The 114073-nt window shown below is 62.5% G+C and carries 104 protein-coding genes and 2 pseudogenes (2 of these 106 running past the window's edge); 57 read left to right on the top strand and 49 right to left on the bottom strand.

All coding sequences use genetic code 11. The features are described from left to right. From AC1Q80_RS22015 to AC1Q80_RS22005, 3 genes are all read left to right on the top strand, one after another. Positions 1-1025 carry the 3' portion of a polysaccharide pyruvyl transferase family protein gene (locus AC1Q80_RS22015; RefSeq protein ID WP_492361841.1) on the top strand. It extends 259 nt beyond the left edge of the window, so only the last 1025 of its 1284 coding nucleotides appear in the window; its start codon lies off the left edge, out of view; the stop codon is at positions 1023-1025. A gap of 221 nt (positions 1026-1246) precedes the next feature. Further along, on the top strand, positions 1247-1963 hold the full coding sequence (locus AC1Q80_RS22010; protein WP_209790180.1) for a Crp/Fnr family transcriptional regulator: 717 nt from the start codon (positions 1247-1249) through the stop codon (positions 1961-1963). Between the two features lie 275 nt (positions 1964-2238). Next, positions 2239-2901, top strand: coding sequence for a response regulator transcription factor (locus AC1Q80_RS22005; RefSeq protein ID WP_173423293.1), 663 nt, complete (start codon positions 2239-2241; stop codon positions 2899-2901). Between the two features lie 254 nt (positions 2902-3155). Here the strand turns inward: AC1Q80_RS22005 and AC1Q80_RS22000 are convergent, their stop codons facing one another. The 4 genes from AC1Q80_RS22000 to AC1Q80_RS21985 all read right to left on the bottom strand — a co-directional run bounded on the left by AC1Q80_RS22000 (position 3156) and on the right by AC1Q80_RS21985 (position 8992). Continuing rightward, positions 3156-3737 carry a DUF922 domain-containing Zn-dependent protease gene (locus AC1Q80_RS22000; RefSeq protein WP_492361938.1) on the bottom strand — a complete coding sequence of 194 codons (582 nt, stop codon included), beginning with the start codon at positions 3735-3737 and terminating at the stop codon, positions 3156-3158. 249 nt (positions 3738-3986) lie between these two features. Continuing rightward, positions 3987-7139, bottom strand: coding sequence for an efflux RND transporter permease subunit (locus AC1Q80_RS21995; RefSeq protein ID WP_492361840.1), 3153 nt, complete (start codon positions 7137-7139; stop codon positions 3987-3989). A gap of 26 nt (positions 7140-7165) precedes the next feature. Then, positions 7166-8317, bottom strand: a complete 1152-nt coding sequence (locus AC1Q80_RS21990; protein WP_492361839.1) for an efflux RND transporter periplasmic adaptor subunit — start codon at positions 8315-8317, stop codon at positions 7166-7168. 66 nt (positions 8318-8383) lie between these two features. Further along, positions 8384-8992 (bottom strand): TetR/AcrR family transcriptional regulator, encoded by a 609-nt coding sequence (locus AC1Q80_RS21985; protein ID WP_173423296.1) that lies wholly within the window; start codon positions 8990-8992, stop codon positions 8384-8386. Positions 8993-9211: 219 nt separating this feature from the next. Between AC1Q80_RS21985 and AC1Q80_RS21980 the strand changes: the two genes are divergently transcribed. Continuing rightward, positions 9212-10180 carry a DUF808 domain-containing protein gene (locus AC1Q80_RS21980; RefSeq protein WP_492361838.1) on the top strand — a complete coding sequence of 323 codons (969 nt, stop codon included), beginning with the start codon at positions 9212-9214 and terminating at the stop codon, positions 10178-10180. A gap of 99 nt (positions 10181-10279) precedes the next feature. Here AC1Q80_RS21980 and AC1Q80_RS21975 read toward each other — a convergent pair whose 3' ends face one another. Continuing rightward, complete coding sequence (locus AC1Q80_RS21975; RefSeq protein WP_173423454.1) at positions 10280-10993, bottom strand: L,D-transpeptidase; 714 nt, start codon at positions 10991-10993, stop codon at positions 10280-10282. A gap of 157 nt (positions 10994-11150) precedes the next feature. On the opposite strand from AC1Q80_RS21975, the gene AC1Q80_RS21970 reads away from it, so the two are divergent. The 6 genes from AC1Q80_RS21970 to AC1Q80_RS21945 all read left to right on the top strand — a co-directional run bounded on the left by AC1Q80_RS21970 (position 11151) and on the right by AC1Q80_RS21945 (position 15458). Then, entirely contained in the window at positions 11151-11813 is a 663-nt protein-coding gene (locus AC1Q80_RS21970; RefSeq protein ID WP_492361837.1) for a response regulator, read from the top strand. Then, positions 11813-13168, top strand: a complete 1356-nt coding sequence (locus AC1Q80_RS21965; protein WP_492361836.1) for an ATP-binding protein — start codon at positions 11813-11815, stop codon at positions 13166-13168. Before AC1Q80_RS21970 ends, AC1Q80_RS21965 begins: the two co-directional genes overlap by 1 nt. Positions 13169-13380: 212 nt before the next feature. Then, a complete protein-coding gene (locus AC1Q80_RS21960; protein ID WP_492361835.1) occupies positions 13381-14160 on the top strand; it encodes a helix-turn-helix domain-containing protein in 780 nt (259 codons plus the stop codon). Positions 14161-14253: 93 nt separating this feature from the next. After that, positions 14254-14649, top strand: a complete 396-nt coding sequence (locus AC1Q80_RS21955; protein WP_492361834.1) for a VOC family protein — start codon at positions 14254-14256, stop codon at positions 14647-14649. 166 nt (positions 14650-14815) lie between these two features. After that, complete coding sequence (locus AC1Q80_RS21950) at positions 14816-15097, top strand: VOC family protein (protein ID WP_492361937.1); 282 nt, start codon at positions 14816-14818, stop codon at positions 15095-15097. A 10-nt stretch (positions 15098-15107) separates the two neighbouring features. Continuing rightward, positions 15108-15458, top strand: coding sequence for a DUF1801 domain-containing protein (locus tag AC1Q80_RS21945; RefSeq protein WP_492361833.1), 351 nt, complete (start codon positions 15108-15110; stop codon positions 15456-15458). 19 nt (positions 15459-15477) lie between these two features. On the opposite strand, the gene AC1Q80_RS21940 is transcribed toward AC1Q80_RS21945, so the two are convergent. Beyond that, positions 15478-16437 (bottom strand): LysR family transcriptional regulator, encoded by a 960-nt coding sequence (locus AC1Q80_RS21940; protein WP_492361832.1) that lies wholly within the window; start codon positions 16435-16437, stop codon positions 15478-15480. Between the two features lie 108 nt (positions 16438-16545). On the opposite strand from AC1Q80_RS21940, the gene AC1Q80_RS21935 reads away from it, so the two are divergent. From AC1Q80_RS21935 to ade, 3 genes are all read left to right on the top strand, one after another. Next, a complete protein-coding gene (locus AC1Q80_RS21935) occupies positions 16546-18345 on the top strand; it encodes an adenine deaminase (RefSeq protein ID WP_492361831.1) in 1800 nt (599 codons plus the stop codon). Between the two features lie 59 nt (positions 18346-18404). Next, positions 18405-19808 (top strand): NCS2 family permease, encoded by a 1404-nt coding sequence (locus AC1Q80_RS21930; protein WP_492361830.1) that lies wholly within the window; start codon positions 18405-18407, stop codon positions 19806-19808. A 72-nt stretch (positions 19809-19880) separates the two neighbouring features. After that, positions 19881-21671, top strand: coding sequence for an adenine deaminase (gene ade / locus AC1Q80_RS21925; RefSeq protein WP_492361829.1), 1791 nt, complete (start codon positions 19881-19883; stop codon positions 21669-21671). A gap of 73 nt (positions 21672-21744) precedes the next feature. On the opposite strand, the gene AC1Q80_RS21920 is transcribed toward ade, so the two are convergent. Then, positions 21745-22878: a serine hydrolase domain-containing protein gene (locus AC1Q80_RS21920; protein WP_492361828.1), complete on the bottom strand. Its 1134-nt coding sequence runs from the start codon at positions 22876-22878 to the stop codon at positions 21745-21747. Positions 22879-23078: 200 nt separating this feature from the next. Further along, positions 23079-24209: an NAD(P)/FAD-dependent oxidoreductase gene (locus AC1Q80_RS21915; protein WP_492361827.1), complete on the bottom strand. Its 1131-nt coding sequence runs from the start codon at positions 24207-24209 to the stop codon at positions 23079-23081. On the opposite strand from AC1Q80_RS21915, the gene AC1Q80_RS21910 reads away from it, so the two are divergent. From AC1Q80_RS21910 to AC1Q80_RS21895, 4 genes are all read left to right on the top strand, one after another. Next, positions 24199-25521: an SLAC1 anion channel family protein gene (locus AC1Q80_RS21910; RefSeq protein WP_492361826.1), complete on the top strand. Its 1323-nt coding sequence runs from the start codon at positions 24199-24201 to the stop codon at positions 25519-25521. The genes AC1Q80_RS21915 and AC1Q80_RS21910 overlap by 11 nt on opposite strands. Continuing rightward, positions 25521-26480 (top strand): GlxA family transcriptional regulator, encoded by a 960-nt coding sequence (locus tag AC1Q80_RS21905; protein ID WP_492361825.1) that lies wholly within the window; start codon positions 25521-25523, stop codon positions 26478-26480. Before AC1Q80_RS21910 ends, AC1Q80_RS21905 begins: the two co-directional genes overlap by 1 nt. 106 nt (positions 26481-26586) lie before the next feature. Continuing rightward, entirely contained in the window at positions 26587-27264 is a 678-nt protein-coding gene (locus tag AC1Q80_RS21900; protein ID WP_492361824.1) for a FadR/GntR family transcriptional regulator, read from the top strand. After that, positions 27261-28571 carry a CynX/NimT family MFS transporter gene (locus AC1Q80_RS21895; RefSeq protein WP_492361823.1) on the top strand — a complete coding sequence of 437 codons (1311 nt, stop codon included), beginning with the start codon at positions 27261-27263 and terminating at the stop codon, positions 28569-28571. Before AC1Q80_RS21900 ends, AC1Q80_RS21895 begins: the two co-directional genes overlap by 4 nt. Positions 28572-28605: 34 nt before the next feature. Here the strand turns inward: AC1Q80_RS21895 and AC1Q80_RS21890 are convergent, their stop codons facing one another. From AC1Q80_RS21890 to AC1Q80_RS21880, 3 genes are all read right to left on the bottom strand, one after another. Then, a complete protein-coding gene (locus AC1Q80_RS21890) occupies positions 28606-29535 on the bottom strand; it encodes an electron transfer flavoprotein subunit alpha/FixB family protein (protein WP_492361822.1) in 930 nt (309 codons plus the stop codon). 140 nt (positions 29536-29675) lie between these two features. Then, the gene (locus AC1Q80_RS21885) at positions 29676-30434 is read right to left on the bottom strand and encodes an electron transfer flavoprotein subunit beta/FixA family protein (protein ID WP_492361821.1); all 759 of its coding nucleotides are present in this window, start codon (positions 30432-30434) and stop codon (positions 29676-29678) included. Between the two features lie 42 nt (positions 30435-30476). Continuing rightward, positions 30477-32918, bottom strand: coding sequence for a GcvT family protein (locus AC1Q80_RS21880; protein ID WP_492361820.1), 2442 nt, complete (start codon positions 32916-32918; stop codon positions 30477-30479). 95 nt (positions 32919-33013) lie between these two features. Between AC1Q80_RS21880 and AC1Q80_RS21875 the strand changes: the two genes are divergently transcribed. Continuing rightward, positions 33014-33949 (top strand): LysR substrate-binding domain-containing protein, encoded by a 936-nt coding sequence (locus AC1Q80_RS21875; RefSeq protein ID WP_173423316.1) that lies wholly within the window; start codon positions 33014-33016, stop codon positions 33947-33949. Here AC1Q80_RS21875 and AC1Q80_RS21870 read toward each other — a convergent pair. The 8 genes from AC1Q80_RS21870 to AC1Q80_RS21835 all read right to left on the bottom strand — a co-directional run bounded on the left by AC1Q80_RS21870 (position 33946) and on the right by AC1Q80_RS21835 (position 41223). Beyond that, positions 33946-35229, bottom strand: coding sequence for an NAD(P)/FAD-dependent oxidoreductase (locus AC1Q80_RS21870; RefSeq protein WP_492361819.1), 1284 nt, complete (start codon positions 35227-35229; stop codon positions 33946-33948). The genes AC1Q80_RS21875 and AC1Q80_RS21870 overlap by 4 nt on opposite strands. Positions 35230-35307: 78 nt before the next feature. Next, on the bottom strand, positions 35308-36198 hold the full coding sequence (gene purU / locus AC1Q80_RS21865) for a formyltetrahydrofolate deformylase (protein ID WP_492361818.1): 891 nt from the start codon (positions 36196-36198) through the stop codon (positions 35308-35310). A 50-nt stretch (positions 36199-36248) separates the two neighbouring features. After that, entirely contained in the window at positions 36249-37388 is a 1140-nt protein-coding gene (locus AC1Q80_RS21860; RefSeq protein WP_492361817.1) for an aldo/keto reductase, read from the bottom strand. A 41-nt stretch (positions 37389-37429) separates the two neighbouring features. Continuing rightward, positions 37430-38164 (bottom strand): aspartate/glutamate racemase family protein, encoded by a 735-nt coding sequence (locus AC1Q80_RS21855; protein WP_173423320.1) that lies wholly within the window; start codon positions 38162-38164, stop codon positions 37430-37432. Between the two features lie 82 nt (positions 38165-38246). Continuing rightward, positions 38247-39086 (bottom strand): ABC transporter substrate-binding protein, encoded by an 840-nt coding sequence (locus AC1Q80_RS21850; protein ID WP_492361816.1) that lies wholly within the window; start codon positions 39084-39086, stop codon positions 38247-38249. Positions 39087-39113: 27 nt separating this feature from the next. Further along, the gene (locus AC1Q80_RS21845) at positions 39114-39776 is read right to left on the bottom strand and encodes an amino acid ABC transporter permease (RefSeq protein WP_173423322.1); all 663 of its coding nucleotides are present in this window, start codon (positions 39774-39776) and stop codon (positions 39114-39116) included. Further along, positions 39776-40420: an amino acid ABC transporter permease gene (locus AC1Q80_RS21840; protein WP_173423323.1), complete on the bottom strand. Its 645-nt coding sequence runs from the start codon at positions 40418-40420 to the stop codon at positions 39776-39778. The genes AC1Q80_RS21845 and AC1Q80_RS21840 overlap by 1 nt, the downstream gene beginning before the upstream one ends. Continuing rightward, complete coding sequence (locus tag AC1Q80_RS21835) at positions 40417-41223, bottom strand: amino acid ABC transporter ATP-binding protein (protein ID WP_492361815.1); 807 nt, start codon at positions 41221-41223, stop codon at positions 40417-40419. The genes AC1Q80_RS21840 and AC1Q80_RS21835 overlap by 4 nt, the downstream gene beginning before the upstream one ends. Positions 41224-41962: 739 nt before the next feature. Here AC1Q80_RS21835 and AC1Q80_RS21830 point away from each other — a divergent pair. From AC1Q80_RS21830 to AC1Q80_RS21805, 6 genes are all read left to right on the top strand, one after another. Then, complete coding sequence (locus AC1Q80_RS21830; protein ID WP_209790204.1) at positions 41963-43642, top strand: putative bifunctional diguanylate cyclase/phosphodiesterase; 1680 nt, start codon at positions 41963-41965, stop codon at positions 43640-43642. 139 nt (positions 43643-43781) lie between these two features. After that, positions 43782-44300, top strand: a complete 519-nt coding sequence (locus tag AC1Q80_RS21825; protein ID WP_173423326.1) for a ubiquinone biosynthesis methyltransferase UbiE — start codon at positions 43782-43784, stop codon at positions 44298-44300. Further along, positions 44297-45475 carry a class I SAM-dependent methyltransferase gene (locus AC1Q80_RS21820; RefSeq protein ID WP_209790206.1) on the top strand — a complete coding sequence of 393 codons (1179 nt, stop codon included), beginning with the start codon at positions 44297-44299 and terminating at the stop codon, positions 45473-45475. The genes AC1Q80_RS21825 and AC1Q80_RS21820 overlap by 4 nt, the downstream gene beginning before the upstream one ends. After that, a complete protein-coding gene (locus AC1Q80_RS21815) occupies positions 45472-47832 on the top strand; it encodes a SpoIIE family protein phosphatase (protein WP_492361814.1) in 2361 nt (786 codons plus the stop codon). The genes AC1Q80_RS21820 and AC1Q80_RS21815 overlap by 4 nt, the downstream gene beginning before the upstream one ends. 4 nt (positions 47833-47836) lie before the next feature. Then, positions 47837-48397, top strand: a complete 561-nt coding sequence (locus AC1Q80_RS21810; protein ID WP_173423329.1) for a slr1658 superfamily regulator — start codon at positions 47837-47839, stop codon at positions 48395-48397. A gap of 13 nt (positions 48398-48410) precedes the next feature. Beyond that, positions 48411-48749: a slr1659 superfamily regulator gene (locus AC1Q80_RS21805; RefSeq protein ID WP_077502623.1), complete on the top strand. Its 339-nt coding sequence runs from the start codon at positions 48411-48413 to the stop codon at positions 48747-48749. 232 nt (positions 48750-48981) lie between these two features. Here the strand turns inward: AC1Q80_RS21805 and AC1Q80_RS21800 are convergent, their stop codons facing one another. Beyond that, complete coding sequence (locus AC1Q80_RS21800; RefSeq protein ID WP_492361813.1) at positions 48982-49965, bottom strand: helix-turn-helix transcriptional regulator; 984 nt, start codon at positions 49963-49965, stop codon at positions 48982-48984. 131 nt (positions 49966-50096) lie between these two features. Here AC1Q80_RS21800 and AC1Q80_RS21795 point away from each other — a divergent pair, with 131 nt between their 5' ends. From AC1Q80_RS21795 to AC1Q80_RS21735, 13 genes are all read left to right on the top strand, one after another. Next, positions 50097-51347, top strand: coding sequence for an MFS transporter (locus tag AC1Q80_RS21795; protein ID WP_492361812.1), 1251 nt, complete (start codon positions 50097-50099; stop codon positions 51345-51347). Then, positions 51344-53341, top strand: coding sequence for a TonB-dependent receptor (locus AC1Q80_RS21790; RefSeq protein WP_492361811.1), 1998 nt, complete (start codon positions 51344-51346; stop codon positions 53339-53341). Before AC1Q80_RS21795 ends, AC1Q80_RS21790 begins: the two co-directional genes overlap by 4 nt. Before the next feature lie 10 nt (positions 53342-53351). After that, entirely contained in the window at positions 53352-54506 is a 1155-nt protein-coding gene (locus AC1Q80_RS21785) for an FAD-dependent monooxygenase (protein WP_492361810.1), read from the top strand. Positions 54507-54616: 110 nt separating this feature from the next. Continuing rightward, positions 54617-55243, top strand: coding sequence for a hypothetical protein (locus AC1Q80_RS21780; RefSeq protein WP_173423330.1), 627 nt, complete (start codon positions 54617-54619; stop codon positions 55241-55243). Positions 55244-55616: 373 nt separating this feature from the next. Then, entirely contained in the window at positions 55617-56549 is a 933-nt protein-coding gene (locus AC1Q80_RS21775; protein WP_492361809.1) for a substrate-binding domain-containing protein, read from the top strand. Positions 56550-56606: 57 nt separating this feature from the next. Continuing rightward, a complete protein-coding gene (locus AC1Q80_RS21770) occupies positions 56607-56969 on the top strand; it encodes a hypothetical protein (protein WP_492361808.1) in 363 nt (120 codons plus the stop codon). A 293-nt stretch (positions 56970-57262) separates the two neighbouring features. Next, positions 57263-57619: an ArsR/SmtB family transcription factor gene (locus AC1Q80_RS21765; RefSeq protein ID WP_173423333.1), complete on the top strand. Its 357-nt coding sequence runs from the start codon at positions 57263-57265 to the stop codon at positions 57617-57619. Between the two features lie 43 nt (positions 57620-57662). Then, on the top strand, positions 57663-58190 hold the full coding sequence (locus AC1Q80_RS21760; protein ID WP_492361807.1) for an arsenate reductase ArsC: 528 nt from the start codon (positions 57663-57665) through the stop codon (positions 58188-58190). Positions 58191-58192: 2 nt separating this feature from the next. Beyond that, entirely contained in the window at positions 58193-59251 is a 1059-nt protein-coding gene (gene arsB, locus AC1Q80_RS21755; protein ID WP_492361936.1) for an ACR3 family arsenite efflux transporter, read from the top strand. 2 nt (positions 59252-59253) lie between these two features. Beyond that, a complete protein-coding gene (arsC, locus tag AC1Q80_RS21750) occupies positions 59254-59676 on the top strand; it encodes an arsenate reductase (glutaredoxin) (protein WP_492361806.1) in 423 nt (140 codons plus the stop codon). After that, positions 59651-60376: an arsenical resistance protein ArsH gene (arsH, locus tag AC1Q80_RS21745; RefSeq protein ID WP_492361805.1), complete on the top strand. Its 726-nt coding sequence runs from the start codon at positions 59651-59653 to the stop codon at positions 60374-60376. The genes arsC and arsH overlap by 26 nt, the downstream gene beginning before the upstream one ends. 15 nt (positions 60377-60391) lie before the next feature. Next, the gene (gene arsK / locus AC1Q80_RS21740; RefSeq protein ID WP_492361804.1) at positions 60392-61633 is read left to right on the top strand and encodes an arsenite efflux MFS transporter ArsK; all 1242 of its coding nucleotides are present in this window, start codon (positions 60392-60394) and stop codon (positions 61631-61633) included. A gap of 406 nt (positions 61634-62039) precedes the next feature. Continuing rightward, the gene (locus AC1Q80_RS21735) at positions 62040-63485 is read left to right on the top strand and encodes an MFS transporter (RefSeq protein WP_492361803.1); all 1446 of its coding nucleotides are present in this window, start codon (positions 62040-62042) and stop codon (positions 63483-63485) included. A gap of 63 nt (positions 63486-63548) precedes the next feature. On the opposite strand, the gene AC1Q80_RS21730 is transcribed toward AC1Q80_RS21735, so the two are convergent. Next, a complete protein-coding gene (locus AC1Q80_RS21730) occupies positions 63549-64958 on the bottom strand; it encodes an RtcB family protein (protein ID WP_492361935.1) in 1410 nt (469 codons plus the stop codon). 714 nt (positions 64959-65672) lie between these two features. Next, positions 65673-67229, bottom strand: a complete 1557-nt coding sequence (locus AC1Q80_RS21725) for an RNA-binding protein (protein WP_492361934.1) — start codon at positions 67227-67229, stop codon at positions 65673-65675. A gap of 209 nt (positions 67230-67438) precedes the next feature. On the opposite strand from AC1Q80_RS21725, the gene rtcR reads away from it, so the two are divergent. Then, positions 67439-69046, top strand: a complete 1608-nt coding sequence (gene rtcR, locus AC1Q80_RS21720) for an RNA repair transcriptional activator RtcR (protein ID WP_492361802.1) — start codon at positions 67439-67441, stop codon at positions 69044-69046. A 35-nt stretch (positions 69047-69081) separates the two neighbouring features. Here rtcR and AC1Q80_RS21715 read toward each other — a convergent pair. From AC1Q80_RS21715 to AC1Q80_RS21705, 3 genes and pseudogenes are all read right to left on the bottom strand, one after another. Further along, a pseudogene (locus AC1Q80_RS21715) lies at positions 69082-69489 on the bottom strand (DUF5054 domain-containing protein); the annotation flags it as partial. A 140-nt stretch (positions 69490-69629) separates the two neighbouring features. Further along, positions 69630-70379: a sulfite exporter TauE/SafE family protein gene (locus AC1Q80_RS21710; protein WP_492361801.1), complete on the bottom strand. Its 750-nt coding sequence runs from the start codon at positions 70377-70379 to the stop codon at positions 69630-69632. Continuing rightward, complete coding sequence (locus tag AC1Q80_RS21705) at positions 70376-70543, bottom strand: hypothetical protein (protein WP_492361800.1); 168 nt, start codon at positions 70541-70543, stop codon at positions 70376-70378. Before AC1Q80_RS21705 ends, AC1Q80_RS21710 begins: the two co-directional genes overlap by 4 nt. Here AC1Q80_RS21705 and AC1Q80_RS21700 point away from each other — a divergent pair. Continuing rightward, positions 70520-70606 (top strand): annotated as a pseudogene (locus AC1Q80_RS21700) (hypothetical protein); the annotation flags it as partial. The gene AC1Q80_RS21705 and the pseudogene AC1Q80_RS21700 sit on opposite strands and share 24 nt — an antisense overlap. Before the next feature lie 97 nt (positions 70607-70703). Then, positions 70704-71369 (top strand): LysR substrate-binding domain-containing protein, encoded by a 666-nt coding sequence (locus AC1Q80_RS21695; RefSeq protein ID WP_492361933.1) that lies wholly within the window; start codon positions 70704-70706, stop codon positions 71367-71369. Between the two features lie 59 nt (positions 71370-71428). Here AC1Q80_RS21695 and ggt read toward each other — a convergent pair whose 3' ends face one another. Beyond that, positions 71429-73174: a gamma-glutamyltransferase gene (gene ggt, locus AC1Q80_RS21690; RefSeq protein ID WP_492361799.1), complete on the bottom strand. Its 1746-nt coding sequence runs from the start codon at positions 73172-73174 to the stop codon at positions 71429-71431. A 421-nt stretch (positions 73175-73595) separates the two neighbouring features. Here ggt and AC1Q80_RS21685 point away from each other — a divergent pair, with 421 nt between their 5' ends. Continuing rightward, positions 73596-73937, top strand: coding sequence for a GFA family protein (locus tag AC1Q80_RS21685; protein WP_492361798.1), 342 nt, complete (start codon positions 73596-73598; stop codon positions 73935-73937). A gap of 218 nt (positions 73938-74155) precedes the next feature. After that, positions 74156-75352, top strand: a complete 1197-nt coding sequence (locus tag AC1Q80_RS21680) for an aromatic ring-hydroxylating oxygenase subunit alpha (RefSeq protein WP_492361797.1) — start codon at positions 74156-74158, stop codon at positions 75350-75352. A gap of 103 nt (positions 75353-75455) precedes the next feature. Here AC1Q80_RS21680 and AC1Q80_RS21675 read toward each other — a convergent pair whose 3' ends face one another. Beyond that, on the bottom strand, positions 75456-76868 hold the full coding sequence (locus AC1Q80_RS21675; RefSeq protein WP_492361796.1) for an aminotransferase: 1413 nt from the start codon (positions 76866-76868) through the stop codon (positions 75456-75458). Positions 76869-76888: 20 nt separating this feature from the next. Beyond that, entirely contained in the window at positions 76889-77176 is a 288-nt protein-coding gene (locus AC1Q80_RS21670) for a hypothetical protein (RefSeq protein ID WP_492361795.1), read from the bottom strand. Here AC1Q80_RS21670 and AC1Q80_RS21665 point away from each other — a divergent pair. The 3 genes from AC1Q80_RS21665 to AC1Q80_RS21655 are packed head-to-tail and all read left to right on the top strand — an operon-like array spanning position 77157 to position 79982. Further along, the gene (locus AC1Q80_RS21665) at positions 77157-78080 is read left to right on the top strand and encodes an ABC transporter permease (RefSeq protein WP_492361794.1); all 924 of its coding nucleotides are present in this window, start codon (positions 77157-77159) and stop codon (positions 78078-78080) included. The genes AC1Q80_RS21670 and AC1Q80_RS21665 overlap by 20 nt on opposite strands. Further along, positions 78077-78901, top strand: coding sequence for an ABC transporter permease (locus AC1Q80_RS21660; protein ID WP_492361793.1), 825 nt, complete (start codon positions 78077-78079; stop codon positions 78899-78901). The genes AC1Q80_RS21665 and AC1Q80_RS21660 overlap by 4 nt, the downstream gene beginning before the upstream one ends. A gap of 7 nt (positions 78902-78908) precedes the next feature. Continuing rightward, entirely contained in the window at positions 78909-79982 is a 1074-nt protein-coding gene (locus tag AC1Q80_RS21655) for an ABC transporter ATP-binding protein (protein ID WP_492361932.1), read from the top strand. Positions 79983-80027: 45 nt separating this feature from the next. Here the strand turns inward: AC1Q80_RS21655 and AC1Q80_RS21650 are convergent, their stop codons facing one another. From AC1Q80_RS21650 to AC1Q80_RS21640, 3 genes are read right to left on the bottom strand one after another with little or no spacing between them, the layout of a single operon-like run. Then, positions 80028-81110: an extracellular solute-binding protein gene (locus AC1Q80_RS21650; protein ID WP_173423345.1), complete on the bottom strand. Its 1083-nt coding sequence runs from the start codon at positions 81108-81110 to the stop codon at positions 80028-80030. Between the two features lie 40 nt (positions 81111-81150). Next, positions 81151-81810: a TetR family transcriptional regulator C-terminal domain-containing protein gene (locus tag AC1Q80_RS21645; protein ID WP_492361931.1), complete on the bottom strand. Its 660-nt coding sequence runs from the start codon at positions 81808-81810 to the stop codon at positions 81151-81153. A 40-nt stretch (positions 81811-81850) separates the two neighbouring features. Then, positions 81851-82660, bottom strand: coding sequence for a class I SAM-dependent methyltransferase (locus tag AC1Q80_RS21640; protein WP_173423346.1), 810 nt, complete (start codon positions 82658-82660; stop codon positions 81851-81853). 146 nt (positions 82661-82806) lie between these two features. Here AC1Q80_RS21640 and AC1Q80_RS21635 point away from each other — a divergent pair, with 146 nt between their 5' ends. Genes AC1Q80_RS21635 through AC1Q80_RS21620 form a run of 4 tightly spaced genes read left to right on the top strand, consistent with a single transcriptional unit; the run spans position 82807 to position 87442 of the window. Then, a complete protein-coding gene (locus AC1Q80_RS21635; protein ID WP_492361792.1) occupies positions 82807-84426 on the top strand; it encodes a phytoene desaturase family protein in 1620 nt (539 codons plus the stop codon). Continuing rightward, a complete protein-coding gene (locus AC1Q80_RS21630) occupies positions 84413-85969 on the top strand; it encodes a phytoene desaturase family protein (RefSeq protein ID WP_492361791.1) in 1557 nt (518 codons plus the stop codon). Before AC1Q80_RS21635 ends, AC1Q80_RS21630 begins: the two co-directional genes overlap by 14 nt. Further along, positions 85966-87186, top strand: a complete 1221-nt coding sequence (locus AC1Q80_RS21625; RefSeq protein WP_492361790.1) for an aminomethyl transferase family protein — start codon at positions 85966-85968, stop codon at positions 87184-87186. The genes AC1Q80_RS21630 and AC1Q80_RS21625 overlap by 4 nt, the downstream gene beginning before the upstream one ends. 10 nt (positions 87187-87196) lie before the next feature. Next, complete coding sequence (locus AC1Q80_RS21620) at positions 87197-87442, top strand: hypothetical protein (protein WP_492361789.1); 246 nt, start codon at positions 87197-87199, stop codon at positions 87440-87442. Positions 87443-87674: 232 nt separating this feature from the next. Here the strand turns inward: AC1Q80_RS21620 and AC1Q80_RS21615 are convergent, their stop codons facing one another. Then, positions 87675-89144, bottom strand: a complete 1470-nt coding sequence (locus AC1Q80_RS21615) for a sensor domain-containing diguanylate cyclase (RefSeq protein WP_492361788.1) — start codon at positions 89142-89144, stop codon at positions 87675-87677. A gap of 257 nt (positions 89145-89401) precedes the next feature. Between AC1Q80_RS21615 and AC1Q80_RS21610 the strand changes: the two genes are divergently transcribed. The 5 genes from AC1Q80_RS21610 to AC1Q80_RS21590 all read left to right on the top strand — a co-directional run bounded on the left by AC1Q80_RS21610 (position 89402) and on the right by AC1Q80_RS21590 (position 94999). Further along, positions 89402-90535 carry a PspA/IM30 family protein gene (locus tag AC1Q80_RS21610; RefSeq protein ID WP_492361787.1) on the top strand — a complete coding sequence of 378 codons (1134 nt, stop codon included), beginning with the start codon at positions 89402-89404 and terminating at the stop codon, positions 90533-90535. A gap of 5 nt (positions 90536-90540) precedes the next feature. Beyond that, positions 90541-91188 carry an OB-fold-containig protein gene (locus AC1Q80_RS21605; protein WP_492361786.1) on the top strand — a complete coding sequence of 216 codons (648 nt, stop codon included), beginning with the start codon at positions 90541-90543 and terminating at the stop codon, positions 91186-91188. Beyond that, positions 91185-92858, top strand: a complete 1674-nt coding sequence (locus AC1Q80_RS21600; RefSeq protein WP_492361785.1) for a flotillin family protein — start codon at positions 91185-91187, stop codon at positions 92856-92858. The genes AC1Q80_RS21605 and AC1Q80_RS21600 overlap by 4 nt, the downstream gene beginning before the upstream one ends. A gap of 180 nt (positions 92859-93038) precedes the next feature. Next, on the top strand, positions 93039-93848 hold the full coding sequence (locus AC1Q80_RS21595; protein WP_492361784.1) for an alpha/beta fold hydrolase: 810 nt from the start codon (positions 93039-93041) through the stop codon (positions 93846-93848). A 143-nt stretch (positions 93849-93991) separates the two neighbouring features. Beyond that, entirely contained in the window at positions 93992-94999 is a 1008-nt protein-coding gene (locus AC1Q80_RS21590; RefSeq protein ID WP_492361783.1) for an alpha/beta hydrolase, read from the top strand. Between the two features lie 98 nt (positions 95000-95097). Here AC1Q80_RS21590 and AC1Q80_RS21585 read toward each other — a convergent pair whose 3' ends face one another. Both AC1Q80_RS21585 and AC1Q80_RS21580 read right to left on the bottom strand, forming a co-directional pair. Beyond that, a complete protein-coding gene (locus AC1Q80_RS21585; RefSeq protein WP_173423356.1) occupies positions 95098-95658 on the bottom strand; it encodes a type 1 glutamine amidotransferase domain-containing protein in 561 nt (186 codons plus the stop codon). A gap of 148 nt (positions 95659-95806) precedes the next feature. Next, entirely contained in the window at positions 95807-96130 is a 324-nt protein-coding gene (locus tag AC1Q80_RS21580) for a hypothetical protein (RefSeq protein WP_492361782.1), read from the bottom strand. Between the two features lie 458 nt (positions 96131-96588). Between AC1Q80_RS21580 and AC1Q80_RS21575 the strand changes: the two genes are divergently transcribed. Genes AC1Q80_RS21575 through AC1Q80_RS21565 form a run of 3 tightly spaced genes read left to right on the top strand, consistent with a single transcriptional unit; the run spans position 96589 to position 98572 of the window. Continuing rightward, on the top strand, positions 96589-97377 hold the full coding sequence (locus AC1Q80_RS21575; RefSeq protein WP_492361781.1) for an SDR family NAD(P)-dependent oxidoreductase: 789 nt from the start codon (positions 96589-96591) through the stop codon (positions 97375-97377). A 14-nt stretch (positions 97378-97391) separates the two neighbouring features. Beyond that, positions 97392-98171 carry a MoaF C-terminal domain-containing protein gene (locus tag AC1Q80_RS21570; RefSeq protein ID WP_492361780.1) on the top strand — a complete coding sequence of 260 codons (780 nt, stop codon included), beginning with the start codon at positions 97392-97394 and terminating at the stop codon, positions 98169-98171. Positions 98172-98182: 11 nt separating this feature from the next. After that, positions 98183-98572 (top strand): nuclear transport factor 2 family protein, encoded by a 390-nt coding sequence (locus AC1Q80_RS21565; protein WP_492361779.1) that lies wholly within the window; start codon positions 98183-98185, stop codon positions 98570-98572. A 19-nt stretch (positions 98573-98591) separates the two neighbouring features. Here the strand turns inward: AC1Q80_RS21565 and AC1Q80_RS21560 are convergent, their stop codons facing one another. The 15 genes from AC1Q80_RS21560 to AC1Q80_RS21490 all read right to left on the bottom strand — a co-directional run. After that, the gene (locus AC1Q80_RS21560) at positions 98592-99554 is read right to left on the bottom strand and encodes an AraC family transcriptional regulator (protein ID WP_492361778.1); all 963 of its coding nucleotides are present in this window, start codon (positions 99552-99554) and stop codon (positions 98592-98594) included. A 10-nt stretch (positions 99555-99564) separates the two neighbouring features. Beyond that, positions 99565-100281, bottom strand: a complete 717-nt coding sequence (locus AC1Q80_RS21555; RefSeq protein WP_492361777.1) for an SDR family NAD(P)-dependent oxidoreductase — start codon at positions 100279-100281, stop codon at positions 99565-99567. A 29-nt stretch (positions 100282-100310) separates the two neighbouring features. Next, positions 100311-101030: an ABC transporter ATP-binding protein gene (locus AC1Q80_RS21550; RefSeq protein WP_492361776.1), complete on the bottom strand. Its 720-nt coding sequence runs from the start codon at positions 101028-101030 to the stop codon at positions 100311-100313. 1 nt (position 101031) lies between these two features. Next, on the bottom strand, positions 101032-101736 hold the full coding sequence (locus tag AC1Q80_RS21545) for an ABC transporter ATP-binding protein (protein WP_492361775.1): 705 nt from the start codon (positions 101734-101736) through the stop codon (positions 101032-101034). Further along, positions 101733-102767, bottom strand: coding sequence for a branched-chain amino acid ABC transporter permease (locus AC1Q80_RS21540; RefSeq protein WP_492361930.1), 1035 nt, complete (start codon positions 102765-102767; stop codon positions 101733-101735). The genes AC1Q80_RS21545 and AC1Q80_RS21540 overlap by 4 nt, the downstream gene beginning before the upstream one ends. Continuing rightward, positions 102767-103633 carry a branched-chain amino acid ABC transporter permease gene (locus AC1Q80_RS21535; RefSeq protein WP_492361774.1) on the bottom strand — a complete coding sequence of 289 codons (867 nt, stop codon included), beginning with the start codon at positions 103631-103633 and terminating at the stop codon, positions 102767-102769. The genes AC1Q80_RS21540 and AC1Q80_RS21535 overlap by 1 nt, the downstream gene beginning before the upstream one ends. Before the next feature lie 70 nt (positions 103634-103703). After that, positions 103704-104957, bottom strand: coding sequence for an ABC transporter substrate-binding protein (locus tag AC1Q80_RS21530; protein ID WP_492361773.1), 1254 nt, complete (start codon positions 104955-104957; stop codon positions 103704-103706). 66 nt (positions 104958-105023) lie between these two features. Next, positions 105024-106619 carry a GMC family oxidoreductase gene (locus AC1Q80_RS21525; RefSeq protein WP_492361772.1) on the bottom strand — a complete coding sequence of 532 codons (1596 nt, stop codon included), beginning with the start codon at positions 106617-106619 and terminating at the stop codon, positions 105024-105026. A 3-nt stretch (positions 106620-106622) separates the two neighbouring features. Then, the gene (locus AC1Q80_RS21520) at positions 106623-108029 is read right to left on the bottom strand and encodes an aldehyde dehydrogenase family protein (protein ID WP_492361771.1); all 1407 of its coding nucleotides are present in this window, start codon (positions 108027-108029) and stop codon (positions 106623-106625) included. Between the two features lie 104 nt (positions 108030-108133). Beyond that, the gene (locus tag AC1Q80_RS21515) at positions 108134-109120 is read right to left on the bottom strand and encodes a helix-turn-helix domain-containing protein (protein WP_173423370.1); all 987 of its coding nucleotides are present in this window, start codon (positions 109118-109120) and stop codon (positions 108134-108136) included. A gap of 119 nt (positions 109121-109239) precedes the next feature. After that, entirely contained in the window at positions 109240-109944 is a 705-nt protein-coding gene (locus AC1Q80_RS21510; protein ID WP_492361770.1) for an ABC transporter ATP-binding protein, read from the bottom strand. Continuing rightward, positions 109941-111656 carry a branched-chain amino acid ABC transporter ATP-binding protein/permease gene (locus tag AC1Q80_RS21505; RefSeq protein ID WP_492361769.1) on the bottom strand — a complete coding sequence of 572 codons (1716 nt, stop codon included), beginning with the start codon at positions 111654-111656 and terminating at the stop codon, positions 109941-109943. The genes AC1Q80_RS21510 and AC1Q80_RS21505 overlap by 4 nt, the downstream gene beginning before the upstream one ends. Next, positions 111643-112512 (bottom strand): branched-chain amino acid ABC transporter permease, encoded by an 870-nt coding sequence (locus AC1Q80_RS21500; protein WP_492361768.1) that lies wholly within the window; start codon positions 112510-112512, stop codon positions 111643-111645. Before AC1Q80_RS21500 ends, AC1Q80_RS21505 begins: the two co-directional genes overlap by 14 nt. Before the next feature lie 67 nt (positions 112513-112579). After that, a complete protein-coding gene (locus AC1Q80_RS21495) occupies positions 112580-113761 on the bottom strand; it encodes an ABC transporter substrate-binding protein (protein ID WP_492361767.1) in 1182 nt (393 codons plus the stop codon). A 42-nt stretch (positions 113762-113803) separates the two neighbouring features. Then, positions 113804-114073 carry the final stretch of an amidohydrolase gene (locus AC1Q80_RS21490; protein WP_492361766.1) on the bottom strand. 1392 nt of this gene lie beyond the right edge of the window, so only the last 270 of its 1662 coding nucleotides appear in the window; the start codon falls outside the window, past its right edge; the stop codon is at positions 113804-113806.

Here is a 114073-nt window from a genome sequence, read left to right as displayed (position 1 = left end):
TCGAATGGCAAAGAGAGATCGAGGCAGCCGATGCCGTCGTTATCGGCGGGGGAAACCTGTTTCAGGACGATGACCTGAACTTCCCGCTGAAGGTGGGAGCCGCGCTCGAATGTGTCAAACGTAGCGGCAAGCCGCTCGCGATCTATGCCGTCGGCACCAGCCGGGACTGGTCGCCACAGGCAAGACAGCTCTTCGGCAGGCTCGAGGAGAGCCAACTGGTCCATGTCTCGGTCCGCGATACCATCGCCAGCCGCAACTGGTTCAGCCATTTTCCAGCCGGGCCGCACGCCCGGATACTGCCCGACCCCGGATTGCTCGTTCGGGAGATCGTTTCGAGCCACGCGCTCGAACCACTGAAGGCGGAGGACCGGGCGATCGGCATCTGTGTCACCGACCCGCTGATCCTGCGGCGTCATTCGGGCCACGGATCGCAAGGAATTCCGTTTCGGCATATCGAAGATTATCATCGATTGCTGAGCATGATGCTCGAAGCCGGATACAGGATCTGTCTCTTCACCAATGGCGCACAGGAAGACCAGGCCTTTGCGCGGCGCATTCTCAGCGGCGACGGTCTCGCGGGGCAGATTGACAGCGGCAATCTCTATCTGGCCCCCCGCCCGAAAACGCCCGAGGAACTGATCCACATTATCGCATCTACGCAGGTCATCCTGGCGCATCGTCTGCACGCCTGTATCGCCGCCTATTCCCTCGGCGTACCGCAGGTCGGTCTCGGTTGGGATCCGAAGGTCGACGGCTTTTTCCAGTTCGTCGGCCGGTCAGAGTATTTTGCCGGCGATGCCGACGTCTCAGCACAACACGTCGCCTCCTTGCTCGAGGAGGCAGCTCGCAGGGGCATCGATCCCGAGACCCACGCCTCCATCCTCGATCAGGCCCGCGACGGCATCTCGCTTCTGCGAAAATGCCTGGAAATGCACCAGAACCGCGGCGCGAACCGGAAGACCCAGCCTGCGGTTGTGCCGAACGAACAAGGCTTGGCCGGCTACGCCTGGTCGAACGGCCTCTGACCGTTGCGGGCGACCTGATCCCTTGCACAAAGCAATTGGCTTCTCCAACACCTAAATTCCAAGCTTTTCAGCTCTTTACCGTCTGCCCCACCCGGCCGGATTAAGCTGATATCGATGTGGATTCCCACAATTACTAATCATCTTGGGTAATATTCCTAACCACCGGTTGTTTGCTATATACTTAAGTACAATCGAAAAGACCGAAGAGAGAGTGCGCCTTTATGGTGGGGCAACTTGGGGCATTTATAGGGTCGCAACAGCGCGGTGAACCGTCGAGTTTCGACACGAACCAACACAGATCGGAACTCACCGTTGCGCGAAAGCGGGTGTTCCCGGCCGGCTCCATTTTGTTCGAGCCAGAGGGGAGGTCATGCGTTCTGTTCTTCATCTCCGGCTGGAGTGTCAGTCGCAAGATTCTGGCGAACGGCACGCGGATCGTCGTGGAATTCATGCTGCGCGGAGACATGGTCTGGACCTTGTCTTCCGAGTTGACGCAAGAAACCATCCAGGCCCTCTCGGACGTGACCGTCTATGAATTTGCCGTGCCTCCCGGCGCCGGTGGCCCCAATCTTTCGACGAGGATCCAACAGAATTTCGTGCACGAGATGCTCAAGCGCCAAGTGCGAATGACCGAGCGGCTGGCAAACATCGCGCGCCGCGATGCGCTGGAGCGCACAGGCCATCTGCTGCTCGAACTGGCGGTGCGAGCCGGCAAACCGAGCAGATCGGGTTTTGACGGTTTCGAATGCCCCCTGACGCAGTCAGACATCGGCGATGCCGTCGGGCTATCGTCCGTACACATCAACCGCGTTTTGAAGGAGATGAGATTGAAGGGGTTGTTATCCTTCAGGAATGGCATCGTCGAGTTTCTCGATCGCCGACGACTGGCCGAATTGGTTGATTTCGACCCCGGCTATCTTCGCACGAATCTCGACTGATTGATTGCGAGTACATTAACCTATGTTAATGCAGAGCAGAAATATATGTGATCTGATTGGAAATATATAACAACAAAATCATGAGAGGAACCCGAAGGTATATTTGCACTTATACTTGTATCTAGAATATTTTACACCTGACAAAATAAGAATAAAAAGGAGAAAATTCAATGGATATTCGTACAGCAACAATTGCGAGAAACTCCACGACGCGACCGACATCCTTCCCAAGCGCACTGGAACAATCCCTCCCCCAAGGCTTGAGCGGTTCGGACATGACGGATCAGGAAGAGGATTTCGACTACATCCTGCTCATTGACCCGCGCGCGCTCGACCGGGAATGCCTGTCGAAAAGTCTGACGGGCTACGATCCCGGACTGACGATCGTTACCGTCGGATCCTTTGACGAGTGGCGCAGCCGAAAATTGCAGACCGACCCCTCTGCCGTGCTTCTGATCGTCGGTGGCGGCAAAGTGGGCGACCTTGCAGTCTGCGAAAAAATCGAAACGCTGGTTGAGAAGTTCAAATACAGCCCGGTGATCGTGGTTGCCGAAACGGACGAACTCGGCCAGATCCTCAAAGCGCTGGAATGTGGTGCCCGTGGCTACATTCCAAGCAATGTCGGGATCAATGTTGCAGCCGAAGCGATCGCACTTGCGCGCGCCGGCGGCGTCTTCGTTCCGGCGAGCAGCATCCTGACGATGAGGGAGGCCATCAACTCGGTCGTGAATGGCGCCCGATGCTCAGACAGCCTGTTCACGCCGCGGGAAATCGAGGTTGCCGAAGCCTTGCGCCGTGGAAAGGCAAACAAGATCATCGCGTACGAGATGGATCTGTGTGAAAGCACAGTGAAGGTCCACATCAGAAACATCATGAAAAAGCTGAACGCGACCAATCGCACCGAAGTCGCCTACAAGATCCGCGAATTCATGAAGTAGGCTGGCAACAGCAGAGGAGCCGGCAGGCGTGTTTTGACGGCTGCCCGCTGAACGAGATCGGCTGACATGTCTCCTGTAACCGGCAATGCGGCCGGTATGGGACGACATCAGCTGTACGGAAATGCCGCCATCGCGCCTTATCCACTTCGACAGGAACGTGTCGGGGAGGCTCCGTTGCGGCACCCGCACCGGCGCATTCAGCCTGGACGTGCCTTGCCAAGGGCGCGGCCTAGGGCGTTATGCGCAAACCTCAGTCAACGGCTTCCAGCACCATTGACGAGATTGAGGATGAGCTGGTGAATGTTACCACCATCGCTGAGTTCGACACGGTCGAAGTCCCGGCTTCTCTGGCGCTGGGCTACGGACAGTTCGCCGAGCCGCCTTGTCAGTTCGGCCCTTATCTTGCGGCAGTTGGGATCTGCATCGACCGAGAGCCCCACCGATGTGCTCTCGATCGCCTTCACCAGATCCTTGATGAAGTCGCCGTGCACCAGTTCGTGGCTGCGAACGCCTGAGATAAAGGTTTCCCAGTTCTGCGCCATGGCGCCCTGCAGCGGCTTTGACGGCTTCGGCAGCGTATAGGTGATGATGAGTTTCGGCTTGGCCGAAACGAGCGTGCAGGCGTTGTTGTCTTGCGGCTCGTATTTCCGGGTCCAGGTCAGCTTGAAATCGGTGTGCGCGATGGCACGAACCATTCCGCCAACCTTTGGCCCTCGCTCGCCGATCGACGCGTAAAGTTCAGCTCCGGTCTGACCGGAAATTGCATAGGTGTGGGTCTTTTCCACCGCCTGCCATTCGGCATGCACCATGGACGGCAACGAAAATGTGCAGACCATCGTGCTGCAGAAGAGAATATCTAGCTTCACCCGAATCCCCTGGAAGGCGTCTGATTGCGGGCGACCCTACTGCATAAATTTCTGATCGGCACCGGCTAAAGGCAAAGGCGGTCGCACGTTTTCACATTCGCGCGTCCGATCGGCGCTCCTGCGTCCGCCGCCCGCACAGCGACTTCGATGCCCCCATCACTTGCCCCTGCAATAGCGTCGGCCGACCGACGCTATTGCATTTCATGCTCCTCGTCAGCGCTATTCTGCAGCAACGGCCGGCGGATAGATCATCGCCGCTGCGGGTTCAGCAGCGTCCGCTTCAATGGTTTCCGGCTCGGTTTCCTGCCGCTTCGGCTCCCGGCCGAAGAACAGCGCATAGCCGGCCGGCAGCACCAGGATCGTCAGAACGGTGGCGACAAGGATGCCGCCCATCATCGCATAGGCCAAAGGCCCCCAGAAGACGCCGCGCGAAATCGGGATCAGCGCCAGAACCGCGGTCAGCGCCGTCAGCATGATCGGACGGAACCGGCGCACCGCCGAGCCGATGATGGCCTCGGAGCGGTCCATGCCGGCCGCAATATCCTGGTCGATCTGGTCCACCAGGATGATCGAATTGCGCATGATGATGCCGAGCAGCGCGATAACCCCCAGAATGGCGACGAACCCGAAGGGAGCGCCGCTGATCAAGAGCGCTGCCGCGGCTCCGATGATACCGAGCGGACCGGTCGCCAGAACCAGCATCGCCTTGCCGAAATGCTGGAGCTGGACCATCAGCAGCACGACGATGACCGCCAGCATGATCGGCGCCTTGGCGGCGATCGAGCCCTGGCTTTCGGCCGCGTCTTCAGCCCCGCCCTGGATGTTGATGCTGTATCCCGGGGCGAGGCTGTCGCGCAGCGACTGCATCTCGCCATACATCTTCAACGCCACGTCATTCGGCTGAACACCGTCGGGCAAGGTGCCGCGAACGGTGATTGTCGGCAGGCGATCCCTGCGCCATTCGATGCCCTGCTCAAGCACCGGCACCACCTTGGCGACCTGCGAAAGCGGAACGAAACTGCCGAAATCGGTCGGGATATAGATCGATTCCACCGACGACAGCAGCGCGCGGGTCGCATCCGGCTCGCGCGCGACGATCGAGACCGTCTCTTCGCCGTCGCGGAAATTGTCGAGAGGCACACCGGACATTGTCGCCTGGAGCATCTGCCGGACGCGCTGCGAGGTGACGCCGAGCGCGCGGGCGCGATCCTGGTCGATCACCAGCTTCATCGCCGTCACCGGCTCCAGCCAGTCATCATGCACCGCACCGAGTTGCGGGTTTTCGGCGAACTTCGCCTTCACCTGGTCCGCGATGCGGCGCACCTCCTGGCGGTCCGGTCCCATGATGCGCATCTGCACCGGCCAACCGGTCGGCGGGCCGAGGAAGAGACGATCGACCTTGGAGCGGATCGAGGGGAAATCCTCCGAAAGAATCTTGCGCAGCTTGACGATCAGCCGTTCGCGCGCCGGCTCGTCATTGGCCATGATGAGCAGCTGGGCGAAGTTCGGATTGCGCAGCTGCTGGTCGAGAGGCAGGAAGAAGCGCGGCGCGCCTTCGCCGATATAGGTCGCGATGAAGCGCTTGTCCGCATCGTCCATCATCCGCGCTTCGAGCGCCTTGGCCTCGCTCTCGACTTGCTTGATGCTGGTGCCTTCCGGCAGCCAGAGATCGACGAGGATTTCCGGCCGGGAGGATTGCGGGAAAAAGTTCTTCGGAATGAACTGGAATGCCCACAGGCTGACGAAGAAGGCGACGAGCGTCAGCGACAGGACGATGAGGCGGTGATGGACCGCCCAGGACACCGTCGAGCGCAGGCGGCGATAGAAGCGGGTATCGAAGACATCGTGATGGCCGCCGGCATGGGCGCGCTGTTTCAGGATCATGTTGCCGAGCCACGGCGTGAAGTAGACGGCGACGAACCACGAAACCACGAGCGCGATGCCAACGACATAAAACAGCGAGCGCACATATTCGCCCGCCGTCGAGGCGGCAAAACCGACCGGAATGAAGCCGGCGGTGGTGATGAGCGTGCCCGTCAGCATCGGGAAGGCCGTCGAAGAATAGGCGAAGCTGGCGGCCTCGACCTTCACGAGCCCCTCCTCCAGCTTGCGCTCCATCATTTCGACAACGATCATGGCGTCGTCAACCAGAAGCCCGAGCGCGATGATGAGCGCGCCAAGCGAGATACGCTGCAGGTCGATGCCCAGCTCGTACATGATGGCAAAGGTCGCAGCGAGCACCAGCGGAATGGTGATGGCGATCACCAGGCCGGAGCGCCAGCCGATCGACACGAACGAGACGACGAGCACGATCACCAGCGCCTCGCCGAGCGCCTTCATGAACTCGCCGACGGCTTCGGTAACCACTTCCGGCTGGTTGGAGATCTGATCGACAACGACGCCATAGGGCAGAGAGGCCTCGAAACGCTTGTACGTCTCCTCGACGGCCGCGCCGACGTCGGTGACCTTGAAGCCCTTGGCCATCACCACGCCGATCTGCACGCTGTCCTGGCCGTTGAAGCGGAACTTGCGCGAATAGGGATCCTCCAGCCCTGAGGAGACGGTGGCTATATCGCCAAGGCGGGTGACTTCCCCACCGGCCCTGAGGCTGAGGTTCCTGAGATCCTCGACCTTGTCGAGGCCGCCCTCGACGGAAATGCGCACCGAACGCGAGCCGGTATCGACCGAACCTGCCGGATCGACATTGTTCTGGCCGGCGATGGTGTTTCTGAGATCGTTGAGCGTCAGCCCACGCGCGGCCAGCACGTTCGAGGAGACGTCGATATAGATCTTCTCGGGCTGGTCGCCGAGGATCACCGCCTTTTCGACGCCGGGCGTCGTCAACAGCATGTCGCGCGCCTGGATCGCGAACTTTTTCAGTTCGGGATAGCTGTAACCGTCGCCGCTCAGCGAATTGAGCGTGATGAAGGTGTCGCCGAACTCGTCATTGAAATAGGGCCCAAGGAGCCCTTCCGGCAATTCGTCGGCGATGTCGCCGACCTTCTTGCGGACCTGATAGAACGCGTCGGCCACCTCTTGGGCATTGGTGTCGCCCTCAACCTGCAGGGTGATGATCGCGCTTCCGGCGCGGGTGTAGGAGCGGACGAAATCGAGATGCGGGGTCTCCTGCAGCTTGCGTTCGATCTTGTTGACGACCTGGTCCTCCATCTCCTGGATCGAGGCGCCCGGCCAGAAAGCCTGGACCACCATGACGCGGAAGGTGAAGTCGGGGTCCTCCTTCTGGCCCATGCGCATCAGACCGAGCACACCGGTGATGATGATCAGGCCGAACAGGAACCGCGCGATGCTGGGATGGGCGATCGCCCAGCGCGAAAGATTGAAAGGCCGCTTTTCTTCGGTGGACTGGGACATCGGCATCATTCCGCGGTTAGGTTGGCTCAGCGCACGATTTCGGCGGCTGCGGTCTTGTCGGCGGCAGCAGACTGGCGGGCGACATCGCCCGAAATCGCCACTTTCAGGTTTTCGGCCATGAACTGCGTACCGGCGGCCACGACGAGGTCGCCGCGCTGCAGTCCGTCGATCACGCGCACGCCCTCACCGGTAAAGTCCGCAACGGTGATCGTCCGGCTCGTCACGGTCTGGCTGTCGCGATCGACGACCCAAACCGTCGTCCCGCCGTCCTTTTGAGCCAGAGCGCTCAGCGGCACGGCGATGTGGCGCTCGGCATCGTCAGCCGACGCAAGGACCGTGGCGGTCATGCCGAGCAGGACGCGCGGATCGTTGGGCAGGCTGACGCGCACCGCAAAGGTTCGCGACGGCTGTTCGGCACTGCCGGCCACCTCGCGCACCTTGCCATCGAGTATCAGCCCCTGATCCGACCAGAAGCCGGCCTTGACCGCCATGCCCGGCTTGAAATTGGCAACATCGACCTCCGGGACGGCGATCAGCACTTCCTTTTCGCCATCGACGGCGACGGTGGCGACCGGCGTGCCGGAGCCGACCACCTGACCGACATCGGCGACGATGGACGCGACGATGCCGCCGCGATCGGCCACCAGTTCCGTATAGGTCACCTGGTTTTTCGCCTGCGCGAGCGCGGAAGCTGCGGCATCGCGCGTGGCAACCGCCTGGTTATGGCCGAGTGTCGCCTGGTCCAGTTGTGCCTTGGAGGCGACGTTCCTGGCAAAGAGCTGTTCGGCGCGCGCGCGGATCAATGCAATCGTTTCGACCTGACGCTCGGCGGCCTCGAGGCTTGCGGCCGCGCTCTTGACCGATAGGTCATAGTCCGTCGCGTCAATGCGGGCGAGCGGATCGCCTGGTTTCACCCGATCGCCGACATTGACCAGCCGCTCGGTGATCTTGCCGTTGACGCGAAAGCCGAGATTCATCTCTGTGCGAGCGCGCACAATACCGGAATAGCTCATCTGGCGCGATTGACCGGCATCGCCGATTTCGACCACCTTGACCGGACGCACGACCGGCTTGGCTTCCTCGGTTTCCTCGGAGCAGGCCGCAAGCACGAAGGAGATCGCGGCAAGAAGGGCTATCCTTCCGCTCGATGCGAAACGGCGACGGGTTTGAACGGGCATGGGCATTTCCGCACTCCTGGGGTGGCATCAGCCAAACGGTTCACATCAGCGCCGCGCGCGGCTTTGTCAGTTCTTCAGTGCCTTGATCGCAAATTCGATCAGTTCATCCGGCGTCGCCCGATTTTCCTTCGAGAGACACTGCGCCACCATCTGCGGATGACAGAGGATGACGGTCGCAGCGCCGAAACATCTGGAGGCAGCGTCGGCGTCCTGGTCGGGGAATTCGCCCGCAAGAATGCCTTCGCGGATCACCTCGGCGACAAGGGCGTGCAGACGATCGATGTGCTTGTCGATCACATGCCAGTCGCGCTCCATGGCGATCACGACCATCTCGTGCACTTTCTGGTCATCGAGCATGACCTCGACGGTCATCTGGTGCTGAGCGCGGATATATTGCCGCAAGCGCTCGGTCGGGCTCAGCGGCAGCCGGCAAATCGCCTGGGCCTGCTCGTAGCTGGCCGCCAGCATGCGGCCGCAGATCGCCTGATGGATTTCAGCCTTCGAGGCGAAGAAACGGTAAATGTTGGCTGGGGACATGCCGAGATCGCGGGCGATGTCGGCCACATTGGTCTTCGAGTAGCCGAAATGCCGAAACAGCCGCTCGGCGGCATCGAGGATCCGCGAGACATTCTCCTGACGCGTGGCGTCCAGCTGGCTTTCGAGGCCGTCATCCATGTAAGTTTGCTTCCGATTTACGACTGACGATTTTCGTATTTCGTCAGTCGTAAATCGAAAATCATCAAGCGTCAATAAAGCGCGACCGTTTTTCGCCTCACGAAATGGTGTCCACCCGCCAGCCGTTCATGTGTCGTTGACTCGACACGCTGCGGTGGTTACTGCCGAATTCCCGGGGCAGCGGCTCCACGGAATTTCAGCGCAAAGGGTTAGTATTCAATGGCTACTGGTCTCATCGCCCTGCTCGACGATATCGCGGCCATCGCCAAAATGGCGGCTGCCTCGCTCGACGACGTCGCCGCGCAGACCGCAAAGGCTGGCGCCAAGGCGGCGGGCGTGGTCATCGACGACGCAGCCGTGACGCCGCGCTACGTGGTCGGCTTGACGCCTGAACGCGAACTTCCGATCATCGGTCGCATTGCGCTCGGTTCGCTCAAGAACAAGCTCCTGTTCCTTTTGCCCGGCGCGCTGCTGCTCGGCTATTTCGCTCCCTGGGCGATCACCCCGTTGCTGATGCTGGGCGGCGTTTATCTGTGCTACGAGGGTGCCGAGAAGCTCTATGGGGTCTTCTTTCCGCACGCGGCCCACGAACACGAAAATGCCGTGCTCGGGCACAAGACCGACCCGGTCGCGCTTGAGAACGAGAAGGTCGCCGGCGCCGTGCGCACCGATTTCATCCTGTCGGCCGAGATCATGGCGCTGACGCTGTCAACTGTCGCCAATGCCAGCATCTACATGCAGGGCGCCGTGCTCGCGGCAGTCGGCATCGCCATCACGCTGGCCGTCTATGGCGTTGTCGGCCTGATCGTCAAAGCCGACGATGCGGGCGTCGCGCTGGCCAAAACCTCCGTTTCTGCGCTGCGCGCCATCGGCCGCGGCCTGGTCGTCGGCATGCCGGTCTTTCTTAAGTTTCTCGCGGCCGTCGGCACTGCCGCAATGCTTTGGGTCGGGGGCAGCATCCTCGTCCATGGCCTTGCCCAGATGGGATATGCCGGCCCGGAACACATCATCCACGACATTTCCGAAGTCGTGACCCAGGCGGTGGCTGTCGCCCCGGGCCTTGTCGGCTGGATCGCCACATCGGCGCAACAGGCACTGCTTGCAATCGTCGTCGGCGCCGTGACCATTGCCGTCATGGGCAACATTGTCGGCCCGATCTGGAGCCGCCTGAGACCCGCAAGCCACTGATCGCGCCGGGTGCCCGCACGTCCAAACTCTGGCCCCGAATGGGCCAGAGACGGTTAAGTTAGCCGGACGGTAGACCGTCGCTGGCACGCCAAGCCCAAATCAGCTCGTGGCGAGATGCGCCTTCGACGGATCCGGGATGACGACGATCGGGCTGCCGTCGCGGACCTGATCGTGCAGATAGACCACATCCTGGTTGAGCATGCGGATGCAGCCGGACGAGACGGCCTTGCCGATCGAGCGCGCCTCGGGACTGCCATGGATGCGGTAAAGCGTGTCCTTGCCGTCCTTGTGGATATAGAGCGCCCGCGCGCCGAGCGGGTTTTTCAGGCCAGGCCCCATGCCGCCGTTCTTGATGCTGTAGGGTTCGAGCTTCGGCTGCCGCGCCACCATTTCGTCGGGCGGCGTCCAGCGCGGCCATTTCCGTTTGTAGGCGACCACCGCCCGCCCGGACCAGGCGAAGCCCTCGCGGCCGACGCCGATGCCATAGCGCATGGCGCGCTGGCCAGGCAGCACGTGATAGAGGTACTTCGCCGGCGTATCGACGATGATCGTGCCTGGGCGCTCCTGCGTCGGGTAGTCGACCTCCTGGCGCCAGAACTTCGGATCCACCTCGGAAATATTCACCTCCGGAATGGGAAACGGCTCGTTCGGCATTGCATAATACATCGGCGGCACGGCGCCCTGTGGCAGCGGTGGCGTCTCGACCACCACTGGCTTCGGTGTCGGGCGCGCGGTCGCTGCGCAGCCGGACAAAAGCATGGCGGTTGCGCCGACGAAAAGGCTGCGGCGCGTCAGCGTGCCGCCGAGACTCATATGGGTTGTCGCTGATGGCAATGGGTTCGGCTGGTCTTTATCGGACATTCATCGACTCGAAGGGGTTGTTACGATGACCCCAAAGGAATGCGCTACCTTAAGGCTGCCTTAAGGGACGTGTTAAACAACCGCGGTCGATTGCACGTGGAGATCTTGAGTGCGGGTACTGATTGTCGAAGACGATGACATCTTGCGGGATGGGCTGAAGGTTGGGCTGGCCCTTGCCGGCTTTACCACCGATGCCGTCGCCACCCGGGAGAGCGCCGATGCGGCGCTGGCCGCCGGCAGCTTCGACGCCGTCGTGCTCGATCTCATGCTGCCGGATGGTTCCGGCACAGACGTCTTGAAAAAACTGCGCGCCGCGCGCGACGATACCCCGGTGCTGTTGCTGACGGCCCGCGACACGGTCGCCGATCGCGTCAGCGGACTCGACATGGGCGCTGACGATTATCTCGGCAAACCCTTCGATCTCGATGAAGTGGCCGCACGGCTGCGCGCTCTTGCCCGCCGCTCCGCCGGCCGCTCGACTGCCCTCATCGAATGGGCGTCGATCCGGCTCGATCCCGCCCGGCAATCGGTGGAAAAGTCCGGCACGCCTGTCAGGCTTTCGCGTCGGGAATACGCGGTCCTGCAGGCGCTGATGTCGCAGCCAGGCGCGATCTTTTCCAAGACGACGCTGGAGGACAAGCTCTACGGCTGGCAGGAAGAGGTCGAAAGCAACGCCGTCGAAGTCCATATCCATCACCTGCGCAACAAGCTCGGCCCCGGCCTGATCGAAACCGTCAGGGGCATTGGCTACCGTCTCGGCGGCGACAACTGATGCGCTCGATCCGCGCCCGCCTCTTCGTCATCCTGCTCGTCACCACCGGGCTGATGTGGCTTTCGGCCACACTCTGGATCTTCTTCAGCACCCGTGCCGAGGTCGAGCAGGTGCTGGACGCACGGCTGATGGAGGCGGCGAAGATGGTGAGTTCGCTCGTGGTCAACCAGGAAATCGACCCGGACAGGCCAGCGCAGACCAAGGCGAAGATCCCGGTGCTCGACCACCCGCATTATGACCGGCAGCTTTCCTGCCAGATCTGGTCGCTGGACGGGACGCTGATCGGCAAATCGGACAGTGCACCGGACACGACGCTTTCCGCGCATGCGACCGGGCTTTCAGAGACGGTGATCAATGGCGAGACCTGGCGGGTCTATGCGGTCGAGAATGCCGAGCTTGGCGTACGCGTTCTGGTCGGGGACAACCTGCGCATCCGCGACAGGCTGGTCAACGACGTGGTCAAAGGCCTGCTGTTTCCGGCTCTTTTGATCATACCGTTGCTTGCGACACTCATCTGGCTGAGCGTCGGGCGCGGACTGGCGCCGCTTAGAAAACTGGCGGGCGATCTTGCCGCGCGCGATGCGTCGGACCTGCACCCCATCAACGAAAGCGCGACGCCCAGCGAGATCAGCCCGGTGCTTGGCGCGCTCAACGGTCTCTTCGGCCGCGTCGCCGGCGCGCGTCAGCGCGAACAGAATTTTATCGCCTTTGCCGCCCATGAACTGAGAACGCCGCTCGCCGGGCTGAAGACGCAGGCACAGGTGGCACTGGCAAGCAACGATGCCGAGATCCGCGAAAAGGCGCTTGGCCAGATTGTTGCGGGCGTCGACCGTACCGGACGCCTCGTTCGGCAACTGCTCGACATCGCCTCTGTCGAAGCGTCCGAAACGACGCCGCCCGCGGCCGAGGTCAATGCCGGCGACATGCTAGCCTCGATCCGCAGCGAGCTTCTCGGCCACGCCGGTCGCGCCGTCACTGTGGTGATCGACCTGGGCCTCTTCGAACTGCGGGCCAGGGTCAATGCGGATCTGCTCCGGCTTGCTGCCCGCAACCTGATGGAAAACGCACTGCATCATTCACCGGCCGGCGGCACGATCCGTTGCTCGCTGGAAACCGATGCGGGCAACGTGGCGATCGCGGTAAATGACGATGGTCCCGGCATCCCGCCGGAAGAAATGCCCCACGTTACCGAGCGCTTCTTCCGCGGCCGCTTCAAGGCGGCAATCGGCAGCGGCCTCGGCCTCAGCATCGCCGAACTCGCGCTCGACCATGCCGGCGCGATGTTGCGATTGCAAAATCGAGCCACAGGCGGGCTATCCGCCATGATCATCCTGCCCAATCGCCTCATCGCATAAGTTGATGCGAAGCCGCGTCATCGGAGCAGCGCGGGACCACCGCCCTCGCGCGGCGCGGCCAGCCGTGCTCAGATGTCTTTATATCCACCCTCTTAACGTGTATCGAAGCCCTACGACCGCGGACGGCTTGCCGGGTTCCGGAGCGATACGGTTGCCCGGCATTCGGCTGGCCACCCGGGCGAGGCGGTGCGAAAACTCTGACTTGGCTTCGAATGACAGCATCGGCTCGCTACACGGAACTCCACGACCTTGCCGACCATGCGAGCGGGTTCGAAGCCGTCTGGGTTTCGACCAGCGATCGCAACGGGACGTATCGTGTTCTGCCTGACGGGCGTTGCGACATCGTCCTGCGGTTTGACGCCAGACTGACGCCGATCACGGCAATCACGGTCGTGGTAACCGGACCGACGACGCGGTTCTACGACGTTGCGCTCGAGCCGGGCATGGGATTTGTCGGTATTCGCATGCGCCCCGGCTTCTTCGAAAGAATTCTCGGCTTCGAGCCAAACGGCCTGGCCGACGGCAACTTGACTGGAGACGATGCGCTCGCGGCCCTGCCCGATTTCGAAACGCTTTGTGCGCCCGCCCTCGATCGTGACGAATTGGCGGTACGTCTCGCCGCGTTCGTCCGTCAGCGCAGTCTCTCCAGCGGCCTCGCCCCTGCCCCGATCAGCGCGAGCGTGATCAGCGCATTCCATGCGGCCGGCGGCCGCCTTCGCGTCGGCGAGGTGGCGGCCATGCATGGTGTCAGCGAGCGCACCGTTCAACGCGTTCTCATCAGGGCGACCGGTCTCAAACCCAAGGCTTTCGCGAGCATTATCCAGTTTCACCGTGCCTTGCGTCTTCTGCGCGACCATCGGCTGAGCCCGGCAGAGGCGGCACTGGAGGCCGGCTATGCGGATCAGGCTCACATGAACCGCGTCTTTCGCCGCATGGGCGGCTTCTCTCCAGCCCGCCTTCCTGATGTCACCCTCGTTACGCTCGGTGAGTGATGTCCGATTTGTTCAAGATTGAACTCAGGAGAATACCTATCTGATCTTTGGCACGCCCCTTCCGTGGCGGTGCCGTGCATCGAGGGGACAGATATGACGCCAAGCTTTGGGTACTCGATTGTCTATGTTGCCGATGTGATGGCGACAGTTTCCTTCTATGAGGCCGCGTTCGGTCTCAAGCGCAAGTTCGTCCACGACGGCAAACGTTATGCCGAGATGGAGACAGGCCAGACGACCCTCGCCTTTGCCGGCGAAGCGATGGCCGAGATGAACGGTTTCGCCATCCGCGCCAACCGCAGGACCGATCTGGCGCCGGGGTTCGAGCTTGCGCTGATCTTCGCTGATCCTCATGACGCGTATCACAAAGCCGTCGCCGCGGGCGCGAGCCCGGTGAAACCGCCGGAAGAAAAGCCCTGGGGCCAGATCGTCGGCTATGTCCGTGACATCAATGGCTGCCTGATCGAAATCGCCTCGGCCGTGCGCTCCTGAGCCGTTCCTTGACAACGCAGATGCCTCGGGGATCTCACTGAATGGAGATATCAAATGCAGCCCATGACCGCCTCGCCCTGCATCACCACCCAGCGGATCGACGAGACAAGAGAACTTTTACACGAACTGCCTCGGCGCGGCGGTTGTCTTTGATTGTGGCTGGTACATCAGCCTTGAATTCGAGGGCGGGCAGTCCTTGCAGTTCATGGAGCCACAGGCGGGACAGGCTTTGTGCAGCCCTGCTGGCCTGACCTACAATTTTCGAGTTGATGATGTCGACGCTGATTACGCTGAGATCTCCGCATCGGGCGTGGAACCAAGTGCTGCGATCGAGGATCATCCGTGGGGCGACCGCGGCTTTGCCATCCAGGATCCGAACGGAATCGCCCTCTACATCTATTCCGACCGGGAGCCGGCACCGGAGTTCAAATCATTCTTCAAGGTGTGAGGCGGCCACGATGGATAAACGTATCGAAACATTCCTCGTCGACATCCGCGACCGCGGTGAGACCCAGTTCGCAATCGTTTCGCACCTGCGCGAGATCGTGCTGGCATCCGGCCCTGATATTTCGGAAGAGATCAAATATGGCGGACTGCTATTTTCCGCTGCGCGACCGTTCTGCGGCATCTTTCCCTACACCGCGCATGTCACTCTCGAATTCAGCGAAGGCGCCGCATTGCCCGACACCCATGGCGTGCTGATGGGTCAAGGCAAGGGACGCCGCCACATCAAGATGCAATCCCTGTCCGATATCGCGGAGAGGCATGTCGCCGCCTATGTCGGCATGGCGTTGGGGGCCGCCAGTTGATCGGAACGAATGCGCCTTATCAGCGGCCTGCAGCGTTCGGCATGCTGACCTTCTCGACATAATAGCGCGGGATGCCTGTGCGCTCGCGATCGCGATAAAAGTCGATGCAGAATTCCACAAAGGCCCTGAAGCGCTTCGATACGTGCCGGCGCCGCGAATAGATCAGGTTGATCGCCGTCTTCGGCGAGGACCAATCAGGCAGCACCGACTGCAGCAGTCCTGCCTGCCGCTCCGTCTCCACGAAGAATTCCGGCAGGTAGGCGATACCCTCGCCGGCGACCGCGAAGTACTTGATCGTCCAATAGTCGTTGGTGGTGCAGGTTGCGGCCGGAAGCAGATCGACCTCGCCAGCACCCTCGCGTGTCAGATACCAGGATTGCAGCCGTGTCGGTTGGCGAAAGACAAGACCGCGATGGCCTGCGAGCGCGTCCGGCGTCGAAGGCTGGCCATGCCGGGCGATATAGTCTGCACTGGCAAACAGGCCGTAGGAGGAGACCGAAAGCCGCCGGCTGATATAATCGACATCAGACGGTTCGCCCCAGTGAAAGATGCCGTCGAGCGCCTGTTCGGTAACATCTGAGAACGGCTGCCTGGAGCTTAGGAAAACCACGTCGAGATTGACCTGCGGGTATTGCTGCCGAAAGGCGTAAAGCAGCTCGGATGTGATCGTCGTGCCGAATTCGCCGGTCGAGCCGACGCGCAGCGTGCCCGCCACCTCCTGGCGCATCTCAGCCATCGCCGTTGCCGCATCCTCGCAATTCGACTGGATCAGCCGGGCATAGCGCAGGAACTCGGCTCCGGCATCGGTCACATGCAACTGGTGCCCCTCGCGCACGAAAAGTTCGATACCGAACTCGTCCTCCAGCTGGCGGATCTTGTGGCTGAGTGTCGATTTCGGCAATCGATGCAGGCGCGAAGCCGCTGAAATCGAACGGGAATCGGCAACTTTGACGAAGCAGTCGAGAAGCGAGAGGTCCATGTTTCGTCCAAAATCTTGGATGATATGTCCGAGAAATACGCCATTTCGGCCCATTGTACAAACGAAACCAAACTGGGAAACTTCATCGACGCTAAGGGAGTGGTTTCAGTGAGCAATATCAGAGAATTCATCCGGGCAGCCTCGGGCACCGGCAACAAGGCCACATTGGCGATCCGCGGCGGCCGGCTGGTCAACGTCGTTTCGGAAGAGATCTACCAGGCCGATGTCGCGATCTATGGCGAGCGGATCATCGCCGTCGGCGACATCTCCGACTATGTAGGGCCGGACACGAAGATCATCGATGCCACCGGCAAGTACCTGGCACCCGGCATGATCGACGGCCATCTGCACGTCGAATGCTCGAAAATGTCGCTGACGAGCTTTGCCAAGGCGGTCGTGCCGCTCGGCACCACGTCGATCGTCACCGGCCTCGACCAGATCATCGTCGTCGGCGGCCCGGCCGCCGCGCGCGAATTCCTCGACGAGGCGCGGGAGACACCGCTCAAGGTGTTCTGGGGCGCGCCGTGCAAGACCCCCTACACCATGCCGCGCTCCACCGTCGGCCATTATTTCAGCCCGGCCGATCACCAGGCAACGCACCACTGGCCGGAATGCGTCGGCATCTGGGAAACGGTGCGCGAGTTCATCCAGGAAGAGGACCCCGACGTGCTGGCAGCGCTCGAGCTTGCCGAAAAGAGCCGGCTGCCGGTTCTCGGCTGCTGCCCGATGACGCGCGGCGCGCGCCTCAACGGCTACCAGCAGTCCGGCGTGCGCGCCGACCACGAAAGCTATTCGCCTGAGGAAATGCTCGAGAAGCTTCGGGCCGGCATGCACGTCGTCGTGCGCGAATCCTCGATCTCCCACTTCCTTTCCGACAATCTGCGCATCGTCACCGAGATGGGCGTCAAGGCGCTGCGCCGCATCAGCTTCTGCACCGACGACGTCGTTGCCAGCGACATCTTGAAGCGCGGCCACCTTGACAACATGGTCCGCATGGCGATCGCCATGGGCATTTCGCCGATGGCAGCGATCCAGATGGCGACGATCAACGGCGCCGATGCGCTGCGCATCGACGACAAGGTCGGCTCGATCTCGCCCGGCCGAGCCGCCGACATCCTGCTGGTCAACGACCTGCGCGAATTCCGGATCGACGCCGTCATCGCCAAGGGCGAGGAGGTCGCCCGCGACGGGCGCATGGCCATCGAACTGGTGCCGCCGCCGCGCAGCGCCGAATTGCTCACCTCGATGAAGGTCGCACCGCTTGAACTCGACGATCTGAAGCTGCGCTACGACGGTGTCGGCGACACTGTCGCAGCCATGGCAATTGCCGTCACCCCGGAAAAGATCTTCGTGCGCACCCGCCGCGACGTCACCCTGCCGGTCAAGGACGGCTGCGCGCTCGCCGACCCGGCGCAGGACATCCAGTATGTCACCGTGGTCGAGCGCTACGGCAAGACGAAAAACCGGCCGGTTGCCTTCACCTCCGGCTTCGGACTGCGCGAAGGCGCGATCGCCAGCTCGACTGCACCCGACGACAACAACATCATCTGCATCGGCGCCAACCCGCAAGACATGCTGGTCGCGATCAACCACCTGATCTCCAACCATGGCGGCCAGGTGGTGGTGAAAGACGGCAAGGTCGTCTCCTTCCTGCACCTGCCGATCGGCGGCATCGTCTCCGACATCGAGCCATCTGACATGGCGGCGCTGGAGGAGGAGCTGGACGACGCGGCACGCGCGCTCGGTTGCACCCTGCCATGGCCGTTCATGTACATGTTCGTGCTTCAAATCACCGCGATCCCGGAATATGCCATCACCGATCTCGGGGTCGTCGATTGCGTCCAGCTGAAAGTGATCTCGCCGCTTCATGGGAATGGTGGCGAGGACGAGCGCGCAGCAGCGGAATAAAGCCTTGGAAGGGGTCGGCATTGCCGGCCCCTTCCTCACTTCAAAAAAAGGGGAACACAATGAACTACCAACCCAAGGCCGTGGAGCCGGCCTCTGGCAGGGCGCAAGCCTCCCGGCTTGCCAGCCTGCTCGACCGCTACTTCCAGATCTCCAAATTCGGCTCGACGATCCGCACCGAAATCCTCGCGGGATTGACGACCTTTCTTGCGGCCTCCTACGTGATCGTCGTCAACCCGTCGATCCTGTCCCATGCCGGTATTCCATTTTCGGCGGGCGTCACGGCGACGGTGCTCGTCAGCTTCATCGGCAGCTGCGCCATGGGGCTCTATGCGAGAAGCCCGATCCTGGTGGCGCCGGGCATGGGCATCAACGCGCTCTTTGCCTATACGATGGTCGTCGGCGCCAAGGTGCCGCTCGAAATCGCGCTCGGCTGCGTGTTCTGGGCCGGCGTGCTCTTCACCGTCATGGCCTTCTTCAACCTGCGCCAGACGATCATCGAGGCGATCCCGGTCGACCTGCGCTATGGCATCGCCTGCGGCATCGGCCTGTTCATCGCGCTGATCGGCTTCGAAAACGCCAAGTTCATCGTCGCCAACCCCGACACGATCGTGGGGCTGACGACCTTCAACCCGGTTACCCTTACCTTCATCGCCGGCTTCATCCTGACCGTCGGCCTCGTGGTTCGTAAGGTTCCCGGTGCGATGATGGCCGGCATGATCCTCACCACCATCCTGTCGATCCCGATCGGCCGCTGGTGGGGCGATGGCAGCGCCTTCTGGCCGGACACACCTGACGTCCATACGCTCGTCAACTGGAGCGGATTTTCCGCAGCACCCGACTTCAGCTTCGTCGGCCAGATCGATCTCGTTGGCGCCCTCAGCCTGATCTACGTACCGTTCATCTTCGTCTTCCTGTTCACCAACTTCATCGAGGCGCTCTCGACCTTCCTCGGCCTTGCCGAAGCGGCCGACCTCAAGGACGAACAGGGATTGCCGCGCAACATCAAGCAATCGATGCATGTCGACGCCGTCGCAGCCTTGATCTCGGCGCCGCTCGGTACCAGCCCCGCCACCGTCTACTTGGAATCCGGCGCCGGCATTGCCCAGGGCGGAAGAACCGGTCTCGTCGCCCTTGTCGCCGGGCTGCTGTTCGTGCCGTTCCTGTTCCTGTCGCCGCTCCTGTCGCTGGTTCCGGCCGTGGCAACCGCACCGGTGCTGATCCTCACCGGTCTCTTCATGTCCGAACCGATGAGCAAGATCCGCTGGACCGACATCGACGAGGCGATCCCTGCCTTCCTCGCCATCGTGCTGATCCCGCTGACATTCTCGATCACCCTCGGCCTGTCACTGGCCATCATCGCCTATGTGCTGATCAAGCTGGTCTGCGGCCGGGCGGGTGATGTAAAGCCGGTCATGTGGTTCGTCGCCCTGCTTGCGGCAGCGCTCGTCGCCCAGACCCAGTAACGCCTCCCGGCGCCCCTTGTCTCCAGTCGTGCGAAGGGGCGCCGGCATCGTCTCCATTCGAAGGAACCTGTCATGCTTCAATCCTGGTCGAGGACCGCACCCGAGCTTGTCGACGTCGCCATGGGCCGCACACCGGCGGACCTCGTGATCCGCAACGGCAAATGGGTCAACGTCTATTCCGGCGAGATCATCCCGCACACCGACATTGCAGTCAAAGCCGGTCGCTTCGCCTATGTCGGGGCCGACGCCAGCCATACGATCGGCGAAGGCACGAAGGTGGTCGATGCTGGCGGCCGCTATCTCGTGCCGGGGCTCTGCGACGCGCATATGCATGTCGAAAGCGGCCTCGTCACCGTCACCGAATTTGCCCGCGCCGTCATCCCGCATGGCACCACGACGATGTTCATCGATCCGCACGAAATCGCCAACGTGCTCGGCCTTGCCGGCGTCAAGCTGATGAACGACGAGGCGCAGAGCCTGCCAATCAACGTCTATGTCCAGGTGCCGAGCTGCGTGCCGAGTGCGCCCGGGCTCGAAACCGCGGGTGCCGAACTTTCGGCCAAGGATGTGGCCGAAGCCCTGAGCTGGCCGAATATCATCGGCCTCGGCGAGATGATGAATTTCCCCGGCGTCGCCTTCAACGATGAGAAGATGGTTGCCGAAATCGCTGCAACGCAGGACGCCGGGCTAACCGTTGGCGGTCATTATGCCTCACCGCATCTTGGCCGCGAGTTTCACGCCTATGCCGCAGGCGGCCCGGCCGACGACCACGAGGGGACTACCGTCGAGGACGCGATTGCCCGCGTCCGGCAGGGCATGCGCGCCATGCTCCGGCTCGGTTCCGCCTGGTTCGATGTTGCAGCCCAGGTCAAGGCTATCACCGAGGCCGGTGTCGATCCGCGCAACTTCCTGCTCTGCACCGACGACAGCCACTCCGGTACCCTCGTGCACGACGGCCACATGAACCGGGTGGTGCGCCACGCCATCGCGCAAGGTCTGAAGCCGATCACCGCCATCCAGATGGCGACGCTCAACACCGCCCAGCATTTCGGCGTCGAACGCGAACTCGGCTCGATCGCGCCCGGAAGGCGCGCCGACCTGATCATCACCTCGGACCTTGCGGCCCTTCCGATCGAGATGGTGTTTGCCCGTGGCGAATTGCTGGCGGATTCCGGGGCGCTGGTGCGCGACATCCCACCCTTCGTCTATCCGGCAAGTGCCCGCGACACGGTTCATCTCGGCAAGACGCTGAAATCAGGCGATTTCGACATCGGCCTCAACTCTACCGAAACGCGGGCGCGCGTGCGGGTGATCGGCGTCGTCGAGAACCAGGCGCCGACGCGGGCGCTCGAGGCCGAACTTTCGGCGACAGGCGGCATCATCGAGATGGACCGCGCGAAGGACGTCTGCCAGATCGCGCTGGTGGAACGCCACCGCGGCACCGGCGACGTCGTCAACGCCTTCGTTTCCGGCTTCGGCTACGACAGCGACTGCGCCGTTGCCAGCACCGTTGCCCATGACAGCCACCACATGATCGTCGTCGGCACCAACAAGGACGACATGGCCAAGGCCGCCAACCGCCTGCATGAAGTCGGCGGCGGCATCGTCGTGATCAAGGGCGGCGAGGAGCTGGCCCTGGTCGAGCTGCCGGTGGCGGGATTGATGTCGGACCAGCGCGCCGAGATCGTGGCCGACAAGGCCGCAGCACTCGTCGAGGCGATGCGCGTCTGCGGCTGCCGCCTGAACAATGCCTACATGCAGCATTCGCTGCTGGCGCTCGTCGTCATCCCCGAGCTGCGTATTTCCGACAAGGGCCTGATCGATGTCAGGACTTTCGAGAAGGTCGACGTCGTCATTTCGTAGTTGCAAAGACACTCGACCGCCCGAACGGGCGGTCGAGATCTGGTTTCGAAACGTGTGGGAGATGTCCGGCGACCTAGCTGTCGAGGATGATGCCAACGGCCCGATCGAGCACCGGGTGCAGACCGCTGGCGTAGAAGGACATCCGGTAGCCCGAGCCGACATTGCTGGTCATGGCGATCGTCAGGCCCGAGATCGGCTCGTGCTGCATCACGGTGACATAGCCGGGAATGCTACCCTGGTGACCGTAGAAAAGCCGGTCGGCGTAGCTGCTCTGGAACAGCCCTGCCCCGGTCTCACGCATCCGCGTGCCGGGAAAGCTGACCGCGACGCGGCCTTCACTCATCTCCCTGAACATTTCGCGGGTCAGCAGCTTGCCGCCGAACAGCCCCCGCATGAACGCGACCATGTCGCCCGGCGTCGAGACCATGTCACCGCAGGCGTAGGCGGCCGTGAACGGAAACGAATCCGAGGAATCCTGCAGCGCGTCGGAATAGGGAAGCACGCCGTCCATGCGCCACATCTCGGCGCCGGCAGCGATACCCGCACCCGCGTTCGCCGCCGGTGGTGGGCGGTGATAGTAGCCGCGCACCATGCGCTCGGCAGGAAAGCTCTCGGTCGCGGGCGACCAGGTATTTTCGAGCCCGAGCGGCTCGAGCACCTGCTGGCGGACATAGGCGCCGAGTGACCGGCCGCTGATCTCTTCGATCAGCATGCCGGCCAGCACATAACCGGTGTTGTTGTAGACGGCCGGGCCACCGGGCGCCGCCTGCCCGCCGGCCTGAAAGGCGAGATCGACCAGTTCCGCCGGCGTCCAGATGCGGTCCGGCGTCATCGGTATGTCGTACTCGAATTCCGGCAGCCCACCGCGATGATTGACGAGCTGACGCACGGAAATTGCGCTCGCTCCCGGCAGATCCGGAAACCAGTGCGAGATCGGCGCGCTCAGATCCACGGCACCGCTTTCGGCCAGCCTCATCAGGGCGGCAACGGTGAACGTCTTGGTGCAACTGCCGATCTTGAACAGCTGCGTCGGCGAGACCGGCATGCCCCGCGCCCGATCGGACATTCCCGACGTCACGGCCACGATCTCGCTATCACCCTGCGAGAAGGCCAGGGAAACCCCGACGGCACCCTCGTTGGTGTAGCCTCCAAGCAGTCGGCTCAGATCGGCAAGCCTGGCGCTGTCACTGACTGTCATCTCGTCCATTCCACTTCCTCCGTGATATCGACGTTGGCAAAATTCTGGCGGCCGAGGGCGTCGAGCGGGATCACCGATGCGAGGAGCGCGGTGCGCGGCATCGGCCGGGCGGACTTCAGAGCAAACGCTCGTGCTCGCACTGGCGTCGACGCCGCCGCGGATGTCCCCTCACCGCATCGGCGACGTTTCTATTCTTCTGATCTGCCTGGTCATTGCCCGACCGTGGAAAGCGTCGAGGTGGGGGCCGCCTCTAGAAATCGGGTTGGCGCCAGCGCATCGAACGCAACGCCGAGTTCGGCGACATCCTCAGGCATCGTGGCATCGCGAAGCAGCGCCGAGGCGATCCGCGCAAGCGTGAGCGACACCTGAAAACCATAGCCACCCTGGCCACCGAGCCAGAAGAAGCCTGGTAGCCGCGGATCGAAACCGACGACAGGGGTGCGATCCGGTGCGAAAGTACGCAATCCCGCCCACGGCCTTTGCGGGCGACCGATGCGGAGTTCTGTCGCCTGCTCGATCCGGTCGACGGCGACAGCGACGTCGATATCCTCGGGATAGGCATCGCAGGGCGGCGTGTCCGTTTCGTCGGCAAGCGAGCCGATCAGCTTTCCCGCATCCGGCTTGAAGTAGAAACGCTCGTGCAGATCGACGGCGAGCGGCCATCGGCGCGCGTCGAGCCCCGCGGGCGGATCGAACATGAAGGCGGTGCGGCGCTTCGCCATGAAACCAAGGCCGGTTAGTCCTGCGCGCTCGGCGACAACATCGACCCAGGCGCCGGCGGCGTTGACGACCATGTCAGCCTCGTAGGAGCCAGCCGACGTTTCCACCTGAAAGCGGCCGGAAACACGTGCGATCGAAAGCACCTCCTCGCCGGAGACGACAGTCCCGCCAAGCGCCTTCAACGAGGCGGCCGAGGCATGCACCATCTTGCCGGTGTCGATATCAAGAGCACCGGGCTCGTAGACGCCACCGCAGGTGGTGTCGGTGCGGATCACCGGAATGAGGGCATTGACTTCCTCTGCCGAAAGCCGGCGAACGCTCGGCACCAGCGCCCGGTACTTCTGCGCCAGTTCATCGACGACCTGATCGTCAGCGCAACCGCCGAAATGCACGGCGCCACGCACATGCTCGACAAAACCGCCATCGACGATGGCTGCCCGGCTGGCAACGGATAGCGCGCGCACGACCGCATTGCCATAGGTCTCGGTAAACAGAGCCGCTGAGCGACCGCTCGAATGATAACCGAGATGGACCTCGCGCTCGATGAGCGTGGCCGATGCCCATTGCTGCACGGCAGCGGCGACCGAAAGCCCGGCGATACCGCCGCCAATGACAATCACTTTGGGAGAAGAGGGTCCTGAGCGCATAGGTATTGGTAAAATCATTTTCCTATACGGTCAATATTTAGCGCATCGGAAAATAATTGATGCTTATTGCGAGACGGCCCGAGAGGGCGCGGCAGGCGTGCAGTGCATTTGCTCAGGCGACGAACCCCACATCCGCCCTCCGCGCAGAAGTTGGCCGGAGGGCTGCTGCATTCAGTCAGTGGCCGATTTGATGCGCAATCCGGCCGAAATCATCCCTTCAGCACTATTCATGCCAAAACAGGATTCACTTATATTCTCGGTAACAACATCCGAAGTGGAGAATGTCATGTCGAACGTCGGAATACTGGATGACGCCCCGGTCACGCCCACCCGCCGTCACACGATTGCCAATCTGCCGATCAATCTCTTCGCCTCGGTCATGGGGCTGACGGGCCTCAGTCTGGCATGGCGCGAAGCCGTGAAAGTCATCGCCGTTCCCGGCATTCCCGGCGAACTCATCGGCTGGTTCGCCGCGGTCACCTTCATCACGCTTGCCATCGGCTATGCCGCGAAATGGGTTCGTCACCCCGCCGCCGTCGCCACGGAGTTCCATCATCCCGTTCAAGGGAATTTTTTCGCCACCATCGCGGTCGGACTGTTGCTGCTATCGGCTTTCTTCGAACGCTATAGTGTTACGGCCAGCCAGGTCGTCTGGATCATCGGGCTCATCCTGACCTTCACACTCGCCTATCTGGTTGCCACACGGTTTCTGATCTCACGTGAGAACGCAGAACACACGCTGCCGCCACTGCTAATCCCCGGGGTCGCCACACTCGACATCGCCGTCACTGGCAAAGCCATGCCGTTTGCCTGGGCTCATGAGATCAACCTGTTCGCCTTCGCCGTCGGCAGCGTCATCGCCGGGATCTTTATCACCCTGATCTTTGCCCGGTTACGGCACCACGAACCCCTGCCGCTGGCTTCCCGGCCATCGATGATGGTTCTCGTCGCTCCGTTTGCCGTCGGTTTTCTCGCCTATACCAATCTCACCGGCACCGTGGACATCCTTGCCAGTGTGCTCTTCTATTTCGCCTTCTTCCTGATGCTGGTGCTGTCACCGATCGTGTTTCGCAGCCACGTCCCGTTCAGCGTTGCCTGGTGGGCCATCAGCTTTCCGCTCGCCGCCTTCTCGATCGCCTTCTTCCGCTATGCTGAAGCCGCCGGAACGGAATTGCTTCGCGCCCTCGCTATCGCCATGTTCGTTTTTCTCACCGGCGCCATCGGTATTGTCTTCGTGAGGACGATGAACGAGGTTCTGTCGGGGAAACTGTTTCGGGTGCACTGATGTCGAAGGTCCATGTTGCCATTCTGGCGATGCCGGACGTCCAGTTGCTGGATGTCGTCGGGCCGTCGGATGTGTTTGCGGAAGCAAACCGCCAGAGTGGCACGGACTTCTATCGCGTGGCGTTGGTCGGGCTGGACGACAGCCCGATCCGCGGCACCTCTGGCCTCCGCCTGCTGCCGGACCGCACGATCGACGATGCACCCGATGATTTCCACACCGTGCTTGTCGCCGGTGATCCGCTGATCCAGACACGGCCCATTCCCGAAACGGTAATCGCCTGGGTGAAGGCGGCATCGGAAGGGCCGGGCCGACTTGGCTCCGTCTGCTCCGGCGCGTTTGTCCTCGGCGAGACCGGGTTACTCGACGGGCGCCGAGCGACGACGCACTGGTCGCAGGCGGCCGAGTTTGCCCGGCGCTTTCCTGAGGTGAAGCTGGAGCCCAACCGCATCTTTACCCGTGACGGCAACATCTGGACCTCGGCCGGGGTGACAGCCGGCATCGATCTCGCCCTTGCCATCGTCGAAAAGGATCTCGGCGTCGAGACCGCGCTGAAAGTCGCGCGCGAACTCGTGGTCTTCCTCAAGAGGCCCGGCGGGCAGTCGCAGTTCAGTACGCATCTGGCGACGCAGATCGCCCAGCGCACACCGATCCGGTCAGCCCAGGAATATATCGCCGACAATCTGACGGCCGACCTGTCGGTGGCTGCGATGGCAAAACGCGCCGGCATGAGCGCACGCAACTTTGCCCGCCAATTCAAGCTCGAGGTCGGCATGACGCCCGGCGACTATGTCGAAGCGATGCGGCTGGAGGCCGGCCGGCGCCTGGCCGAGGAGACGAACGCGCCGATGAAGAAGATCGCTCGCGATCTCGGCTTCAACGACGATGTGGCTTTCCGCCGGGCTTTTGTCCGCAAGTTCGGCGTCTCGCCGGTCGCCTACCGCCGGTCTTTCGGCTCCTGAACCGGGCGAGGAAAAGCGGGCGCCAATGGCGCCACCCATGAGTTGGTTGACGACAGCGGAATCCGGGCGTATTGATCTAGTCATCTGATGACTAGATGAGTGTGTGATGCAGCCCGTCAACCGTACCAATCTTGCAGACAGCGCCGCTGAAAACCTGCGCGCCGAAATCGTCAGCGGCCGCTGGGGTGTGGGCGACCGCATCCCGAACGAAACAGCGCTGACCGAGCTCTTGTCCGTCAGCCGCGGCACGGTGCGCGAAGCCGTGCGTGTGCTGGTCTCGCAAGGCCTGCTCGATACCCGCCAGGGCTCCGGCACCTATGTGCGCTCGGCGGTCGATCCGGCGGGCGCGCTCGACCGCGTCAAACGCGCCGGACTGCGCGATCAATGGGAGGCGCGCGCCGCCCTCGATGTCGAGGCCGCCAGACTTGCGGCAATCCGCCATACGCCAGGCGACCTTGAGCGAATGACCCGTCTGCTTCAGGCGCGCGGTACCATCGCCGACGGCGGCTATGAAGCATTCGGCCAACGCGACATCGCGTTCCACAAATCCATCGTCGATGCCGCGGGCAACCGCGCCATCGTCGGCCTCTATGATTTCTTCACCGCATCGATCCTCGAAACCATTCACTCGACGCTCAAGGGCGACCTGCCGGAACCGGACGACGAGGCCCATGCGGCTATCGTCACGGCCATCGCCGCCGGCGATCCGGACCGCGCTGCCGCCTCGGTCCGCGCATTTATGGCGCCGGTGTTGCGCGAACTCGACAGGCTCCTCTCCCAATGAACCAGACTTTTCGCGACCCCAATCCGTCGGCCCATCAGATCGCGGCCATCAATGGCCTCGAAGATCAGCTCATCGACGCAGAAGCCGATAGCGTTCCCGAACCGCGGCCGCCGGTCATGCCCCACGGAGCGGCGCGCTTCGTGCTCGGCGCCAGCCTGGTGCTGATCGCCTTCAACCTGCGTCCGTTGTTTTCCAGCCTGTCGGTGCTTTTGCCGGAGGTGATGCGCGACACCGGTCTTTCGACCTCAGGCGCCAGCCTGCTGACGACGCTGCCCGTGCTTTGCCTTGGGCTGTTTGCGCCGCTGGCGCCAAAACTGGCGCAGCGGTTTGGTGCCGAACGCACGTTGCTTGCGGCTCTGCTCCTGCTGGCGCTCGGCACGGCGCTTCGCGGTTTCGGACCGGTGCCCCTGCTCTTCCTGTCGACATTTGCGGCGGGTGCCGCCATCGCCATCGGCAACGTCCTGCTTCCCGGCCTCGTCAAGCGCGACTTTGCCGACAAGGCGGCTGTTATGACCGGGCTTTATACGATGGCGCTTTGCGCAGGCGCTGCCGGCGCCGCCGGTCTGACCTTGCCACTTGAGCACGGCGTTACCGGCTCCTGGTCGGGGGCACTTGCCATCTGGGCGCTTCCTGCCTTCATCGTTCTGTTGATCTGGACGCCGCAAGCGCTTGGCAGCAAGGCGCAGGTGAGACACAGCGGCTTCCGCGTCGTTGGCCTCTGGCGCGACCGGCTCGCCTGGCAGGTCACGCTGTTCATGGGCCTGCAATCAGCGCTCGCCTACTGCATCTTCGGCTGGCTCGCCCCCATTCTGCGGGAGCGCGGCTTCGACCCGGCAACAGCCGGCGCGATCGTCTCGGTGTCGATCATGACCCAGGTCGTCACCTGCCTGCTGGTCCCCTCGTTTGCGGTTCGCCGCAGGGACCAACGCGGCATCAATGTCGCGCTGGTCGCAGCCGCGGTCATTGCCCTGCTCGGAATCCTCTTCGCGCCGCCGTCGACCGTCATCTTCTGGGCCATTCTCCAGGGCTTCGGCCAGGGCGGGCTGATTGCCGTGGCGATGACGCTCATCGTACTGCGCTCGCCGGATTCCCACGTCGCCGCCCATCTCTCGGGCATGGCGCAAGGGGTCGGCTATGTGCTCGCCGCTATCGGCCCGCTGCTTGTCGGGCTCATTCGTGACTGGACGGGAAGCTTCGATGCCGCCGCCATCCTGTTCGTGGCGCTTGGCCTCGGTGCTGCCACCATGGGCTTTGGTGCCGGCCGTGCCCTGCATGTCGGCGCACGGACGATCAAGATCGACGGCTGAACGTCATCGTTCAGCCGTCGTCTCTGACGTCTGATCAGGAAGCCCGCTCCATTTCCGGCAGGGCTTCGAACAGGTCTGCAACGAGGCCGTAGTCGGCGACCTGGAAGATCGGTGCCTCCTCGTCCTTGTTGATGGCGACGATGACCTTACTGTCCTTCATGCCGGCGAGATGCTGGATCGCACCGGAGATGCCGCAGGCAATGTAGAGATCGGGGGCGACCACCTTGCCGGTCTGGCCGACCTGCCAGTCGTTCGGGGCGTAGCCGGCATCGACCGCAGCGCGGCTGGCGCCGACGGCTGCACCGAGCTTGTCGGCGACCGGCAGGATGACTTCCTGGAACTTTTCCGACGAACCGAGCGCCCGGCCACCCGAGATGATGATCTTGGCCGAGGTCAGTTCCGGACGATCCGACGACGACAGCGCATCGGCGACGAAGGTCGACAGGCCCGGATTGGCGGCAGCAGACACCGTCTCGACCGCAGCCGAGCCGCCTTCAGGGGCTGACGCGAACGAGGCGGTGCGCACGGTGATGACCTTCTTGGCCTCTGTCGTCTGCACCGTCTGGATGGCGTTGCCGGCATAGATCGGACGTTTGAAGGTGTCGGAAGAGACAACTTCGGTGATTTCCGAGACCTGGACGACATCCAGAAGCGCTGCCACCCGCGGCAGCACGTTCTTGCCGACCGAGGTGGCGGCAGCCAGGATTGTGTCGTAGCTGCCGGCAAGCGAGACGATGAGGGCTGCGAGCGGCTCTGCCAGGTTGTTGGCAAGGCTTGCGTCCTCGGCCACCAGCACCTTGGCGACGCCGGAAAGCTTGGCGGCCTGGTCGGCTGCCGCCTTGGCGCCGGCACCGGCCACCAGCACATGAACGTCACCGCCAATCTTGGCGGCTGCGGTCAGCGCCTTGGCGGTCTGGTCGGAAAGGTGGCTGCCGTCGTGATCAGCCAGAAGCAGAATAGCCATGATCTTGTCCTCTAGAAAAATGGTTCGTTCCCGAAATCCGTCAGGGCCTGCCGAAAACGGTGAGGCGTGAGAACCGGCGCGCAGCGTACTCTAGTACGTGAGCACCGGAAGCGCAGCGACACGCCGTTTGCAGGCGGACCTCACGGATTTCCGAGCACGCCGGCTTCGGTCTTGAGCTTTTCAACGAGCTCGGCCACCGACTTGACCTTGATGCCGGCCTTGCGGCCTTCCGGCTCCTCGGTCTTCAGCACCTTCAGCCGTGGCGTGGTGTCGACGCCGAAGTCGGCGGGCGACTTCTTATCGAGCGGCTTCTTCTTCGCCTTCATGATGTTGGGCAGCGAGGCATAACGCGGCTCGTTGAGGCGCAGGTCGGTGGTGACCACTGCCGGCAGCTTGATGTCGATCGTCTGCAGGCCGCCGTCGACTTCGCGGGTCACGGTCGCCTTGCCGTCGCCGATCTCGACCTTGGAGGCAAAGGTGCCCTGTGCCCAGCCGAGCAGCGCCGACAGCATCTGGCCGGTCTGGTTCGAATCGTCGTCGATCGCCTGCTTGCCGACGATGATCAGACCGGGCTGTTCGGCCTCGGCCACACCCTTGACGATCTTGGCGACAGTGAGCGGCTCGACCTGGTCCTCGGTCTCGACAAGGATCGCCCGGTCGGCACCCATGGCGAGCGCGGTGCGCAACGTCTCTTCGGCCTTGGCCGGACCCACCGACACGACCACGACCTCGTCGGCCTTGCCGGCTTCCTTCAGCCGCAGCGCCTCTTCCACCGAGATCTCGTCGAACGGGTTCATCGACATCTTCACGTTCGCCAGCTCCACACCGGAACCGTCCGCCTTCACCCGGATCTTGACGTTGTAGTCAACCACCCGCTTAACCGTCACAAGTATTTTCATGACCAATCCTTTCCGGCAATTTTCGTCGTCTGCTGAGGAGCGTTACATACGGCCGCGCTTGGCTTCGGGATCGTAGGGCGATTCCTCAATGACGCGAGCCTTGCGCCGCTCGCCGAGGATCGGCACTTCCAGTTCCGTTCCCGGAACCCCGAGTTCAACCGGCAGCAACGCGAAGGCGACGTCGTGGCCGAGCGTATAGGCGTAACCGCCCGAGGTGATGCGCCCGACCAGCTTGCCCTGGTGGTAGACGCCCTCATAGATCAGCGAGCTGGCACCATCGGTGTCGATCGCGATGGTGAAGGAGCGCAATGCGACACCCTCTTCCTTCGCCTTGACCAGCGCATCGCGGCCGATGAAGCAGCCCTTGTCGAGACGCACGAAACGATCGAGGCTGCTTTCCCAGGCGCTCAGTTCCGGGTTCATGTCGCGGTACATCGCCCGGTAGGACTTTTCGAGCCGCAGCGATTCGAGCGCCTGCAGCCCGATCAATCGGAGGCCATGCGCCTCGCCGGCGGCAAGCAGCGCATCGAGCAGGTGCCGCTGGTAGCAGAGCGGGTGATAGAGTTCCCAACCAAGCTCGCCTTCGTAGTTGACGCGCAGCAGACGGACGTCGCTGGCGAGCCCCACCGTACCGGTCTGCACGCCGAACCACGGGAATGCCTCGTTGGAGAGATCGATTTCGGTCAGGGTCTGCAGCACCTCGCGCGCCTTCGGTCCGACAATGGTGAAGCAGCCACGATCATTGGTGACGTTGCGAAGCTGCACGCTGCCATCCCGAGGCAGAAGCTTCGACAGGTCATCGAAATTCCAGCGCTCGGCCCGCGGCGTCGAGATCAGGTAAAACAGCCCGTCTTCCAGGCGCGCGACGACATATTCCGCCTGTACCCCGCCCCTCTTCGTCAGATGATGGCTGAGATTGACGCGGCCTGTTTTCGGCAGGCGGTTGGCGAGGATGCCATCAAGCCAGGCTTCGGCACCAACACCACTTACTTCGAACTTGGTCATCGGCGTCATCTCGACGAGGCCGACGGCATTGCGCACGGCGTGGACTTCCTCGCCAACGTATTTGCCCTTTTCGGTCCAGCGCCAGCTGTATTGGTCCTTGGCCTCGGCACCCTCGGGCGCAAACCAGTTGGGCATTTCCCAGCCGTTGAGAACGCTCCAGACGGCGCCCTTTTGGGTCAGGCGATCATAAGACGGTGCTGTCTTCTGCGGGCGAGCGGCCGGCATGTCCTGACCGGGATAGTGCTGTTCGGCATGGGTGCCCCAAGCCTCGCGCACTTTTTCCCGCGTCCAGTTCTTGTTGGCGTAGTCGCCGAAACGGCGCGGGTCCAGCTCGGAGGTATCGAGGCTATTGCCGCCTTCGACAATGCGCTCGGAGAGGTAATAGCCGATCGCGCCGCCCCAGAGGATGCCACCTGGCACGCCCTCAGCGATCCAGACATTGTCCAATCCCCAGGCCGGCCCCACCAGCGGCAGTTCGTCGGCGGTCATCTGGAAGGGACCACGGACATTGGCCTTGATGCCGACGCGGCCGAGCGCCGGCACGAGGTCCATCGCCCGCTCCCAGTTCCAGGAAACGGAATCGAAATCCTCTTCGAGCAGGTCGGCACCAAACCACTCCGGCACGCCGTTTTCGGCAAAGAGCTTCAGGTGCTCGGTCTTCTCGTAGGGGCCGAACATCAGGCCATCGCCCTCTTCGCGCAAATAGCCCTCGAACCCCTCGTCACGCAGGATCGGCATCTCGGGCAGGCCCTGGCGCTTGCGCTCGATTACCTCGGGAACGGCATCGGTGATCCAGTATTGATGCACGATCGGGATCGCCGGAATGTCGAGGCCGAGCATGGCGCCGGTCTGGCGCGCATAGTTGCCGGTCGCCGAAATGATGTGCTCGCAGATGATCTCGCCCTGATTGGTCTTGATCTTCCACTCGCCGCTCGGCATGCGCTCGAAACCGCGCACCTCGGTGTTGAGATAGATCTTGGCGCCGCGATCGCGGGCACCCTTGGCCATGGCCTGCGTCACGTCGGCCGGCGCGATGTGACCGTCATCGGGATGGTAGAGGGCGCCCAGCATCTCCTTGTTGTTTTCAAGCAGCGGCCAGAGATCACGGGCCTCGGCCGGCGAGATCAGTTCAGCGCGAATACCCTGAACCTCGGCGACGCTCATGTAGCTCTTGTATTCGTCGAACCGGTCGCGGGTATTGGCGATGCGCAGCTGGCCGCATTTGTGCCAGCCGACATGCTGGCCGGTTTCGGCTTCGAGGCCCTCGTAGATTTCGATGGTCTTGGCGATCATCCGGCCGATATTGATCGAACGGGCATAGGACGGGATGAGACCGGCGGCATGCCAGGTCGAGCCGGCGGTCAGCTGCGTGCGTTCGAGAAGCGCAACGTCCGTCCAGCCGCGTTTCGTCAGACCGTAGAGAATGGCTGCACCGACGCAGCCGCCGCCAATGACTACGGCCCGAGCATGAGTTTGCATGAAGAGGTTCCCTTATGTGGAATTTTCAGCAACTTACAAACGGCCGGCGTGCTTGTAATCTTGCTAAAAACTATCCGGGGGCATAACCTCAGTTTATGCATAGGCTCCGCTCGCTCGTCCCCTCCGCCAACTATCTCTTCGTCTTCGAGGCCGCCGCCCGGCGGCAAAGCTTTACGGGTGCGGCAGAGGAGCTGAATGTTAGCCAGCCCGCCGTCAGCAAGACGATCCGCCTGCTTGAAGAGGCAACGGGCCTCAAGCTCTTCCGCCGCGAACATGCGCGGCTGGAGCTGACGGCCGAGGGCAAGCGGCTCTACAAGGAAACCCAGGAAGCCTTCGATCACCTGCACATGGTGATCTCGTCGCTCAGGCAGAAGCATTCGCGCGATATCGTGCGCGTGTCGTTTTCCGCATCCTTCGTGCAATTGTGGTTGCTGCCGCGGCTGAAAGCCTTCAAGGCCCAGCATCCGGATATCGCCTTGCGCATTGCCGAAAGCAGCCGCGACGACCAGGACCTGCTGGAAGAAGACATCGACCTTTCCGCCCGGCTCGGCACCGGGAAATGGCCTGGTATCCACGCCTGGCATTTCGTCACCGAGGAAGTCTGGCCGGTCTGCAGCCCCGCCTATCTGAAAGAGCACGGGCCAATCGGGACTCCGGCCGACCTGCTCAACCACACGCTCCTGCATTTCGAGGAAAGGCATCGCTCACGCGTCGGCTGGCGTGAATATCTCGAGCGCAACGAGGTCTCCGCCGCCAAGCTGACGCAGGATTTCGTCTTTACCGATGCGCTGAACTCGATCGAAGCGGCCGTGCACGGCCAGGGGGTCGCGCTCGGCTGGAAGCATCTGGTGCATGATCATCTGAAGGCCGGCAAGCTCGTCTGCCCGATCCGGGCAAGCTACCTCACCGGACAGAGCATCCACATCGTCATGCCGGCCCAGCGCCCACCCAAGCGCGGTACCGAGATCTTTCGCGACTGGTTGATGGAGCAGAATGCCGACGCCGACATCTTCGGCGACGAGGTTGGTTAGAAACGCTCGCCGACGAAGTGGGCGACCTGGGCTCCGGCCTCGTAATAGGCTTCCTTCAAACGCCGCATCGGCGGATCGCTCGGGTCGCTGAGCGGCAAGGGCAGCTCCGCCTCGCCAATCTCTCCGAGGATATGCCGCGCCAGCACTCGGCCGAACACCGTGCCCGGCGCGATACCGCGACCGTTATAGCCGGAGAAGCCGACGACATTCGGCGCAAACCGATGGAAGCGAGGCAGCGCATTGGTGGTCATGCCGATCTGGCCGTACCATTCGCACTCGAAATCGACCTTGCCCAGTTGCGGGAAAAGCCGGGCAAGCGAGCGCCGAGCCCAGGCCTTGTGCACGGCCGCACCGCCATTACGCAAGGCGCCGACGCTGCCGAACACCAGCCGGCCCGCCTTGTCCATGCGGAAGGACGAGAGGATCTCCTTCGTATCCCACACGCCCTCGCGGTTGGGCAGAATGGTCGCAAGTAGATCCGGTGCGAGCGGCCGCGTCGCCAGATTGAAATAGGGCAGATAGACCTGTTCGGTCCGCACCCGCTCCCATGGCCCGGTGCTATAGGCATCGGTCGCGACGATGATCCAGTCCGCCGTCACGGATGCCTTGTCCGTCGCCACCTTCCAGCGACTGCCGACACGCTCCGTCGAGACGACCCGGCTCGATGTGTGCAGGACGACGCCGGCCCGCTCCGCCGCATGCGCGAGACCCCGGACATAGGCGAGCGGCTGCAGGGTCCCTGCCCTTTTGTCGAGCAGCGCGCCGGCATAGGCCGTCGTGCCGATGCGCGCCGCCGTCTCGGCCGCATCGAGAAGCTCGACCGGCGCACCGCGCTTTTGCCATTGCGACGCCCGGTCCGCGATTTCCTTCAGGCCGACGTCACCGACCGCGCAGTGGAGCGTGCCGTTGCTTTCCAGTTCGCAGGCAATGGCATGCTTGTCGATCAGTTCCATCACCACGCGCGGCCCGTTGCCGAGCAGATCGAGAAGCCGCTCGCCGTGGACCTCGCCAAGTTCGCCCGGCAGGTCGTCGGGCATCACCCACATGCCGGCATTGATCAGCCCGACATTGCGACCTGCGCCGCCAAAGCCGATCTCCGCGCCTTCGAGCAGGATGACCCTCCGACCGGCCTCGGCCAGATGGAGAGCGGCCGAAATACCGGTGAAACCGCCGCCAACGACCACGACATCGGCGGACGCGTCCGTTGCAAGCGGGCCCGTGACCGGTGGCTGCGGGGCGGTTTTTTCCCAAAGCCCATGGGAGCGGGGGTCGTTCAGCATCGGTCCAGTCCTTCATGCGGGGTGTCGCTTCGTCTCTGCCCGCAGATTCTATCGATCATGACAATGATAATGTCGCCGTCACTGTGTAAAGACCACCGTCCTGTGGCCGTTGAGCATGACGCGGTTTTCCAGATGCATCTTCACCGCACGGGCGAGAACACGGCTCTCGATATCACGGCCGGTGGCGACGAAATCCTCGGCGCTCATTGCGTGGGTCACCCGCTCGGTCTCCTGCTCGATGATCGGCCCCTCGTCGAGATCGGGCGTGACATAGTGGGCGGTCGCTCCGATCAGCTTGACGCCGCGCGCATGCGCCTGGTGGTAGGGCTTGGCGCCTTTGAACGACGGCAGGAACGAGTGATGGATGTTGATGATCCGTCCATAAAGCCGGTTCGACAGATTGTCCGAAAGCACCTGCATATAGCGGGCGAGGATGACGAGGTCGGCCCCGGCCTCGCGCACCAGATTGATCAGCCGCTGCTCCTGTTCCACCTTGTTGTCCTTCGTCACTTTCCAGTGGTGATACGGAATGCTCCCGAGTTCGGCGGTTTGCGCGCTGTCGTCATGGTTGGAAACGATGGCGACCACCTCGGCATTCAGCCAGCCGACGCGGATCTGGTAGAGCAGATGCAGCAGCGCATGGTCGAACTTGGAGACCATCACGATGATCTTCGGCCTCCTGGTGGCGTCGGTAATCGCGGCCCTCATTCCGAAGCGATCGATTGCCGGTTTCAGCGCCCGTTCGACGCCGTCCCGCGCCATGCCGGCGGGTCCCGTAAAGGCGATGCGCATGAAGAAGCAATTGGTCTCGACATCGCGAAATTGGTTGCTCTCGACGATGTTGCCGCCGATCGCCGCAAGCTCGGTTGTCACCGCCGCGACAATGCCGGGCTGGTCATCACAGGCGAGCGTCAGGATGAACGAGGCAGCTGTGCCTGTTGATGTCAGGTTTGCGGGCATTACAGTCATGCCTCTTCCTTTCGTGATGGAGGTAGCTGGCGGCGGCTCACCCAAGCAGCTCAGGTCTTGGCTTTTGGCTGGCCGAAGACATAGTCGGTGACCTTGGGCAGAAAGGTCTCGCTGTGGTAGCCGCGCGGCTTATCGCCGACTGCCACCCCGGCATTGAGGATGCCGGCCTGGTAGTCGTCGGCAAACAGCGAGTAGGGATAGACCGGCTTGATCGCGCTTGCCACCTGCAACAGCTGGCGCAATTCGGCGGGGATCGAAAAATCAAGTGCGGCCAGATTGTCGTCGAGCTGTTCGAGCCGGCTGGCGCCGATGATGGCGGCACCGACGCCGGGCTGCGTCACCACCCAGTTCAGAGCGACCTGCGCCATGCTGTGGCCGGTCTCGGCGGCGACCGCCTCCAGTGCCGCGACAATGCGCATGTTGCGCTCGGTAAAGAGGCCGAGACCGCTGCCGGATGTATCGAGCGAGAGCCGCCCCGCCGCCTGCTGGCCGGCCCGGTATTTGCCGGAGAGCAGCCCCATGGCGAGCGGGCTCCAGGCGGTGATCCCCAGGCCGAGCGTCTGGGCCAGCGGCACGAACTCGTTCTCGATGCTGCGTTCGGCCAGCGAATAGGGAAGCTGCAGGCAGATCGGCGGCGTCAAAGCGTGCGCCTCCGCCCATGTCTGGGCGCGCGCCGCATACCAGCCGGGCACGTCGGAAAGCCCGGCATAGCGGATCTTACCGGCGCGCACGAGATCGTCAAACGTCCGCATGACCTCTTCGGCCGGCGTGATCCGGTCCCAGGTGTGCAGCAAATAGAGGTCGATGTAATCCGTTTTCAGCCGCCGCAGCGAGGCATCGACGGCGCGCATCAGGTTCTTGCGGCCGTTGCCGCCAGCATTCGGGTTGCCGGGCTCCAGGCTGTTGGAAAACTTGGTGGAAATCACCACCCGATCGCGAATGCCGGCCTCGGCGACGAATTTTCCGATCAGTTCTTCGCTGATCCCGGCCGCATAGGAATCCGCCGTGTCGATGAAGTTGCCACCGACCTCGAGGTAGCGATTGAAGATGGCGCGCGCCGCATCTTCGTCCGATCCCCAGGAGCCGCCAATCCCGCGAATGCCGCCATTGCCGAAGGTCATCGTTCCGAGCGCGAGCCGGCTGACCCTGAGGCCCGAGCGGCCGAGAAGGTAATAGTGGTCCATGGACATGGGAATTCCTGATTTGTCTCGCGTCCTGCCCTCGGCCACCGTCACATGCGACCGTGATAGCTCCTGCGGGCGACGCCTTGCTGGACGTGGTTGATCATCGTGATGAAATCGAAGACCGGACGACCGGTCGCCGCCTGCACCGCGTGAGCATAGGGCGGAAGATCGCTGCATTCGAGCAGAATGGAGCGGACATCCGGGTTATCCTCGACGAGCTTGCGGGCGACCTCAGTGACCTCGCGCTCGATGGCAGCACTGTCGAGCGTGCCCTTTTCTTCCAGTATCGCTTCGCGGAACTCCGTCTGCCCTTCCATGCCGGCAATCGCCAGTGGAATATGCCCCGGCACGTTGCTCGCCTCGAAATGGCGCGGCGTCAGTCGGCTGGCATTGGCGGTGATGATGCCGACCCTGCCGCCGGCCGCCGCATGCATGAACGGGATCTGCATCAGGCTCGACAGGAACACCGGGATATCGACGGCGGCAGCCACCTCCTCCTGGAAATAGGCCATGAAACCGCAGGCCCCGGTGATCGCCTTGACGCCTCGGTTGCGCAACTCGACCGCCGCTTCGATGAAGACGTCGCGAAGGGCTGGATCGCGCTGATTGAGCAGCCGGTCGATCGAAGCGCCGCGCACCTCCTGGAACCGCACGGGAAAATCATAGGTGGTGGCGTTGCCGACATTGCCGGGCACGCAAGGATATGCCGCATCGAGGATGAGGATGCCGATCGACTCCCCGTACCACGATTGCGTCCTCCGCTTGACTGTGTGGACAGTCATCGTCTTGTCTCCGATATCAAAATGTTCTCAAACCGGCATGCCGAGGGGGAACGGGAGCCAGTTGCGGCTCCCGTAGCTGGTGTTACTGAACCAGGCGCGGCGCGCCGGTTTCGGCCGCCGTCCCATCGAGGCCATAGGACTTCAGGACGTTGACGATAGTGCCGTCGGCGTGCATCGCCTCGATCTGCGCATCCAGTGCGACACCGAATTCCTTGGCGTTAAAGGAATAGGGGAACGCCGCCTGCGCGGCTTCCTTGGTGGCTCTGACCCGATCGTCGGAGGCTGCGACCTTGACCTTGACGTCCTTGAGAGCGCCGCTCTTTTCAGCAACGACGCCGGTCGAATAGCCATCCACCGCCACGTCGATACGGCTGGCGAAGAGGTCCTGCTGCATGTTGACCGAGTTCGGGTAAAGCTTCAGCTTGGAACCGAGCATGGTCTTCAGGTCGGTGACCCAGAGATAGCCTTGCACCGTACCGACCTGCTTGCCTTCGAGGTCGCCGACATTGGCGAAACCATCCTTGGAATAGATCGCCATCTGGTCCGTATAGAGCGGTGCCGAAAGGTTCATGACCTTGGCGCGCTCGGCGGTGCGATACCAGTCACCGGTCGCGATATCCGCCTGTCCCGACAGCACGTACTGGATGGCGGCGGCCGGATCAACGGCAACCGCCTTCACCTTCAGGCATTCGCGCTTGGCGAATTCGGCGGCGATATCGCCGTCGATGCCCTTCATGTTGCCGGCGTCATCAAGATAGGAATGCGGAACGTATGTCGTCACGGCAACAGTGAGCGTGCCCTCTTCGATGGTGGCGAAGGTGTGCTTCGGAGTGCAGTCCTGCGCAAGCGCCACCTGGCTCGAAACGAGGACGCCGGCGATACCGGTCAGCAGAAGGCGGGTTTTGGTCGCAAATGTGGTCATGCCTGAATGCCCTTTCGTGGTTTTGGTTCAGCGTTGCGCATAGGAACCGGCGCGCTTTTCGACATGGCTGACGAGCAGGGCGGCGGGGATGGAGATCGAAGCGTAGAGAACACCGGCTGCAAGCAGCGCCGGGAAATAGCGGAACGTGTTCGAGCCGATTTCGTAGGCCCGGCTGACGAGTTCCGGCAGCGCGATGGTGAAGCAGAGCGACGTGCCCTGGAAGATCAGGATCGAGAAGGCGAGCAGCGCCGGAAGGGCCACGCGCAGGCCCTGCGGCAACAGGACGTAACGCAACGCGTCCAGTCGATTGAGACCGATCGCGACCGCTGCCTCGCGCTGACCATGCGGGATCGATTGCAGGCTGGCGCGAATGATCTCGCTGGTATAGGCGCCGGTGTTCCAGGCCAGCGCAATGACGGCTGCCGTGAACGACCCGAGCGTCAGGCCCGATGTCGGCAGGCCGAAATAGATGAACTGCAGCAGCACCAGCGCCGGAGCGCCACGGCCGACCTCGACCAGGAACAGGGCGAGTGCCTTCGTCAGCCGGCTCTTGGCCAGCACGCCCAGCGCGAGCAGCAGCCCGAACGGAATGCCGATCAACAGGCTGAGCGCCGTGACCTGCAGGCTGATCGAGAGGCCCGAAAGCAAATCTGGCAGCCAGGCGGAGAGCTCTTCGTAATTCGGCAACATCAGCGCGCCACCTTTGCTTGCAGATAGCCGTCGGCGACGCGCGACAGCCAGGCGACCGGCAGGCTCAAGAGGATGTAGAACATGCCGACCAGCGCGAAGACTTCGAGACCACGAAACGTCAGCTGCGACAGCTGGTTGCCCTGGAAGGCGAGTTCGCTGACGCCGATGGTCGAGGCGACGGCCGTCTCCTTCATCAACCCGATGAGGTAGCTCGCGGCCGAAGGCAAAGCCACGCGAAAAGCCTGCGGTGCGACGACATCCGTCAGCGTGGACCAGCGGCCGAGATTCAGCGCCGACGACGCCTCCCATTGCCCGAAGTGGATCGAAGCCAGCGCGCCGCGGTAGATTTCCGCCATGTTCGCAGCCGCGATCAATCCGAGCCCGGCCAGCGCCGCATTGAACGGACTGATAGGGAAGACGCTCATTCCCAAGCCAAAGAAGATGATGAACAGCCAGAGGATCGGCGGAATGCCGCGCACGATCTGGATGAACACCATGGCCGCTAACCGCAACGGCAGGATGCGGCTTTGCCTGGCGGCCACCAGCGGAATGCCGAGGATGGCGCCGGCCAGAAAAGCGCCGAGCGTCAGGGCAACGGTCCAGGGAAGCCCGCGCAAGATGGCGAAGATGTCGGCCGTGCTCATCGGTCGTGCACCGCCCGAAGGAAACGTTTCGTGCGCTCCTGTTGCGGATTGCGCATGACGTCCTGCGACGGTCCCTTCTCGATGATCTTTCCGTCGGCCATGATCATCACCGTGTCGGAGACATCCTCGGCAAAGCTCATCTCATGGGTGACGACGATCATCGTCATGCCGGTTTCGGCGAGTTCCCGCATGACGGCGAGCACTTCAAGGCCGAGTTCCGGGTCGAGCGCCGAGGTCGGCTCGTCGAAGAGCATGACATCGGGATCGAGCGCGAGCGCTCTTGCAATGGCGATGCGCTGCTGCTGCCCGCCGGAACAGCGGCCGGGAAACTGCCCGGCCTTGTCGGCCAGGCCGACGCGGCTCAGCAACTGCATCGAGCGGTCGTCGGCGTTTCTGCGGCTGCGCCCGAGAACGCGTTCCTGCGCCAGGCTGACGTTTCGCAGCACCGTCATGTGCGGAAAGAGGTTGAAAGACTGGAACACCATGCCGACGCTGCGGCGCAAGGTGGAAAGCTCCGATCGACCGGCGGGTGCCGCGGCATTCAGCGAGATGTCGCCGATGGTGACATGGCCGCCATCCGGGGGTTCGAGGTAGTTGATGCAGCGCAGCAGCGTGCTCTTGCCGGATCCGCTCGGGCCGATGATCGCGAGCACCTCTCCCGGCATCACCTCCAGGTCGATACCGTCGAGCACAGTGTGATTGCCGTAGTGTTTGCTCAGCTTGTCCAGCTTGATGAGGTGCTTTCGCGCCTGACCCTTCTCGGAAGGCGCTCCTTTGGCGGCCAGAGCATCGTCCTCAGTCATTGTCGGTTTGCCACCCCTCATGTGCAAGACAGCGCCATCCATGACGATTTCGTCCCATTGCAGGCACGGCTCGGCTCCACGCCGGGCAAGCCGCGTCCTGTCGCTGAATTTGTTTGATGTCTGCCGTGCGCCCCAAGGCGAACGACTGTCGTTCCCGTTCTTTTGTTGTGGATCACCATAACGATTCGATGCGTGCCCGGCAGACGACAAAAATTGCAGAACCGCATAACTTGGAGTTATGATTTCAAGGGATACGTCTCGTCGCTTGCCACGGAAGCCGAACGGATGGGTGAGGTTTGAAATGTTTGCCGAATGCCTGGGGCGATAAAGGCAACCCGCTCATGCAACCAAAAAAGGTTAATGCCGGCGGTGGGCGCTGTTGGCAAGATAACACTATTTTAGCCATGACCGATGAGCAAAGCCATCGGATCGCTAGATATCGCTATGCTTACCGAGTCGCCCAAAAATTGCCTGCCTCGCCCGCGAGTGATAGAAAGAGCTATAAAATTGCAACCGAACAGAGAAGATGCCTGTGCTCGTACACTCGGTTCGAACCGCCGGCTCTGATCGCCGGCCGCACCACTTGCGGGCAGCATTGACGGCAACGCTTTGTACGATAGCCATGCATGAGAACAGACTGAAATAGAGGGCGGTGCCATGCTTGCAGTCCAAGCGGTTCAGGCACAGCAATGTTCGCAAGCGGTCCAAACCAAACCGCAACGGAAAGGGAAAGGCTAGGATGTCAAGCACCGACTCGACGTTGTCTGCTGCATCTCCCGTGGACGATACCGTCCTTGGCAATACTGACGAGGTCATCTCGGTTTACGACGAGGCTCTGCATCTGGTCGCTTCCTCGGTCGCCCTTCAACGGGCTTACGAGGTGGCTGGACTGGTCGATGCAACACTCTGGCATGTCTACCCCGAACTGCTTGAGCCGGCCTCGAAGGCGATGGCCGAGTCCGTTCTTGCCAACGGCGTTCCCCGCAGCATCGAAATCTTCGACGCGCCCAATCGGTCTCGGCGAACCCTGCTGGTCTTTCGCGCCGGCCAGGGCGTCGGCGTCATCGAGACAGATGGCGCATCGGTGAGGCGGGAGGTCGCGAGCCAGGGCGAGAACGAGCGCGCACTGCTGCTTCATCAGGCGACCCACGATGCCCTGACCGGTCTGCCCAACCGCCGCCAATTCAGCGACGACCTGCGAAGCGTGCTGCCGGCCGTCAATGAAAAGAAGCCGGCGTTGATGCAGATCGACCTCGACGATTTCAAGCCGATCAATGACACGCTTGGTCACGGAGCCGGAGACGCGGTGCTGCGCATGGCGGCCGAACGCATACGCGGCGTTCTGCAGGACGGCGAAGTTGCCTACCGGCTGGCGGGCGACGAATTCGCGATCATCCAGCGGGACGCCGAGCAGCCGGCCGAAGCCGAGCGGCTCGCCAATGCGGTGGTCAACGCCTTCAAGGAGCCGTTCACGGTCGATGGCATATCGGCATTTGTCGGTGCAAGCATCGGCATTGCCATCGCGCCGCCTGATGGCAATGAGGGCGAGCAGCTGATGAAGGCGGCCGACATAGCGCTTTATGCAGCCAAAAAAGAAGGCCGAGGCCGCGCCAAAACCTTCAGCCGATCGATGCTGATCGTGCTGGAACAACGGGAGATGCTGCGCCGAAGCCTGCGAACCGCGCTCAGGGAAAACCAGTTTTCCATCGAGTATCAACCGCTGGTGAAGCCTCCCTTCACCATTGTCGGCTTCGAGGCACTGGTGCGCTGGCGTCATCCGCTGGTAGGCATCATTCCGCCTAATGTCTTCGTGCCGATGGCAGAATCCGATGGCCTCATGAGCGAGATCGGCCAATGGGTGCTGGAGCAGGCCTGCCGCCAGGCGACCACATGGCCTGCGCATTTCACCGTGGCCGTCAACCTGTCTCCGGCACAGTTCCTTCATGACGGCTTCACCGACCGCGTATCACAGACGCTCGATATGGTCGGCTTGCGGGCAGATCGGCTCGAACTCGAAGTCACCGAATCGGTTCTGCTCGAGAAGACCACCAACAATCTCGACACGCTCAATACGCTGAACGTGCTCGGCATTCAGATCTCGCTCGACGATTTCGGGACCTACTATTCGTCGCTGAGTTATCTCAAAAACTTCCCGTTCGACACGATCAAGATCGACCGCTATTTCATCAAGGATCTTGAGAATGACGAGAAGAGCCAGGTGATCGTTCGCTCGATCATCGCGCTCGCGCACGGACTGGGGATGGCGGTGACGGCGGAAGGCGTCGAGACGCGGGCACAGGCCCTGTGGCTGGAACGCGAAGGCTGCGATCGTTTGCAGGGCTACTTCCTCGGCGTTCCCATGCCACCCAACGCTATCGACGGCTATTTGCGTCAATCATCGTCAATGGAAGTTTCGTAAAAAAGCTGCGAGTGAGGCTGTGGGGTTGGCCGCCGGCACAAGGTGCGCCGGTCTCTCCCCAGTTTGCGTGCCTGATAAATCAGCGTAGAAAGTGCCTGTGGGCCGTGGCAAAGTTCCACAGATGGAGGACAAAGCAAGCATGGACGTCGGTAACAGTGTGCCAGCGGAAGCGGCCTTCGAGCCCTTGCTCCAGTTTGAAATGGAGATGGGGACGTTTCTTTCGGAATGGCAGCATTGCGACCATCTCTCCACCTATCTCGCCCGCATGATCAGCCACAACAGAGCTGATCCGGTCCGGCATTCGAATTTCTTCTCGTCGGCGCTCAACGAGCTGCTCGAAGTGTCCTTTCGCGGCGGAACCGCCAGCGGCCAAATCGGTCTTTCGATCTACCGCCATGGACCGGTCGAGCGCGTCCAGATCACATTTCCATGCCCGGCCGAACAGGTGCCGTTCTACCGCGAAGCCGTACAGAAGATCGATCGCAGCGATGCGCATGCCCGCTATCTCGATTCCATCTCGACCGACATGGCACCCAGTCGCGAATCCATACTGCTCGATCTCGCCATCAATTTCGACGCGAGCATCCGTATCGAGGAAAGCACGTCACCCGCAGTCACGCTGATCGTCGACTTGCCTCTGGAAGGGCTCGTCAGTTGAGCGTCACAGGCCTTTCCCCCAACTTCAAGGTGGCGTTCGACGCCAATAGCCAGGTGTTTTCGCTCGCCGGCGTCGTCCGGCCGCGGTCCGTCGACGAGATCGCCGATAGCATCGCCATGCTCAAGCAGGCGATCGACGACGTTCGCGGCGTGCTTTACGTCGACGTGAAACGCCTGATCCAGATGAACAACACCGCATTCCATGCCTTCGTGCGGGTTGCCCTCGACGCCTGCCGGGCACGCGCGGACCTGCGCATGGTGATCGTGACGTCGAGCGTCGTCGGCTGGACCACGCGCATGTTCGGGCATCTCAACCAGATCGAACCGCAGATTACGGTCGAGGTCTACGATTCGACCTTCTATCCCGGGCAGAGCTTCGTCGAGGACACGAGCTTCATCCCGATTTTGAGAACGCAGACGAAGATGACCTGGCGCCACGAGCGTTCGATCCTGCCTCGGCACGGCCTGCGGCCGGGCATCGCGATGGCCGACGTCTGTTGCGGCATCGGCGACTTTGCCGTTCTCGTCCAGAAGGAGTTTCAGCCGGCGCGGATCGTTGCCCTCGACCACTCCAAGGCGAGCCTCGCCTATGCTCGGGAGGTGGCGACCAACTTCGGCATCACCGATATCGAATACACCTACGGCGATGCGTCGGAAATGCTGCTGGAGGACAATCAGTTCGACTTCGTCAGCTGCCGCCACTCGCTGCAGATCTTCAACGAACCCGAGCTGCTGCTGAAGGAACTCTACCGGATCTGCAAACCGGGCGGACGCGTCTACATCACCAATGAAAAAAACTCGCACTGCCTCGGCGAACCGCGCGCCCAGAGCATCCAGTGGACCTATAACGAGGTCGCCAAACTGTTCAGCCATTTCGACATGGACGTCGAACTCGGGCCGAAAAGCCGCCGCTATCTCGCTGATGCGGGCTTCGACGACATCCTGGTGGAGTCGTTCATGGTGACGAACCTCGACGGCGATCCGCAGGACTTCGCCGATGTGATCACCGCCTGGGAAAACGTCTATGCCGGAGAAATGGCGGTGCGCCGTGGCGACACGCCCGAGTTCATCGAGCGCTTCCGGCAGGGCTTCCGCGATCATATCTTTGCCGCCCTTCATCCCAAGGGCTATGCGGGCTGGCCGATCTGGGTCGCATCGGGGCGCAAGCCGACATGAATGAACCGAGTGCATCAAGTTCCCGCCTCGGCCTGAGGTCTTTCCGCGCCAAGTTCGTGCTCGTTGTCGGCGGCGCCGTACTGTTCGATCTGCTGGTGACCGGCGGCCTTGCGCTTTGGAATGTGCAAAGGCTGTCGCGGGATGCCGCAACGGAAGTCGGCCAGGGCCTACAGAAGGCCAATCAGGACTATATGCGGTCCTACGCGGAATCGACCGCCGCCCGCGTCAACCTGCTTCTCGGCCAGGTTCACACCGACGTCGGAACACTGGCCGGCGTTCTGCAGTCGCAGATTGATCGGCCGGTGCGCAAGTTCCAGGTCGGCGAGGCTCTTGCCCGCGGCGCGCCAGGTTCCGTCACCGTCGTCTACGATGAGAAGGGCGGATGGGCGCAGAACCTGCCCGGCCCGCCCTCGGTCGTCAGCGTCTGGGGCTATCTTCTCGGGCCGGACCGTCGCCCTCTTCCGGACGTCCAGACCGAGATCGAGAACAGCGCGGTGCTCGACCTGGTTGCGCCGAGCCTGCTCGAAAGCGGCCGGTCCAAGCTGCAGATGTACTACATCGGCCCCAAGGAACGGCCTATCTTCAGGACCGCTCCCTATACGGACCAGGCGCAGACCTTCGACCGTCTTTATCCCGGCCATAACGAGGCGGAATTCTGGACGTTCTTCTTTCCCGGCATCTACGAATCCTGGGAGCGATGGGCGAAGGACCCGAGCGTCAGGCCGGTGCCCAACGATGTGACGCAGACGGCGCCCTACACCGACGCGATCACCGGCAAGCTCATCGTCAGCTTCTTCCAGCCGCTGTGGTCGCGCGACCGAAAGGCCGTGGCAGGGGCCGCCGGAGCCGATATCACGCTCGACCAGCTGGCCGAGGTGGTGCAGAACGTCAAGGTCGCCGAGAGCGGCTTCGGTTTCCTGGCGATGTCCGATGGCAATGTGCTCGCCATCAACCCGGCCGGCGAAAAGACGATCGGCCTGCAGACATCGAGCGATACCAGCACGCAAGGCGTGACGGGTGCTGACCGGTCGCTGCGCAAGAGCGCCCAGGTCGCCATCGCACAATTGCCACTCGGGCAGGACGGTGTGATCCAGCGCGTCATGCTCGACGAGGCCGGCGAGAAGGTGCCTTATCTCGTTCTTCTGAAGCAGCTGCAGCCGGAAAACTTCTGGATGTCGGGCCCAGTGCGCAAGGAAACGATGTCGCTCGGCATCGTGGTCCCGGAACGCGAAATCTATGCGTCGCTGTTTGCCGCGCAAGCCGGCATCTCGCAGGCGACGAACCGCATCCTCGCCTACCAGATCCTGGCGCTGCTTGCGTCGTTGCTGTTCGTGACGGCGGCGGTGTTCGGCATTTCCAAGCGCGTGACCGCCGGCATCAGTGCGCTTGCCGGCGCCGCCAAGCGCATCCAGGCGAAGGACTATTCGGTCCGGGTGCCGATCTCCACTCGCGACGAAGTGGGCGAAGCCGGCACGGCCTTCAACCGGATGGCGGAGGAAATCAGTTTCCACACCGAAAACCTCGAGCATCTCGTCGAGGAGCGAACGAAGCAGATCGAGGAAGCCAACCAGCAGATCTCCGCCCTCAACACGCAGCTGCGCAGCGAAAACCTGCGGCTCGGCGCCGAGCTGGCGGTTGCCCGGCAGATCCAGATGATGGTGTTGCCGAAGGCTGGCGAGCTCGACGAGATCGCAAACCTCGAGATCGCCGCCTATATGCGGCCCGCCGACGAAGTGGGCGGGGACTACTACGATGTGCTGCGTGACGGCACGCGGTTGAAGATCGGCATCGGCGATGTCACCGGGCACGGACTTGAGAGCGGCGTCCTGATGCTGATGGTGCAATCGGTTGCGCGCGCCTTGCAGGAAGCCGGTGATATGGATCCCAATCAGTTCCTCAACCGCCTCAACCGCGCGATCTACAAAAATATCGTGCGCACCAATACCGACAAGCATCTTTCTCTGGCGTTTCTCGACTATGATGCCGGCCGCCTGACGCTTTCGGGGCAGCACGAGGAGCTGATTGTCGTTCGCAACGCCCAGGAGGTGGAGCGCATCGACACGATGGATCTCGGCCTGCCGATCGGCTTGGAGCCCGATATCTCGCGGTTCGTCGCCACGCGCGAAGTCGCTTTTGCCCAGGGTGATATGATCATCCTGCACACGGACGGGGTAACGGAAGCCGAGAACGCGGCTGGCGAACTGTTCGGCATCCAGCGGCTCTGCGACAGTGCGCGGCAGTTTTATGGACGCAGCGCCGAAGAAGCAAAATCAGGGATACTCGAGGATCTGATGGCGCATATCGGCAAGCAGAAAATTCACGACGACATTACCCTCGTGGTCATGAGACACAGGTGAGCAGATGACGACTTTGTACGGACCGGCGGACCTGACCAGGGGCGCCAATGAAAGCGTGACGAGGCTGCGTCTTTACGACGGCCAGCTCAACCTCAGCTGGAAACATTGCGCTATCGCCTCGGATTTTGTCGCCGAGCTGATCGCGATGCGCTACCGCGGCTCGCGCAACGCCTACAAGGAAGTCCGGCACAATATCGGCTACCTGACCAACGAACTGGTCGAAAACGCGGTGAAGTTCCGCGCAGCCGGCGGCATCGTGGTCGAGGCATCGATCGACGACAGCAACTTCCACGCAAAGGTGTCGAACTTCGTCGATGGCGAGACTGCGGCACGCTTCCAGGATCTCTTGTCCGAGATCACGACAGGCGACCCGGGCGACCTTCTGATCGAACGCATCGAAGCCAATGCAATCGGCACCGGCAAAAGCGGATCTGGACTTGGTCTTTTAACACTCATGAGCGATTATGGCGTCCGCTTCGCCTGGGTTTTCGGACCCAACGGCGGCAGTGGAGACGTCGCGCTTGAGACCTATGCCTCGATCCCCGTCCCCGATATCTCGAACTGATGAGCAGGTGAATATGGAAATCAAGGACGAGGACTACCGCGTTTGGTCCGAGGGCAACGACATCCACTTCGAGGGAACCATGCGGCTTCCCGGCACGGAAGCCTATGCCCCGATCTTCACCCTCGCCATGGGCGTGCTTGAGGCCGAGCCCGACCGCATGACGATCGACCTGGGGGAACTGCAGTTCCTGAACTCGTCGGGGATCAACCTACTCGCCAAGCTGACGATCGAGGCCCGCAACCGGCCGAACGTGCAATTGACGGTGCGTGGAACCTCCGAGATTCCGTGGCAGTCAAAGTCTTTGCCCAACCTCAAGAAGCTCCATCCCGGAATCGACCTCAGGCTGAACTGAAGCGACATTTGCCGAAAGCAGGCGCTTGCAGCGCAGCGAGCGCATCCGGAAGATTGCGATGCTTAGCTCCATCGTTTCTTGAAACGTCTGCATAATTTCGTCCCTGGACCGGAACCGGTCCAGGGACGAAATTGCGTTGCCACGCGACTTTGCCCCATGTTGCTTCATGTCATCCGGGGATCGGCTCGACGTTATCCGGACGCCGTCGTCGTCCAGACCCACGTTTTCCGCGTTAGTCGCCCGCGCCAACAACGTCGGAAGGTTTCATGCCGAACCTGCGACAGAAGATGCGGGAGAAATGACTGGCATTCGAATAGCCGACGCAATGTGCGATTTGGGTCACGCTCTGCTTGCCGGCAGCAAGCAACCGGTGCGCCGCCTGCAGCCGTTCCTCCTGCAGAAATGCGTAGACGGGCATGCCGTGAACCACGGGAAAACCCGCCTTTAACCGTTTCTGGGTCAGCCCGGCTTCCTGCGCCAGGCTTTCGATCGTCCACGGCCGCGGCAGATCGGCAAGCAGCAGGTCCCGCGCCCGCTGCAGCAGGCGGCGATCTCGCGTCTCGGCTGCGGATACCGTGGACTTCTCTGCCTTCAACCCTTCAATCACGGCGGCGATGATGTCGAGGCAACGCGCCTCGATCGCCAGGTCCTCGTCCGCCTTCATGCCGCTCTCGAACAGGCTCCTGGCAGCGGCCGTAACCTTCGGCGCAAGCGGCAGCAGGCCGACCCAGGTGTCGTTGCCGGACATGGCATGCAGGCTGTGCCCGTCGTCGAGCCGCGCAATCGTACCACTCGGGTCGAGCCTGGCCCACAGTGCCATATCGACGCGGATGTCCATGCCCTTGAAGCGTGCCCCGATCGGCACGTCGTAAAGCCCCTCGGCACCACGCCCGGCCACCATCACGTAGATGCGCCCAGGGCGGTAGGGGACGGCGCCAATCGTCGCACCCTCCGCATCGAGTAACCAGCCTCGGCCCGACGCCTTGAACAGGATGTCGATGGCGACACAGGGCTCGGTCACGAACTTGCCGGAAAAATCGTCGCCGACGACGATATCGAACAAGGAGACGGTGAGCCCGGGTCTGGCGCCTAGGATCTTATAGGCGCCCTCGGTGAGGGTGCGGACATCCCCCGCCCCTGTCGGGTTCGGTCCGAGAACGACGATCTCGGTCTGATCGGATTGCGCCAGCGCTCTCTGCTCGACTGTCAGCGTCATTGCCGCCTCCGGGGCTGCCTCTGAAAATAAAGGGACCGATCACACTATCGGAGAACCTGATCACAATAGTCAAGTTTATCGGATGCGTCTAGCAGAGAGCCGACAAAGCTCAACGCGGAATCGAAATACTCATGACTTCAGGTCCCATGGCGGCAACATCCCGAGCAGCGAGCTGGCTGGTGCTCGGCCTGCTTGCCGGTCTTTACGCAGCGCAATCCGTCACTGGCAGCATGGTGCAGACGGCCCTGCCGGCGGTCTTCCGGGATGCCGGCATGGATCTGCAAAGCATCGGTTATCTCGCCCTGCTCTTTCTGCCCTGGGCGTTGAAGTTCCTCTGGGCGCCGCTCGTCGACCGGTTCCTCCACGAGCGGCTTTGGATCCTCTTGTGCCAAGGCTGCATCGTTCTCTGCTTCATCGCAGCATCGTTCCTTGACCCACGCGACAATCTTCCCGCCTTGGCCGTCGTGCTTTTCCTGATGGCGGTGTTTGCGGCAACGCAGGATATCGCGACCGATGCGCTGGCGGTCAAAGCGACGACGCCTGCGACCCGCGGCAGTGCCAGCGGTGCATCGACCGCAGGCGCCTATCTCGGTTTCCTGGTCGGCGGCGGGCTTTGGCTGACCGTCTATAGCCATGTCGGGTGGGGGTATTCGATGCTGGTCATGGCCGCGACCGTTGCCATGCTCAGCATTCCGGTGATCTCAGCAAAAAGCCTGGAAACGCAGGAAAGATCCGAGCGGATATCCCATCGTCCGAACCTGAAGGCAATCATCGCCAACCGCACCCTGGTGCGCGGGCTTGCGTTCATCCTCATTTATCAGACCGGCATCCGGCTCGGCTCGGCCATGCTCGGCCCTTTCCTTGTCGATCTCGGCCTCTCGCTCGATGCCATCGGCAGCGTCAAAGGGGTGGGCGCCACCATTGCCGGGCTCGTCACTGCGTCATTTGGGGCGTTGCTCGTCAGGCGCTTCGGTGCCGTGCGCGGCCTCGTTGCGACCGCTTGGCTGAACGCCGCCGTGATGCTGTCTCTCCTGGCGCTTGCCCTGATGGGCATGCGCGACCCCCTCCCGATCATCGTGCTTATGACGCTGCAGGCGGCAGCCGTCGCGCTGTCCTTTGTCGTCCTTTATGCCGCGATGATGGACTGGTGCGCGCCGGAGCAGGTGGCGACAGACTACGCCGCCCTGCAAAGCGTCGATGCCATCATTGCCATCGCCGGCTCGGCGCTGGCCGGCCTGCTCGGGCAATCCTTCGGCTACGGCGCGATCTTCGGTCTTTCGGCGGCAGCCATCCTCGCCGCCATAAGCCTCATTGGGCGCCTCGTCGGCAGAAATGTGTACTCCCATTCATTCGACCATACTCAAAAGGAGGCCACTCCATGAACCGGCAGCATCTCGCGGGCGTTTCCCTGATCGCTCTGATCGCAACGTCGATACCCGCCACGGCCCAGGAGCCGATAGACACGACCTTGCTCGAACCGATCGTCGTCACTTCGGGAAAGCGCAGCGAGGACCTGTTTCTGCTGCCATCCGCGATTGATGTGGCAACGCCAAAGGACCTGCAGATGAGGAATGTCACCAGCGTGGCCGATCTCGACAAGGTCTTTGCTGATCTCAACATTCGGTCGCGCTCGAGCCGGGCTTATGCAAACTTCACCATTCGTGGCCAGGCCTCGCTTGATTTCTACAATCCGAGCACGCAGGTCTATGTCGATGGCATACCGCAGGACATGTACAATATGTCCCGGACGCTGCCGGCGGCGCTCGAAAGCGTCGAGTTGCTCTATGGCCCTCAAGGCACGCTCTATGGCCGCGGCGCCATCGGCGGGGTGATCAACATCGTCACCCGCAAGCCCGACGACACCTTTCGCTTTGAAAGTTCCGGCGCGCTTCACACCGAAGGCGGCGACGCCCGGTTGCTGGTCAACGCGCCGATCATTGATGGAACGCTGTTCGGCGAGGCTGCATTGACGGTGAAGCGCCAGCAGGACAGCTACACCACCTTGTTTACCGGCGAAGACGTCGGCGGCACCAAGGACGTCAACGGCCAGATACGGCTTCGCTATGCGCCGGAAGGAAGCCCGCTCGACGTGACAGTTGCGGCCGGTCGCGGCCACGTCTCCTCGACGGAAGAGTATTTCGTCATGGAATCGATGATCGATCAGCGCCTGGCGCTGCCTATCCCGTCGGAATACGATCTCGATACCGAATATGCCAATATCAACGCCAGCTACGATCTCGGGGAGGCGACGATCACGTCGCTGTCCGGATACCAGTGGAGCGATTTCGACCGCACCGTTTTCGGGACCTACACGCCGGAGAAACAGACGACCTGGAGCCAGGAGCTGCGGATCGCGTCCAACGCCGATGGCGGCAACGCGATCGACTATGTCGCCGGCGCCTATCTGCAGCAGATTGATTTCCACCGCCAGGTGCCGATCGCCGGCCAGACATCACAGCAGAAGATTAGCTCCTATGCGCTCTTCGGCGACCTGACCTGGCATGCGACCGACCGGCTCGACATATCGCCCGGCCTTCGCTTCGACTACGAACGCGCCGCGGCCAGGGCGATAGGCGGCATCACGCTCGAAGGCGACAACAGCTTCACCGCCCTTTCACCGAAACTCGCCGTCGCTTACGCCCTGGACGACTCCTGGCGGGTCTATGCGCTCTACAGCACCGGCTTCAAGGCGGGCGGCTTTACCCGCAATGTGACGGCGGCAAACATCGCCTATACCTACGATCCGCAGCACACCTATAACGGTGAAGCCGGCGTGAAGTACCGGTCCGAAGACGGACGGCTCGAGGCCCAGCTGTCCGCCTATCACAACATTACCAAGGACTATCAGATGTTCGTCGGCGTCCAGCCGCTGCAATATCTGCAGAATGTCGGCGAGGTCACCTCCAGCGGTATCGACCTCAAGATCCGCAGCATGCCGACCGACAATCTCGCCGTCACCGCGGTACTCGGCTACAACAGGACGCGCTTCACCGACTACGCCAACCCGGTGACACCCGGCCTCGATCTCACCGGCAACCGCGTGCCCTATGCGCCGGCGCTCACCGCCAATCTCACACTCGATTACACAGTCGAGCTGGAAAACGGCAAAGGCGCGCTCATTCCCTATGCCGGCGTCACCTATACCGGAACATCCTATTTCGACGAGACAAACACCATCGGCCAGAAGGCCTATGCGCTTGTCGACGTCGGCATGGAGTGGAAGGCCAACGAAACGGTGGCAGCAGAAGTCTTCGTCAACAATCTCTTCGACAAGACCTACACCACCTACGGCTTCAACGCCGGCGCGCCCTACGGCAACGTCTACCAGCTCGGCACCGGTCGCACGATCGGCGGCCGCCTCAACGTGACCTTCTGAGGATTTCGCGATGCGCATTCTGATCGTCGGCGCCGGACCTGCCGGCCTGACCCTTGCCGCCTGCCTGATCCGGCGCGGCATCCGGCCCATCCTGGTCGACAGGGCCGGCGAGGACCGCACCGGCGGCTATTCAATCGGCCTCCATGCCAGCGGCTGGGCCGTTGCCGAACGGCTCGGCCTGATCGAGGCGTTCAAGCGGCATTCCATGCCGCTGGGCCTTGCCCGCCACCATGACAGCAGCGGCCGGCCGCAATTTTCCTACGACTACAGGACGCTCGCGGCCGCCTCAGGCGGTCGCCTGATGGCGATCATGCGCGACCGTTTCCAGGAGGTGCTTCGTGCCGACATCGGTGATGGAACCTCCATTCGCTATGACACGACGGTCACCGAGCTTGTCGAGCGCGATGGTGCCGTGCACGTTGCCTTCTCAGATGGCAGCAGCGGCACATTCGACATCGTCGTCGGGGCGGACGGTTATCGCAGCGGCGTCCGGCAGCAACTGTTCGGGCCGCACGAGGCGTTTCTGCGTCCGCTCGGCTACCGAGCCAGCGCCTGGCGGGTGAGGCTCGATCGGCCGCTTGGGGCGAGCTTCGTCGGCATGATGAACGTCGACCATCAGGGCGGACTCTACGATATCGGCGACGGTACGGCGGCAACGCTGTTCTGTTGGCGCGATCCGGCGACCGATCGGCTCACGCCGGAAGACCGACTGAAAGTTCTGCAGCGTCACTTCGGCACTTGGCCCGACCCGGTTGCTTCTGCGCTCCAGTCCGCCATCGATTGGGATCGCGCCTTCTTCGATACGGTCGCGCAGATCGAGATGCCATCCTGGTCGAAAGGCCGGGTGGTGTTACTGGGTGATTCCGCCTGGTGCCTGACCTTCCTGGCCGGCCAGGGCACATCGATGGCGATGGCCGGCGCCCATATCCTCGCTGGCGAACTGACAACGAAACCGCATTCCGAAGCCTTCGCCAGCTACGAGCGCCGGCTGCGGCCGCATGTCTCGCAGATGCAGGCCGTTTCGCGGAAAATCGGCGGGCATTATGTGCCGACCAGCAGGCTCGGAATGAGAATCCAGTCCTATATCCTGCCGCTGATGCTGTCGCGCCCGCTTGCCGGCCTGACCATGCGCCGGCTGATGGCAAAGCCAGTAGCCGTCGACTGAGACCGATGGCGAGTGCGGCTGCCCGCGGCAGATCACAAGATTTCGATTTTACTCCTGTTCGGGTCGCCCCTAGGCTTCTCCCGGTTCAAACCGTACCGGGAGGAAATGCCATGAAACGCAGGCTTGTACTTGTCGCGGCCGCTCTGGTCTGCTCCGCCGTCGGGGCCTACGCCCAGGACACATCGATGAGCTTCTTCGTCACCAGCGCAAATCCGGGCAAGGGCGGCGATCTTGGCGGCCTTGCCGGCGCCGATACCTACTGCAACACGCTGGCCTCGGCGAGCGGCTCCACGGGCAAGACCTGGAAGGCCTACCTCTCCACCGATACGGAAAACGCCAAGGACCGTATCGGGGCCGGCCCCTGGTACAATGCCAAGGGCGAGAAGATCGCCGACGATGTCGCTTCGCTGCACAGCGACAAGAACAACCTGACGAAGCAGACCGCGCTCAACGAGAAGGGCGAAGTGATCAACGGCCGCGGCGATAAGCCGAACCGGCACGATATCCTCACCGGCTCCAAGGCCGACGGCACGGCCGCGCCGGAGACCTGCGGCAACTGGACGCTCAGCGGAACGGACGGTGCGGCGATCGTCGGCCACAGCGATCGCACGGGTCTCAACGACAGTGCCGAGGCCAAATCGTGGAATGCATCGCACGCGACGCGCGGCGGCTGCACCCAGGAAGCCTTCAAGGGCACGGGCGGCGACGGGCTCTTTTACTGCTTCGCCGCGAATTGACGGGAACACCGCGGCAGGGCCGTCGTGGCTGCGAGGTCCACGACGGCCCTGCCATGCATCGATGATCCGCCGGCACATGTCACGAGCGGAGGCGACCACCTGCGCAACTGCGACCAGCGCCATGTCCGGCGACGGGCGGCCAGATCATCCCGGCTACGTTTGATGATCGCATGGTGTCCGTTGGGTGCCCACGCGCGCCGGCTACCGGAGGCTGAGCCCACCATTGCGCGCCATCGAGAACTTCATTCGTCCAGTGCCTCCCACATCGGCTGAAACCGCCTTGATAATGGAATGAATGTTTGATCTATTCAAAAATCAGAACATACATTCTTCGAGCTTTACCTGTACGCTCGGATCAAGGGAGAGGACTGAGATGAAGAGATTTCTGATTTCCGCCGCCGTTTGCGCGCTCACGGCAACGACGGCGCACGCCGAGAACATCGGCATCGCGATTGCCCGTTCCGACAGCGCCTTTCTGACGATCCTGCGCAGCGGCATGGAGAGCCGCGCGGCCGAACTCGACAAGGTTACAGTGCAGGTCGAAGATGCACAGAACGACCCGAGCCGGCAGCTCGATCAGGTGCAGAACCTGATCTCTGCTGGCGTCGACGCTATCGTCGTCGTTGCGGTTGACGGCGACGGCACGCCGGCCATCACCAAGCTGGCAACCGAAGCCAAGATCCCGGTCGTCTATGCGAACCATCCGCCTGCCGATGTCGACAGCCTGCCGGAAACCGCCGCCTTCGTCGGTTCCAACGAACTCGACTCCGGGACGATCCAGACGAAGGAAGTCTGCAAGTTGCTCGGCGGCAAGGGCGACCTCTTCGTCCTGATGGGCCCCCTCAACAACCATTCCTCGCTGACCCGCACCAAGGATATCCACGACGTCATCGCCAGTGACGATTGCAAGGGCATGAAGGTCATTGAAGAACAGAGCGCAAACTGGGATCGCCTCGAGGCTACCAACATCATGACCAATTGGCTGTCGGCGGGCACCAAGTTCGATGCCGTCATCGCCAACAACGACGAGATGGCAATCGGCGCAATCCAGGCGATGAAGTCCACAGGTGTCGACATGTCGAAGGTCGTCGTCGCCGGCATCGATGCGACGCCGGATGGCCTTGCCTCGATGTCGCAGGGCGATCTCGACGTGACGGTGTTCCAAAATGCCGTCGCCCAAGGAGCAGCAGCCATGGATGCGGCGGTAGCACTGGCACGCGGTGAAAAGACCGAGCGCCACATCTGGGTACCCTTTGAACTGGTGACGCCTGAGAACATGCAGGATTATGCAAAGGCCAACCAGTAAATCCGGGTTGAGCCCTGACGTCTCCAAGCCAGCCGAAGGCCATGGACAGGAATGTCCGTGGCCTATCTCTCCCATGACACTGGCACCTGCCGACCCTCCTCGCCGAACGACACCGCCGCGCGGGGTGGCGAGCATCATTCCATGTCAGGTCGGGGCCGTGTCCCGGTCGTTCGCGCCAACGCGCCGATCGTCGCCGCCCAGCATCTGCATGAGCGCAAGCTCGCTGCGAACGCCGCGCTGAAAGATCCGGATGAGCGAGGCGCCGAGTTGATCCGCCTCTTCGCTCTCCGGCTCCAGTTCGTTGCTGGAGCAGGCGTGTCGGAACACGCGCTGGAGCATTTTCAGTTGGTCTTCATCGATTGCCAGGTCCCGGAAGTACCGATCCATCTGACTCTGATCCTCCGTATCAAAGTAGGTTGAGATGACTTTTCAGATATTGGAACGGGCAGGGAAATTTTCCAGCGGGCAAAGCATTTCTCGGACGGCAAAGGCCATAAAGCTACGTCGTGATATTGACACCCTGGGTTGGCCGAAGATCGGACTGGAGGCGGGGCCGCGCTTCCGTCGGCAGGCATCCGTTCGCAGTCCTGTCCCTGCACAATATGGGCAAGCCCGGATCGGTGCATGGATCTGGCAAGATCGAGATGCGCGTCGATTTGTGAAACTCTCACGGCTCCACTTGACACGCTCAATATATCCATTAATCTGGATATATGGATAATGAAGAAGCCATCATCGCGCTTGCCGCCCTCGCCCAGTCGACCAGACTCGACGTCTTCAGGCTGCTGGTCAAACACGAACCCCACGGCCTTCCCGTCGGGGAGCTCGCGCGAACGGTCGAGGTGCCGCAAAACACGATGTCTGCCCATCTCGCAACGCTCTCGCGTGCGGGATTGGTGACTGGCGAGCGCCAGAGCAGATCGATCATCTATCGCGCCAATCTCGACGCATTGCGGGAACTGACAGTCTTCCTGGTCAAGGATTGCTGCGGTGGCAACGCCGACCTCTGCGCACCCTTGATTGCCGATCTCATGCCCTGCTGCAGCAGCGGGAGAGCAAGTCAGCCATGACAGCCAAACCCATCGACCAAGAAACGCTCTAGACGGACGCGCCATGACCAACCGCATCTATAACGTGCTCTTCCTGTGCACGGGCAATTCCGCTCGTTCCATTCTGGCCGAGGCCATCCTAAATCAGGAGGGCAAGGGTCGATTTCGGGGCTATTCGGCCGGCAGCCGGCCAAAGGGACAGGTAGACCCTCTCGCCCTTCGCGAACTGCAAACGCTCGGCTACGACGCGCAAGCGGCGACGTCAAAAAGCTGGGATGTCTTTGCGCAGCAGGACGCACCCCGGATGGACTTCATCTTCACCGTCTGCGACAGCGCCGCCGGCGAGGCCTGCCCGGTATGGATCGGCCATCCGATCACGGCACATTGGGGCATCGAAGATCCTGCAGCCGTCGAGGGAACAGAAATCGAAAAGGCACGCGCGTTCGCACAGGCAGCCCGCTTCCTCAAGAACCGCATCACTGCGTTCGTCAACCTCCCCATGCAATCAATCGACAGAATGGCGCTTGAACACCACCTGCATCAGATTGGCATGATGGAGGGAACGACCAACACTCATGCATGGCCCGCCTGACGATGTCGCTCTTCGAACGCACGCTCACCCTCTGGGTCTTTGGCTGTATTGTCGTCGGCATCGCACTTGGCCATCTCTTTCCGGACGTCTTCCAGGCGATCGGCGCAATGGAAATCGCCAAGGTCAATATCCCGGTTGCCCTCCTGATCTGGCTGATGGTCATCCCGATGCTGCTGAAGATCGACTTCCGCTCGCTTTCGAAGGTCGGCAGCTATTGGCGCGGCATCGGCGTGACCCTGTTCATCAACTGGGCCGTGAAGCCGTTCTCCATGGCGCTGCTCGGCTGGCTGTTCATCGGCTGGTTGTTCCGCCCGCTGCTTCCGGCCGACCAGATCGACGCCTATATCGCCGGCCTGATCATCCTTGCGGCCGCGCCCTGCACGGCAATGGTCTTTGTCTGGTCCAACCTGACGAAAGGCGAGCCGCACTTCACGCTGAGCCAGGTGGCACTCAACGATGCCATCATGATCGTCGCCTTTGCACCTGTTGTCGCGCTGTTGCTCGGGTTGTCGGCAATCACCGTGCCCTGGGACACGCTGATGATCTCCGTTGCCCTCTACATCTTGATCCCTGTTGCCGCGGCCCAGATCCTGCGACGGCGGCTGACGGCCGGGGGATCGACAGCAAGGCTCGACTGGCTGCAGGGCAAGCTCCAGCCATTGTCACTGGCAGCACTGCTTTCAACGCTGATCCTGCTGTTCGGCTTCCAGGGGGAACAGATCATTGCGCAACCGACGATAATCGCGTTGCTGGCGGTGCCGATCCTCATCCAGGTCTACTTCAATTCAGGCCTTGCATACGTCCTGAACCGGGCAGTCGGGGAAAAACACTGCATTGCCGGCCCTTCGGCTCTGATCGGCGCCTCCAATTTCTTCGAACTGGCGGTTGCAGCTGCGATCTCGCTGTTCGGCTTTCATTCCGGGGCGGCGCTCGCAACGGTGGTCGGCGTCCTTATCGAGGTACCCGTCATGCTGTCGGTGGTCTGGATCGTCAACCGCAGCAAGGACTGGTACGAGGCCAGCCCTGCCGTCGTCCGAAACACCAACCCTGAAAGGGCCTGACCATGGATGTCACCATCTACCACAACCCCATGTGCGGCACGTCGCGCAACACCCTGGCAATGATCCGCCACGCCGGCATCGAACCGACCGTCGTCGAGTATCTGCACACACCTCCGTCCAGGGAAACGCTTCAGCGGCTGATCGCGGCCGCCGGTCTCTCCGTGCGAGAAGCGGTGCGCGAGAAGGGCACACCCTATGCCGAACTCGTGCTCGACGATCCGTCTTTGTCGGATGAGCAACTGATCGACGCGATGATCGCGCATCCGGCGTTGATCAATCGACCATTCGTTGTCAGCCCGATGGGCACCCGCCTCTGCCGGCCCTCCGAAGCCGTGCTCGACATTCTGCCCGACACATTCAAGGGCGCCTTTGCCAAGGAAGACGGCGAGAAGCTGCTGGATGCGGAGGGAAAGCGCCTTGTCTGATCTGCCTGCAGCAAGCCTCGACCATCTCCGCCAGCCCGATTTCGCGGCGCTCCGCCCGTCCCTTTCGACGCACAAACCGCGCATCCTCATCCTCTACGGCTCGCTGCGGCCGGTCTCCTATAGCCGGCTGCTTGCCCATGAAGCCCGCCGCCTGCTCGAACATTTCGGCGCGGAGGTCCGCATCTTCGACCCGGAAGGACTTCCGCTTCCCGATGCCGCCCCCGTCAGCCACGAAAAGGTCCAGGAACTGCGCCGCCTGTCGGAATGGTCCGAGGGCCAGGTCTGGGTCAGCCCTGAGCGGCATGGCGCCATGACCGGCATCCTGAAGGCGCAGATCGACTGGATACCCCTGTCGCTCGGCTCGGTGCGGCCGACCCAGGGCAAGACCCTTGCCGTCATGGAAGTCTCCGGCGGCAGCCAGTCGTTCAACGCTGTCAACCAGATGCGCATTCTCGGGCGCTGGATGCGCATGATCACCATCCCGAACCAGTCTTCGGTCGCAAAAGCCTGGCAGGAATTCGACGCCGACGGACGAATGAAACCTTCCTCCTATTACGACCGTGTCGTCGATGTCTGCGAAGAGCTTGTCAAATTCACGCTTTTGACCCGCGATGCCTCGGCCTATCTGACCGATCGCTACAGCGAGCGTAAGGAAGATGCCGACAAACTGGAGCAACGCGTCTCGCTCAAGGCGATCTGAGATCATGGGAAGAGCATGATGACCGAGATGCGCTTCCCGCTCCCGGCCCTCATAGGGCTGGGCCTGACCCAGATCATCGGCTACGGAACGCTTTTCTACAGCTTCAGCGTTCTCGTCCCGGCGATCGCCACCGATTTCGGCTGGACCGAACAATGGGTGTTTGCGACGCTGTCCGGCGCGCTTCTCGTCGGGGGTCTCTTTGCGCCGATGGCCGGCCGATGGGCGGACCGGTTCGGTGCCGGGCGCGTTCTGTGCTTCGGATCGATCGCCGCGGCCGGCGCCTTGCTCGCCACGGCGATGGCGAACGAACGCCTGACCTTCGCAATCGCGCTCGTGGCAATGCAGGTGGCATCGACCTTCGTGCTCTATAGCACGGCATTCGTCGCGATCGTCCAGTTTGGCGGTTGCAATCCGCGGCGCACGATCACCCACCTCACGCTCATCGCCGGCTTCGCCTCAACGCTGTTCTGGCCGTTGACCGCGAGCCTTCACCAATCAATTTCATGGCGCGATATCTACATGCTGTTTGCGGCCATGAACCTCTTCCTTTGCTTGCCCATCCATCTGTGGCTCGCACACCTCCTCAAGGGGCCACGGCACGTCGTGGCTGTGCCGGTGGACACCCAGCCGTCCGAGCGGCCCGTCACGCCGCCCGCTCACGGAACCGCGCTTTTCACTTTGATGCTGCTCGGGTTTGCCCTTGAGGGCCTGGTTCTCTCTGCCGTTCTGATCCACATGGTACCCTTGACGGTCGAACTCGATCTGGGGTCGTCAGGTCTCCTGGTGGCCAGCCTGTTCGGCCCGGCGCAGGTGGCAAGTCGCCTCGTCAACATGCTCTTCGGCAAACAGATCACCCAGACCTCGCTTGCCGTCATCGCCGCATGCCTGTTGGTTCTCGGGCTTGTCGTCCTCACCGCTACGGCGCCATGGCTGCCGGGCGCGATCACCTTCGCCATCTTCTTCGGCATGGGATCGGGCCTGATCAGCATCGTCAGCGGCACCTTGCCGCTCGAGCTTTTCGGCAAGCACAATTACGGCGCGCGGCTTGGCTGGGTTACCGCCGCCAAGCAACTGTCGTCCGCCGCGGCACCGTTTTCGCTTGCTTCGGCCCTGGCCTGGCTCGGGGTGCTGCCTTCCTTATGGATAACCGTTGCAACAGGTGCCGCCGGAATACTCACCTTTGCTGCCATCGCCATGTTCAACCGCCGCGACCAGCTTCGAGCGTCAGAGGCGGGCAAGGGCCTGGTCGAGGTCTAGGCGCATCCCAGTATCTATTGGACCAACCAATCGACGCGGCGCGTTCACAGACGACTGTCGCAACGCGCCCGGGCTTTCGGCCGGCTGCCGTCGACTAGCACCTGACCTGAGCGGGCCCCATCAGCTGCTTCACGCTTTCCCAACCAGCAAAACCTCGCAAAATCTCCGCCGATCGCAACAAGGGAATCGACACAAGTCCGCTTGAGGGCGCATAGAAGGCGCTGGGGCCAGTCACCTGGGCTCCCTTGTTTTCGTCGCCGGTCCCGGCTGAAGCGTATGGGTCGGCGAAACCGTGATCCATTCTGAAGTGCCCCGATGATTTCATTTCCGACAGCAATCCAGCTTTCGTCTCACGTTTTGGCTGGCAACCCCATTCTTGATTGCAATGCGGGCCAGCAGTGACGGCATGACAGCGATCCCGACCGAGACGCAGGCCCAAGACGCCTCCTCCGCCCGCAATTCCCGTGTCGTCGCGCTGGTCGTTGCCATCGCCTTCTTCATGCAGATGCTCGACGGTACGATCGTCATTACCTCGCTGCCGCAGATGGCCGCGTCCTTCGGTGTGCAACCGGTCGCCATGAGCATCGGCATCACCGTCTACATGCTGACGATGGCGGCCTTCATTCCGCTCTCCGGCTGGCTTGGCGACCGCTTTGGCGCGCGCAATGTCTTCCTTGTCGCAATCGGCATTTTCACGCTCGCCTCGCTGTTTTGCGGCCTGTCAGGCAGCCTCGGCGAGTTCATCGCGGCACGTGCCGTGCAAGGCATCGGCGGCGCCCTTATGACGCCGGTCGGCCGGATCATCGTTTTGAAGAATGCTCGCAAATCGGAGCTTGTCGGCGCGGTCGCGCTCATCACCTGGCCGGCGCTGATCGCCCCGGTCGTCGGCCCGATCCTCGGCAGCGTGATCACCACGTGGCTGAGCTGGCACTGGAACTTTCTCATCAACATACCGATCGGCCTCATCGGCCTTGCGCTTGTGCTGCGCTTCGTGCCCGATCAGCGCGAGGAAGAGGCGCGCCGTCTCGACATCAAGGGCTTCATCCTATCATCAACCAGCCTTACTTTGGTGCTGGCCGGGCTCGAAGCCTTCGTGCACGGGACAATCAATGCCCTTGCAATCGGCCTGTTGCTGGCAGCGGGCACGATCATCGGCATCATGGCCACGTGTCACTTCAAGGTGATCACCGATCCGCTTCTCGATCTCTCTGCTCTCAAAATACAGACCTTTGCGATGTCGACGTTGTCGGCCGGCACCGCCTGCCGCATAGCCATCAACGCGACGCCGTTTCTGATCCCACTGCTCTTTCAGGTCGGCTTCGGCCTCAATCCGATCGAGACCGGAATTTATGTGCTCGCCTACTTCGCAGGAAATCTGGCGATGAAAACGGCGACCACGCCGTTGCTGCGGCGCTTCGGCTTCCGCTCGATCCTCGTCGGCAACGGGCTGCTGGCATCGCTGGCGATCGGCGCCTGTGCGGCGATTTCGACGGACACGCCCAAACTTCTGACGCTTCTGCTCTTGTTTGCCGCCGGGCTTTTCCGCTCGATGCAATTTACCGCGCTCAACACGCTTGGCTTTGCCGATATCTCTGCAACCCAGCGCAGCTCCGCATCGACGCTTTCGAGCATGCTCCAGCAAGTGGCGATGCTGATGGGCGTTGCTGTCGCGGCCGCCGTTCTCAACCTGTCTCAAGCCCTGCGCGGTGGAGAAACAGCAGTGTTGGCGGACTTCCGCTGGGCGTTTCTCGCGGTCGCGACGATCGGCACCCTCTCGGCCTTCCGGTTTCTGGGCCTGCCGCACGACGCAGGCGCCGAAGTTTCGGGACACAAATTCGTGCCGCGCAAATGATCCTGCCCGAGCGGTATCGGCCGTGGCCCGGAGGTCACTCCGATGCCGCTCGGATTTCTAAAGTCACCGCTTGTTTTTGCGGCGGCGCCAAGGTGCGTCCTTCTGCCAGTCCCCGGCCATGATGCAGCCGTAAGGGATCACCTCGTCGACGATTTCGGCAAGGCCGTAATCGGCGATCTGCTGGCGCACGGCGGCCGCGTTCTTGTAGGCGCTCGGCAACTCCGAAACGTCGGGGTGACCGGAGAAGAAGCGCGCGTCCAGGCCCGCCGTCTCGCGCGCCATGACGGCGGCGATGTTGTTGGGGCTAAGCCCGCGACCGTCGGCGCCGAAATCATCCCCGAGCCGGCGCATGTGCGCCGTTCGCGAGAAGTTTCGGCCGGCACCATGCGGCGAGAAGCCGAGCCCATGATCGGCATTGGACCCGCGCACGATCAGGATCGGCTCCGCCATGTTGAGCGGAATGATCGTCAGGTCGGTCGCATCAGGTGCCCAGCCGTCGAAGGCAGGCGTCGCCCCCTTGCCGTGGTAGAACAGGCCGTCGGACTTCCTGAAAACGAAGTTGTGCTCGTTCCAGAAGCGATCCCCGACCTTCGTCGCCAGCCTATCCACCGTCATGTCGTGGATGGCGTAGTGGTTCTCCTTCGTCCACTGGCGGATCGTCTGCAGCGCCGACCAGTACATTTCTCCCTCTTCGCTTTCGGCCGGGATCCAGGCGTTCTCCCGATGCGTTTCGGGAGACAGCTGCTCGCGGAACCTGTTGGCGATCTTCATGCCGCGATCATAGAGCCGCGCACCGGGGGCACGCGATCCGTGATGGGTGACGAGCGCCGTCTCGCCGGTCGATTTCATCTGGCCGACATAGGCAAAGTGGTTGCCGTCGCCCTGAGTTGCGAAGTGCTCGATGCCGACGCTGATGATCTCCCTTAGCAGCGGGTTCTGCTGGAACGCCGACAGGGTTGCTTCCGAAGGGTTGATCTGGGCATCACGCGGACGCCCTCCCGGGCCGAAATGCGTGACCGCATGCACCGCATCGAGCAGTGAATGCGGCGCCACACCGGGGAAGACGGAGATCGCCATCGAGCAGCAGATGTCGGCCGAATGCATGCCGGGATGGATCGCCTCCGAGGCGACCACGCCGCCCACCGGGATCGTGCCGATCGGCCCGGACGGGCAGGCATCGGGCATGATCGCGGCCGAACGAACGACCGGCGTGCGAGCGAGTTCGCGCATTGTGGCGCTTACTTTTTCGATATTTTCCTGTTCGTGGGCGTTCTCGGCGCGGATGTTCATGTGGATCAGCACATCGTTTGCGGCCTTCAGCGGCAGGGTCGGTCCCGGCTGGTAGCCACGCGCGATTTCGAGCGCATCAGCCATGGTGCCGCCGGCGCCGAGCGTCCTGTTGGCGGCGTCCAGCGCATCGCGAAACCACTTGCCCTGGCTCATGCCGGCGTCGATCAGATCCTGTCCGCTCATTATCTCAGTCATTGTCTTTTCTGCGTTCGCAGTCCTTCTGGTTCTCTCACGTTTCGTCACATCCCCTGGGCGACAAGCATGGGCCAGCGACACCACCGCACGCATTCCATCTCATGGCGCGATGCGTTCCCATGTAGTCGCGGGCAGCATTCGCCCAGGGTCGTCTCCCGGCGACGAGCTGTGGCAGGACAATGTGCTGAGCTACGTTTCCCTTTCAAGAAAACGGGATGACTTGAACATCCGACCTGCCCACCGAACCTGGCGTGCCGCTCTACCTGTAGTCCTGCCGGCATTCGCCGGGGCACTTCACGCCCGCAGAGCGGGCGGCACTCAAAGCCATGCAGCGGCGACGAGGATGGACGAAACCGGATGGCCCCGCTCGTGCCAGAGAGCGTATGCCCAGGAGGAGTCGAACCTACCAGACCATCCAACTTTTGGTGGCGATGTAGTTCCGTCCGGCATTCGCCGCTGCAATTTCGGCCATGGCGACAAGGGATCAAAGAAACGACCCGCTACCATTCGCCATGCATGTCATTCGTCCGTGACGACGAGGTGTGGTGAAACGTCCGGCTCTATCCGCTGAGCTACGGGTCCATAGATTGGAGGACCCGACGGGATTCGAACCCGCGACCTGGAGTTTAACGATCTGTAGTTTCAACCGGCATTCGTCACGGTTCCCGCGCCGTTCACGGCGGCGCGGGGTATTGCCTTGCTTCAGAGCTCGATCGCCTCGATGGTCTTCACCCAGCCGTCCGCTCCGTTCTTGCCGGCGGCAAACAATGTGATGACGCCATAGACGGCATCCGAGAAGCCGCCGATGTTGAGCACGTCGTCACGCGTTGGCGCCTGTGTCGTGGCATAGGGCTGGATGTCGAGGCAGACCAGCTTTGCAGCCGGGTTGACCCGCTTGATCCGCGCCCATTCCGTCATGACCGCCGTCGCCTGGCCGCCCCTGCCCGCATCGACCCAGGATTCGTTGTCCGAGATGAACACGACGAGGTCGACCTTGGCCTTTTCGTTTGCGAGTTTCCTCAGCGGCGCGGAGCAATTGGTTCCGCCACCGCCAACGGCCGCCAGCTTGCCGGCATTGGTCATCACCGTGTCGCGCCGGTTGAGGCTGACGTTGACCACGTCGTTCTCGAACGGCAGGACCCGCGCCTTCGGGTTGCGTTGCAGGAATGCAGCCGCCATCAGGGCCGCAACGTCGATGCAACGAACCGCGGACGTGGCGCCCTGGCGGAATCCGGTTACGGGCGAGCCCATCGAGCCGGAAACGTCAGGGCACAACACGACGTTGCCGGCAAGCGACGGCACATTGCCGATAGCAACGTCCATCGCATCCTGCAGCGCGTCGCGCACGACTTCCGGCACCTGGCCATCGACCATCTTCCACGCCATCATCAGCTGATAGGGGAAGACTTTCGCCTTGCGGACCTCGTCCGGATCGGCCAGTCGCTGCGCCAGCATTTCGGAGAATCCCTCCACCTCTAACACGCCGTTGCGTGCGAAGGTGTTGAGGTTCTGCCGCACCATCTGCCAGCCGCCCTTGCGGGCGATCTCGACCCAATGCTCCCGCGTCAACGGTAGCGAGGTCAGCATCTGGAAAGGCACGTCCGGCAGCGGCTGCGACTGGTTGCGCCTGAAGACCTCCAACCCCCTCACCACTTCCGGCAGCGCCATGTAGTCGTACGGCTTGCCGATTGCCCAGGCGTAGAATGCCTTTCGCTCTTCCGTCGCCGGCTTCGGGTGCACCATGCGAATTACATCGGCCAGCGACGGATCGGTGCCGACCATCGCCCGCAGGATCTGCGCCGTGCTCGCCCGCTCCAGCCATGCCTGCACGGCCTTCTTCGGCCGCGTGCCGAGCGACTTGCGCCCTGTGGCGCCCGAACGCATGACCTGCACGAATCCGCGCAGCATCTTGCCGTTTTTGACGACACGCGGAAACGCACGGGCGAAGACGTCGCTCTGGAGGCCCGAAAGCACGGCCAGCAACGTCACCGGCATGTCCTTCATGTAACCACGCTCGGCGGCATAAACCGCGACCCTCGCCAGGAATTCCGGCTCGACCTCAAGCGCGAGCGCCTTTACGGCTTCGAGCTGTTCAGCGCCATCGGCATAGAACGTGCCGTTGAAGGTTCCCGTCACCGCATACTGCGCCAACGCCTCGCGCGGCGTCAGCTGATAGGCCGGCGCACCTTCGTGGTTTTTTGTATCCGTGCCCGGAAGCAGTTTTCCGAGGTAGGTTTTGAAGATCGCCTTGTTGACCATGACGGCACCTCTTGGTTGTTTCATGCCAGATACAATTCAAGAGGCGTGCCAGTTTCAAAAATGAGACCGACAAAGCGGCGAGTATTTTTCTATATTATTGTTTTTCAACAACAAAAAGTATCGACGCTGAACGACGTCCATAATTTGCGCAATTTCAACCCATGAGATAATATATCCGTTGAGATATGAACTTATAAGTTTGGATACGCATGAAACGCCGTGTTGCCATCAGCATTCTGGGAACCACGCTCGACATGGGCAAGCGCGAGGATCGCTGGAGCCGCTGGCGACCCAATGTCGGCCTCACCCAACAGTCCGGGCTTTTCTTCGATCGGCTGGAGCTGATCCACGACAACCACGCCTGGCCCCTGGCACGACGGATCATTGGCGACATCGAAACCGTGTCGCCAGCCACGGAAGTGCGCAACAATGTCATCAACTTCCGCGACCCCTGGGATTTCTCGGAGGTCTATACCAGCCTCAGGGACTTTGCCCGCAGCTATCCTTTCGACCCCGATACGGAAGACTATCTCGTCAACATCACCACCGGCACCCATGTGGCGCAGATCTGCTGGTTCCTTCTCACCGAGGCGCGTATCGTCCCGGCGCAATTGCTGCAGCTGTCGCCGCCGCGCGACCGTGAGCCCGGCCAGAATTTCGCGGGCACCCACCGGATCATCGACCTCGACCTGTCGCGCTATGACGAGATCGCCAAGCGCTTCGCCTCCGAGCGCGAAGATGCGGCTTCCTTCCTGAAATCGGGCATATCCACCCGCAATGCCGCCTTCAACCGCGTGATCGACGAGATCGAGCGCGTGGTCATCCGTTCGACCGCGCCGGTGTTGCTGACAGGGCCGACGGGTGCGGGAAAGTCACAGCTTGCACGCAGAATCTATGAGCTGAAGAAATCGGAGCGCAAGGTCAGCGGTGCCTTCATCGAGGTCAACTGCGCGACACTCCGGGGCGACCAGGCGATGTCGACCTTGTTCGGCCACGTGAAGGGCGCCTTTACCGGCGCAGCCACGGAACGTGCCGGCCTGCTCAAGTCAGCGGACAAGGGCGTGCTGTTCCTCGACGAGATCGGCGAGCTCGGCCTCGACGAACAGGCCATGTGCCTGCGCGCCATCGAAGAGAAACGCTTCCTGCCGGTCGGCTCGGACCGGGAAGTATCCGCAGACTTTCAGCTTCTGGCAGGGACCAATCGTGATCTCGGCGAGGACGTCGCCAGCGGCAGGTTCCGCGAAGATCTATACGCACGCCTCAATCTGTGGACATTTCGGCTGCCGGCCCTGCGCGAACGCCAGGAGGACATAGAGCCCAACCTCGATTTCGAGCTGAAACGCCATCTGGAACGCGAAGGCCAGAACATCACCTTCAACAAGGAGGCACGCGAACGCTACCTTGCCTTTGCCACCGGGCCGCAGGCGCTGTGGAGCGCGAACTTCCGCGACCTCTCGGCCTCGATCACGCGCATGGCGACGCTCGCGCCACACGGCCGCATCACCACCGACGTGGTCGACGACGAGGTGCGGAGGCTGAATGCCTTCTGGCACCTCTCCCCGCGCACCGCCGACACCGACGCGGTCATCGGAGAAATCCTCGGCACTGAAGCGGCCGCTTGTATGGATCTGTTTGACCGGGCGCAGCTTGCGACCGTCCTTCGCACATGCCGCGAACATCGAAGCGCGAGTGCCGCCGGCAGAGCTTTGTTTGCCCATTCCCGACTGGAAAAGACCAGCAGCAACGACGCTGACCGGCTGACGAAGTATCTCGGCCGGTTCGGGTTGAAGTTCTCAGATATCGTGCCGCGCGACTGAGGGGCGGCACCCCCCTCGATCGCTGCCCACCGTCTTCAGCCGTCCAGCCGCAGCCGGAACCGGGCGGAAAAGTCACCTTCCCACCACATCGGGAAGTTCGTTCCCCACTTGTTGTTGTGGAGGTTGAAGCACACGCCGTCCCCGAAATCCGGCAATGACTTGCAGAAGGTCATGAAATCCCAGGATTGCGGCGCGACCAGCGGCGTGTCGAGCGGCTCGATCGACAGCACCGCGCCGGACCAAAGCTCGCCGCGAACGCCGGTGACCGCCTGGAGTTGGGCGCCGCCACCGGCCGCGATAGCGCCGGATTTGTGCCAGAGCCCCATTTTGCGCAAATGCCAGCCGACATCACTCGAAGGCGTAAAGGATAGAAAGCTCGCCTCGGGCATGCGGTTGGCAGCCTTGCCGTGCAAGGTCAGGCGAAGCTCGAGCACTTCGCCTTCGCACGCCGGCCGCAATTGATCGACGCATATACTGCAGCCGTTGGTGGTCGGCTGCCTTGGCATCTGACCGAGGTGGAACTGCAAGAGCAGGCCGTGCGTCGGGCCATCAGCAATCCGATTTATGTGGAATGACCCGAGGCCTAGAAGAAGGGCCGTAGCGCCAGTTCGGCGCCGAGAAGCATCAGGCCGATCAGGAACCACCGCCGAAACGTGGCGGGGCTGATCAGTCGGCGGATCACCTGGCCGGCCCACATGCCGGCCAGTGCCGGCACGATAGCGAGTGCCGACAAAAGCAGGTTGTCGACCGCAAACGCCGCGCGCCACCAAAGACCCACCGCGAGCGTCACGGTGGAGACGGTGAAAGAGAGGCCGAGCGCCTGGATCAGATCGTTCTTGCCCAGGCCAAGCGCCTGTAGATAGGGCACCGCCGGCATGACGAAAACGCCGGTGCAGCCGGTGACCACGCCCGTCATTATGCCGATCGGCGCCGACAGCCAGGCCTCGACCCCTGCCGAGACTGAAAACGGCTGTGCGACCAGCGTGTATCCGGCATAGAGCACCAGCGCCCCGCCAAGCATCGCCGTCGAAAGTACCGTATCGCCACCGGCCAGCAAGGATGTGCCGATGATGGTGCCGATGCCGATCGCCAGCATCATCGGCCAGAGCCTCCTCATGAGTGGGGCGAAAGCTGGGCCGGCCAGCAACTGCCAGACATTCGTCACAAGGGAAGGCAAGATCAGCAGGTTCGCTGCTGCGATCGGCGACAAGAGCGCGCCGAGTGCGCCCATGGCGACGGTTGGAAGCCCCATGCCCGTCACGCCCTTGACGATGCCGGCGAGGAAGAAGGCTGCCGCAATAGCGCCCATATGCCATGTGGAGAGATCGATCATGGATCCAAAGCGATGAAGCGGAGCAATTGCGCAATGCGGATGATCCGCAGCCTGGCTTCGGCTGTACCGAAGGCAGATTTGCCGCTATCGTGCCGGTCATGCGTTTCGACCTCATCGACCTGCGCCTGTTTCTTGCCGTCGTGGAAGCCGGCAGCATTACCCATGGCGCCGAGGCCGCAAACCTCTCGCTCGCGGCCGCCAGCGAGCGGCTGCGCGGCATGGAGGAAAAGGGCGGCGTCGCGCTTCTGGCGCGCGGCCGCCGGGGCGTTACCACCACCGCAGCTGGCGACGCTTATCCATCACGCCCGGCTGGTGCTGCGCCAGATGGAGCATATGCATGGCGAACTCGGCGAATATGCCCGGGGTTTGCGGGCAAGCATCCGCCTGCTCGCCAACACCGCTGCCATCACCGAGTTCCTGCCGGACCGCCTCGGCCCCTGGCTTCGCACCCATCCGCAAACCGACATCGAGCTCAAGGAGCGGCAGAGCGCCGATATCGTCAAAGCCGTCTCAGGTGGGCTCGCCGATATCGGGATCGTCTCGGATGCGGTCGACACCGCAGGCCTGCACCTGATCCCCTTTGCGATCGACCGGCTGGTCGGCGTGGTCGCAAGGGATCACCCGCTCGCGCGGGCAAGCAAGGTCGGCTTCACCGACCTGCTCGACCATCCGTTCATCGGCCTGGCAGAGGGCAGCGCGCTACAAGACCATATCGACGGTCAGGCCGCGCGCATCGGACGGCGGGCAAGCTATAGGCTGCGGGTGCGCAGCTTCGAGAACGTCTGCCGCCTGGCCGCGCAGGCGATCGGCGTCGGCATCGTGCCGCAGACGGCCGCGCGCCGGTGCCGGCGCACAACGGCGCTCGCCACCCTCACACTCACTGAGCGCTGGGCGACGCGCCGCCTGTCGATCTGCCTGCGGCAGGATGCAGACCTCTCACGGATCGCGCGCGACCTGGTCGAGCAACTCGGCAGCTTCAAGCCGGACTGACGGGGAGACGGCGCGCACCGTCCTCGCCAAACGACGACGAGCGTCAGCGCCCCCCTCAATCAGTAGCCCCTCGCCGCACCGGCGCCGATGCGGCTGTCGACGGCGCCATTATAGCGCGCGCCACCACCCTCAGTGATCTCGGCAAGGCTTTCACCACCGACGAGAATGCCGGTTGCCTGACCCCAGATGCTCCAGCTCTTGTCGATCTGCACGTCGTGGCCCATCGCGGAGAGAAGCTTGCGCGTATCGGGCGACAATGCGTAGGGCTCCATGAACACCTTGTCCGGCAGCCACTGATGGTGGATACGCGGCGCGTCGACGGCCTCCTGGATGTTCATGCCGTGATCGATGACGTTGATGATCGCTTCGAGCGTAATCGTGATGATGCGCGCGCCGCCGGGACTGCCGATCACCATGAAGGGCTTGCCGTCCTTGGAGACGATGGTCGGGCTCATCGAGGACAGCGGCGTCTTGCCGGGGGCGATCGCGTTGGCCTCGCCCTGAACGAGCCCGTAGAGATTGGGAGCGCCCGGCTTGGCGGTGAAATCGTCCATCTCGTTGTTGAGCAGAATGCCGGTCCCGGGCGCGACCACGCCGGCGCCGAAAGAGCCGTTGAGCGTATAGGTCACCGCAACCGCGTTGCCCTCGTCATCAATGATCGAATAGTGGGTCGTCTCCTTGCTTTCGGCAAAGCCCTCCGGCATCAGCGCCTGCGAAACGCCGGCCTTGAACGGATCGATCTTGCCGCGGATCTCAGCGGCGTAGGCCTTGTCGAGCAACTTGGCGACCGGGTTCTCGACGAAATCGGGGTCACCGAGCGTCGTGTTGCGGTCGACATAGGCATGGCGCATCGCCTCGATCATCGCATGCACTGTTTCGGCCGAACCGTAACCGAGATAGGACAAAGGATAGCCTTCGAGCACGTTGAGGATTTCGCAGATGATGACGCCGCCGGACGACGGCGGCGGCGAGGAGACGATGTCATAGCCGCGATATTTGCACTTGACCGGCTCCAGTTCGCGCACGGCGTATTTCTCGAAATCCGCCTTGGCGAGGATCCCGCCCTTGTCGGCACTTGCCTTGACGATGGCGTCGGCGATCGCGCCCTTGTAGAAGGCGTCGGTGCCCTTTTCGGAAATGCTCGAAAGCGAGGCGGCAAGGTCCGCCTGAACCAGCGTTTCGCCCACGGCAAAGGGTTTTCCGTCAGGCTTCAGGAAGATCGCAGCGGCCGCCGGGTCTTTTGCCAATCGTTCGGTTTCGCCATCGAAGGAATCGATATCCCCTTGTTCCAGCCGGAAACCGTCCTTGGCGAGCGCAATGGCGGGCGCAATCAGTTCCTTGAGCGGTCGCGTACCATAGCGGCTGCGCGCGACCTCGAAGCCGAGCACCGGGCCCGGTACGCCGACCGCGAGATAGCCCTCTGTACTCAGGCCATCGACCAGTTGGCCCTTGTCGTCGAGATACATCGCCTTGGTCGCCGCAGTCGGCGCGCGCTCGCGAAAATCGAGGAACGTGGTCTTGCCGTCCTTGAAGCGGATCGTCATGAAGCCGCCGCCGCCGATGTTGCCGGCGGTCGGATAGACCACCGCAAGCGCGTAGCCGACGGCAACGGCGGCATCCACGGCATTGCCGCCCTTTTTCAGCACCGCGACGCCGATATCCGACGCCAGGTGCTGGGCGGTCACGACCATGCCGTGCTCGGCCTTGACCGGCTCCGGCGACGCGGCCCTGACGGCCGACGGCGAAACCGAACCGAGTGCGGCGATCAGGGTGAAGGACAGGATATTCAGGCAGGAATTGCGCATGCTTTTCTCCCGCGACAGACGTTTTCTGGTAAACGGCGCCCTCGACCGAGGGCAGCGGCATCGAAATGCGAAGGCATCAAATGGTCGGCCCGCCCATCGGGTGGACGTAGCCTCGGGTCAAGGCGTGAGCCTTGGGCAGAGTATAGTCATGCGCGGCGGGCGCGGACAACCGCTGAAGGCATCGGAAGGCAGCGACAGAAACGAACCGCCATGGTCGGTCGGCAGGCACAGGCATTGGTCGCCGCTGTCTTGCGTCGGGCGTCTGCCCGCGGCAAGCCGCTCACGGGCCGGCAACACGATCAACGCTCGGATCTGTTTTTGCCATTGCCACGACCCGCCAGGGCTGTGACAGTCTGGACCTAGCGCTTTCCGGACCCTTCGCCATCCGTCCGGGAAACAGGGTCAGCGAAAAGGGACGCGTATGATCGAAGGCCATTGCCATTGCAAGTCGGTTCGTCTCTCCGTCCGTGTCCGGCCCGACACGCTCGGCAGCTGCAACTGCTCGATGTGTTCACGCCTCGGCACGCTCTGGGGCTATTATGACGCCGAAGAGGTGTCGATCAGTGATCCGCAGGGCAAGCTCGTCGGTTACGTCCAGGGCGACGCCACGCTGACGATCCACCATTGCGGCACCTGCGGCTGCACCACCCACTGGTCGCCGATTTCTGCCGACACGACGCGCATGGGCGTCAACATGCGGCTGTTCGACCGGTCTGTCTGGGAGGACATTCCCCACCGGCTGATCGACGGCGCCAGCTGGTAGGTCCACCAGCCTCGGGGTTTCGCATCCCTATGGTTTCGCCGGCCCGGCGTCTCGAATGCCCCGGGGTCTCGCAACCCTCGTCCTGTTGCCGCTCGTCCTCGGGGTTCGGCCGCACGGCGCGGCGCGCCGTCCATCGTCCGGAGCGCTTGAGGTCGGCTTGTCTCTCTGCTCGAAACAGATTATATTGAATGAACGTTCAGCAAAAATGGAGACATTGAATGAACGAAATGATCCGCGACATAACCGTCCCGAACGACTGGGATCGCCGTGGATTGCCCGGCTGGTGCTACCATAGCGACGCCCTGCTCGAACTGGAACGCGAACACATCTTCCGCCGTCACTGGCAGATCGCCTGTCATGTCTCAGACGTTCCCGAGGCGGGCGACTACATCACCATGGATGTGGTCGGCGAGCGGGCGCTGATCCTGCGCGACCAGCAGGGCACGATCCGTGGCTTTCACAACATCTGCCGCCATCGCGGCTCCCGTGTCGTTGCCGACGACAAGGGCAAGTGCCGCAACGCGCTCGTCTGTCCGTTCCACGGCTGGGTCTACAATCTCGACGGCACGCTCCGTGGGGCGGCGCGACCGCGCTCGTTTCCGCCGCTCGACAAGCAGGAATTCGGCCTTGTGCCGCTCGAACTGGAAATCTGGATGGGCTTCGTCTTCATCCGTTTTCGGCCGGGGCCACAGCCCTCTGTCGCCGAGCTGATGCAGCCCTTTGCCGAGGAGTTCGGCCACTACGGCTCCGAGCGCATGCTGCCGACCGAAGGCGTGTGGACGCAGGAAAGTGCGGTGAACTGGAAATCGGTGCGCGACGTCGACAATGAAGGCTATCACGTTGCCATGGCCCATCCGGCGCTGCAGGATCTCTATGGTTCGACCTATTACGATGAGCCTTTCGTCAATGGCCTTTGCCGTTCCTTCGCAACCTACAACCCGCATGCGGGCCGCCGCTGGAGTGTCCGGCAATATGTCGGCATTGCGCCGGAAGCGACGCATCTGCCCGAGCGGCTGCGCAAGGCCTGGATCTATTTCGGCCTCTTCCCCAACGCCGTTATCGCAGTGACGCCTGAGACTGTGCAGTTCTATCAGGAATTCCCATTATCGACCGGAAAGACGCTGCTGCGCGGCGCGATCTATCGCTATCCCGAGGAAACGCGCCAGCAACGGCTTGCCCGCTACCTCGCCTTCCGCATCGACAGGGATACCCAGGCCGAGGACGTGCAACTGACGATCTGGTCGAACGAATCCATGACGTCGAAGGCGTTCAACGGGTTTTATCTCTCCGATCTGGAATATGGCGTGCGCACGCATCACGATCACATTCGCGCCGTGCTGCCCGTCGTCAATCTGGACGTGGCCCCACCCGAGGACCGGATGGCTGCGGTCAACGACGAACTCTCCAAACGATAGGCGCAAAAAGAGGGGCCGGCTCAAGACCGGCCCCTTCGAAAACGGCCCCGCCGGGGAATGCTGGCGGGGCCGAGGCATTTTCAGGCGCGATCAATAGATCGGCTCAACCCTTCCACAGCCCCTCGCGCACGAGCTCGTCCATGGTGCGGCGGATGCTGGCGTCGAGAATGGCGACCATGTCGTCGATCTGACGCGTGGTGATCGTCAACGGTGGCGACATCACGCACATGTTGATCAGCGGACGCACAAGCAGGCCAAGCTCCTGGCAATGACGGTCGATGCGCTTGCCGACTTCGAGATCGAGCGTCAGCGGGTTGTTGCTGACCCGATCGGCGACGCATTCGACGCAGGCCATCAGCCCCATGCCGCGGACTTCGCCGACCAGCGGCAATGCCTCCAGGCTCTTCAACGATGTCTGGAAATAGCCCGAGATCACCTTGACGTGGTCGAGCAGCCCATCTTCCAGAATGTCGAGATTGCGCAGGGCAACCGCGCAACCGACCGGATGGCTGGAATAGGTGAGCCCATGCGCGAACATCGCATCGGAATGGTTGGATTGCCGCAGGCTTTCCAGCAGACGCGAAGAGATCATGACGCCGCCGAGCGGAAAATAACCCGAAGTCACCCCCTTCGCGAAGGTGATCATATCAGGCTCCAGCCCGAACACCGCCTTCGAGGCGAAGACCTCGCCGAGGCGGCCGAAGGCCGTCACCACCTCGTCGGCGATGAACAGGATGTCGTGCTCGCTGCAGAGCGCGCGCATGCGGCGGAGATAACCCTCCGGCGGCACGATGACGCCACCAGAGGCCATGATCGGCTCGGCGATGAAAGCGCCGATGCGATCCGCCCCCTTTGCCTCAATCAGCGCCTGGAACTCCGCAACCAGCGCATCGCAGAATTCGGCCTCGGATTGTCCGGCGGGCCGCCGGAACGGGTTGGGACAGGCAAGTTTCGCCACCTGATCTGTGGCGCTGTCCATCCAGTCGTGGTCGCGCGGACGTCCGTTCAGGGACGCAGAGAGATAGGTGGAGCCGTGATAGCCGCCCTGGCGCGAGACGATCAGCTTCTTCTCCGGCCGTCCGCGCACATTGTTCAGGAACTGCATGAAACGCAGCGCCGTCTCGACCGCCGAGGAACCGCCGGTGGTGTAAAATACATGCGAGAGATCACCGGGTGCATGGGCGGCGAGGCGCTCGGCAAGCAGGGCCGAAGGCTGATTGGTGGTGTACCAGGGCGAATTGTAGGACAGCGCCATGGCCTGATCGTGCAGCACTTCGGCGAGTTCCGTCCGGCGGTGACCGACATTGACGCACCACATGCCGGCCGGACCATCGATGAGGCGACGCCCCTCGCCATCGACGACATAAATTCCGTCGCCGCTTTCAATCGGCCCGCGCGCTTCCGCACCTATGCTGCCGGCGACAGGCCAGGGCTGGACGAGATGCTTTTCGGCAAGCGCGGACGTTTCTCCTGCGCCGCTATCCGGCACATTTGCAAGATCGAGCTTCGCGGCCATGACAAATCCCTCCAACCGTTTCAATCATAATTCTCAAAACAACCATATGATAAAATTGAACAACACGTCATTTTATTGAATGGCTGTTCAATCAATATTGCAGAAATAGCACTTGCGTTCAATGCCGAATTGAGTTTTGCTAATTCAAGGGAACCAAACGGCGAAAAATCGCCATGGGATGGATCGAATGAAGCGTTCGCTGCATTTCCACTGTCGACTCTATCGACATGAGCCGAAGCGCGGCTGGCGCGCTGCAGAGTATCAATTGCGCAAGCCGGGGTATCGCTGATGGCGGTGCTGTCGGCCACCGAGGTGGAGCAAAGGCCCACGCATCCGCCAAAGAACCGGGTTCGCTGGACGGCCAGCGAAGAAGCAAGCGGGCTGGCACTGATCTCCCCGACGCTGCTCTATGCCGTCGCCCTGTTGTTCCTGCCGATCCTGATCGTCATCGCCTACAGCTTCTGGACCCAGGACTACCTGACGATCGACCGCACCTTCACGCTTCAGAACTATAAAACAGCGCTCGGCGAACCGATCTACCAGGATCTGCTGGTGCGCTCGCTCGTCATCTCGCTCGTCGTCAGCGTCGTGACCGTCACCGTCTCCTATCCGATCGCCTGGTTCATTTCTTTCCATGGCGGCGTCCACAAGAACCTCTGGCTGTTCCTGATCACCGTGCCCTGCTGGACCAGCTATCTGCTGCGGGTCATGTCTTGGAAGGTGATCCTGGGCTATGGCGGTGTCATGAACACCGGCCTCCTGTCGATCGGCATCATCGACAAGCCGCTGACCTCGCTGCTCTACAACTCCAACGCTGTCGTCATCACGCTCGTCCACAGTTGGGCGGCCTTCGCCATCCTGCCGATCTTCGTGTCGCTCGAGAAGGTCGACCGCTCGCTGATCGAGGCGGCGCACGATCTCGGTGACAACAAGCTGATGAGCTTCCTGCGCGTCACCCTGCCACTCTCCCTTCCCGGCGTCATCTCGGCCTTCCTGATCGTGATGATCCCGACGGTCGGCGACTACGTCACGCCTAAGCTCGTCGGCGGCAAGGATGGCGTGATGATCGCGACCGCGATCCAGGCGCAGTTCGGCAAAGGTGCCAACTGGCCGCTTGGTGCTGCCCTGTCGGTGACGACGATGGTCATCGTCTCGGCGATGGCCGGCCTCGCTGTCCTTGCGCTGAAACTGCTGGTGAGGATGGCGAAATGAGCGGGCGTCACGGCATTCCGAAGTCCCGCTGGCTGCCCGCCTATGTCACGGTGTATCTGGCATTTCTCTACCTGCCGATCCTGCTCCTGCCGATCTTCTCCTTTAACAACGCGGCCACGACCACCTTCCCGCTCGCCGGTTTCACCACCAAATGGTACGCGTCGCTCTGGCACAACACCGCGCTCCTCGAAGCGGCGCGCAACAGCATGATCGTCGGCGTCTCCGTCGCCATTCTCTCCACCGTACTCGGCATCTGCGCGGCCCGCGCCATCACCCGCTATCGCTTTCGCGGCCAGCGGACGGCGACCGGGTTGATCATGGCGCCGCTGTTCCTGCCGGAAATCATCTTTGCCGTATCGCTGCTGATGATCATCCTGCAGCTCGGGGTCGAGCTGTCGCTGGTGACCGTCATTCTCGGCCAGGTTATCTTCTGCCTGCCCTACGCTATGTCGGTGCTGATCTCCGGCTTCGGCGGCTTCGACCGGTCGCTGGAAGAGGCCTCTCTCGATCTCGGCGAAACCGCGATCGGGACGTTTCGCCGGGTGACGCTGCCGGTGGTCGCCCCGGCGCTCGTCTCAAGCCTGCTGGTCTCCTTCACCGTCTCGCTCGACGAATTCATCCTCGCCTTCTTCCTCTCGGGCACCGAGCCGACCTTGCCGGTCTATATCTGGGGGCAGTTGCGCTTCGCCGCCAAGCTGCCCGGCGTTCTCGCCCTCGGTAGCGTGATGATCCTCATCTCGATCCTGCTTCTCACCCTTTCGGAAATCATACGCCGTCGCGCCGAACACCGGCTGAGGGCGCAGGGAGCGCTCAATGCCTAAAACACCGATGATAACGATCGAGGCGGTCAACAAGTTCTACGGCATCTACAAGGCGCTCGACGACGTCTCGCTCGACATTGCTGCCGGCGAATTCTTCTCGCTGCTTGGTCCGTCCGGCTGCGGCAAGACCACGCTGTTGCGCTCGATCGCCGGCTTCGACACACCGAGCACCGGCGATATCCGCATCGATGGGCAATCGGTGATCGGCACGCCGCCGAACCGCCGTCCGACCAACATGGTCTTCCAGAACTATGCGATCTTTCCGCATCTCGATGTCGAGGAAAACGTCGCTTATGGCCTGAAACGCTTGAAGCTTGATGCGAGCGAGGAGCGCCGGCGCGTGGGCGCCGCCCTCGACCAGGTCCGGCTCGGCCATCTCGGCAAGCGCCGGGCGCACGAGCTTTCCGGCGGTCAGCGCCAGCGCGTCGCACTTGCCCGAGCGCTCGTCATGCGCCCAAAAGTCCTGCTGCTCGATGAACCGCTTTCGGCGCTCGACAAGAAGCTGAGGGAGGAAATGCAGGTCGAGTTGCGCTCGCTGCAAAAGGCCGTCGGCATCACCTTCATCCTCGTCACGCACGATCAGTACGAGGCGCTCGCTTTGTCCGATCGGATCGCCGTGATGTTTGGCGGACGCATCGCACAGGTGGCAACACCAAAGGAAATCTACCAGCGCCCGACCACCCGTCAGATCGCCGATTTTCTCGGCGGCATGAATTTCATGAAGGCGCGGATCACCGGCGAGACTGCGACGCGGCTCTCGGTCGAAACACCGCGTTTCGGCGGCGTCACGCTCGACAAGCCGCTTGGGTTCAACGCCCGCAATGGCACGGCGACGATCGGCATCCGGCCGGAACGGCTGCGCGTGCTTTGGGATGACGCCAAGGCCGATTTCGAGCTCGCTGGCCGGGTCGTCGATCGCCACTATTTCGGCGAGATCACCCACCTGATCGTCGACGTCCCCGGCATGGAGCAGCCGCTCTCCGTCTCGGAAACCAACAATTTCGGTGCGGATGACATTCCGGTCGGCGACGCGGTTCGGCTCGCCTATGATCCGGATGCGCTCGTGGCGCTTTCGGACTGATTGGGCCGGGCAGCCGCACCTCGCAGCTGCCCCGAATTTTTCCCCTCAGTAACCTGCTTTGATTTTCTCGAACTCGGCGATCATCTTCTGGCGCAGCTCCATCGGCATCGGCGATTGGAACAGCGTGTTGTCGAGGAACTTCGAAACGTCTGCATAGCCCTTGTCGGCCAGGATCTTCGGATCGACCTGCGCCATGCCGCGCGCATTGGCATGGCCATAGCCCCAGGATTCAACCATGTAGGAGGTGATCGCCGGATCGGTGATCGAGTTGAGGAAGTCATACTGCTGGTCCTCCGGGGCCGCAGCACCCTTGAGCCGGACATAGCCGCACACCCAGGTCGACAGGCCCTCGACGGTGTCTTTCTTGATCGCAGCCGGCACGCCGTCGGCCTGCAGCGTCGTGGCGGTTTCGTTCCAGGCCCAGGCGAGATCGACCTCGCCGCTGGCGATCGCCTGGCTGAGGTCGGTGTTGTCTGTCCAGTAGAGGCGAACGTTCTTGTGCACCTCGCGCAGGAAATCCGACGCCTGTTTGAATTGCTCGTCGGTCATCGTCGTCCAGTCCTTGAGACCGATCGCAAGGCTCGCGAGCGCATAGGCGTCATCGACATTGTCGCCGATCGATACCCTGTCTTTGAACTTCGGATCGGCAAAGGCCTTCAGCGAGGAAATCTCCTCGGGCTTCACCGTGTCGGTACGATAGGTCAGCACCGTGTTGCCCCATTCGAACGGCAACAGCCAGGCCTTGCCATCAGGCGTGGTCATCAGCCCCTTCATGGCAACAATGCCTGGATCGGTGTCGTTCCAGTAGGTCAGCTTCGACGTATCCAGTGGCTCGATCAGGCCGGCCTCCCGCCACTTCGCTACGCTCTGCGAACAGGGGTGGGCGAGATCGGCCTTGAAGCCTGAGCGCAGCTTCTGGAAAGCCTCTTCCTCGTCGCCGAAGAAACTGAAATCGGGCTCGGCACCATGTTTGGCGGTATAGGCGGGGTGGAAGGCAGGGTCCTCGTAACCCGACCAGTCGAAGATCGTGAGATTGTCTGCGGCAAGCGCCGGCAGGGCAGTGCTCGAGACAAGCGAGGCGATGAACACGCCCCGCAAGATTTGCCTGCACACGTTCACCAATATCATGCCAACCTCCTCTATCCGGCCGTTCCGGCGTTGTTGTTCCCTATTTCGGCCCTTCCCGGGTGAAATGCTTGGGGAAGGCGACGAGCAGATACTCGACGGCCGCAGCATGCGCCTTCTCGCGCGTCAGTCCGTCGCCCATCATCAGCCGCAGCCACAGCCCTTCCATCGATGCGCAGAGCGCCAGCGTCATCCCCTCAGGCTCGTAGGCATAGCCGCCCTCGTCCTTGAGCGTCTGGCAGAGCGCCAGAAAGATCTCCTGGTACTTGACGTCGCGTGCGCCGCAGAGCGCCTGATAGGTCGGCCGCGACTTTGCCTCACCCCAGAAGGCGCACCACGCGGCAAGCTTGCGCTTGGTGCAGATCTTTCGATCGAAATCGCAGGCAACGAGCGCCCAGAGTTGGGCCGCCGCCTTGTCGCCGGCCTTGTCCAGCGCCGCACCCCAATTGGCGGCATATTCGTCCGCCATGTATTGCAGCGTGGCGATCAGCAACTTTTCCTTGCTTTCGAAATGGAAGTTGACGATGCCGCGCGAAAGACCGGCGCCATCGGCGACATCGGCCAGCGTTGTCTCGGAATAGCCGCGCTTGGCGAGCGAATCGATCGTCGCCTCGATCAACTGCTGCCGTCTGGTTTCCTTGGACGCCTTGCGCCCGCGCTTCTCGGTGTCCGTTGCGTCCTGTGCCGCAGAGGTGAGTTTCATCCGTACCGCCGTGCTGTTCTTCTTGAGGCGCAGGTGCATATCATGCTCCGCGCGGCATCGGCTTGATGCCACGCAGATGAGTGGGACAATGCTCACCACTGTCAAGCACCTTCTGCATCGCAGTCCAGGTCCGGATGTTCTTCGCCACATAGGCTTCGCCGACGGCGGCGATGGCCTCGGCGCGCAGGGAACCTTCAAGCCTTGAAAGCTCGTTGCGGGCGACGTCCCGGTACCAGGCATTGCGGCTGAGCGAACCGACATCGTCGAAGCCGGCCGCCGTCATCGCTGCTATATAGGTCTTAGCCGAGGCCATGCCGAAGCTCAGACCTTCGGCCGCAAGATAGGCCTTCATGTTGCTGGACGGTTCGCCATCATGCGAGATCAGCCAATCGGAGGCAGCAAAGGCCCCGCCGGGCGCAAGCACACGGAAGATCTCGCGGAAGATCGCCGCCTTGTCCGGGACATGCACCAGCGCATCCTTGGAAAAGACCACATCGAAACTGCAATCTGGGAATGGCAAACGACCGGGCGCCGACTGGATGAAGGCGACATTGGTCAAACCCGAACGCGCGGCAGCAACTCGAGCCCGCTCGATTACCGGCACCTCGACATCGAAACCCGTCACCTGCGCCGGGCCATGGGTTTCGGCAATATGCAGCGTCGCCCCGCCGGCCCCGCAGCCGAAATCGAGCACGCGTTTGCCGCCAAGCTCCAGCCCTTCGAGAACGCGATCGACCTCTCCAGCACCCCCGGGAGAAAGATACCCCTCCCCCCAGAGCACCGCGAGAAAGCGGATGGCCGCATCGTCGTATTCCGCCAGCGGCTGCACCTCTCCATCGATCGACGACATCGGACCTCCGATCCGGCGTTGCACCTCTACAGAAATCCTATCGCGTTATCAGGGGATTGCAACATATTTGCTGAACACTCATTCAAAATATATGGACAACATTCTGCTTTCCATGTCATTTTTTCATCAACGACAAGGGGAGCCACATGAAAAAATACGACGTGGTGATGATCGGAGGCGGCCATAACGGGCTGGTAACGGCCTGCTATCTCCAACGGGCGGGACTGGATGTCATCGTCCTTGAGAAGAACGCCTGGGTCGGCGGCGCCGCCACCAGCCGGGAGCTGACCCCCGGCTTTCTCTATTCGAACTGTTCTTACGTCTGCTCTTTGTTCCGGCCCGAGATCATGCGCGACCTCGAGCTGCCCAAGCACGGGCTGCAGGTCATCTCCTACGAAGGCGGCGCGGTCTTTACGCGGGATGGCGACTACCTCGCCTCCTATCGCGATCATGACTCCCACCGCCGCGAATTCGCCCGCTTTTCCAAACGCGATGCCGAAGCCTATGATCGGTATGCACGGGATGTGACGCGCCAATGCCGGTTCATCCAGCCGCTGCTGATGCGCACGGCACCGGATCCGTTCAGCTTCAAACCGCGCGACCTTCAGGAGATGCTCTATCTCGCAAAGAAGTTCGGTGACTTCTCTGCGGCAGAAATGGCCGCAACCTTGCGCTTCTGGACCATGTCGATTTCGGACTTCCTCGACGAGTATTTCGAGACCGACGTGGTGAAAGCCTATCTGGCGCTCTCGGGCATCATCGGAACGGCGCTTGGGCCGATGTCGCCTGGAACGGCCTATGTGCTGTTGCATCACTATATGGGCGAGGTCGACGGGTCGGTCGGCGCCTGGGGCTATGCCCGCGGCGGCATGGGCGCGGTGACGTCGGCCCTCGCCTCCTCCTTCAAGGCATCGGGCGGCACAATCCGCACCGGCGCCGATGTCGCCAAGATCATGACCCATCGCGGCAAGGCGACAGGGGCGGTGCTTGCCGACGGCGAAGAAGTCCTCGGCAAGCTTGTCGTCTCCAATGCCGACGTCAAGCGTACCTTCCTGAAGCTCGTCGACGAGAGCGCGCTGCCGGAGCGTTTCGTCCACCGTGTCCGCCACTTCAAGATGCGCGGCTCCTCGGGCAAGCTCAACATCGCCCTCGACAGCCTGCCGGAGTTTCCGGCCTTGCCATCTGGCTCCTCCTGCATTCGCGGCGACCTGCACTTCACAGACACGATCGAACGCATGGAAAAGGGCTATGACGACTGGAAGGCCGGGCGCTGGTCGGCCGATCCCTTCGTCGACATGATGATCCCGACGACGCTCGACCCGACGATGGCCCCGCCCGGCAAGCACTTCGTCTCCTGCTTCGTGCAATACTGTCCACCGAAGGTCGAAGGCAACGACTGGACCGATGCCGACCGTGACGCCTTCGCTGAGACGGTGATCAAGCAGATCTCCGACTATTCGCCCGGCTTCCGCGAACGCATCCTGCACATGGAGGTGCGCACGCCGCGCGAGATAGAGCAGGAAGTCGGCCTCACCGAAGGCAACATCTTCCAGGGCGAACTGACCTTCGACCAGTTGCTGTTCAACCGGCCGGTCCCCGGATACGCACAATATCGAAGCCCGGTCCGCGGTCTCTACATCTGCGGCTCCTCGACCCATCCCGGCGGCGGCGTCATGGGCGCCCCCGGCCGCAACGCCGCCGCCGAGATCCTGCGCGATCTCAGGCACGCTCCCTCGCACATGAGTTCGGCCCATGACGTCATTTGATGCCATCGTCATCGGCGGCGGCCACAACGGCCTGACCGCCGCCACCCTCCTTGCCCGGTCCGGGCGCAAGGTCGTGGTGATCGAAGCGGACGACACGCTCGGCGGTGCGGCCCGCAGCTTCGAGTTTCATCCAGGCTTCGTCAGCCCTGGCCTTGCGCACATCATCAATCGCCTCGACGCAGATGTGTTGTCCGCGCTCGAAATTGATCATTCGACAACGCACGTGACCGCCCCGACCGTTGCGCTATCGCCGACGGGTGTGCACGCCGTGCTGCGTGGCGCCTATGGTGAAACGATCGACGGGGTCTCTCGGGAGGAGGCGGCGCGTTTTACCGATTTTCGCGGCAAGCTCCTGTTCCAGGCGGGCATCTTCAAACGCTTCCTCAAGCGTCGCCCGCCCGAAGTGGGCGAGATCGCCTTCGACGATCTCAAGTCCTTCGCCACCGCCGGTCTTCATCTCCTGAGCAAGGGGCGCGAGGAAGGCCGCGATTTCCTACGCATGCTCCTGATGAATGTCGCCGATGTCGCCGATGAATATCTGACCGACGACCGGCTGAAGGGCCTTGCCGCCTTCGATGCGACGCTCGGCATTCATCTCGGGCCGCGATCGCCGACATCGCTGCTTGGTCTCTATTATCGCCTGACCGGCGAAGTGGCTGGCGCTACCGGCGCGCAGGTCGTGGCGAAGGGCAATGGCCAGTCGATCGCCGCCCTCTTCGATGCGGCGGCGACCAAGGCGGGCGTTGCGATCCGGACCGGCACGCGCGTCGAGAAGATCGTCGCCGATCGCGGCCGCGCGACCGGGATCATGCTGTCGACGGGCGAAACGCTGACCGCCCCGGCCATCATCTCCGCCATCCATCCGCAGGCGACGTTCATGGCCCTGACCGATGCCGCCGAGATCGGCACCGGCTTCCGCCGCGCCATCGGCAACATCCGCACCAGGGGCAATGTCGCCAAGCTCGACCTGGCGCTCGACCGTGTCCCCGATTTCCCGGGTGTGGCGCGCGCCGATCTTGCCGGCAGGCTGGTGATCGCCCGATCGATCGATCACGTAGAGCAGGCATTCAACCCGGCGAAGTATGGCCAGTTCTCGACCGATCCGGTGATGGAGATAACGCTTCCGAGCCTGACCGATCCCACGCTTGCGCCCGACGGCGCCTGCACACTTTCGGCGCTGGTCGAGTTTGCGCCCTATGCGCTTGCGGATGGTTGGGAAAAGGGCAAGCCCGCCTTCCTGAAGATCGTGCTCGAAACGCTCGAACGCTATTGCCCGGGGGTTGGCGCCAGTATCGTCGCCACGCATTTCCTGACACCTGCCGACATGGAAGAACGCTACAACCTGCCGGGCGGGCACTGGCACCACGGCGAATTGCAGGCCGACCAGCTCCTGATCAACCGCCCGGTCAATGCAGCCGCCGGCTACGCGACGCCGCTCGAAGGCCTTTACCTCGCAAGCGCTGGCTCGCATCCGGGTGGCGGCATCTCCGGCCTGCCCGGCCTGCTCGCTGCCCGCCAGATCCTTTCGGAGAAACGCGCATGATGCACCTCACCGCCTTCAACCGCGCTGAACAGGGGCACATCCTGACGCCGCGTCTCGAAACGCCTTTTCACGACCGGCTGGCCGCGCTCAGCGAGACCAACGACTGGTACAGCTGGGCGGGCTACAAGGCGCCGCATTCGATCTTCGACACCGAACTCGAATATTTCGCCATCCGCTCGACATCGGCCCTTTTCGATATTTCTCCCATGGTGAAGTACCGCATTCGCGGCAGCGATGCCGCGCGCTACCTGAACCGCCTTACGGTGCGCGATGTCGCCAAGCTCGGCGTCGGGCGGGTCCATTATACCGCCTGGTGCGACGACCACGGACACGTGCTCGACGATGGTACGCTCTTCCGGCTGGCGACCGACGACTTCCGCCTCTGCTGCCAGGAGCGGCATTTGCCCTGGCTGCTCGACAGCGCCGGCGGGTTCTCGGTCGAAATCAGCGAGGAGACTGCAGAGATCGCCGCCGTCGCGCTGCAGGGACCGACCGCCTTTGCGGTGCTCGAAGCCGCCGGCTTTGCTGGCGTCGAGACGCTGAAGCCGTTTCAGTTGGCCGAGTTCCCGCATGCCGACGGCAGCGTGACGATCTCGCGCACCGGCTTTACCGGCGACCTTGGCTACGAGCTCTTCGCCCCGGCGAAGGCGGCGCTCAGCCTCTGGGATCGGCTCTGGACGGCCGGCAGCGGCTTCGGCCTGAAAGCAATCGGTTACGACGCGCTCAACCGCGCCCGCATCGAGGCGGGCTTCATCGTTGCCAATGCGGATTTCATCACCGCCGAGGCCGCTCTTCGTGCCGATCGCGAACGGTTGCCCGACGAGATCGGCCTCGACTGGCTCGTCGATCCGCAAAAGCCGTATTTCAACGGTCGCGATGCAATCCTGAAGGCGCGGACGAAAGGCACGTTCAAACATGTGCTGGTCGGCCTCGAGATCGAGGGCAACATTCCCGCCGAAGGCGCCATCGTCTATCATCGCGGCAAGAAGGAAGTGGGGCTGGTGACGGCCGCCATCTGGTCTCCGCTCGCCAAGCGCAACATCGCAATCGCCACGCTTTGGCGACCTTACGGGGCGAGCGTCACCGACAATCTCTGGGTGGAGATCTACGCCATGCGGGAACTTCAGTATCAGAAGCTGATGAAGCGCGCCCGCTTGGTGTCACGGCCGTTCGTCAAGCTCGACCGCCGCTCGGCGACGCCCCCGGGACGTTTCTAGGGGTGTCGTGATGGACGACGAAACGAGGCGTCATTGGGCGCTGATCCGAACTCCGCCCGGCATCGAATGGTCCGGACGCACGCGCTATGCGGCTGCCATGTTCTTCTACCAGCGCGGCCAGATGAATGCGGAAACGCTGGAGATCTATCGCATCTGCTCGCGGCTGGACGCCGAGGATCCGGTTTCCGTGCTTAAGAGCCATCACCTCGGGGCCGACTGGATTTCGAGGATGGAGACGGAATCGGACCGGCCGTGAGGCGGCTGCTTGCCTGGTGCGCCAGGTATCGCGCGACAGCATCGCAGGCTGGCGGCGCAATCGGGGCGCTGGACATGTTGCTGGCCGCCGGGCAGTGATGGAGCGCCTGGCCGTGAAGGCGCCGCCGCCTTGAATCATGTCGCAAAAGCCGGCGTTCGGTCCGCCGCCGGCACGTTCTGGGCGATGGGCCGCCTGCCCGCGCGGATTGCGCCGGGCATCGACCACGCCGCGCCTATGCCGCCGAGGCGGCCTTGCCGCCTTGAGCGTTGCGGCTCTCCTGCGCAGCGTAGCGTGCCCGCTTCTGCTCGTACATGCTGAGGTCCGCGCGCTTGACCAGGGCTTCCATGGTTTCCCCGGTTTCGCTGGTCGCAGTGCCGAGCGATATGCTGAGAGGCGCGTTGGAATAGAACTGGTTGTTGATCTTCAACAATTCGCTGATGGTCTCGACCATGGTCGCCACCGCCTGGCGGTCGGCGCCTGGCATCAGGATGGCAAATTCGTCGCCGCCGATGCGGGCAGCATGGTTGGGCTGCGACACCGCGCCGTTCAGCACTTCGCCGAGACGGCGCAGGAGGGCATCGCCGGCATCGTGCCCAAGCTGGTCATTCGCCGCCTTGAGACCATCAAGGTCGACGACGATGGCCGAAACCGGGCGCAACGACTTGCGCTCCAGCCGGTTCAGCTCGTCGGTGTAGAAGGCGCGGTTGTGCAGCTTCGTCAGCACGTCGTGCTTGCCGAGATATTCGAGATAGGCCTCCGCCTTCTTGCGCGCGGTGATATCGGTCAACGCCACCTGGACCAGCGACCAGTCGTCTTCATGGCCGGGAAGCACGGAGAATTGCAAAAGGACGTGGCGCTCCGACCCATCGAGCGCATAGTTCACCACCTCGCGGTGATGAAGAAGATTGCCGTTCCACAGCTCGATCAGCTGCTCCTTGAAATGCTTCTCCATCTCGTTGCGGAAGATGTCGCCGAGATGCTGTAGCAGGGTGTTCCGGTCCGGTGCACAAAACAGGTCGAGCGTCGCCTGGTTGATGTCGATGACCCGGATCTCGCTCATGCATTGGCGCACGAATTCCGGATGAACGTCGGTGAAGACGCGGAAATCGACGATGCCGCGTTCACGGACATCCTCGAGCAGCAGCTTGATGCGGCTGAAGTCCTCGACCCACAGCGACACCGGCGAATGCTCGAAGATGCCTTCCGCATACTGTCGGTTGGCCCGTTCGTTGCGCCGGGCTTCTTCGCGCGCGGTCACGTCTTCCGTCGTCAGAAGCAGCCGCCCCAGCGTATCCTCGTATCCCGGCAGTACCGAGCCGCGCAGCTGGATGTCGAGCCGGCGTCCCGTCAGCGTGTAGTTGACGGCACTGCTGCTGAACTCGGTCTTGCCCTCCCACAATTCGGCAAGCTCGTTGACATGGCTTTCGAGCATGTCGTCGCGAAAGACTTTCGAAAGGTTCGCCTGAAGATGATCGAGATCGCGCGCTTCGAACAGTTCCAGTGTCCGGCGGTTGACCTGGAGAACACGAATTTGGCCGGAGCACGCGGCGACACGCGTCAGATCCTCTCTAAGATAGGCACGGAGATCCACCACACCCTCGGCCCGCCAGCGATCGAACTGCGCCTTGACCCCACTGAAATCCTCGATCCACATCGCGATCGGCGCCAGATCAAAAATGTTGGTGTCGGAAGAACCTGTCATTATTGTTCCATCTCGGTTGGCGGAGAGAGGGCATGCAAGGCGCGGCGCCTTTGGGCAACCTAACCCTCTTTAAGTAACGATACGTAAATCCTCAACAGCGGATCGCAATCACGGCAGGTGACACGCCAGCGCCCACGAGGCGGGCGATGGGACGATCGCTTGCACGGCCGACCGCGACACACCAACTGGTGGAAATATTTGCAACCTGTGGTCAACATGATCTTGAAAGCACCAAATCGGTGCTTTACATCAGATCCATGATACAGACGACCCACACGGCAACCCTCCGCTATCGCCTGGTGCCGGACGGCGAGGCCCGGCACGCGCTGGAGGAGACATTTGCCGCCTATGCGAAGATGCTTGCGCTGCTCGATGAGCTGACGGTGGAAAAAGGCGGGGCCAATCTCGTGACCCTGCACGAGCTTGCCTACGAGACCGTCAGGGATCGGACCGGCCTGCCCGCCCGTTTCGTGACGCTGGGCCTGCGCGATTTCGCGTCGAACCGCGGGCGGCCGAGCGAGCCCCTGCGGCTGCCGCTCGACGAAAAATTGTTTGCGATCAAGGGCCCGGCCGCCCTCACCGTCGCAACGGTGCGCGGCCGTGTCGCCATCCCCTTTGATGTGGCGGGCTACTCACGCGGTACGCCCAACATTTTTTCGGCCGAGCTCGTCGCCGATGCCGGCGGCTATGAAATTCACATCGGCGTCACGCCGCACACGGATCGAACGGAGGAAGACATGATGATGAACGAAGGCATTCTTTCGCGCATGGGGCGGCTGATCGCCGGTCTTGCCAACGCCGCCGTCGACAAGGCGGAAGGCACCAACAAGGTGGCCGTCGTCGAACAAGCATTGCGCGAAATCGATGCCGCGGCCGAAGAAGCGAAAGCCGACATCGGCAAAGCGCGCGCCGAGGAGTACCGCATCCAAAGCCGACGTGAAGAAATCGCGTCCGACCTGACTATGCTCGAAGAAAAGATCCTGACGGCGGTATCCGCCGGTCGCGATGATCTCGCCAAGGCCGGTATCGCCCGCCAGATCGATCTGGAATCGCAGGTTTCCGCTCTCGACAAGGCGCTAGCCGATGCCCGCAGCTACCTTGACGAAGGCCAGCAGGCGCTGCAGGCCGTGCTTGCAACACGCCGCGAGGCCGAAGCGAGACTTGGCGACCTGAAGCGGAGCCTGGCGCAATACCCGGATGAGCCGGCAACGGCCCGTGCACGCGCCAATCCGGCCGATGGTGCGGCCCGGGCTGCCGCCGCCGTCTCCCGCGTTACCGGCGTTCCCGCCGGCAACAATGCCACAAGCGCCGAACTCGATGAGCTCGACCGGCTGCACCGTGAACAGGCGATCGAAGCGCGGCTGGCGAAATTCAAGGCCGGAAAGGACTAACGCCGATGGAGCTTTTCTTCGCTCCTGAATGCCTGCCCTTTGCCATTGCCGCCATCATGCTTGCGGCCTTGACCGCGATCGAGATGCTGTGCCTGCTCGTCGGCTTCTCGCTCGGCGAGGTGATCGACAAGGCCGGGCTGGACGAGCACAACGCTCTGGCGGGGCTGCTCTCCTGGCTGAATGTCGGCGGCGTCCCGATCCTGATCTTCATCATGCTGCTGCTGGCTCTGTTCTCGATGACCGGGTTCGTCATCCAGAGTATCGCCCACAGCGTCTGGCTGCCGCTGCCGGCTCTGGTTGCCAGCGTGCCCGCACTGCTCTTGAGCCTGCCCACGGTCAGGGCGTCGAGCCGCGCGGTCGCGCGGATTGTGCCACGCGACGAGACCTACGTCGTCGACCTCAAGGAATTCGTCGGCCGGACCGCCGAAGTCTCAGTCGGCCCGCTCGATCAGGGCCTGCCGGGACGTGTTCGTCTCAAGGACAAACACGGCAACTGGCACAACCTGCGCGCCAAAGCAGCCAAGGGTGAACCCGCCATCACCATCGGCACACAAATCCTCATCGTCGACCGCGCCAAGGATGTCTTCATCGCCATTCCCGCGCCGGCAGACCTCATCTCTACGCTAAACACCACCTCCACGGAGCAACAATGATCTTTGATCTTCTCCTGCCCGCCGGCATCGGCGTCGTCCTGATCCTCGGCATCGGCTTTGTGCTCGCATCGCTCTATACGCGATCGAGCCGCGACGAAGCCTATGTGCGCACCGGCCTCGGCGGCCAGAAGGTCGTGCTCGACGGCGGCTCAATCGTCCTGCCGATCTTCCACTCGATCGCCCGGGTCAATCTGAAGACGCTGCGTCTCGAAGTTCGCCGCGGCGAAGGCGACGCGCTGATCACAAAGGACCGCATGCGCGTCGATATCGGCGCCGAATTCTACGTCCGCGTGAAGCCGGACGCCTCCTCGATCGCGCTTGCCGCCCAGACGCTCGGCGACCGCACCAACGATGCCGAGCAACTGCGTGTGCTGATCGAGGCGAAGTTCGTCGACGGCCTGCGCTCCGTGGCTGCCACCATGAGCCTCGACGCGCTGCAGGAGCAGCGCATGGATTTCGTCAAGGCAGTGCAGGAAGCTGTCGGCGCCGACCTGCAATCGAACGGTCTCGAACTGGAATCCGTGTCGCTGACGCGGCTTGACCAGACCGACATCAAGCACTTCAACGCCAACAACTTCTTCGACGCCCATGGTCTTGCCGCGCTGACGCGCATTACCGAGGGCCGCAAGAAGGAGCGCAACGAGATCGTGCGCGACACCGAAGTCGCCATTGCACAGAAGGATCTCGAGGCCCGCCAGCAGTCGCTGGCGATCGAAAGGACCAAACGTGAAGCCGAGTTGAACCAGGAACGCGATATCGCCAACAAGTCTGCCGCGACCCGCGCCGAAACGGCGCAGCAGGAACAGGCTGCCAAGCGCGCCGAAGAAGAGGCCCGCATCGCGACCGAACAGGCAATCGCCGAGCGCGAGGCCGCCGCCAAGCAGGTGCGCGAAAGCGCCAACATCGAGGCAACCCGGACGGTCCAGCAGCGCGACACTGAAGCCAAGCGCGACCTGCAGATCGTCGCCCAGGAAAGCGCGATTGCCGTTGCCAACAAGAGCCGTGAGGAATCCGAGGCCAAGGCCAAGGCCGAAACGGCACGCGCGCTTGCAATCGCCGCAGAAGAAAAGGTCGGCACAGCCAAGGCCGTCGAGATTGCCGAGCGCGAACGCCAGATCGCCGTTATCGACGCCCGCAAGACCGCCGAGACGGAAGCAACGGCCGTGACCGTTGGTGCGGAGGCCGAAAAGCAGGCGGCCCTCGACCAGGCGGACGCGATCAAGACGCTTGCCACCGCCGAGGCCGAAGCTGCCATCATCAAGGCCAAGGGCGTGCTCGAGACAGGCAAGGCGGCGGCAGAGAGCGAAGCCTTGCTCAACGAGGCACGCAACAAGCTGAGCGCCGCCATCATCGAGTTCGAGATCCTGCGCGAGCGCATCCGCATCATCCCCGAAGCCTTGGCCGAAGCCGTCAAGCCGATCGAGAAGATCTCCGACATTCGCATCTTCGACACCGGCGGCATGCTGGGTCGCGGCGGCGCTGGCGGTGCGGGCGGCACCAATGGCATCGGCATGGGCGAAGGCCTTGCCGGGCAGTTGCTCGCGTATCAGGCCAACAAGCCGATCCTCGACCGCCTGATGAAGGAAGCCGGGTTCGAAGGCGACAATGCCGTCTCTTCCCTGCTTGCCAATCTGAACGGCAAAGGGCCGGAAGAACTGGAAAGGGACTGAGCTTCGCAAACGCGCCGGCCACTTCATGGTGGCCGGCACCATCGTTTCCAGGCAATCTCGCGTCAACGCATCGCCCTGTCCCTTCTGGACCAAGCTAGCCGACAGGGACGCGGCAACCCTTGCGGCAATCGTGGTGTCGCTTATCTCATGGCGTTCACGGGTTCGGGAAAGGAAATGCCCATGGCCTTCCGCGACGATGATCTGACCTATCTCGAAAGCCACGGCATCCCGCCGCTTCCCGCGCCAGATGAGCAGGGTTTCGTCGAAAACCAGGGCGCGCGCATGTGGTATGCGAGCCACGGTTCCGGGCCGGCGGTGATCCTCTTGCACGGCGGCATGGGAAACGGCGGCAACTGGGGCTATCAGGTGCCGGCAATCGTCGACGCCGGCTACCGCGCCGTCGTCATCGACAGCCGCGGCCACGGCCGCCGCAGTACACGGGATGCACGTGATTACAGCTACCAGCTGATGGCAGCAGACACCCGCGCCGTGATGGATCGACTGCAGATCCACAAGGCTGCGATCATCGGCTGGAGCGATGGCGCCGATACCGGCCTGATCCTCGCCCAGGAAACGCCCGAGCGTGTTGCCGGTGTTTTCTTCTTCGCCTGCAATGTCGACAACTCGGGTACCAGGCCGTTCGAGTTCACGCCTGTGATCGGCCGCATCTGGCAGCAGCACCAGAAGGATTATGCCGCACGCTCGACGACACCCGGTGATTTCGAAGCGCTCTCGGCAGCGGTGGAAGCAATGCAGCGCACGCAACCGAACCTGTCGGCAGCCGAGCTTGCGGCGATCTCCGTGCCCGTTGCCGTCGTCCTTGGCGAACATGACGAATTCATCAGGCAGGAGCACATGGCATATCTCGCCGAGACGCTGCCTGACGCAACCCTTAGCATCCTTCCCGGCCTCAGCCATTTTGCGCCGTTGCAAAGGCCCGATGTCTTCGATGATGCGGTGCTCGCCTTCTTGAGCGGCGTGCTGCGCTAACGCTGGCTGTTCGGTCGCGAGAACTCTGCCGGCCGGCTGTTGATTTCCGACCCGGTTTTCGGAAAGCACGTCCTCAACCCACCGAAACCGGTGGCCGGTGTCGGTTACGTGCGATACAACCGATGGGCGATCAGGAGGAAAAAATGCAGAAGTCCGATTACCCCAGGGGTACGGTTTCCCGTCTCAGCATCGACAGCGATGTTCTCAAAAGCAACAGGCTCGGGGACCCGACACGGCGCCACGTCGATGTCTATGTCCCCGCAAACCACGTCGGTACCGGCCTGCCGCTGCTCGTCGACCTCGTCGGCTTCACGGCGGGCGGGCCTTTGCATACGGCATGGAAGCCCTTCTTCGAGAACGTGCCGGAACGCTTGGACCGGCTCATTGCGACAGGTGAGATGCCGCCGGTGGCCGTCGCCTTTCCCGATTGTTTCACCTCGCTCGGCGGCAACCAATATGTCAACAGCACAGCCGTCGGCCGCTGGGAGGATTTCCTCATCGACGAGATGCTTCCGGCCGTCGAAACGCGCTTTGGTTGCGGCGGCACCGGGCGGCGCGGCGTCTTCGGCAAAAGTTCGGGTGGCTATGGCGCCTTCTCCCATGCCTTCCGGCGGCCGGACATCTGGGCTGCGGCCGCAAGCCATTCGGGCGACGCAGGCTTCGATCTGATGGCGGCCGATTTCCCCATGGTTTTGCGCGCTCTCGCGCGGCATGGTCTGTCGATCGAAAACTGGTTTCGGGCCTACGAGAAGCGGCAGAAGCATGCCGACGAGGACATTCCCGTCCTGCTCGTTCTTGCCCAGGCGGCGAGCTACGACCCTGATCCTGACCTTGACGTTTTCAAGGGGCTGCGGCTTCCGGTCGATCTGGAAACCTGCGAGTTGATAAAGGATCGGTGGAAAAACTGGATGGCCTGCGATCCCGTCGAACTGGCGAAAACCCATGGTCACAACATCGCCAAGCTCAAGGCCTTCTACATGGATTGCGGCACCGTGGATCAGTACAACCTGCTTTACGGCAATCGCCGCATCCACCGGACGCTGAAGGAACTCGGCGTCGAACATACCTATGAAGAGTTCGAGGACAACCACAATTCGGTCGATTACCGCATGGATGTCAGCCTGCCCTTCCTCGCCAAGGCGCTGCAGTAACAAGGATCAGGGGGCACGACCGGCAGGCGTTGCCGGTCGTGATGTCTTGCCAGATGGCAATGAGGGATGCTTGATGAAGTCATCCCTCTGCTCCAATCTCAGGCCGCACGCCGGTCGTGGCGTCCCTCTTCGATCTCCTCGACGATCTTGGCAACGAAGGCGTCGAGATCGTCGGGGGAGCGGGAGGTGATGATGCCGTGGTCGTTGACGACCTTGGCATCGACCCACTGTGCGCCGGCATTCTCGACATCCTTGCGGATCGAGGCATAGGAGGTTGCCTTGCGCCCTTTCAATGCGTCGGCCTCCACCAGCAGCCAGGGCGCATGGCAGATCGCCGCCACCACCTTGCCCGATTGCACGAAATCGGTGACGACCCGCATGGCGTCAGCATCCTTCCGCAGGATATCGGGATTGATCTGGCCACCGGGCAGTACAAGCGCATCGAAGTCGCGAACAAACACGTCCTTCGCCGTGAGGTCGACATCGACGGTGTCGCTCCAATCACCCTTGTCCCAGCCCTTGATGGCACGTTTTTCCGGCGATGCTATGGTCACCGTGGCGCCGCGCTTCGACAGTTCGTCGCGCGGCACCCGCAACTCCGAACGCTCATAGCCGTCGGTTGCAAGAATGAGAATTCTGGCGGTGTCGATCGATGGCATGGCCAAGTCCTTTCCCGGTTTGTGAGCAAGCAGGGAGAACCGGCTGCAGTTGGAATGGTTCCCTCGCCACGTTTGCGCCGCCGTAAAGCGCATCATGCGCCGGTAGCCAGCAACGACGTCTCGAAAGTCCATCCTTCGACAAACGCCCTCACGGCGTCAGCAGCCAGAACACCGATCCTGAAAGAAGGATGAAAAGGGCGATAAGCCTGACGAAGCGCTGCATGCCATGCGAGGTGTCGCCTCCCAGGACCGCGTTCCACAACGCTCCGCCGGAAGCATCGATGTCGGCGGTTGCCGCCAACGCGGTCGGCCGGTTCACGGATGCCGCCGCACTGTAATCGTGAGGGCGCGGCTGCCGGCTCGTCGTCTCGGTTTCGTCATCGTCGATGCCGAAGCTGACAATCCGGCCATCGCCCGCATCGGCCACCTGAGCTTCGCGCGATACGCGATCTTCCTGCTCTGGTCGCCCCATGAGCACATCCAGCCACGCGCGGCGTGCCTGCGCCGCTGCAGCATGTCGGGGCCATTGAGCGGATGCTGAAAGGATCGCCGAAGAGCGGCTGGTTTTGGGGTGACGGAGTGACATCGCAGGCCTCCTTTAATTCACAATGCCGCTGAAGCGCGTTTGTTCCATCACCTTCAGCGGATGCGCAAATAAAAAGGGCGCTCAACCCTTGACGAGGAGCGCCCTTTTTGACCCGGACAGCTTCGAACGCGCGGCTGTCGCCGCTGCAGGAAGCCATCGATACGGGTAGTGATGCGTAGATAGTTGAGCGCGTCCGGATTTCAAGGACTCTTTCCACTTCTTCCGTTGATTGCTCTGAGAACCGGCAGAAGCTGTGCACGCTCAGTCAAAACTGATTTCACAGCTGGACGCGACGGCGGCGGACGCGTTTGCGATCATGCCTTTCACCGATGAGAGGAGACATCATGCGCTTCAAGAACAAGACCGCCCTGATTACGGGTGGCGGAACCGGAATTGGTGCGGCAGTTGCGCGCCGCATCCGCGCGGACGGGGGAAATGTCGCGCTCGTCGGCCGACGGCCGGAGCCTCTGCGCGATGTGGCCGACGAGATCGGGGCAACGGTCGTCGTAGCGGATGCGGCCGACAGCGCCAGCATGAAGGCTGCCGTGGCAAGGGTCGCCGAAACGCTCGGCGGATTGGACATTCTCATCGCGAATGCCGGCGGTCATGGCGTCGGGCCGACGATCGGCATGTCGGATGAAACCTGGGATCTCGCCGTCCGCCTGAACCTTAACACGGCCTTCGTCAGCGCGCGGGAATCCCTTCCGCATCTTATCGAGAGCAAAGGTAACATCGTCGTTCTCGCGTCGATCGCTGGACTGTTCGCAGGACCCGATGCGGCCGGCTACGTCACCATGAAACACGGCTGTATGGGCTTGGCAAAATCGCTGGCGCGCGACTATGGCCGCCGCGGCGTCCGCACCAACACGATCTGCCCCGGCTGGGTCACGACCGCGATGGCCGACGAGCAGATGGAATTCATCGTCGAGAAGTTCAAGCTGAAGAGCATCGAGGAAGCCTACGCGCTTGTCACCAAGGACGTGCCGCTTGGCCGGCCGGCAACAGCCGATGACGTCGCCAATGCCGTCTGCTTCCTGGCGTCCGCGGAAGCCTCGATGATCAATGGCGCCGTCCTGACGGTAGATGGCGGTGCCGGCACCGTCGACCTGCCCACACTTGCATTTGCAGAATAGGAGGAGAAGACGACATGAACCAGAATCCGAAAGACTGGAAAACCTACGATCAGTTTGCCTATGGCATCGATACCAATCGCCTGCCGGCGAGCGACGCCCTGACCGGATCGACCCAGACGCTCGCCTTTGACGACGGCCGGAGGCTGGAGCTGACTTTTGCCAAGGGCAGCGTCGATTGGTCGGACGGCAAGGAAAACGGCACCGACAAGGTCGACGTCGTCGAGGTCGCCGCAAGCACCTATTTCGTCGAGATCATCTTCAAGAACCGTCCCAAGGAAGCCGAGACGCTGGTTCTCAATGTTGCGAGCCGACGGGCGCTGTCAATCTACTCCATCGTCCGCGAAAAGGACCAGTTCGCCGGCGAACCGCAGGTCGCGCAGATCTTCCGGGCAGGCCGGATCGAAGGTGGCGAGTTGAGCGGGCCGGCACCGGTAGAGAGCCGTGACCTCGTTGGTCTGCGGGCGCATTTCACCTACAGCCCGAACCATGTCTACGAGCACACCTACCTGTCTTCGCAGCGTTATGCGTGGCAATGCCTCGTCGGCGTCCAGCGCGGCCATGGCGACGTCGACCTGACGACCAACTACAAGTTCGACGACGACCAGTACATCTTCACCTTTCGCGAGTTCAAGATCGCGGTCGCCTCCACCTTCTTCTACAATTTCAAGGACATGCGCTCGACCGGCAAGTTCCTGGGCATCACTGGCGACGGCCGGATACAAAACAGCCCCGCCGGCGCCTTCATTCGCAAGGCATCAATGACCTACTACCTGCCCGGTCAGGAACCAGTGTGAAAGGCGAGAACATGCGAACACCCTACGACATCGTCAAGGCGCACTACGACGCCAATGACCGGCGCGACATCGACGGTATGCTCTGCGATATCGCTGCGGACTGCCGGTGGACGGAGATGGACGGGTTCCCCTGCGCCGGCACCTATGTGGGGCCGGAAGCGATCCTCGAAAACGTCTTCGTGGCGCTGGGCAAGGATTTCGACGGCTACAGCTTCACGCTGGAACGGCTGCTCGACGCCGGCAATGATGTCGTCGCCGTCGGCGACTACGCCGGAACCAACAGGAAAACCGGCAAAGCCTTCCGGGCGCGGGTCGTGCATGTCTGGGGCGTCGCAGATGACAAGATCCGGCGCTTCGAGCAGTTTACCGATACGCTGAGAGTGGTTGAAGCAATGCACTAAGCGACAGGCGGCTTCGCGTTCAGCGAGGCCGCATTTCCCGTGAGAGCGGGCCTTTCCGCCATTGCGATGGCGAGTGCGCATAGCGGCTGCGAAAGGCACGCGAAAAATGCGCGCTGGATGAAAAGCCGAGGCCAAAGGCGATCTGGGATATTTCACCCGGATAGCCCCTAGCATCACGCAGACGTATTGCCGCTTCGTCCAGCCTGAGCGTCCAGATATAGTCTGCCGGCGTGATGCCCTCTGCCTCGAAAGCGCGATAGATATAGCGCGACGAACAGCCCATGCGCCGCGCGATCACGCCGACATCGAGGTCGGGCCGCGCGATGTTGTCGGCGATGAAGTCCTTTGCTCGGCGCCGCAGCAGGCCGAGCGAATGCTCGCCCGGGGCCTCGCCCGACGGATCACCGCCAACCATGGTTCGAACGAGCTCGACCATTGTCTGGCCAACGCTTGCGCGGGCCGCATCGTCCAGTTGTGCAATCTCCCGGATCGTTGAATCCATCAGCGACAGCAGGATGCGTTGCATGCCGGCATGCGCTTGCGGCGCGACGAAGGGCTCCTTCAGCCTTGCGATTGCAGCAGGCGAAAGCGCTTGGCGCGGCAACTGAAGAAGCAGTAGCCGCACGGGCGTTCTGTTGCTCAAGACATAGGGCCGGCTCGGATCGTAGATCACGACGGCCTCCGCGCCGACCGCCGCGGTGCGTTCACTTTGAAGCAGAGACGAGCGGCCGTGCGTCTGGATGATCAGCTTGATTGCATCGGGATTGCTGGATCCATGGACCACACGATCGCCGATGACCGTATGGATGTCAGCCTCCAGCCGCGTCAGCCGACAGTTGCCGAGCATTGCCGATACGAGCGTGCTCTTCTCCTCATTGCCGCCGGCAAAGTCGAGGCGAACATTGCCGAACAAGGTGCGGGCGACACCTGCAAGGTCGCGTCCTCTGGCAGTTTCTAGGGATCCTCGAGCGGAGGCTGGCATGACATCTCCCTCACGCGGTCAGGTAGCCGCCATCGACCGGCAGGCAGGCGCCGGTCACATAGCGCGCCGCGTCGGATGCCAGAAAAGCGATCGCGTCCGCCACCTCACCCGCCTCCCCCCACCGCCCGGCAGGAATACGGCTCAGGATTGGCACAGAGACGGCTTCATCGGCAAACAGAGCCCGACTGAGCGGGGTGACGATCCAGCCCGGCGCCACGGCATTGACGCGAATGTCGGTCGCCGCATACGCCTGAGCCAGCGACTTGGTCAGCTGAACGATCGCCCCTTTGCTCGCCGAGTATCCCGGCCGGTCGGCCGCCCCGAACGTCGAATACATCGATGCGATATTGACGATGGAAGATCCTGATTTCATTCGGTCGCGCGCCAAACGGCAACAATCCATGACGGAGGTGAGATTGATCGCAATCACTTCGTCGAACTTGTCTTTGCGCCATTCCTGACGATCGCGACTGACGCCGGTGCAATTCACCAGGACATCGATCCGATCCAGGTTTGAGAAGAAGCCTTCGAGCGACCCAGGGCGCAGCACGTCGACCTCTCTGTTGTCGATCTGCACGTGATGCGGTCCGCCGGATGCGCCCAGTCCACAGGTGATCACGCGGGCGCCGAGCCCGGCGAAACGAAGTGCCGTGGCGGCGCCGATGCCCGAAGTGCCGCCTGGGATGACGACAGTTCGGCCCGCAAAGAGTTCGCTCGCGAAAGTCATGTCTGTTCCTTGAGATCGGTGTGTCGAGATCAGCTCGCGAGATAGGCGCCGTGCAGAATTTCGGGTTGGGCCCTCAGCGCCGCAGACGACCCGTCATAAACCAGCCGCCCGCGCTCGAGCACCAGCGCATGCGCCGCAAGATCGAGTGCCAGGTTGGCGAATTGTTCGATCAGCAACACGCCGATGCCGCCCTTCGCCGCAAGCTTCAAGGCCTCCGCGAGGCGCTTGACAACCGCAGGCGCCAGCCCGAGGGAAAGCTCGTCGACGATAATGAAACGTGGCCTGGCGATAAACGCCTGTGCCATCGCCACCATCTGCTTCTGGCCGCCGGAAAGATCGGACGCCAACTGCGTGCGACGCTCGGCGAGTTCGGGAAAGATGCCGTAGACCGTTTCGAGGCCGTCGGCCCGGGCGCTGCGCGACCCGTCCAAAGCCGCAACGAGGATATTGTCTTCCACCGTCAGTTGTCCGAGCACGCGATGTCCTTCGGGCACCAGCGCAATTCCGGCGCGCCGGATACGATCGGGCGACAGGCCGTCGAGCGGCCTGTCGTCGAGCCGCATGGCTCCACCGGCCAGGGGCAGCACACCGGCAAGCGCCATGACGACGCTCGACTTGCCGGCGCCGTTGGCGCCCAGAAGCGTGGTGATCTCGCCTGCCCGGATCGTGAACGAGACATCGTGAATGACGCGTTTGCCGCCACGTTCGACGGCAAGGCGCTCGACCTCGACGCAAGATACCTCGGCCATGTCAAAGCTCTCCCAGATAGGCACGTCGGACAGCGGGATCGGCGAGCACCGTTTCAGTGGGGCCGAGGGCAAGCAGCTTCCCGTAATCGAGAACCATCGTTTCGCTGCACATGGCGCGGATCAGTTCGACATCGTGGTCGATGACCAGGACCTGCGCTGAAAACTCAGTTGGGATACGCAAGACAAGTTCACGCAGCGCACTGCCCTCCTCGTCGGTCAGCCCGGCGGCGGGCTCGTCCAGCAGGATGAGGCTTGGCTTTCCGATCACGCATTTGCCAAGCTCAACCAGGCGGCGCTGGAAGAGATTGAGTGATTGCCCCAATTTGTCCGCAACGGGACGCAGGCCGATAAAGGCTAGCGCGCGGTCGACCGCCTCGGCGCGCTGCGGCGACGGCACGATGTGATCGGCGATCGCGGCAAGATTGTCGGCAACCGTCAAGTCCTCGACCACCTGTTCCGTTTGAAACGAGCGTCGCAGGCCGGCACGCACGCGCTGCAGCGGCGTCATCTCTAAGAGCCCGTTGCCGTTGAGCGCCACCGAACCTTGAACCGGCCGCACGAAGCCGGACAGCACATTGAGCAGCGTTGTCTTTCCCGCCCCATTCGGGCCGATCAGTCCGGCAACAGGGGCCGTCAGGGTCGCCGTCAATTGATTGATCGGCTTGACCCCGCCAAACTGGACGACCAGGTTGTCGATCGCAATCATGGTGCCCTCCCTCCCATAATTCGGATACGCACCCGGGCGACGATCCCGGCGATCTGGCCGGCAATGCCGGCAGGTGCGGTGGCAAGCGCGTGAAACAGCGCGACACCGAAGATGCCGATGGTCACGTAGCCATCGATCCCGAGATCGGTCAGGAGCGCCGGCAATGCCCGCAGCAGCAATCCCGCAATCAGTGCGCCATACCAATTGTAAACCCCGCCGACGATCGCCAGGGCAAAGAGATTGAGGCTCTCGAACGCGCCGAAGGCTCGCCCGTCGAGCTGCCCGACGTTGCCGGCAAGCAAGGCCCCGGATACGCCGGCGAGAAAGCCGCTGAGCGCGAAGGCCCATGCCTTGAAAACGAGGACGCTGACGCCACTGGAAATGGCGACGGTTTCGCCCTTGCGGATCAACGCCCAGGCGCGACCGGGTTTGGCCAGCTTGTGCCACTGCGCGATCATCAGCCCGACCGTTGCGGCGACGCAGACATAGATGAAGTAGGCGACGGCGCCCTGCGCCATGTCGGGGCGAGGCAGCATCGCCCGGCCTGAGCCGTCGGCCCGTCCGAGGAAACCCGGCCCTCCATCGGGAAACCCCCAGGCGCTGATGACGATCTGGAAGGCGCCGGCCAGCATCAGCGTGACGAGCGCGAGATAGAGCCCGCGCAACCGCAACGCCGGAATTCCGAAGACCAGCCCGACGATAGAGGCGACGATGCCGCCTGCCAGGAGGCTGATTTCGAAGGGCGGGTGAAACGCATGACCGACACGCAGCGCCACCCAGCCGCCAACGCCGACAAGCGCGAACTGGCACAGGGAGACGAGACCGAGCTGGCCATAAAGGATCGCGAGCCCCACCACGGAAAGCGAGAGCGCCACAGCCGCCGTGGCCGCCGACAGCCAGAACGAATTGGCGAAAAGCACTGTCACGCCGGCAAAGACGATCATCGTTGCCGGAACCTGGAGAAGCGACATCGGCAGACGGGCGATGGACATGGAGCGGGGCACGACCTGTGCGACGTGTTCGGAAGCCATCATCTGTCCTTCAGCGCGGCCTTTGCCGTGCTCCCCAAGATCGTGACCGCGGCAAGTGCGATGATGAAAGGTGCAGCCGCGCGATAGGGCGATATCCAGCCAAGTGGCGTCAACACTGCCTCTGCAATGCCGACAAGCAGGCCGGCAAGCGCCGTTTCCCACAGCGAGCGCAGCTGACCCAGAATCGCAGCGGCGATGGCCGGGATCACCAACAGCGTCAGGAAAGTGCCCTGCAGCCGAACGAGATCCGCCAGCAGCAACCCGGCAAAGCCGGCAAAGATGCCGGTGATGATCCACGCGGCCGTCTCGGTATAGAGAATGCGAACACCAAGGATGGCGCTCAGATCGCGATCATTGGCCAAGGCGCGCATGTCCAGGCCGAGCCGCGTCCGGTTGAGCAGAAGCGTGATGACGCCAACCATCACGATCGACAGGAGAATGGCAATGATGCGGGTATAGGTCAGCCGCACGCCGAAGATCGAAACGAACATCTGATCGGTCGGAAACTGCAGGCGCCGCGGCAGCTCCCCCCAGATCACGCCCATGAGCGCAATCAGGATCAGGGCCGGCGCCAATGTCCCGACAGCGCGCACGACGATATCCCTGTGGCACAGGAGCGGCGCAAAGATGCGTCCGTAGGCAAAGCTGATGGCCGTGGACACGGCGACGGCTGCGAGGATCGCGACGACCAGCGGCATCTTCCATTCGAGCAATTGCCACGCACAATGGGCACCGAAGGCACCAAAAGCGCCGAAAGCAAAGTTGAGAACACCGGTGGCCCGAAACAGAATGACGAGCCCGACACCGGACAGGGCATAGACGGCCCCGATACCAAGGCCGGAGATGATGAAAGGCAGAATGTTCATGTGTCGATCCTAGCGGGTCGGACAGGTCCTGCAGCCAAAAGGGCTGCAGGACGCGATCGGAGGCAGAAGCTCAGTTCAGCCCTGCGGACTTCTCGTAGTCGCGGATATCTCCAAGCTCCGGATCGGGCGACGGAGCGCAGTCGGAGACGACCTTCCACTTGCCGCCTTCGCTCACCGCCATGCGGGTCGTCGAGTTGGCATTGTGACGTGGCTGTCCGTCGCCGAAGTACCAGGGGGCGCAGAAGATGTCGCTCTTGAAGCCCTTCACCTGGCGAACGGCGGCAGAGACGGTCTCACGGCTGATATCGGCCGGGTCGAGCGTCATCAGCGCCTTCTCGGTGATGCGCGCCGCCAGATAGCCGGCCTGTGCGAAGGTGTCGCGCGGATCGGAGGACTGTCCATATTCGTCCATGACCGCCAGCCAGTTGCTATTGTCGGGCGTGTCCGCTTCCAGATCGTTGAACTCCATGTTGACGTAGAACTTGCCGTCCCAACCTGCACCGATGGTGGTGGGAACGGAAAGATCATAAGCGGAAGCAGCACTGAGGAACGTGATCGTCTGGTTGAGCCCCTGCTCTTCGGCGGCGGTCAGAAGCGGCACGGCGACGCCCTTGGACATGCCGAGCACGATGACGTCGGGTTTGTTGCCGGCCGCCTGCAGCATGACCGAAGTTGCGTCCGCCGAGCCCGGGTCCATCAGGATCGTTTCAGCGGCAAAGCCCTTCTCCTTCGCCAGCAGCATGACGCCATCGCAGGACCAGGTGCCGACATTCGGAATGTTGGGGCCGATGCACACAACCGATTTGGCTTTCAGTGCCTCGAGCGCGTAGCCCATGGCGCCGAGCATAGAAACCCGCGGGCCGGCATTGGTCGGAGCATAGTTCTCGGCAAAGAAGCACTCGCGCGGCACACCGACGCCGGCAACGACGAGAATGCCCGACTTCTTGTAGAATTCGGCATTGGCGCCGCACTCGACATAGCTCGAGTTGCCGACCATCAGCACCGCCTGCTCGTCGTTGACGAGCTTGGCAGCGAGTTGCGCCGCCGTCTCCGGATTCCACTGATCGTCCTCGACCAGATATTTCACCGGCCGCCCCTTGATCCCGCCATTGGCGTTCAGGCAATCGAAATAGGCCTTGGCCGCCTTGGTGGAATTGGAGAAATCGTCCGGCCCGGTCTTGCCGGTAATGGCGCCGATGACAATCGGCTCGCCGGTCGCCGCCTGTCCGGTATTCTCGCCGCAGGTCGCGGCAGCCTGTGCGCCCGCCGCCGAAAGCAACGTCAGGGCAAGGCCGACGGCCAGCCCCTTCAAATCTATCCTCATGGTTTCCTCCTCCAGTTCTTGTTCGTTCCTCCCCCGCTCCCGACGGGGTTGGTCATGGTGCCGACATCAGCCGGCAATTGCCTTTCCGGTCATGAAGGCTGCGGCACGAGCCGCGATCATCATGGCCGGTGCGTTGGTGTTGCCCGAAACGAGGGTCGGCATGACCGACGCGTCGCAGACGCGCAGCCCCTCGACGCCGCGCACCTTCAGATCCGGCCCGACGACGGCCAGCCGGTCGTCGGCGGCACCCATGCGGGCGGTGCCTGCCGGATGGAAAACGGTCTTGGCGGTCTGGCGGATATAGTCGCGCAGGGCATCAGGATCCTTCTCCACGCCCGGTCGCGGCAGGACCCGACGCTTGACCAGTTTTGAAAGTGCCGGCGCTTCCAGGATGCGGATCGCCGTTTCTACCCCGCGAACCAGCGTCTCGACATCGACCGGATCCGACAGGAGATTGGCGTTGAAATCCGCTTTCTCATTCGGATCGGAACTCTTCAGGCGGATGCTGCCGCGCGAGTGCGGACGCAGGTAACAGGGGCCGATGCTGATGCCGTGGCCGGGTTCGGGCTCGCGGTCGACGAAACCGATCAGGACAGGCAGGACGTGGAACTGGACATCAGGCTGACCGGTGCCTGCTGTGTCGACGAACCCGCCGCATTCTACGACGTTAGACGCCAGAAGGCCGCGATGGGACGTCAGGTAGCGCGCCATATGCGCGACCGCCCTGAGCCCCGTGTCGTGCCCGAGTATGGACATTGGCTGCCGCGTCTCGCCCTGAACCGGCACCTCGAGATGATCCTGGTAGTTCGCGCCGACCCCTGGCAAGTCCGCAATCACGTCGATGCCGTTCGCGCTCAGGTGCTGGCCGTCGCCGATGCCCGACAGCTGCAGGATCTTCGGCGTCGCGATGGCGCCGGCGGCAAGGGCTATTTCACGCGAGGCTGAATACACCGTGCCATCGATCAGCTCGACGCCGGTGGCACGCCGTCCGTCGAACAGGATGCGGGCCACCTTGCGTTGTGTGAGCACGGTCAGGTTCCGGCGCTTTTCGGCCTCGCGCAGAAACGCCTGCGCCGAACTCCATCGCCGCCCACGATAGGTCGTGCTCTGATAGAAGCCGACCCCCGCCTGATCCTCGCCGTTGAAGTCGGGATTGTGGGGGATACCGATCTCGGTCGCAGCCTGAACGAACGCCTCGCTCAAGGGGTGCCGGTGGCGCGGATTGGAAACGTGAAGGCTGCCGGTCCGCCCGTGGAATCTGCCGTTGAGGCTCTCGTTGTTTTCAAGCGAACGAAAGGCCGGCAGCACATCCTCATAGGACCAGCCGTGGCACCCCATCTGCGACCAGGTGTCATAGTCGTTCCTGTGGCCGCGAATGTAGATCATCGCGTTGACCGAGCTGCCGCCGCCAAGCACGTTGCCCTGCGGGATGATGCTCGGGCGGCCGTTGAGCCCCTTCTGCGGATCGGAAGCATAAGGGTGGATGTCGATGCCCTTGCCCAGCACCTTGAAGAAGGTCGCGGGAATATGGATCCAGAGATCCTTGTCCCGGCGTCCGGATTCGAGAAGAAGGACCCGGTGATCAGGGTTTTCCGAAAGCCGGTTGGCCAGCACGCAACCCGATGATCCGCCGCCGATGATGATGTAGTCGAATATCGTCATGGCTCAGCTCAACACGGTCTGGATCGTGGTGAATTCCTTCAGGCCCTCGACGCCGAATTCGACGCCGATGCCGGATTGCTTGACGCCGCCGAACGGCGCGTTCGGCTGTATGGTGCCGTGCTTGTTGATCCAGACCGAACCGCATTCGAGCTGCAGCGCATAATGCCGGGCCTTTTGCGCGTCGGCAGACCAGACCGAGCCGCCAAGGCCGGCAGGATTGGTATTGGCACGCGCAATCACTTCGTCGATATCGGTGTAGCGGATGATCGGCAGCGCCGGCCCGAACTGCTCCTCGTCGACCAGCCGGACGCCGTGATCGACATCGGCGACCAGCGTGATCGGATAGAAATAGCCAGGCCGCTCCAGCGGCGCGCCGCCGACGAGGATGCGACCGCCCTTGGCGCGCGCGTCGTCGACGAGTTCGCGCACCTTGTTGAACTGCATTTCGTTCTGGATCGGCCCGAGAATGCTGGTTTCGTCCAGACCGTCGCCGACGGCGATCTTGCCGGCATAATCCGTCAGCGCCGCGCACACATCCTCATAGATGCTTTCATGCACGTAGAGGCGCTTCAGCGCCGCGCAGGTCTGGCCACTGTTGATGAAGGCGCCCCAGAACAGGCCCTCTGCGATGCGGGACGGTTCGGCGTCGGGGAGCACGATGCCCGCATCGTTGCCGCCGAGCTCGAGCGTCAGTCGCTTCAGCGTGGCGACCGCCGATGCCATCACCTTCTTGCCCGTCTCGGTCGAACCGGTAAATGTCATCTTGGCGATACCGGGATGGGCGGAAAGCGCTGCGCCGATCTCGTTTTCGCCGGTGACCACATTGACGACGCCGGGCGGCAGCACCTCGTTCATGATCTCGACGAGACGGATGGTGGAAAGCGGGGTGAGCGGCGACGGCTTGATGACAACCGTATTGCCGGCCCGCACCGCCGGCACGATGTGCCAGCAGGCGATCATAACAGGCCAATTCCAGGGTGTGATGGAGCCGACGACGCCGATCGGCTTGCGGTGTAGCTCGACGCGGCCCTCATTGTCGTCCTGCAGGATTTCGACCGGCAGGTTCAGTTCCGCCGTGTGCCGCGTCCAGGCAAGCGCGCCGCCGATTTCGAAGCGGGAACCGAGCCCGTTGAGCGGCTTGCCCTGCTCGCGCGTCAGGATCTGCGCAAGTTCCTCGGCGTGCTCGGCGATCTTCTCGGCGAGCAACCGGCAGGCATTTGCCCTGAGTTCATCCGCGGTCTGTGACCAGGTCTTGAAGCTTTCCGCAGCAGCAGCGACGGCCCGATCGAGCTCCGCCTCGCCGGCGAGCGGCATGTAGCCGACGACGTCGCCGCTCGACGGACTGCGGACTTCCGCGTGGCTGGATGTGGCGACGCGCTCGCCCGCAATGAGCAGGGTGTACTGCTTCACGATTTTCTCCTCCCGTGACCTTCGCAGGGACTATGGAGGAGCGCCGCGTTTTCTGTCTTGGGGAGAAGCGCGCCGCGTCTTGGACTGAAACGCAGCGCCCGTTTTCAAACCGCGTTGGGCGCGCCGGCGCCAAAGCGCAGGATGTCGGTCGGAGCGCAGTCGAACAAATCCTTGAAGCTGCGGTTGAAGTACGAAATGTCGTTGAAGCCGGCGGAATAGGCAACCTCGGCAATGGTCTTGGCGTTGCGCTGTTCCTTGAGCTGCTCGATCTTCTCGCGCGCGAAACGCAGGCGCTTGTCGCGAATGACCGTCGTGCAAGTGACGCCCATGCCCTGAAAGTCCTGCTGCAGCGTTCGGATGGAGATGCCGAGCCGGGTTGCCAGCCATTTGGCGCTGAGATCGCTTTCGGTCAGGTGCCGGTCGATCAGCACGTCGACCATCTGCAGACGCTTGGTGGCGCTGTCATGGAGGGAATGCAGGCTTCCGGCTTGCGTTCCCGTCGACAGGAACGCCTGACGGGTGGCGTTGAACATCAATTGGCGCAGATGCGGCGATGCCGTTTCGTTTTCGGGCGTCGACATGATCTTGGCGATCAGAGCGCGCAGCATCAGTGCCATGGGGTCGTCGGCAAAAAGCTTGCGCGCGACGTCGAAGTCGACCTTGCTTTCGGAGTACATCAATTGCCGGGGCAGATGCAGCGAGAGATGGTTGCTGAACCGGCCGCCGAAATAGAAGGTGGTCGGACGGGTGGAATCCACCAGGATGCATTCGCCGACGTCGAGCACATTCTGCTGGCCCGAATGTTCGACGCCACACACCCCTTCCAGCTGCAGGATCAGGAAAAGATGCTCATTGGCATCCCGGCGAACATCGTCCCAACCGCGATGGACATAATCGAGGTCGTTGGAGACATGGGCGAATTCCATGCCGCAGACATCGATGCGGCTCGCCTTGCCGAAGACGCTGTCGCCGCGCTTCATCGTGTGCGGATTGAAATTGCCGCAAATGCCGCGCAGGTCGTCGGCCCACTCGTCGTAGGGGATCGTCGCCCATTCGCGCTGCACCAGGCTCTGGTTCTGCAATAGTTCCAACTCTGCCTCCCAACAGTGTCAGTGCACCCGAGGGCTCGGCGGCGTGCTATCCCAAGCACGGCAACCGGCCAAACGTTACGGGCGACGCGAACCTTCGGTCAAGAAGGCGCCGCCGGGCGTCATGCAGCCTGCCCGGCCTCGCCGAGATAAAGCGCATGAAGCCGTGCCGGATCGCGCGCCAGGGCCTGACAGCCGCCATCATAGACGATCTCGCCACGCCGCAGCACATAGGCGCGATTGCCGATGGCCAATGCCAGCGTCGCGAACTGCTCGACCAGCACGACCGCCATGCCGTCATCGGCAAGCGTTCGCACGGCGCTCATCAGGCGGCTGACAATCACCGGCGCAAGGCCCGACGACATTTCGTCGATCAGAACGACCTTCGGCCGGCCGACAAGCGCGCGGGCGATGACAAGCATCTGCTGCTCGCCGCCGGAAAGCATGCCAGCGTTCACGCCTCGCCGCTGCACAAGCTCCGGGAAAAGCGCATAGGCCTCGTCAAGATTGGCCGAAGGATGCAGCGCAACTGCTAGGTTTTCCTCCACCGTCATCTCGGCAAAGACGGTGCGTCCCTGCTCCACATGGCGCAGGCCACGGCGCGCCCTTGTGCCGGCATTCGCACCGGCGATGTTTTCGCCATCGAGCAGGACCTCGCCCGCTGCCGGGATGATACCGGAGATACCTTCGAGCGTCGTCGTCTTGCCGGCGCCGTTCGAGCCGAGCACGACGCTGATTTCGCCACCTCTTGCGCTCAGATCGATGCCGCGAACGATCGGAATGCCGCTGCGATTGACGACCAGTCCCTTGATGTCCAGCGTTGTCACGCGACCCGCTCCTCAGGTTCGATGCCCATGTAGGCTTTCTGAACGATGGCCGAGCCGAGCGCCGCCTGCGGCGTGCCCTGCGCAATCAGCCGGCCGAAATCGAAGACGGTAATCGCCGAGCAGGCGCGGCGTACGAGATCCATGTCATGCTCGATCAGGAGCACGGCACTGCCGAACTTTTCCGGGACTGCGGCGATCCTCTCGCCGAGCTTTAGCGCCTCGGCATAGGATTGACCGGCTGCAGGTTCGTCGAGAAGAAGCACGGGCGGTCTCGCCGCCACCACGCCCGCCACGTCGATCAGCCTGCGCGTGCCGGCATCGACCGTCGCAATCACCGTTTCCGGTGACGGGCAATCGAACCATTCGAGTACCGCCTCGATCTCGCCGGGTTTGATGCCCGCCGCCGCCAGCCGCATGTATTCTCCGACCGTGAGTTCCGGCGCGATGCGCGTCGTTTGCCAGGTTCGGCGGATACCAGCCTTGGCCCGCGCCGTCGCGGAAAGGCCTTCGAGCGGACGTCCGGCGAGCTTGATCGAGCCTTCGTAGCGAGGCAGGAAGCCGGCAATGGCATCGACGGTTGTCGACTTTCCCGCGCCGTTCGGGCCGATAAGGCCGACCACCGTTCGAGCGGGAACCGCAAGCGACACCTTGTCGAGGGCAATGACGTTGCCGTAGCGCACGGTCAGGCCGTTGACCTCGAGCGCGAGCCCTTGGGCGTGCACCGACGGCGCTGCCAGCGGCGGCGGCGGCTTGGCGCTTGTCTTACCCGCCCGTCGCGGGAGGAGCTTCGAACCGAGGCGCCCCCAGGTCTCGCTGATCGTCTCGCCGCTGCTCAGCGCCTGTACGGCACCGACGGCGAAGAAGACGTTGCCGACGTCCTGCGGCAGGCCGACGCGACGCAGCAGTTCCGGGAACAGGGTGATCATCAGACCGCCGGCGATGGCGCCGAGCGTGAAATGCGCGCCGACCATGGTCGCCACCGCAAACAGGACGAGCGACTGCATCATGTTGAAGTTCTCGGCGACAAGCGTGCCGAGATAACCGGCCAGAAGCCCACCGGAGATGCCGGCGATAAACGCGCTGATCGCAAAGGCACTCAGCTTTGCGTGCGCGATGCTGACGCCATGGGCGGCAGCGGCCCGCTCAGAATGGCGCACGGCAAGCCAGGAAGCGCCGAGGCGCGAGCGGTTGACGAACTCCAAGGCAACGGCGATCAGGCCGTATACGAGCATGATGAAGAGAAAATAGCCCTTGTCGCTTTCAAACGGCGCAGGCCGGGCAACTTGCGTGAACGATGTCTGCCCCGGGAAGGTGATCGTTGCGAGCACCGTGTCGAAGGCGGCGGCAAAGCCGAGCGTGACGATTGCAAGGTTTATCCCTCTCAATCTGAGGGCTGGCAGGCCGATGACGACGCCAACGGGAACGGCAGCAAGACCGCCGACGAGCACCCAGACGACGAGACCGCCCGGAAACTCGGCGACGTTGAGATAGCCGGTGACCCAGGCTCCGACGCCGGCAAAGGACATTTGGCAGAGCGAAATCATGCCGGTTCGACCCGTGACGAGACCGAGGCTTTGAAGCGCGACGCCGACGATGAAGACGGCCGTGATCAGGAAGACCCAATAATTCGGGAGCGCCAGAACGGCCAGGCCAGCGATGATCGCAAGCGCGGAGGCAGTCTTGAGCGCGGCATGCAGGCTAGCGTGCTTCATCCCAGCGGGCTCCTCTTTGCGACCACAGCAGAACCGCGAGAATGACAAGAAATGGGATGGCGCCGCGATATTGGCTGAACGTGTCGAGGCCACTTGCAAGCCCTTCGATGATGCCGATCATCAGCCCGCCGATCAGAGCCGCACGAAAGCTCGTGAAGGCGCCGATCAACGCTGCCGCCAGTGCCGGAACCACGAGCAGACTGAGCGACATGAAATCCGGCGAACGCAGAGGCGCGATGACCATCAAAGCGAAGGACGTCACCGCCCCCACCACCGCCCACACGCAAAGGGCAAGCAGCCTCACGCGGATGCCGATCAACTCGGCCGCCATCGGACGCAACGAAAGTGCCCGCAATTGCAGGCCCGTTCTGGTTCTTGCGAGAAACTGCTCGGTGACGAGCGTGAAGACGACGGCAATGGCGAGCGTCAACAACGATGCGCGCGTCACCTCCACGCCAGCGAACCGAAAAGCCGATCCGGTGACGAGTTCGGGAAAGCTGTGCGGGTGCTGGCCGCCGGTCAGCCGCAGGCCGACCGCGATGATGCCGACAAGCAGCGCCGCTGTGACGGCCGCCTTGGTCGAGGCGCTCGCGCCCGCAAACCAGGTGGTCATGACGATGCCGATCCATGTCGCAACGAGAGCGCCGGCGGCGATCCCGGCAGGCACGCCGATCGCGAGCGGATAGCCACTCTCGTAGAGCGTCACCATGACGAAGGTGCCGGCGGCGCCGATCGCTGCACCGGTGAAGTTGACGACCGCAACCAGCCTGTAGGTGAAGACCGCGCAAACGCCGAGGATGGCATAGGCGCCGCCTGCAGACAGGCCCGCTACGGCCGATGCCAGAAGTGAGTTCATCGCTAGGCTCCTTCAGTCGGGCCGGGAGGGCATGCTTGCGCCCGCAGCGCTGCTGCGGGCGCTGATGTCATTCGGCCGGTGGCAGGACGTACCAGTCCGTCGTCTTGGGCACCCATTTGCCGCCGGAAAGCTGCATGACCTTCGTCGCCTGCATCGGTGCGTGCTTGGCGGCATCGCCGAAGACATAGTCGCTGCCGGCAATCGAGTATTTCATCGGTTTGCCTTCGGTCAGCTTGGCCTTGATCGTCTCGCGCGTCACCGGTCCGTCGATCGACGATATCGTGTCGACGAGCACCTTTGCTGCAAGATAGCCGCCCTGGGAGAAGGCGGTCTTTGCAAGGCCGGCCTTTTCCATAACGGCCATCCAGTCGCCATTGGCCGCATTTACCTCGGTGTAGGGCTCCCATTCGGTGCCGAGATAGACCGGCTGCCTGGTATCGGGCAGCGCCTTGGCCACGCCTTCGGTGTACCCGGAGGCAAGGAAAATCCAATCGATGCCCTCGATCTTCTGGGCGTCGGCGGTGTTGATCATCTGGACGACGCCCGGTTCGACCTGGTTCGTCAGCACCGCGTCGCAGCCTGAATCCCGCGCCTTGATGAGATAGGGTGTCAGATCGCCCTGCAGCGGCAGTGTCATGTCGACCAGGTGAATGGTCTTGCCGCTCATTGCCTCCCAGCGCTTCACCGCCTGGGCATAAGCCTCCTGGGTGCCACCGAGAATGATGAAGAAAGCGCAGAGCTTTTCGTTCTTCAGTTCGTTGCTGGCGTAGTCGAGCATCGCCGTCGTCAGCGTATAGGGACCGACGTTGACGGGCGCGATCGTCGGCGCGTTGAAACACATCGGATCGACGCCGACGCCCTGCACGGACAGGACATCGTTGCGCTTGTAAGTGCCGGCATTAACGGCACATTCGAGCAGACTTGCCCCACCGCCGAGCGCCACGACGTTCCTGTTGTCGATCAGGTCGCGAGCCGCTTGCGCGGCGACCTGCGGGTCGCCCTTGTCGTCTGCCATGGTATATTCGATCGTGCAGCCGTTGATGCCACCAGCCGCATTGAGCTGGTCGAACACCGCTTTGGCGCCACTTGGACCGTCGGAAAAATCTACCGGACCTGTTATCGTCGAAACGGAACCGAGCTGGATCGGCCCGTCCTCGCATGTCGGGGCGGCAGCGGCCGACCCGGCCATCAGCGCAAGACCGCAACAGGCAGTGGCGGACGTCAGCAGGAGGGAAGTCAAGTATTTCATTCTGTTCCCCTTTTTGTCGAAATTCGGTGATGTGTCGGCCGTCTAGCGCTGGTAGACCACGCGACCCTCGAAATAGGTTGTCAGCACCTTGGTCCCGGCGATCCGGCCGGGCGGCACGTCAAAGACATTCTGGTCGATGATGATCAGATCGGCCGACTTGCCGACTTCGATCGAACCGGTTTCCGCATCCAGCCCGGATGCCTGCGCCGAATTGATAGTGTAGATGGCGATCGCCGTTTCGAGATCGATCGCCTGTTCCGGCCAAAGCGCCTCACCCGGAAAGGCACCGGATGGATTTCGCCGTGTCACGAG

Source organism: Ensifer sp. GW823-FHT05D09, assembly GCF_058795755.1.
This window is presented reverse-complemented; position numbering and strand designations above follow the sequence as displayed.

Coding starts and splice junctions, on each gene's coding strand:
- AC1Q80_RS21980 (WP_492361838.1), top strand. CDS start 9,212: ATGGCTACTGGTCTCATCGCCCTGCTCGACGATATCGCGGCCATCGCC.
- AC1Q80_RS21990 (WP_492361839.1), bottom strand. CDS start 8,317: ATGCCCGTTCAAACCCGTCGCCGTTTCGCATCGAGCGGAAGGATAGCC.
- AC1Q80_RS21540 (WP_492361930.1), bottom strand. CDS start 102,767: ATGGCTTCCGAACACGTCGCACAGGTCGTGCCCCGCTCCATGTCCATC.
- AC1Q80_RS21870 (WP_492361819.1), bottom strand. CDS start 35,229: ATGCTGAACGACCCCCGCTCCCATGGGCTTTGGGAAAAAACCGCCCCG.
- AC1Q80_RS21965 (WP_492361836.1), top strand. CDS start 11,813: ATGCGCTCGATCCGCGCCCGCCTCTTCGTCATCCTGCTCGTCACCACC.
- AC1Q80_RS21635 (WP_492361792.1), top strand. CDS start 82,807: ATGAAAAAATACGACGTGGTGATGATCGGAGGCGGCCATAACGGGCTG.
- purU (WP_492361818.1), bottom strand. CDS start 36,198: ATGACTGTAATGCCCGCAAACCTGACATCAACAGGCACAGCTGCCTCG.
- AC1Q80_RS21760 (WP_492361807.1), top strand. CDS start 57,663: ATGACCAACCGCATCTATAACGTGCTCTTCCTGTGCACGGGCAATTCC.
- AC1Q80_RS21495 (WP_492361767.1), bottom strand. CDS start 113,761: ATGAAATACTTGACTTCCCTCCTGCTGACGTCCGCCACTGCCTGTTGC.
- AC1Q80_RS22010 (WP_209790180.1), top strand. CDS start 1,247: ATGGTGGGGCAACTTGGGGCATTTATAGGGTCGCAACAGCGCGGTGAA.
- AC1Q80_RS21575 (WP_492361781.1), top strand. CDS start 96,589: ATGCGCTTCAAGAACAAGACCGCCCTGATTACGGGTGGCGGAACCGGA.
- AC1Q80_RS21685 (WP_492361798.1), top strand. CDS start 73,596: ATGATCGAAGGCCATTGCCATTGCAAGTCGGTTCGTCTCTCCGTCCGT.
- AC1Q80_RS21735 (WP_492361803.1), top strand. CDS start 62,040: ATGACAGCGATCCCGACCGAGACGCAGGCCCAAGACGCCTCCTCCGCC.
- AC1Q80_RS21570 (WP_492361780.1), top strand. CDS start 97,392: ATGAACCAGAATCCGAAAGACTGGAAAACCTACGATCAGTTTGCCTAT.
- AC1Q80_RS21875 (WP_173423316.1), top strand. CDS start 33,014: ATGCATAGGCTCCGCTCGCTCGTCCCCTCCGCCAACTATCTCTTCGTC.
- AC1Q80_RS21665 (WP_492361794.1), top strand. CDS start 77,157: ATGGCGGTGCTGTCGGCCACCGAGGTGGAGCAAAGGCCCACGCATCCG.
- AC1Q80_RS21895 (WP_492361823.1), top strand. CDS start 27,261: ATGAACCAGACTTTTCGCGACCCCAATCCGTCGGCCCATCAGATCGCG.
- AC1Q80_RS21780 (WP_173423330.1), top strand. CDS start 54,617: ATGAAACGCAGGCTTGTACTTGTCGCGGCCGCTCTGGTCTGCTCCGCC.
- AC1Q80_RS21985 (WP_173423296.1), bottom strand. CDS start 8,992: ATGGATGACGGCCTCGAAAGCCAGCTGGACGCCACGCGTCAGGAGAAT.
- AC1Q80_RS21595 (WP_492361784.1), top strand. CDS start 93,039: ATGGCCTTCCGCGACGATGATCTGACCTATCTCGAAAGCCACGGCATC.
- AC1Q80_RS21825 (WP_173423326.1), top strand. CDS start 43,782: ATGGACGTCGGTAACAGTGTGCCAGCGGAAGCGGCCTTCGAGCCCTTG.
- AC1Q80_RS21525 (WP_492361772.1), bottom strand. CDS start 106,619: ATGACGATATTCGACTACATCATCATCGGCGGCGGATCATCGGGTTGC.
- AC1Q80_RS21945 (WP_492361833.1), top strand. CDS start 15,108: ATGGATAAACGTATCGAAACATTCCTCGTCGACATCCGCGACCGCGGT.
- AC1Q80_RS21655 (WP_492361932.1), top strand. CDS start 78,909: ATGATAACGATCGAGGCGGTCAACAAGTTCTACGGCATCTACAAGGCG.
- AC1Q80_RS21860 (WP_492361817.1), bottom strand. CDS start 37,388: ATGTCCATGGACCACTATTACCTTCTCGGCCGCTCGGGCCTCAGGGTC.
- AC1Q80_RS21555 (WP_492361777.1), bottom strand. CDS start 100,281: ATGACTTTCGCGAGCGAACTCTTTGCGGGCCGAACTGTCGTCATCCCA.
- AC1Q80_RS21675 (WP_492361796.1), bottom strand. CDS start 76,868: ATGGCCGCGAAGCTCGATCTTGCAAATGTGCCGGATAGCGGCGCAGGA.
- AC1Q80_RS21930 (WP_492361830.1), top strand. CDS start 18,405: ATGAACTACCAACCCAAGGCCGTGGAGCCGGCCTCTGGCAGGGCGCAA.
- arsB (WP_492361936.1), top strand. CDS start 58,193: ATGTCGCTCTTCGAACGCACGCTCACCCTCTGGGTCTTTGGCTGTATT.
- AC1Q80_RS21610 (WP_492361787.1), top strand. CDS start 89,402: ATGATACAGACGACCCACACGGCAACCCTCCGCTATCGCCTGGTGCCG.
- AC1Q80_RS21955 (WP_492361834.1), top strand. CDS start 14,254: ATGACGCCAAGCTTTGGGTACTCGATTGTCTATGTTGCCGATGTGATG.
- AC1Q80_RS22005 (WP_173423293.1), top strand. CDS start 2,239: ATGACGGATCAGGAAGAGGATTTCGACTACATCCTGCTCATTGACCCG.
- AC1Q80_RS21835 (WP_492361815.1), bottom strand. CDS start 41,223: ATGACTGAGGACGATGCTCTGGCCGCCAAAGGAGCGCCTTCCGAGAAG.
- AC1Q80_RS21640 (WP_173423346.1), bottom strand. CDS start 82,660: ATGTCGTCGATCGATGGAGAGGTGCAGCCGCTGGCGGAATACGACGAT.
- AC1Q80_RS21530 (WP_492361773.1), bottom strand. CDS start 104,957: ATGAGGATAGATTTGAAGGGGCTGGCCGTCGGCCTTGCCCTGACGTTG.
- AC1Q80_RS21630 (WP_492361791.1), top strand. CDS start 84,413: ATGACGTCATTTGATGCCATCGTCATCGGCGGCGGCCACAACGGCCTG.
- AC1Q80_RS21765 (WP_173423333.1), top strand. CDS start 57,263: ATGGATAATGAAGAAGCCATCATCGCGCTTGCCGCCCTCGCCCAGTCG.
- AC1Q80_RS21850 (WP_492361816.1), bottom strand. CDS start 39,086: ATGACCACATTTGCGACCAAAACCCGCCTTCTGCTGACCGGTATCGCC.
- AC1Q80_RS21905 (WP_492361825.1), top strand. CDS start 25,521: ATGTCGAAGGTCCATGTTGCCATTCTGGCGATGCCGGACGTCCAGTTG.
- AC1Q80_RS21545 (WP_492361775.1), bottom strand. CDS start 101,736: ATGATTGCGATCGACAACCTGGTCGTCCAGTTTGGCGGGGTCAAGCCG.
- AC1Q80_RS21695 (WP_492361933.1), top strand. CDS start 70,704: ATGGAGCATATGCATGGCGAACTCGGCGAATATGCCCGGGGTTTGCGG.
- AC1Q80_RS21800 (WP_492361813.1), bottom strand. CDS start 49,965: ATGACGCTGACAGTCGAGCAGAGAGCGCTGGCGCAATCCGATCAGACC.
- AC1Q80_RS21910 (WP_492361826.1), top strand. CDS start 24,199: ATGACAATCACTTTGGGAGAAGAGGGTCCTGAGCGCATAGGTATTGGT.
- AC1Q80_RS21505 (WP_492361769.1), bottom strand. CDS start 111,656: ATGAAGCACGCTAGCCTGCATGCCGCGCTCAAGACTGCCTCCGCGCTT.
- AC1Q80_RS21620 (WP_492361789.1), top strand. CDS start 87,197: ATGGACGACGAAACGAGGCGTCATTGGGCGCTGATCCGAACTCCGCCC.
- AC1Q80_RS21810 (WP_173423329.1), top strand. CDS start 47,837: ATGACGACTTTGTACGGACCGGCGGACCTGACCAGGGGCGCCAATGAA.
- rtcR (WP_492361802.1), top strand. CDS start 67,439: ATGAAACGCCGTGTTGCCATCAGCATTCTGGGAACCACGCTCGACATG.
- ggt (WP_492361799.1), bottom strand. CDS start 73,174: ATGCGCAATTCCTGCCTGAATATCCTGTCCTTCACCCTGATCGCCGCA.
- AC1Q80_RS21795 (WP_492361812.1), top strand. CDS start 50,097: ATGACTTCAGGTCCCATGGCGGCAACATCCCGAGCAGCGAGCTGGCTG.
- AC1Q80_RS21920 (WP_492361828.1), bottom strand. CDS start 22,878: ATGGACGAGATGACAGTCAGTGACAGCGCCAGGCTTGCCGATCTGAGC.
- arsH (WP_492361805.1), top strand. CDS start 59,651: ATGCGGAGGGAAAGCGCCTTGTCTGATCTGCCTGCAGCAAGCCTCGAC.
- AC1Q80_RS21815 (WP_492361814.1), top strand. CDS start 45,472: ATGAATGAACCGAGTGCATCAAGTTCCCGCCTCGGCCTGAGGTCTTTC.
- AC1Q80_RS21650 (WP_173423345.1), bottom strand. CDS start 81,110: ATGATATTGGTGAACGTGTGCAGGCAAATCTTGCGGGGCGTGTTCATC.
- AC1Q80_RS21590 (WP_492361783.1), top strand. CDS start 93,992: ATGCAGAAGTCCGATTACCCCAGGGGTACGGTTTCCCGTCTCAGCATC.
- AC1Q80_RS21680 (WP_492361797.1), top strand. CDS start 74,156: ATGAACGAAATGATCCGCGACATAACCGTCCCGAACGACTGGGATCGC.
- AC1Q80_RS21995 (WP_492361840.1), bottom strand. CDS start 7,139: ATGTCCCAGTCCACCGAAGAAAAGCGGCCTTTCAATCTTTCGCGCTGG.
- AC1Q80_RS21605 (WP_492361786.1), top strand. CDS start 90,541: ATGGAGCTTTTCTTCGCTCCTGAATGCCTGCCCTTTGCCATTGCCGCC.
- AC1Q80_RS21855 (WP_173423320.1), bottom strand. CDS start 38,164: ATGACTGTCCACACAGTCAAGCGGAGGACGCAATCGTGGTACGGGGAG.
- AC1Q80_RS21660 (WP_492361793.1), top strand. CDS start 78,077: ATGAGCGGGCGTCACGGCATTCCGAAGTCCCGCTGGCTGCCCGCCTAT.
- arsC (WP_492361806.1), top strand. CDS start 59,254: ATGGATGTCACCATCTACCACAACCCCATGTGCGGCACGTCGCGCAAC.
- AC1Q80_RS21585 (WP_173423356.1), bottom strand. CDS start 95,658: ATGCCATCGATCGACACCGCCAGAATTCTCATTCTTGCAACCGACGGC.
- AC1Q80_RS21880 (WP_492361820.1), bottom strand. CDS start 32,918: ATGCAAACTCATGCTCGGGCCGTAGTCATTGGCGGCGGCTGCGTCGGT.
- ade (WP_492361829.1), top strand. CDS start 19,881: ATGCTTCAATCCTGGTCGAGGACCGCACCCGAGCTTGTCGACGTCGCC.
- AC1Q80_RS21845 (WP_173423322.1), bottom strand. CDS start 39,776: ATGTTGCCGAATTACGAAGAGCTCTCCGCCTGGCTGCCAGATTTGCTT.
- AC1Q80_RS21725 (WP_492361934.1), bottom strand. CDS start 67,229: ATGGTCAACAAGGCGATCTTCAAAACCTACCTCGGAAAACTGCTTCCG.
- AC1Q80_RS21580 (WP_492361782.1), bottom strand. CDS start 96,130: ATGGGGCGACCAGAGCAGGAAGATCGCGTATCGCGCGAAGCTCAGGTG.
- AC1Q80_RS21625 (WP_492361790.1), top strand. CDS start 85,966: ATGATGCACCTCACCGCCTTCAACCGCGCTGAACAGGGGCACATCCTG.
- AC1Q80_RS21565 (WP_492361779.1), top strand. CDS start 98,183: ATGCGAACACCCTACGACATCGTCAAGGCGCACTACGACGCCAATGAC.
- AC1Q80_RS21535 (WP_492361774.1), bottom strand. CDS start 103,633: ATGAACATTCTGCCTTTCATCATCTCCGGCCTTGGTATCGGGGCCGTC.
- AC1Q80_RS21885 (WP_492361821.1), bottom strand. CDS start 30,434: ATGAAAATACTTGTGACGGTTAAGCGGGTGGTTGACTACAACGTCAAG.
- AC1Q80_RS21500 (WP_492361768.1), bottom strand. CDS start 112,512: ATGAACTCACTTCTGGCATCGGCCGTAGCGGGCCTGTCTGCAGGCGGC.
- AC1Q80_RS21785 (WP_492361810.1), top strand. CDS start 53,352: ATGCGCATTCTGATCGTCGGCGCCGGACCTGCCGGCCTGACCCTTGCC.
- AC1Q80_RS21830 (WP_209790204.1), top strand. CDS start 41,963: ATGTCAAGCACCGACTCGACGTTGTCTGCTGCATCTCCCGTGGACGAT.
- AC1Q80_RS21645 (WP_492361931.1), bottom strand. CDS start 81,810: ATGAAACTCACCTCTGCGGCACAGGACGCAACGGACACCGAGAAGCGC.
- AC1Q80_RS21710 (WP_492361801.1), bottom strand. CDS start 70,379: ATGATCGATCTCTCCACATGGCATATGGGCGCTATTGCGGCAGCCTTC.
- AC1Q80_RS21705 (WP_492361800.1), bottom strand. CDS start 70,543: ATGGGTAATGCTGCCGGCTTCCACGACGGCAAGAAACAGGCGCAGGTC.
- AC1Q80_RS21730 (WP_492361935.1), bottom strand. CDS start 64,958: ATGAGCGGACAGGATCTGATCGACGCCGGCATGAGCCAGGGCAAGTGG.
- AC1Q80_RS21600 (WP_492361785.1), top strand. CDS start 91,185: ATGATCTTTGATCTTCTCCTGCCCGCCGGCATCGGCGTCGTCCTGATC.
- AC1Q80_RS21775 (WP_492361809.1), top strand. CDS start 55,617: ATGAAGAGATTTCTGATTTCCGCCGCCGTTTGCGCGCTCACGGCAACG.
- AC1Q80_RS21560 (WP_492361778.1), bottom strand. CDS start 99,554: ATGCCAGCCTCCGCTCGAGGATCCCTAGAAACTGCCAGAGGACGCGAC.
- arsK (WP_492361804.1), top strand. CDS start 60,392: ATGATGACCGAGATGCGCTTCCCGCTCCCGGCCCTCATAGGGCTGGGC.
- AC1Q80_RS22000 (WP_492361938.1), bottom strand. CDS start 3,737: ATGGTCTGCACATTTTCGTTGCCGTCCATGGTGCATGCCGAATGGCAG.
- AC1Q80_RS21550 (WP_492361776.1), bottom strand. CDS start 101,030: ATGGCCGAGGTATCTTGCGTCGAGGTCGAGCGCCTTGCCGTCGAACGT.
- AC1Q80_RS21960 (WP_492361835.1), top strand. CDS start 13,381: ATGACAGCATCGGCTCGCTACACGGAACTCCACGACCTTGCCGACCAT.
- AC1Q80_RS21900 (WP_492361824.1), top strand. CDS start 26,587: ATGCAGCCCGTCAACCGTACCAATCTTGCAGACAGCGCCGCTGAAAAC.
- AC1Q80_RS21975 (WP_173423454.1), bottom strand. CDS start 10,993: ATGAGTCTCGGCGGCACGCTGACGCGCCGCAGCCTTTTCGTCGGCGCA.
- AC1Q80_RS21615 (WP_492361788.1), bottom strand. CDS start 89,144: ATGACAGGTTCTTCCGACACCAACATTTTTGATCTGGCGCCGATCGCG.
- AC1Q80_RS21890 (WP_492361822.1), bottom strand. CDS start 29,535: ATGGCTATTCTGCTTCTGGCTGATCACGACGGCAGCCACCTTTCCGAC.
- AC1Q80_RS21840 (WP_173423323.1), bottom strand. CDS start 40,420: ATGAGCACGGCCGACATCTTCGCCATCTTGCGCGGGCTTCCCTGGACC.
- AC1Q80_RS21940 (WP_492361832.1), bottom strand. CDS start 16,437: ATGGACCTCTCGCTTCTCGACTGCTTCGTCAAAGTTGCCGATTCCCGT.
- AC1Q80_RS21805 (WP_077502623.1), top strand. CDS start 48,411: ATGGAAATCAAGGACGAGGACTACCGCGTTTGGTCCGAGGGCAACGAC.
- AC1Q80_RS21790 (WP_492361811.1), top strand. CDS start 51,344: ATGAACCGGCAGCATCTCGCGGGCGTTTCCCTGATCGCTCTGATCGCA.